Raw genomic sequence first — 113,840 nt, forward strand, 5'->3', positions numbered from 1 at the left:
AGCCCGCGTGTCGGCGCAGCAGCGTCAGCTCCTGGTTCAGCTCGCCGAGGAACCGGATGACCACGCGCAGCTCGTCGCTCGTGAAGCGCTCACGGGCCGCGTCGGTGCTCCGCGCGAGCGGCTGGAAGTACTCCCGGGCCAGCCCCTTGGCGCGCTCCGCGTACTCCAGGTGCACCACGCGACGGTCGTCCACCGCCCGGACACGCCGGATGTGACCCGCCCGCTCCAGCCGGTCCAGGCATGCTGTCATCGCACCGGAGGTGAGGTTGAGCTGCTTGCGCAGGCGACCCGGCGTCATGGGCTCGTCCGGCCCGCCGGCGTCGAGGATCGCGATCAGGGCCTGCATGTCCGTGTGGTGCAGACCGTGCTCCTGCGCGAACTCCTGGACGATGCGGTTGAACTCGGCGGTCATTCGACGCAGTTGCACCGCGAATGACTGCAGCCCTGTCGGGCACTCCTCGGGCGGAGGAGACGCGGGGGTTTCGGAGCCGCTCATAGCGGCCAGTATAGGATCACTCGATCATTGAGATAATCGACCATTGACATAACCTCTCGCGTCAGTAGGAACTCACATGACAACCGCACCACGCCGGGCCCGCTGGCTCGTCCCGCTCGCTCTGTTGATCGTCTGGCTCGGCGTGGGCGGGATGCTCGGCCCGTACGCGGGCAAGCTCGGCGAGGTGGCCACCAACGACCAGGCCTCCTTCCTGCCGCAGAGCGCCGAGTCCACACGGGTGCTCGACGAGCGTGAGGCGTTCGACCAGCAGGCGACGCTCCCGGCGATCGTCGTGTGGACGGTGGACGGGACGGCGGACGGAGACCGAGTCACCGACGCCCAGCGCACCGACGCCACCCGCGCGGTCGCCGCACTCGCCGGCAAGCCCGGCGTCGTCGGAACACCGTCACCGGCCTTCCCCTCGCAGGACGGAGAGGCGCTGCAGGCGGTCGTGCAGCTCAAGACCGACCTCGGCGACGGCCTGGCGGACGTGGTCGACGAGGTACGCGACGCCGCGGAACGCGTTTCCGGCACGAAAGCCCAGGTGGCGGGCCCCGCGGCCAGTCAGGTCGACCTGTCGGACGCGTTCGCCGGCATCGACGGACTGCTGCTCGGCGTGGCACTCGCCGCCGTACTGGTGATCCTCCTGCTGGTCTACCGCAGTGTCCTGCTGCCCTTCGTCATCATCCTCGGTTCCGTCTTCGCGCTCGGCCTCGCCTGCGCGGTCGTCTACGTCCTGGCCGACCACGACGTGGTGCGGGTCGACGGCCAGGTGCAGGGCATCCTGTCCATCCTCGTCATCGGCGCGGCCACCGACTACGCCCTGCTGCTGGCCGCCCGCTTCCGTGAGGAACTCGCCGTGCACGGCGATCGGTTCACGGCCGCCCTGGCCGCCGTCCGCAGGTCGTTCGGCGCCATCACCGCCAGCGCGGCCACCGTGGCCCTCGGTCTGCTGACGCTGCTCGCCAGCGACCTCACCAACAACCGCGCCCTCGGTCCGGTCGGCGCCATCGGCATCGTGTGCGCCGTGGTCTCGGCGCTCACCTTCCTGCCGGCCGCCCTCGCCCTGCTGGGCCGCAGCGCGTACTGGCCCGCCAAGCCCAAGGAGTCGGACGCCTCCGTCGAGGGGCACAAGGTGTGGCGCCGTGTCGCCGCGACCGTCGACCGCAAGCCGCGCCGCGTGTGGGCGCTGACCGCGCTGGTCCTCGCCGTCTTCGCGGCCTTCTCGCCGTCGCTGTCCGCCAAGGGCACCCCGCTCGACGAGATCTTCGTGAACGACGCGCCGTCGGTCGCCGCCCAGCAGACGCTCGGTGAGCACTTCCCCGGCGGGTCGGGCAACCCGGCCGTCGTCATCGCCGACGCCGACCGCCTCGACGAGGTGACGGCCGCCGCCCGCAGGACCGAGGGCGTCGCCTCCGCCGACCCGGTGTCCGCCTCCGGACGGCCGGGCGGCGGAGAGCCCCTCGTCGTCGACGGACGGGCGCGCGTCGACGCCACGCTGGAGGCCGCCGCCGACAGCGACGCCGCGAAGAAGACAGTCCAGCGGCTGCGCGACAACCTGCACGAGATTTCCGGGGCCGACGCGCTCGTCGGCGGCTACACCGCCCAGCAGGTCGACACCCAGCAGACCGCCTCCGACGACCGCACCCTGATCGTCCCGATCATCCTCGTCGTGATCCTGCTGATCCTCGCGCTGCTGCTGCGGTCCGTGCTGGTGCCCGTGCTGCTGGTGGCGACCGTGGGCCTCAACTTCCTGGCCACCCTCGGCATCTCCGCGCTGGTCTTCGAGCACCTCTTCGGCTTCAGCGGCACCGACGCGTCGGTCCCGCTGTACGGCTTCGTGTTCCTGGTGGCCCTGGGCGTCGACTACAACATCTTCCTGATGTCCCGGGTCCGCGAGGAGGCCCTGACACACGGCACCCGGCAGGGCGTGCTGCGCGGACTGACCACGACCGGCGGCGTCATCACCTCGGCCGGCGTGGTCCTCGCGGCGACCTTCGCCGCGCTGATGGTCATTCCGCTGGCCTTCCTGGTGCAGATCGCCTTCATCGTCGCCTTCGGAGTGCTGCTGGACACCCTCGTGGTCCGCTCGCTCCTGGTGCCCGCGCTGGTGATCGACATCGGCACCAAGGCATGGTGGCCCGGCGTGCTGTCCCGCGACGACGGCAAGGACCACGCGGACGGCAGGGAGACGCCGGCGGCCGGTCGCGGCTGACGGCTCGACGGACGGGGGAGGGGCGGGCAGCCGTACGACTGCCCGCCCCTCCGCGGTGATGACGTGCTCGCGGCGAAGGCGCGCCGGGCGCCTCGACCCCGGGTCACCAAGAACTGCCGCAGGACGAGGACGAGCTGCCGCCACAGGACGACGACGAACTCCCGCAGGAGGAGCCGCTGCCGCACGAGGACGACGACGTGTCCCCCGAGCATCCGCTCGAGGAGCTCGCGCCCGAACCGCCGTCCCACCAGCCGGGCTGAGGATCGCTGCCGCCCGCGCCGTGCGCCGACGCCGAGCCGTGCGAGCCGTGCGCGCCCGTCCAGGCGGTGCCTGCGACGCGACGCGGCCCACGCGCGGCCGGTTGCGGACCCGGACGGGGTCCGACACCGGACAACGTCCGGAGCACGGACCAGACGATCAAGGAGGCGATCACCACGATGAACCCTCCGGCCAGCAGAAGCACCACCACCATGACTGTCCCCCTCCGCGGATGCCGCTCATCGGCTGCTCGCACGATGCCCCGCGGGCACCACACCCCAAGCGCCTTTTGAGCAAGTCCAGAGCTTCGGGACAGGCACGGGGCCGGTTGTCGGTGGGGTGTGCCGGAGTCCGCGCATGCTCGAGATCGTGGTGCTGACGGACCGCCGGCCCGTCTCACGCGAGCAGGCGCAGGCGCAGGCCGACCGTCTGCGGCTGGAGCGGGTCGCGGAGCAGGCCACGGGGCGAGACGGACCCCGAGAGGCTGACCCGGGCGTTCACGGTCCTGCGGGACGCCGGCATCACGGCCCGCGAGGACTTGGCCTGCTGCCGCGACTTCGGCGACACCGAGGTCGGCGGCGCGGGAGAGCCCGACGCCCGAGGCTGCGTCCACTTCCACACCCAGTGCACGGACTGCGCCGCGGCCGGCCACGGACTGACCCTGCTGTACGGCTGCTTCGACGGCTCACCCGAGACCACGGTGGCCGTGGGCCACGAGGTCGTGGCCGCCCTCGAAGCGGTGGGCCTCCGCACCGTTTGGGACCAGGACCCCGGACACGCCGTCACCGTCACCCCCCTGGACCGGCGGCGCCGCCTGGTCGGCCAGGCGACGGCCGCCCTGCTTCCCGGCTCGGGGCGGGCCGGTGGGGGAAACAACGCACCCCCGGGCGGCCGGGGGCCGGCCCGGGGGCGGTGAGTCACCGGTCGGTGGGTCAGGCCGACGGGTCCTGGGGGCAGACCCCCGTCGGCGTCTTCCCGGGCGCGCGGTGGGTGTCGGGGGCCGGGGACGCGAGGACGACCTTCGAGGCGCGGGAGCCCCGGTCGAGGTAGCCGCCGGTCGCGGCGAGGGCGAGACCCACCAGGGCCAGGGCGGCGCCGACCAGGGTGGGGGAGGACCAGCCCCAGCCGGCCGCGATGACCAGGCCGCCCAGCCAGGCACCGCCCGCGTTCGCCAGGTTGAAGGCGGAGTGGTTGGACGCGGCCGCCATCGTCGGCGCCTCGTGCGCCTTCGTCATGAGCAGCATCTGCACCGGCGTGGTGATCAGCGCACTCAGGCCACCGGTCACCGTGATGACGATCAGCGCGGGCACCAGGTGACCGATGACGAAGTGCAGCGTCACGAGCGCCGCCGCCAGCAGCGCGAAACCGCCGTAGAGGGTCGGGCGCAGCGCCCGGTCGGTGAGCGGGCCGGCGACGAGGGTGCCGAGCGTCATGCCGACGCCGAACAGCGCGAGCACCAAGGTGGTCGAGGAGTCCGAGATGCCGGTCAGGTGGGTCAGCATCGGCACGAGGTAGCTGTACATGGCGAAGTAGCCGCCGAAGCCGACGACCGCCGTGACGATGCCGAGCAGCACCTGCTTGTTCTTCATCGCGCGCAGCTCGTGCAGGACGCCGGCCTGCTCGCCGCGCGGCTGGTGGGGCACGAGCCGTACCAGGGCGGCCAGCGCCAGCACGCCGATGACGGCGACCGCCGCGTACGCCCAGCGCCAGCCGAGCTGCTGCCCGAGCGCCGTCCCGGCGGGGACACCGACGATGTTGGCGACCGTCAGACCGAGGAACATCATCGACACCGCGCGGGCGGCCCGGTCGGGCGCGACCAGCTTCGAGGCGACGACGGCGCCGACGCCGAACAGCGCACCGTGGGGGAGGCCCGCCAGGATGCGCGCGGCGAACAGCAGCCCGTAGTTCGGGGCGAGCGCGGAGGCCACGTTGCCGACGACGAACAGGCCCGTGAGCATCAGCAGCAGCCGCTTGTGCGGCACCCGGGCACCCATCGCGGTCAGCAGCGGCGCTCCGACGACCACGCCCAGGGCGTAGGCGGAGACAACGTTGCCCGCGTCCGGCACGGACACCGCCACACCGTCGGCGATCTGCGGGAGGAGGCCCATCGTGACGAACTCGGTCGTGCCGATGCCGAACGCGACGACGGCCAGGGCGAACAAAGCCAAGGGCATGGCAGGGAAGAGCCTTCCGAAGTGGGGCCGGGGGTGGGCACACACCGCTCGGCACCGCGTCACCGGTGTACGTCCGGTGGCAGCGGTGCCTGGTCGGTGGGGGCGGTCCGGCGCCGGTCCTCGTCGTCCGTGCGTGGTTGCCGCAGGACCAGCCTGCCAGATGCCCCGAGGGGCGCTCCAACCGGGCGAGCCCACAACGTCATGATCAAAGGCACTCCAGGCGACATATGCCACTGATCGCCCTGCCCCACGCACACGGCCCGCGTCACCAGGGGGACCGACGTCCCATTGATGTCGCGTACATGCAGCCACCGCAGTCATCGCAACCGCCTCAGTCACCGCAGCCGCCCCAGGTGCCCGCCCCGCCGTCCACCCCTCCCGCCACGGCCCGTGGCCGAGGGCCGCTGGTGGCCGCGCTCCTCGTCGGTCTGCTGGTGGGCGGCGCCGGTGTGGCCGCGGCCTGGGCACTGACCGGCGGCGACAGCACGCCTCAGCGGAACGCGGGCGCGGACAGTGACGCCCACGGCGCCTGCGCCGCCCTCGCCGGCCTGGACGAGTCCGAGATCCTCGCCAAGGGGAAGCAGGGCGAGCAGGCGCTGTACCGCTTCGCGGGTGCCGTCGATCTGGCGACGGCCGCCGCCGCGGGCGACTCCGCCTACGGCCCGCTCGCGGAGACGCTCACCCGGTCCCGCAACCGCTATCAGCAGGTCTTCGGCGTCGATGCCGACGTGAAGGAGAACCTGGCGGAAGCGCGCTCCCTCTGTGCCGGTCTCTGACCGCCGAACCTCATTCGTACCCGCAGTGCAGCACCTTCAGCAGGTGTGTCACCGCGCCCGCCACCGCGTCCCGGGCCGGGCCGAGGTACCTGCGGGGGTCGACGGCCGACGGGTGGGCGTGCAGGTAGGTACGGGCGGCCCGGGTGAACTCCTTGTTCAGGTGGGTGGAGACGTTGACCTTCGTCATGCCCGCCTCCACGGCCCGGGCGAGCTCCGCGTCGGCCACCCCGGACGAGCCGTGCAGCACCAGCGGCACGCCCACGGTGTCGCGCAGGGCGGTGATGAGCGCGAAGTCCAGCACCGCGTCCCTGGTGGTCATGGCGTGGGAGCTGCCCACCGCCACCGCCAGGGCGTCGACCCCGGTGGCGGCGACGAAGTCCCGTGCCTCCACCGGATCGGTGCGCACCCCCGGGGCGTGCGCACCGTCCTTGCCGCCGACCTCGCCGAGCTCCGCCTCCACCCACACGCCCCGCGCGTGGCAGTACTCGGTGATCTCCCGGGTCGCCTTCAGGTTCTCCCCGTAGGGGAGCCGGGAGGCGTCGAACATGACGGAGGAGAAGCCGAGCCGTACGGCCTCGCGCACCAGGTCGACGGACTCCGCGTGGTCGAGGTGCACGGCGACGGGTATGAGCGCCGCCCGCGCGACGGCGAGGGTCGCGAGGCCCACCGGCGCGAGCGCACCGTGGTAGCGGGCGGTGTTCTCGCTGATCTGGAGGATCACGGGCCGCCCGGCGGCCTCGGCGCCGCTCACGATGGCCTCGGCGTGCTCCAGCTGCACCACGTTGAACGCCCCGACACCGACGCCGGCGCGGGAGGCGGGGCCGACGATGTCGTCAGTGGGACTGAGGGGCATGGAGTTCCTCCACGATCACGGCGGTACGGAAACGTCGGTGGGCGGACGCGTCGACGTCACCGGCCATGGGGCAGGCGACGGCGGCGGCCGACAGGGCCACGGCCTCACGCAGGACGGCCGGCCAGCCCGCGCCGCCGGCGAGCCCCGCCGCGAGCGCGGCGACACAGGCGTCGCCCGCCCCGGTGGGGTTGCCGGCCAGCCGTTCGGGCGGGGCGGCGCGCAGTCGGCCGTCAGGGGTGTCGGCGAGGAGGCCGTCGGGGCCCGACGACACCACGACGGAGCGGGCGCCGAGGGCACGCAGCCGCGCCGCCCCCTCTCCGGCGTCCTCGCAGCCGGTGGCGGCCGCGAGTTCGGCGGCATTGGGTTTGACGACGTCGGGACCGGCACCCAACGCGTCGAGGAGCGGAGGACCGCTCGTGTCCAGCACGGTGAGCGCCCCCGCCCCGGCGGCGGTGCGCACCAGGCGGGCGTACGCGTCGGACGGCAGCCCCGGCGGCAGGCTGCCGCAGAGCGTGACCACCGACGCCTCCCGCGCCAGCACCGCGAAACGGTCGGCGAAGGCCCCCCACTCCCGCGAACTCACCTCCGGCCCATGCTCGTTGAACACGGTGGCGTCGCCGTCGTCGCCGGACACGACGGTGACGGTCTGCCGCGACTCGCCCGCCACGGGGACGAGTTCGTCACGCAACCCCGCCACGGCGCGCAGGTCCTCCCGGAGCAGGGCTCCGGTGGGGCCGCCGGCCAGCCCGGTGACGGTGACGTCGTGCCCCAGGGCGGCGAGGACCCGGGCCACGTTGACGCCCTTGCCCCCGGCCCGTCGGTGGGCGGCGCCCACGCGGTGCGAGGTGCGCGGGCGCAGGCTGTCGACCCCGTAGGTGACGTCGAGGGCGGCGTTCAGGGTGACGGTGAGGATCACGGGTGACGGCCCCCCGTCGGCGTACGGGCGGCCGGCAGCCCGGGCGCCTGACCCTCCGCCCGGGTATCGGCGGCCGGAAGCCCGCCCGCCCGCTCCCCGGCACCGCCCGCCCGCTCCCCGGCACCGCCCGCCACGCGCCCGGCCGCCGACTCAGGCATGACCGTCCTGGAGGACGACGGACCGCGTGAGGTTGCGGGGCCGGTCGGGGTCGCAGCCACGAGCCTCGGCGCACGCCACGGCGAGCCGCTGGGCGCGGATCAGGTCGGCCAGCGGGTCCAGGCTCCCGGCCGTACCCGTGGAGTCGGCCACCAGGGTGCCGCCCACCCGGGCCACGTCGTCGTCCAGCCCTTCCGGAAGCCGGCCGAACGCCCATGTCACCCGTCCCGGACCGGTGATGCTGATCGGCCCGTGACGGTACTCCATCGCCGGGTAGGCCTCCGTCCACGCGCCCGCCGCCTCCCGCATCTTCAACGCGGCCTCCAGCGCCAGCCCGCACGTCCAGCCGGTGCCGAGGAACGTGAACTGCTCGGCACCGACGACGGCCGCGTCGAGGCGCTCGTACACGGCCCGTTCGGCGTCCCGTATCGCGGCGTCCAGCGGCAGGACACCGGCGGGCAGCGCACCCTCCGTCTCCAGATGGGCGCGCAGCAGCGCCAGGTTGGCGGTGGCGAACCGGGTCTGGACGACCGACTCCTCGTCGGCGAAGTCCAGCACGGCGACGGCGTCGGCCGCCTGCATGACCGGGGTTTCCGGGTCGGCGGTGATCGCGCCGGTCGCCACGGTGCCCTTGACCCGGCGCAGCAGGTCGAGCACCTCGGTGGTGGTGCCCGACCGGGTGATGGCGAGGACCCGGTCGTACTGCCGGCCGACGGGGAACTCCGAGGCGGCGAAGGCGTCCGTCTCGCCGTGGCCGCCCGTCTCACGCAGGATCGCGTACGACTGGGCCATGAACCAGGAGGTGCCGCAGCCGACGACGGCGACGCGCTCGCCCCGCCTCGGCAGGGCCCAGGCCTGGCGCGGCAGGGACGCGGCGGCCTGGCGCCACACGGCGGGCTGGGAGGCGATCTCGGCCGAGGTGCGGGAGGAAGTGGACAAGGCGATGTGCTCCTTCGGGGACGGGGGGTGGGGGATGCGGCGCGGCGGGCCGTCTACTTCACCGAGCCGGCGGTGAGCCCGGACACCACATGGCGTTCGATGAAGGCGAAGAGCACCACGACGGGCACGATCGCGATCACGGACGCGGCGAACAGGTAGTTCCACTGGACGGTGTAGTTGCCGATGAAGCTGTTGATGCCGACCGTCAGCGGCTGGCTCTCCGGGACGGTGGACAGGGTCAGGCCCATGACGAACTCGTTCCACGCGGCGATGAAGGTGAAGATGACCGCGGTGACGACGCCGGGCATGGCCAGCGGCAGCGTCACCCGGAGCAGCGCACCGCCCCGGCCGAGCCCGTCGATCATCGCTGCCTCCTCCAACTGCACGGGTATGGCGGAGAAATAGGCGGTGAGGATCCAGATCGCGAACGCCAGGTTGAACGCGGCGTTGCACAGCACCAGGGTCCACACCGAGTTGAGCATGCCCAGTTGGTAGAACTCGCGGTAGAGGCCCACCAGCAGCGAGGTCGGCTGAAACATCTGGGTGACCAGCACCAGCAGCAGGAACACCTTGCGCCCGCGGTACTTGACCCGGGCCGTGTAGTACGCGGCCGGGATCGCGACGAGCAGGACCAGCAGGGTGGAGCCGCCGGCCACGAGGAGGGTGACGCGGAGGTTGCTGCCGAGGTTCGACTCCCGCCAGACGTCGACGAAGTTCGACCAGGCGAACTGGTCGGGCAGGTAGGTGGCGTCGCGCAGTTCACCGGCCGGGCGCAGCGCGGTGATCACCATCTGCAGGTACGGCAGCAGGAACACGACGGCGATCAGCCAGGCGACGGCGGCGACGAGCACCGTACGGGGCCGGAGCGCGCGCCGGGGGCGGGCCGGCCGGCGGTCCTTCACTTCCGCCGGCGCGGTCTTCGTGAGGGGGGCCGGGATCGTCTGCTGGGCCATCACGCCTCCTCCTGGTTCCAGCGGCTGACCTTCAGGAAGGCCGCCACCATCACGACGACCAGGGCGAAGTTGACGACGGACATGGCCGCGGACTCCCCGATGTCGGAACTCTTGAGCTGGTACATGAACACGGTGGTGGTCGCCGTGTCGCTGTCCGGGCCGCCCCGGGTCATGCCCCAGATGACGGGGAACGAGTTGAAGACGTTGATCAGGTTGATGACGACGCCGACCAGGAACGCCGGGCGCAGCAGGGGAAGGGTGACGCGGACGTAGGTCTGCCACACACCGGCGCCGTCGACGCGGGCGGCCTCGTACACCTCGTCGGGCACGGTCTGCAGTCCCGCGAGGAGGGTGTAGGTGGTGAAGGGCAGGGAGACGAAGACCGCCACGAACATCATCCAGGGCCAGGCGGTCGACGGGTCGCCCAGCCAGTCCTTGGGGGAGTCGATGACGCCGAGGTCGGTCATCACGGTGTTCAGCACACCGGCGGTCCGGTCCAGCATCCACTTGAAGCCGATGGCGGTCATCAGCACGGACGCCGCCCACGGGGCGATGAGCGCCCACCGGGTCAGACGGCGGCCGGGGAACCGCTGGTTGAACAGCTGGGCCAGGGCCAGGGAGATCACCATGGTCAGCGCGACCACGCCGACGGTCCACACCACGGTGGCGGTGACGACGGAGCCGAGGCCCGGCTCGTCGAACAGCTGCCGGTACTTGTCCAGGCCGGCCCAGCCCCGGACGAAGCCGCTGACGCTGATCTTCAGGAAAGAGGTGCGGACCATCTCGTAGACGGGCCACAGCACGACGACCACGATGAGCAGGACGGCGGGCCCGATCCAGGGCAGCGGTCCGAGCCGGCCGAGGCCGGAGCGGCGGGCGCCGCTCCGGCCCGTGCGGGGCGGCCTGGAGCCGCCGGAGGTGACATTGCTGGACACGGGGGTGCCTTCCGTGTGTCGGTGCCTGCGGATCTACTGGTTCGCGAGGGCCTGTTCGGCCTTCTTCTGCAGGTCGCCGAGCACCTTGGCCGGGTCGTCCCCGACGGCCGTGCCACCGCTCTTCTTGATCTCGGCGGAGACGGCGTCCCAGGTGGTGTCGCCGAGGGGGTAGAAGGACGCCTTCGGCAGCAGCTCGAAGAACGGCTCGAGGTCCTTGTGCTTGCCGCTGGAGGTCATCTCGCTCAGCGTGTCCTGGGTGACGGGCATCAGGTTGTACATCTCGTCGAACTTCAGCGTGTTCTCCTTGGAGTACGCGAAGTCGAGAAACGTCTTGATCTCCTCCTGGTGACCGCGGTCCTTGAACGCCATCACCCAGTCGGCCACGCCCAGGGTGGAGTCGAGGGCGCCGTCCTTGCCGGGAATCGGCGCGACGCCGTAGTCGACGTCGCCGTCCTTGGACATCTGGATCAGCGACGGATGGCCGTTGAGCATGCCCGCCTTGCCCGCGGCGAAGTCGGCGAAGGCCGTCTTCCGGTCGGTGGCGGCGGGACTGCTGTAGGTGAGTCCGGGCTTCACGAGGTTGTCGCGCAGCCACTCGAAGGTCTCGACGTTGGCCTCGCTGTCCAGGGTGTACGTGCCGTCGGCGCCGGTGTAACCGCCGCCGTTGCCGAGCTCCCAGATGAGGCTCTCGCCCTGCGCCTCCTCCGGACCGAGCGGCAGCGCGTACGGGACCACGTCGGGGTTCTTCTTCTTGATGCGCTCGGCGGCCGACCTGACGTCCGCCCAGCTCTTCGGCGCCTCGGTGATGCCGGCGTCGGCGAAGAGCTTCTTGTTGTAGAACAGGGCACGGGCGGAGGACACGAACGGTATGCCGTACTGCACGCCGTCCACCTCGCCCGCCTCGGCGAAGGAGTCGATCAGGTTGTCGCGGGTGGCCGGGGACAGCACGTCCTCGGCCTTGTACAGGAGGTCGTCGGCGACCTTGTCGGCGTAGCCGCCGGTCTGCAGGACGTCCGGCAGGTTGCCGCTCTGGATCATCGTCTTGACCTGCGCGTCGATGTCGTTCCAGTTGACGACCTGCACATCGATCTTGATCTTCGGGTGGGCGGCCTCGAAACGCTCGGCCACGTCCTCCCAGTAGACCGTGGAGCTGTTGGACGCCTTGTCGCCGTAGTCGGCGGCGACCAGCTTCAGGGTCACCGCTCCGTCCGCGGACTCCCCGCTGCCGCCGCCCCCGCACGCGGTCAGCACCAGGGCACCGGCCGCACAGGCCGCCGAGAGGACGAGCATTCTCTTCTTCACTGCCGTCTACCGCCTTGTCTCCACAAGCAATGCGTGAACATGCTCAATCGATAAGCTTTCCGAGCAGTAATGAACATCTGTCGTGTCGGGCAGTATTCAGGCGAACCGCAGGTCAGGTCCATACGTCGTTACCCGACCGTTGCGAAAACGGGCGAACTGGCTGCTTGTCGATGCGAGGAGTGACGATGTTCCGAGCAGCATCACGCACGGTGGTCCCTGGGGCCCCGCTGCCTGCGGCGTCCCTTACCGTGTGCGGAGCGCAGTACCGAGGCCGAGGGAGTCCGACACATGTCCAAGCACGATCGGTGGAGCAAACTGCTGGAACTGCTGGCCGGCGAGGGCAGGATCGAAGTCGACGACGCGGCCGCCGCACTCGACGTCTCGCCCGCCACGATCCGCCGCGACCTCGACGAGCTCGCGGAACAGCAGATGCTCGTCCGCACCCGTGGCGGAGCCATCGCGCACGGCGTCTCCTACGAGCTGCCCCTGCGCTACAAGTCCTCCCGGCACGCTCCCGAGAAACAGCGCATCGCCACCGCCGTCGCCGGGATGATCGCCGACGGGGACGTGGTGGGCCTGAACGGCGGCACCACCACGACCGAGGTGGCCCGGGCCCTCGCCCTGCGCGCGGGCGGCAGCCGTGAAGGGCGGGGGCGGCGCGAACCGGCCGAGACGTCGGCGCCCGCGTTCACGGTCGTCACCAACGCGCTCAACATCGCCGGCGAGCTCGCGGTCCGCCCCCAGGTGAAGATCGTCGTCACCGGCGGAGTGGCCCGCCCGCAGACGTACGAGCTCGTCGGACCTCTCACCGTGGGAGTGCTGAACGAGGTCGTCCTCGACGTCGCCGTCCTCGGAGTCGACGGCGTGGACCCGCAGCTGGGGCTGATGACCCACCAGGAGGACGAGGCCAGCGTCAGCCGGCTGTTCGCCGAGCGGGCCCGCCGCGTCATCGTGGTCACCGACTCCTCGAAGATGGGGCGGCGCGCCTTCGCACGGATCTGCGGGCTGGACCGCGTCGACGTGCTGGTGACCGACGCCGGGCTGCCCTCCGAGACGGCGGCCCGGCTCACCGAGGCGGGCATCAAGGTCCACGCCGTCTGAACCGCCGCACCGACGGCCGCCACGAGGTGCGGCGGACCGTCGGCGCGCGGTCAACGGCCTTTCGCCTAGGGAGCGACGGCCATCGCGAAGACGTGGACGTTGCCGTTGGACGGCAGCACCACGAACCGCACCTGCTTCGTCGCGTCCAGGGGCACGGAGTGGGCGAAGATCCGGTAGTCGATCCCCGCGTTGCCGTACCCGTCCGGCCGGTTGCGGCCGTCGCTGGACGCCACCAGCGTGGCACCGTGCGCGTCCGCCGGGTCGAACGACCAGTTGGGGAAGCCGAACGAGCCCCGGCTGCTGGTGCCGTCGGTGTAGTACACGGTCGCCGTACCGGTGGCTCCGCCGGTGACCCCGGAGCCGAGGAGGACGAGTCTGCTTCCCTGCCCGCTCAGGGTGATCGCCTGGCCTTGGGAGGAGACGTTGTCCTTGGTACCCGGTTCGACGTCCGGCCAGGTCAGGTCGGCGCCGAGGGCCCGCACCGTGCTGCCCGGCGTCAGTCCGACCGCCGCCAGCTTCTGCGCGGAGAAGCTGTTGCCGTCCCCGTCGTAGTTGCCCGGCGCGGGGTCGCTCTCGTCGGTGATCCCCACGTTGTTGTAGGCGGCGGCGAGATCGGGCAGCGGAGCGCCGACGGTCTCGGTGCGGGTGCCGGTCGCCGAACCCGCCCCGTCACCACCGGTGTAGGTGGCGGTGGCGGTGAAGGTGCGCAGCGTGAACCCGCTCCGCTTCTCCGGCACCTGGATCCGGAACTCGGCCGAGGCGGTCGCGCCGGCGGCGAACGAACCGGAGACGGTGGTGACGGTCGGCTGGACCGCCCAGCCGACCGGCCCCGCGAACGCCACCTTCAGCGACCGCATCCGCTGCGGCCCGGCGTTCTTCACGGTCACCTGGACGGTCTCGATGGCCGGACCGTCCAGGTCGACCGGCGCGACCGACACCTCGGTCCGCGCGGCGGGTGACGGCCTCGGGGACTCCGCGGCGGCGGCGGGTACGGCGGCCACCGTCATCGCCGCGGCCACCGCCAGGGCTCTCAGGGAACTGACCCATCGGGTCGCCTTCATACGTCCTGCTCCTCAGCTCGGTCGTCCGGTACGGCGGTCACGCGACGGGAGGCATGGCCGACTCACGGGAGTCCAGGCCCATGCGGTGGTTGACCCACGAGCCACGGGTGAAGTCCGGGATCTCCACCGGACGGCCGCCCGCGGCCAGGGACTTGACGCTCAGCGGCACGGGGGCGCACCAGGAGGCCGAGTCGTAGACGTCGATGTCCGGCACCAGCCCGGCACGCATCAACTGGACGGTCCGCCACTGCAGTACGTAGTCCATGCCGCCGTGGCCGCCGTTGTTCGCCGCGTCGTCGCCGATCTTCTTCCACAGCCAGTGGTCGAACTCCTTGCGGTAGGAGTCGAAGTCGCGCCAGGAGTGCCCGCTGTGGTCCGGCTCGACGTAGATCCGTCCCCCGGTCGCCGAGGTGCCCGCGTAGTCCTCGAAGATGCCGCGGCTGCCGGCCAGGCTGTTGATCCTGCTGTACGGCCGGGGCGAACTGACGTCGTGCTCCGCCCTGATGACCCGCCCCTTGGCGGTGTCGATCAGACAGGTGACGAGGTCACCGTTGATGTAGGTCTCCTTCCACGAGGGATGGGACCTGTCGATGAAGCGTTCCCGGTAGTCGGCGAGGCCCTTGGGCTCGGTGGCGGTCGCCCGCAGCACTGTCATGCGGTCGCCGCGGTTGATGTCCATCGCGGCGGCGATCGGCGCCAGCCCGTGCATCGGGTAGAACGACGCGGTGCTGCGGGTGTGCCACAGCCGCCGCCAGGCGTCGGTGTAGTACGTGTCGGAGAACAGCAGGTCACGCAGGTCGTGCAGGTAGCCGCCGTGGCCGTTGGTGACATCGCCGAACAGCCCGTCGTGGGCCATCTTCAGCATGGCCAGCTCGTTGCGGCCGTAGGAGCAGTTCTCCGACAGCATCAGGTGGCGGCGCGTGCGCTCGGAGGTGTCGACGAGGTCCCACAGCTCGTCGAGCTCGGTGGCGACGGGCAGTTCGACGATCGCGTGCTTGCCTGCCTCCAGCGTGGCCTTCCCCTGGCGGTGATGGAACTCCCAGGGCGTGGCGATGTACACGAGGTCGATGTCGTCGCGCTGCAGCATCTGCGCGTAGGCGTCCTCGGAGCCGCCGTACTCGACGGGGCGGGGCTTGCCCAGGGCGACGAGGCGATTCGCCACGGACGCGGCGCGGTTGGCGCGGATGTCGCAGACGGCGGTCACCCGGCACCCGGGGACGGCGGCCCAGCCCTCGGCCATGCCGGACCCCCGGTTGCCGAGTCCGATCAGTCCGACGCGGACGGTCTCGCGGGCGTCGAAGGGGACGTCGATCATCGATCTCTGACCGGGACGGCGCGGCGGTGTCCGCACCGGAACGGCGCCGCCGGCAGCGGCTGCCGGCGCCGCGTGCGCCGCACCCGCACCGGCGGCCGCCACCCCGGTGGCCAGCGCACCTCCCAGGAGCAATCGGCGGGAGACAGCGGGAAGTTCGGGCATGAGTGAACGCTCCTTCGATCCACGACCGGGCATCACTGGCGGCAACGACTCTGACGGGACCGACAGAGACATGTCAATAGGTGCTCGAAGAGGCGTCACTTCGAGCAGAAACGCGCAAACGACGTTGCGCAGGGAGGAGGAGAAGTGGCATTCCAGGCGTAACTGGGCAATCCGGAGGCGGAGTTGATGCGAGCGCTCCCTGCGTCCTCGGCGACCCTCCATCCGGGTGAATAGGAATTCACTGCTAAGGTGAATCACCATTCACCGCACATTCCGCCACTGGAGTCCTCATGGCGTCGCCCGTCCCGATACCCGACCCGACCGGCGGCGCCGGACTGAGGGCCCGGCTCACGATCCCGGTCCTCGCCTACGGCGGCATCCTCATGGCGGTCATGCAGACCGTCGTCGTCCCCCTGCTGCCCGACCTGCCCCGTCTGACCGGGGCGTCGGCGGCCGCGGTCTCCTGGATGGTGACCGCGTCCCTGCTGTCCGGCGCCGTCCTCACCCCCGTCCTCGGCCGGGCCGGCGACATGTACGGCAAGCGCCGGGTGCTGCTGCTGTCCCTCGCCCTCATGACCGCCGGGTCGGTCGTCTGCGCGCTCACCACCGACATCGCGCTGCTGATCACCGCCCGGGCCCTCCAGGGCGCCGCGGTCTCCGTGGTGCCGCTGTCGATCAGCATCCTGCGCGACGAACTGCCCCCGGAACGCCGGGGCTCCGCCATCGCGCTGATGAGCTCCACCGTCGGCATCGGCGCCGCACTCGGCCTGCCCGCAGCGGCCCTGATCATCCAGTACGCGAACTGGCACGCCATGTTCTGGGTCACCGCCGGCCTCGGCGCCGCCGGTGTCGCGCTGATCCGCTGGGCGGTGCCCGAGTCACCGGTGCGTGAGTCCGGCCGGTTCGACGTCACCGGCGCCCTCGAGCTGGCCGCCGGCCTCGTCTGCCTGCTGCTCGCGGTGTCGCAGGGCGGCCAGTGGGGCTGGGGGAGTGCCCCGGTCCTGAGCCTGTTCGCCGCGGCCGTCCTCGTCCTCGCCGTGTGGTGGCTGCACCAACTTCGCGCCGAACGCCCGCTGGTGGACCTGCGGCTGGTGTCCAGCCCGCGCGTCGGCCTCTCCCACGTGGCCGCCCTCCTGACGGGCTTCGCCTTCTACGCGAACACACTCGTCACCGCGCAGCTCGTCCAGGCCCCCGAGGCCAGCGACTACGGCCTGGGGCTGTCCATCGTCCAGACGGGTCTGGTGCTGCTGCCCAGCGGCGTCGTCATGCTGCTGCTGTCCCCGCTCTCCGCCCGCATATCGGCGGCGCGCGGACCGAGGATCACCCTCGCCCTGGGCGCCGCGGTCATCGCCGCCGGCTACGGCGTACGCATCGCCGACAGCCGCTCCCTGGTGATGATCATGGTCGGCGCGACGGTCGTCTCCATCGGCACCACCCTCGCCTACTCGGCGCTCCCCGCCCTGATCCTGCGCGCCGTCCCCGCCACGCAGACCGCCTCCGCCAACGGCGTCAACGTCCTGATGCGCACCGTGGGACAGGCCGTCTCCAGCGCCGCCGTCGCCGCCGTCCTGGTGCACCACACCAGCCCGGTCGGCGGCCTCCCGCTGCCCACGCTCCACGGCTACCTCATGGCCTTCGGCTTCGCCGGCACGATCGCCCTCGTCGCCTGCGCGGTGGCGCTGCTCATCCCCGGCGACCCGGCCCCCGGGGCCGGGCCCGCCCGTGCGAAGGACGCCCGGCCCGTCGCCGACAACAGCACGATGGAGGAAGCGTGAGCACCGACCCCCTGCCGCCCGGCGCGGCACCCCGCACCGGCCGGCGGGACGCCGAGGCGACCAAGGCGGCCATCCTGCGCGCCGCCCGCCACCTCCTCGCCCGCCACGCCCACGCCGACATCACCCTCAAGGCCGTCGCGGAGCGCGCCGGGGTCAGCCCGCCACTGGTCCTCAAGTACTTCGGCAACAAGGACGCCGTCTTCGCGCGCGTGATGTCCTTCGAGGAGGACGCCGCCGCGCTCCTCGACGCACCCTTGGACGACCTCGGGCGGCACATGGTCCGGCACGTCCTGGTCAGTCAGCGCGAACGCGGGTCCGACCCCCTGCTGCGGATCGCGTTCGCGCCGCTGCAGGGCGACCACGGCGACATCCTGCGCGCCAACTTCCGCGCGCAGGTCACCGGTCGGCTCGCCGCCCGCCTGCCCGGCCCCGGCGCCGGCCTGCGCGCGGAACTGGCCCTCGCCGCGCTGGTCGGCCTCGGCGTGATGTTCGGCATCGCCCGGGGAACGGACCTCAGGACCACGCCGGTCGAGGAGGCCGTCGCACGCTACGGCCCGCTCGTCCAGGCCCAACTGACGCCCACCTCGCCCACCGACGCGTAGGGCCGGTCCCGGTCCCGCCCACGCCGCCCGGTGAGGCGTGTGCCGGCCCGCCCTACCTGCCCGCCTCACGAGGCGGGCGGCCGGTGCCTCTCGCCCACGCCGCCCGGTGAGCGTAGGACCGGGCCATCCGCCCCACCGGGGCCGCGCGACGCCGGACCGGGGTCGCGCGGCCCCGGACCGCCACCGCGTGACGCCGAGCCGAGGCGGCGTGCGGGTCAGCTCCCCGCGACCGCCGGTTCGAGCAGAGCGAGCGTCCGGCTGTCGGCGTCCACGCGTGCGCGGACACCGAGGGGCAGCGGCAGGTTCGGCGAGGTGTGGCCGAAGTCGACCTGCGCGAGCACCGGGATGTCACGCTCGCCCAGGACGTCGAGCACGACGTCGCGCAGCTCCGCGCGGCCCCCACCGCCCTCATGGGGCGTGACCTCGGTCGGGACGCCGACCACCATCCCCGCGATCCGGTCCAGCACCCCGGACAGCCGCAGTGTGTGCAGGTCGTTCCAGATACGGGAGACCGGCCGCTGCAGCTCCTCCCAGAACAGCACGGCGCCCTCGAACCGGTCGGCGCCCGGCGCGAACGGCGTCGCCTGCAGCAGGATCAGGCGGTTCAGCAGCCCGCCGAACAGCGGTCCCTCCGCGCGTCCCGGCCGCCAGCTCTCCCAGACTCCCTGCGGCGGCAACGCGCCCAACGCCTCCGTCTTGGTCAGCACACGGGTGTAGAGGTCGACCAGCTCGGCGCGACGCGCCTCGTCGCCCAGCGTGTACCAGTCACTGCCGAACCCGTGGGTGGCGATGTCCGCGTGGAAGCCCACGAGGCCGGTCCGCGCGTGCAGCGCCATGTGCAGCAGCGAGATGTCGCTGTAGCCCACGATCGGCTTCGGGTCGGCCCGGATCGCCTCCAGATCGATCAGATCCAGGTACCCGACGGTCGCCTGTCCGCCGGTGTGCGCGACGACGGCCCGCACCTCCGGGTCACGGAGCAGCGAGTTGAGTTCGGCCGCCTGCTCGGCCGGAGTGCCCGCCGCCCACCAGCGGCTCCGCGCCGGGTCGACCGCCGCACTGACCCGTACGCGGAACCCCATCCGCTCGAGGATCGCCACACCCCGCGCGAGCAGCGGCTCCTCTCCCGGCTCGAGCTGGCCCGACAGCGCGGTGACCACCACAAGATCGCCGGGGCGCAGCGCACGCGGCCGAAGAATCGCAGGCATGACCTCTCCTCGTCGTTGATCGACGATGGCGGCCAACATCGCCCGCGCCACCGGTATTCCGCCTCGGCGAGCGAGTGCACGGGACCGCGTCGACGCCGCGCGGGTGAAGGCAGCCGACCGTGCAATGACGGCCACGCACACCCGCGCTGTCACCCGGCCCGCTGCCGGCGCACCATCTCGTCGATCCACACGGGCGCGAACGGAGACGTGCAGCCCGGGGACGTCGGGTAGTCCTTGAGCACCTCAAGGCGCTCGCCGACGGCGATCGCGCGGGCGCGGTGTCCGGGGTGCTCGATGCCGATCTGCGCCAGGCAGTGGTTCATCGCCCACTGCAGCCGGTCCGGGGCGTCCTTCATCTCCGCCTCCACGACATCGAGCAGCCCGGCCAGGTCCAGACCCTCCGGCTTCTTCGCCACCCGCTCGGTGGTGAGCGCCCACCCGGCGCTCGCGACCAGTGGATCGGGGTCGGCGAACCAGGAGACGCGCAGCTCCTCCGCGTGCGGATTCTTCTTCACGACGTAGCCGACGAGCCAGTCCCGCACCTTGGGCGTGCGCGCCTCGCGCAGCATGGTGTCCAGCTCGTCCCGGTCGAACGCCTTGGGGCGGCAGACCAACAGCGCCAGCAGCCGCGCCGCGCTGTCCCCGGTGGCCCACAGCTCCCGCGCGAGCTCCTGCTGCGTCTTGAGCCGCTTGGCGAGCGCACGCAGCTTGCCGAGATTCACCCCGTGGTCGTCGCCGTGCTTCTCGTTCACCGCGCGGATCCTGGGGTCGTCGAGCGCGGCCAGCTCGGCCATCACCCCGGTCAGCTCCGTCGTCCCGGCCATCCCGCTCTCCCGTCCCTCGCGTGCGCCGGCCAGCTCATGTCGGCGTGTCCGGCTGCGGCGACGACGGCCCCGCCTGCTGCCTGCGGTAGTCGCCGGGAGAGGCCCCCATGACTCTCTTGAAGGCGACGCTGAGGGCGCTCTCCGATCCGTAGCCGACCGAGCGGGCGATCATCGCGAGGGTCGCGCTGCCCTCCCGCAGCTGCCGGGCCGCCAGCTCGATGCGCCACCGGGTGAGGTACTCCAGCGGCCCTTGGCCCACCCTCGCCTTGAAGCGTACGGCCAGCGTGGACCGCGACACCGCGGCGGCCCGTGCCAGCTCCGCGACGGTCCAGGCACGCGCCGGCTCCCGGTGCAGCGAGGCCAGCGCGGTGGCGACCACCGGGTCGGAGAGTCCGGCCAGCCACCCCGAGGCCGTGTCCGGGTCGCGTGCTAGGTGCAGCCGCAGCACATGGACGAGCATGACGACGGCCAAATGCTCGGCCACGAGCCCCGCGGCCGGCTGCCCGCCTGCCAGCTCCTCGTCGATGGCGGTGAGTGCCCAGCGCACCGTCTCCGCGTGCGGGGTGCCGGCCGGGACGTGCACCACCGGAGGCAGCCGGTCCAGCAACAGCTCCTGCGCACGGGGACCGAAGGAGAACCGCCCACCCACCAGGAACACGTCGTCTCCCTGGCCTGCCCTGGCCACACCGTCCTCCGGCCTGGCGAACAAGGGACCGGCGGGCTCCGGCGAGGTCTCGAGGTCACTGCGCAGGGTGAAGGACCGGGCACCGGTGAGGAGGTAGCAGTCGCCCTCCGCCAGCGCGATCGGCCCGTCCACACCGTCGACCTCCAGCAGGCAGGAGCCGCGCCGGACGGCGTTGAACTTCACCCCCTGCGGCGGTTCGAACCGCACGGCCCAGCGTCCGCCCGCCGCCAGACTCGTCGAGAGATGGCCGCGCGTCTCCACCAGGGTGAGCACGTCCTCCAGTGGATCCACGACAACCTCCGACTCGTACGACGGCTAAAGAAAGCAGGACGGTCAACCATAGCTCGTCCAGCCCACCCGCCGTAGCGTCGAAGTATGACAACGAACCCCCAGGCTCCCCGGCCGCTGCGTCACGACCCGGCCGCCGCCCTCCTGACCACCCCGTTCACCTCCCGCGCCGAGGCACGGGAGGTGATCGACGGCGTGGACCTCACCGGCCGCCGCGCCGTGGTCACCGGCGGCGCCTCGGGGCTCGGCGCCGAGACCGTTCGGGCGCTGGCCGCCGCCGGGGCCGAGGTCACGGTCGCCACCCGCCGTCCGCGGAGCGCCGAACCGCTCGTGCGGGAACTGGCCGGCATCGACGGCGCCGGTGCCGTGCGCGCCGCGGCCCTCGACCTCTCCGACCTCACCTCGGTCGACGCCTTCGTGCGGGCCTGGCGCGGCCCGCTCGACATCCTCGTCGCCAACGCGGGCATCATGGCCCTGCCCACCCGCACCCTCACCCCCGGCGGCTGGGAGATGCAGCTCGCCACCAACCACCTGGGCCACTTCGCCCTGGCCACCGGCCTGCACCCATACCTGAGGGAGGCCGGCGCCGCCCGCATCGTGGTCGTCAGCTCGGGCGCCCACCTGAACGCGCCCTTCGACTTCGACGACCCCCACTTCGAGCGGCGCCCCTACGACCCCTGGGCCGCCTACGGGCAGTCGAAGTCGGCCGACGTGCTCCTCGCGGTGGGCGCCCGCCGCTGGGCCGCCGACGGCATCACGGCGAACGCGCTGAACCCCGGCTACATCCTCACCAACCTGCAACGGCACCTCGACGACGACACCATGCGCGCGTTCGGCGTGATGGACGACGAGGGCAACCTGACGCCGCTCCCGTACTACAAGACACCCGCCCAGGGAGCCGCCACGTCGGTTCTGCTGGCCGCCTCGCCCCTGCTCAAGGGGGTGACGGGCCGCTACTTCGAGGACAACCAGGAGGCACGGACCGTCATGGACGAGGAGAACCCGGCCGACGGCGTCGCCGCCCACGCCCTCGACCCGCAGGCCGCGGACCGCCTCTGGGAGTACGCGACGGACGCCCTTCGCGGACGCTGACCGCTCAGCGCCGGTCCTCGACGGGACCGAGGAAGTCGATCGCCCGCTGCGTCAGGAGCTTGGCGGCGTCCGGGGCGTAGGACGGCAGCGAGCGATCGGTGAACAGGTGCTGATCGCCCGGGTAGAGGAACAGCTCCGCGTCGGGATGCTCGGCGACCAGCGAGCGAGCGGCATCGACGTCCTCGGTGAAGAAGGGGTCGTCCTCCATGGCGTGCACCTGCACCGGCACCTTCCCGGGCCAGGCCGGACCGAACTCCGACACGGGGAGGCAGGCGTGCACCAGCAGCGCGCCCCGCGCCCCCGCCCGCGTCTGCGCCAGCTTCTGGGCGGGCAGCACCCCGAGCGAGAAGCCGGCGTGGACGACGTCGTCAGGAAGGGGACCGGCCGCGCGGACCCCGCGCGCGGTGATCTCGCCGAAGCCGACCTGCTGGACGTACCGGGAGCCCTCCTCCAGTGAGGCGAAGGTGCGCCCGTCGAACAGGTCGGGCGTGTGGACGGTGTGTCCCACGGCGCGCAGCTCGTCGGCGAAGGCGACGACTCCGGAGGTCAGCCCCTGCACGTGATGGAACAGCACGACCTCTGCCATGGTGAACTCCTCGCCCGTGGTCGGTGGATACTCTGGGCGCCGACACTATTCGAAAAGCGTCGAACAGTGTCGGCCTTCCGGCGATCTCCACCGAGGTGGCGGCGCGGTGTCCGGACAGCGGCGGCTCGGCGTACGGCCGGGGCGGCGACGCCTTCCAGCTCGGGCCCGACCGGCGGTTCCGGGAGCGGCCCGGCGCCGTGACCGATGAACAGGGGACCAGCACCGCGACTCCCCAGCTGGGGACGTTGTGACCGACGTACTGCAGCGTGTTCCGCCTTCCGCGCGCGGTGGTGAGCCGGCCCATGGCGAAGCACAGCCCCACGATGCCCCGGAGCAGCATGTACCGACCGAAGCGATGGATCAGGTAGAAGGCCAGGCCGGCGATGATCGCTGAGCGGGCCGGAGCCGTACCCCTTCGCCGGCAGCGCGGCCGTGGCCCACACACAGCAGAACGCAGGCGCTGACCACCGGTTCGAGCGCTCAACATACTTCATGCGGGGCCCGCGGCCATCGCGGTGTCAGGCAGGCCGCGGTGTCACGGCCGCTCGACGGGAAGCCACAGCTCGCAGGTCGCGGTGGAGAAGTCGGCCGCGCGGTCGAGGACCGCGACGACCGAGGGCCCGGGCCGCAGCCGCCACGGGTTGGACGGGAACCACTCGGTCGCGGTCGCCGCCCACGCCGACTGCAGGGCCTCGGGATGCGGCCCGCTGGTACGGAACACCGCCCACATGCCGGCCGGCACCTCGATGGCGTCGAGCCCGTCCGGGACCGGTGTGTCCCGGCCGAGGGCGACCCCGTGCAGATAGGTCAGCTCGGTGCCCTCCCGAGCGTCGGGGTCGACGTCGTCGCTGACCTGGAGCAGGCCCGCGGGCTCGGCGTCGCCGAGCTCCTTCAGGCGCTGGTGCTCCTCCTGCGGAATCGCGGCGATGTGCTGCAGGATGTGCGGGTTGACGCCGTGGTGGATGAGCGGGACCCGGGTGGAGTGTCCGACGAGGCGGAACGCGGGGCGGTCGGTGAGGCGGGTGTCCATGGGGGTGCTCCCTTCGACGGTCAGGCGGAACCTGAGCTGCGGTTGCGTACGCAGGGGGCCTCCGTCGCGGCGCACCTCCGCGGGGCCGGCGCCGTGGACCGCCCGGAACGCACGTCCGAACGCCTCACGCGACCCGTACCCGTGGCGGACGGCGATCTCCAGCAGGTCTTCCTCGCCGTGGACGACATCACCGGCGGCGACGGTCATGCGCCGCCGCCGCACGTACTCCGAGAGCGGCATGCCGGCCAGCGACGAGAACATCCGGCGCAGGTGGTACTCGGTCGTCCCGAGCCCCGCCGCCAGCTCCCTGACGTCGAGTTCCCCGGTGAGCTGCTCCTCGACCCGGTCGACGAGCTGGTTGAGTGCCGAGATCATGAGGCCTCCCTTCGCCGTCAACCCTGGCAGCGACCGCCCGGCCCCCGCCCGACCGCTGCGAACCGATCCGATCACATGGAAGTAGGGGGCTCCGCCGCAGACGGATGGTGGCGAACAGGAAGGGGAGGGGAGGGAGGAGGCCTCCGTCAGCCAAGGGTGTCGAGGGCCGTCTCGGCGACCGTCATGAGCGAGTCGCGGTCGGGGTTGATCGCCCCCATCACCTTGAGGCCCTGCATCGTCACGATGAGATAGCGGGCCAGGTCGCGGGCGTTCCGGGTGTCGGGCAGCTGCCCGTCGGCCTGAGCCGAGCTGATGACGTCGCGCAGCGCGTCCTCGATCGACGAGGTCGTCGCCCGCACATGCGCCGCGACCTTCGGATCCTGCGTGACACGCTCGGTCGTGGCGCCGACGATGAGGCACGACTTGCGGGCGCCGTCCTGGACGATGTCGTCCACCGTCGCCACCAGCACCTCACGCAGGAGCTCACGCGCCGGAGTACCCGCGCGCAGCATGTCGATCAGCGGCACGGCGTACAGCTGGCGGTAGCGGTCCATGGCGGCCAGGTACAGGCCGTCCTTGTTGCCGAAAGCCGCGTACAGCGACCCCCTGCCTACGCCGGTGGCCTCCACGAGGTCCTGGATCGACGTGCCCTCGTAGCCCTTGCAGCGGAAAGCGTCCATGGCGGCGTGCACCGCCGCCTCGGTGTCGAACTCCCTGACCCTTGCCATGCCGCAAGGTTAACCATTTGAGAACGAACAGTCAAAATGCCCTGTTGGCTGCCCCGGCCGGACCGGCCGGACCGGCGGCGCCGGCCGTCGGGCATCGGCTAACCCGACAGCCGCCCGGCGCCGGTGAGGAAGCCGCGCATGTACCCGGCCACGGTGTCGAGGTGACTCTCGAGGAGGAAGTGACCTCCGCCGGGGATCAAGTGGATCTCCGCGTCGGGCAGGTCCTTGGCGAACGCGCGCGCCCCGTCGGGGCCGAAGATCTCGTCCCCGGCACCCCAGACGGCGAGCAATGGCACCTGACTCTCACGGAAGTAGGTGTGCACCTCCGGGTAGAGGCGCGGGTTCGTGGCGTAGTCGCGGAAGAGGGAAAGCTGCGCGAGGTCGTTGCCGGGGCGGCTCACGTCGCGGTGGTCGGCGGTCCAGGTCTCGGGATCGACCAGTTCGGGCCGGTCGACCCCGTGGAGGTACTGCCAGCGGATGGCCTCCAGCGACAGGGCGGCGCGGACCCCGGCCTCGGTGTCCGGTCCGGGATTGTCCCAGTAGGCCCGCACCGGCAGCCAGAACTCCTCGACCAGACCCTCCTCGTAGGCGTTGCCGTTCTGGGTGACGATCGCGGTGATCGCGTCCGGGTCGCGCAGGGCGAGCCGCCAGCCGATCGGGGCGCCGTAGTCCTGGACGTAGATCGCGTACCGCCTGACGCCGAGATGGCGCAGCAGGCCTTCGGTGACGTCGGTCAGGGCGTCGAAGGTGTAGGGAAACGCGTCGTGCGCCGGGGTGTCGGAGTGTCCGAAGCCGATGTGGTCCGGGGCGATGACCCGGAACCGGTCGGCCAGCGCCGGTACGAGGTTGCGGAACATGCGCGAGCTGGACGGGAACCCGTGCAGCAGCACGAGCACGGGCGCGTCGCCGGGGCCCGCCTCACGGTAGTGAACCCGGTGTCCCGACACCGTTGCGTACTGATGGCGTACCTCAGTCATTGCCTGACCCCTCAATGTCTGGACGACGGGCTACCTCGCCTCAAGTAGACCCTCAGTCGCCTAACCTGTCAAATGTTTTTCAACGGTTAGGGATGGAGGTCGCGCCCCCTTTGAAAGGGGCGCAAGCGCCAGGAGTGGATGGGCGTCGGCTCCGTCGGCGATTACGCGACCGATCGGTACTTCAGGGTTGATCGGCTGGGAGTTGTCCGCGAGCTGCGACGTAGACGGAACCCGGGAGGGATGGCGCATCATTCTTGACCGTCTGGTCGGCATATCGTACCGTCGAGCGCGGGTCTCGTCCGCTTGTTGGCGGGCTGCCAGCGCGACCCCGCTGTCTTCACCTGGAAAGCCCTGGAGAGAAAGCAACATCATGCGAGTCGACATCTGGTCGGACATCTCCTGCCCTTGGTGCTTCATAGGCAAGGCCCGCTTCGAGAAGGCCCTCGCCGCGTTCCCGTACCGGGACGACGTCGAGGTGACCCACCGCTCCTTCGAACTCGACCCCCGGCTGACGCACATCCGCTCCACGACCGACACGGCCCACGCGGCGAAGTACGGCATGACCCCGGCAGCGGCCCGGGCGGCTGAGGAGAACCTCGGTCGCGTCGCCGCGGACGAAGGGCTCACCTACCTCGTCGACTTCCGGGACCACGGCAACACCTTCGACCTGCACCGCCTGCTGCACCTGGCGGCGGCCCGAGGACGGCAGCACGCACTGCTGAATCTTTTTTACGAGGGGAACTTCGCCTCCGAACGCTCGATCTACGACGCCGGTCACCAGGTGGAGGTCGCGGTCCGCGCCGGACTCGACGAGGCCGAGGTCCGTGCGGTACTCGCCGACCCTCAGGCGTACGCCGACGAGGTGCGTCATGACGAGGCAGAGGCCGCACGGCTCGGCGTCACCGGCGTGCCGTTCTTCGTGGTCGACGGGAAGTACGGTGTTTCGGGCGCCCAGCCGGTCGAACTCTTCGCGCAGGTACTGGAGCGCGCTTGGCGGGATCACGCGCCCAGGCCGACGCTCGTCGCCACTGCGGACCGGGCCGGGTGTGAAGCCGACGGATCCTGCGCGGTGCCCTCCGGCACCGGCCCCGTCGGGTAGAACGGCACCGAGACCTCACGGCACGCGACACCTCGCAGCACGCCCTCCTGGGCGACCACCGCACGGGAAAGGTTCGTCATGGACGTCACCTTCGCCGGACCGACCGGCGACCTGGCGCACGCGTACGTACGAGACATCTTGCATCCCGCGATCCTCAACCACAGCGTCCGCGTGTGGCTGCTGGCGGACCACCTGGGGCGGCAGCAGGGCCTCGAAGGTGAGGAACGCGAAGCACTCGCCGTGGCCTGCCTGTTCCACGACACGGGGACGGCGGCGGCCCACGACGGACCGCAGCGCTTCGAAGTGGAGGGCGCGGACGCCGCGAGCACGTTCCTGACGGACCAAGGGTGGCCCGAACCCCTCGTGCGGCAGGTCTGGGAGGCCGTGGCGCTGCACACCTCTCCCGGTATCGCGGAGCGGATGGGAACGCTGCCGAGGCTCGTCAGACTGGCGGTCCTGGCGGACTTCGGCAGGACCGACCTCATCGAGGCCGGCGACCGGGAGACACTGGCCCGCGCCCTCGATCGCATCCCGCGCCTGGACATCGAGACGGCGCTCGGCGACGCGGTCGTGGCGCAGGCTCTGCGATCCCCGGACAAGGCCCCGCCCTCCAGCTGGCCCGGTGGCCTCCTCGCCGCCCACCGGGCGCACCCGGACAGCACGGGCGTGAACCCCGCCTTCTGACAGCGCCCGCCGACATGTGCGCGCGCGCGTCGCGGGGTCCGTGACTAAGGTGGACTCAACGACGTGCCATCCCCATCAGCTCCGTCACCGCCCGCCTGAAGCGCGAGCAACCTTCAAGAGACAGAGCCAAGGACATGGACCTCAACCTCAAGAACAAGCGCGCCCTCGTCACCGGTTCGAGCGCCGGACTCGGCGCGGCCACAGCGAAGCTCCTGGCCGCGGAGGGCGCGGCCGTCGTCATCCACGGAAGGGACACCGACCGGGTGCGGAGCGTCGTCGACGAGATCCAGGCTGCTGGTGGCGCCGCCACCGCCGCCCTGGGTGACCTGGCCACGGACGAGGGCGCCGCCGAGGTCGCCCGCGCGGCCCAGGCCGACGGACCCGTCGACATCCTGGTGAACAACGCGGGCTTCTACCGCAACCTTTCGTGGGCCGAGGCGAGTTCCGGCGAATGGAACGACACCTACAACATCAACGTCGTCTCAGGTGTGCGCATGATCCAGCACCTGGTCCCGGCGATGCGGGAGCGGGGCTGGGGCCGGGTCGTCACCATCGGCGGCGGCCTCGGACTTCAGCCCTTGCCGGCGCACCCGCAGTACAACGCGACTCTGGCCGCACGACACAATCTGGCGGTCTCCCTGGCCCGTGATCTCAAGGGCACCGGAGTCACCTCGAACGTCGTCTCACCTGGGGCGATCCTTGTGGAGGCGACCAAGCAGTTCGTGACCGAGATCGGCCCGGCGCGTGGCTGGGGCGAGACGTGGGAGGAGATCCACGAGAACGCCGTCGAGGCCATGATTCCGAACGATCAGAACCGGTTCGGGGCTCCGGACGAGATCGCGGCAGCGGTGGCCTACCTCTGCGGCGACGTCGCCCAGTACGTCAGCGGCGCGACCCTTCGCGTCGACGGCGGGCTGATCCGCTCCGCCTTCTGAGCGGCCGTGGCGCCCGCCGTGGTTCCCGGCGGCCTGCGGCCGGCGGCCCCCGTCTCCGCAGGAGCCCGCGGAGCCGCTACGTCAGCTTGGGGGAGCGGCTGTTGCCGATGCCTTGGACAGCTCCTACGCTTACGCTCCGCCCGCCGTGATCGCACTCGTCGTCAGCGGGCAGCGGACCGTGTGCCTCCGCACTGCCAGCCTCACGCTCGCGACCGTCGTGAGCGTTGTCCGCCCTGTGGTACCCGTGTCAGGTCGCCACGAGCAGAGTCTGCGGCGCGATCGTTTTCATGCTCAGGCGAAGCCAGTCGAGCTGAGCCGTGGTCTGCGCCGAGCAGTCGTCGATGACACGGATCAGCTCGCGGTTGCGGACGGCCCGCGCCGCCTGCCCGACGAGTGACCAGGTGATGTCGGAGAGACTGACGAGCTGGTAGAGCTCCTGCAGATCGCGGAGCAGGCCCGCAGGGCCGGACCGGGCCGATGTCAGACCTGCGACGTGCATGCGCTCCGGGGCAGCCTGCGAAGGGCTGCCCAGGAACGCCGACGAGGACGCGAGGACGTCGGCCTGCTCCCGGCATTGCCGGGCGAAACGCGCTGTCGTCCACTGCACGTCGGCGTCCCCCGGATGGCCCTCGGAGACCACTGTGCAACTGGAGGCCACGGTGATCTGGTGCGCGCGCTGGAAGTCGAGGTACGTCACGAGATGCATGATGGCTCCCAACCGTCAGGTGGCGAGGTGTCGGGGTGACGCCGCCGGTGCTGACGCCGTACCGCGCGGAGCCGGTGCCGGGCCCGATCCGGCGGCGATCCGTTCGACGGTGACGGCGGCCACCTTCAGTTCGGGCTGCTTGGACACCGGATCCCAGCCGGTGAGCGTGAGTTCGTTCGCCGCGGAGGCCGGGCCCCCGTAGTGCCAGGGTGCGAAGACCACGCCTTCACGCACCCCGGAAATCCGTGCCGGCGCCTCTACACTGCCCCGCCGCGACGTGACGCGCACGATGTCTCCCTCGTCGACTCCCAGGCGACGGGCATCGGGCTCGGAGAGCTCGACCCACATGGAGGGAGCGGCGTCGTCGAGTTGCCGGCTGCGGCGGGTCTTGGTCCGCGTGTGCCAGTGATAGACGGTGCGGCCGGTGGTCAGCCGGAGGGGATATGCCTCGTCGGGTTCCTCGAACGCGTGCTCGTAGGGAGCGGCCTTGAGCAGGGCACGGCCGTCGACGCGCCGTGCCCGGTAGGCGGTCTCGCTGACCGGCGCTCCGGTGGAGAGGTCGTGTCCGTAGGTCTCGCACCTGTCGACGTCGGTGTTGAAGACGCCGTCGGTGTACAGCCGCTCGGTCCCTTCAGGCGCGTCCTGGGTGCACGGCCACTGGATGCCGCCGACGTCATGGAGACGGTGGTAGGTCAGACCCGAGTAGTCGCACGGTCGCTCCGCGCTGGCCGACTTCCACGCCTCGAAGGCGTCCTCGGGAGTGTCCCATGCCGGCAGAGGGCGGCCGGCGGCGTCCCTCAGATCGAGACGACGGGCGTAGTCGGTGAAGATCTCCTGGTCGCCGCGGGCCTGTCCGGGGGGTTCGACGGCCTTCTCCTGCAGGTGCACCGTGCGGTCGACGTTGGTGTACGTCCCGGTCTTCTCAGCCCAGAGCGCCGCCGGCAGAACCACGTCCGCCAGTTCGGTGGTCTCGGTGCGGTAGCCGTCCGACACGACGACGAAGCACTGGTCACCGGAGAGGATGCGACGGATACGTCCCAAGTCCGGCAGGGACACCGCGGGGTTGGTCCCGGCGATCCACAGGAACCCCACCGATCCCTGTTCCGCGTAGCGGAAGATCGTATTGGCGTCGGTGGGCGGCGACCAGTGCGGGATGACCATCGGGTCGACGTTCCACAACTCGGCGAGCTCACTCACATGCCGGCGGTTGTCCCAGTTGCGGAACCCCGGGAGCGCGGGTCCGCAGCCGGCCTCCCGGTTGTTCTCGGCGGAAGGCTGCCCGTTCATCTGCAGGATCCCCGCCCCGGGACGTCCGAGCATGCCGCGCAGCAGGTGCATGTTGTTGACCTGGCAGGAGGCGGCGGTGGCCTGATGTGACTGGTAGAAGCCCATGGAACAGGTGGACACGACCCGTTCACCCGTACCGAAGATCTCGGCCGCGGCGCGGATGTCGTCGGCGGGCACGCCGCAGATTTCGGCCGCCCACTCGGCGGTCGTCCCGCGGGTCAGGTCCCGCAGCTCGTCGAACCCCACCGTGTGAGCGTCGACGTACGTACGGTCCACCCGGTCATGGGCGATCAGCTCGTGCACCAAGGCGTTCATCAGAGCCAGGTTCGTCCCGTTGCGGATGGGCAAGTGCACCGTGGCGTGCTCGGCGACATTGGTCCGACGGGGATCCACGCACACGAGTTTCGGAGGGTTCTCGGCCGCCAGACGGTCGAGCATTCGCGCCCACAACACCGTCTGGGTCTCGGCGACGTTGTGACCGAAGAGGAACAACGTGTCACAGCTGTCGATGTCCGTATAGGAACTGGGCTGGCCGTCCGAGCCGAAGGACTCCTGGAACGCCGCCGAAGCGGTCGCGGTGCACAGCCGGGTGTTACCGTCCATGTGCGGCGTGCCGAGCCCCGCCTTACCGATCACCGCCAGCGTGTAGTACTCCTCGATCATCAGCTGGCCCGAGGTGTAGAACGCGTGACTCAAGGGCCCTTTGCTGTCGAGGAGTTCGCGAGACCGTTTCGCCACCCTGGTCATGGCGGTCTCCCAGTCAGTCTCCACGAGCCGGCCGTGACGCCGGATCAGCGGCGTGGTCAGCCGGTCGTGCTGCTCACCCTGCCACCCGTAGAGGCCCTTCGGCCCGAGACGGCCGTGACTGACCCGATCCTCGGCACGGCCCCGGACCCCGACCATCGTGCCGTCGCGGACCGCGATCTCCAGGCCGCAGCCGTTGGAGCAGAGCAAGCACGCCCCCCGTACCCACGTGTCGACGTCTTCCTCGCGCACGCCGTCGACAAGGAACTGGTCCACTCGCTCGGGCCACGGCGTGCCTCCCGTATGCGGTGTACGCGCCCCCCAGATGTCAGCAATACGGTCGGCGTTCATCGCTCACCGTCCTCCGGTTGTCCCACGGTGCGAACGGACTGTCGCCGACGATCGCCTGCCCGGGGTGATGCATACCTGAAGCTGCCACTTCGAGCGCCCGGATACGGCCCACCGCTGTCCTGTTGCTGAGGAGGGCCCTGGACCTGGGGCGGCGTGGAGCGTTGTGGAGTCGCTCCATACTCCCAACGGCCTACATGGCCCGCAACCGGACGCCTGGGGGCCGAGTTCCTCCCTGACTCACGGCAGCTCGGAGTCGGCCCCCTGGGCATACGACGGCGGAGTGCCGTGCGACGCGGCCCGCATGATGGCTCCCGGCACCCGCGGCGACGCCAGCAGGACGGCACGGTCGTCGTCACAGAGTGGCGTGCCCGAGTGGGCCGCGCCGAGCCGTGCCGCTCCCGCGTGGGTGGCGCGGTCGTGCCCGGTGCGCTGCCGGCGCTGTGACCCGGCCGGGACGTCCCGCGCGGCCTGGCCGTCTGCCGGAGCCCCCGTAAGCGTCCCGGTCACGCCGCTCGACGCGTGCAGGGTCAGTCCTGGCGTGCAGGGTCAGCCCTGCAGCCCGTCTCACGGGTAGTCCGCTGACCGGCTGACGTCGGCCCACTTCTCCGTCTCGGCGATACGGGTCCTCTCGGACTCCAGTGCCATGGTCACGGCCTGCGCGCCCAGCAGCAGACGCCGGGGCGGGTCGTCGGACGCGACGACGTCGAGGATGACCCTGGCCCCGCGGGCGGGGTCACCAGGCTGCTTACCGTCGTTCTCGCTGCGGTACCGGTTCACCGCGCCAACGCTGTCCTCGTAATCGGGACCCACCGGGTGCAGCACCATCGACGAGCCCTGCCAGTCCGTGCGGAAGCCGCCGGGCTCGACGATGACGACCTTGATCCCGAAGTTCGCGACCTCGTTCGCCAGGACCTCCGAGAAGCCCTCGACGGCGAACTTCGCGGTCTGGTAAGCGCCCATCCCGGGTGTCCCGCCCACACGTCCGCCCACGGACGAGAACTGCACGAACACCCCGGACCGCTGACCGCGCAGGACGGGCAGCGCGGCGCGGGTGACGTGGAAGACGCCGAAGAGGTTCGCCTCGACCTGCGCTCGGAAGTCGTCCTCCGTCATTTCCTCGATGGGCGCGCTGTTGGCGTACCCCGCGTTGTTCACCACGACGTCCAGGCGGCCGAAGGCGTCGACCGCCTCGCTGACGGCATGGCGTGCGGCCGAGGCGTCCGTCACGTCCAGCGCCACGGTGCGCACCCGGTCGCCGTACCGCTCGACGGCATCGGCGAGTTGCTCCGGCTTCCTGGCCGTGGCAATCACATGATGGCCCGCCTCCAGCGCCGCTGTCGTCAGTTCGCGGCCGAATCCGCGTGAGGCTCCCGTGATCAGCCAAGTCTGCGTCATGTCTTCGCCCCTCTCGGTGGACCGGCACCGCGACGGCGAAGCGCCTTGAAGCCTTCAAGGAACTCGAGGCCGGTAAGCACATCAGGCGGGCGGTGCCGGTGTCCGTGCGGGGCATTGCCGCTGTCGGACACCGCCCGACGCCTGCAACGGCCGTCTCCGCGCGGCCTTCACTGTGACGGTCAGCTTCAAGTGCAGCACAGACACGATCCGTTCGCACGACGGACCGACGTGGCCCATGTTCTCCCCTTCGTTGCACCGATCGCGCTGCCTTCCGCGGGCGATCAGCGGGACGCAGAGGCCGGTGGCCACTCGGCCCGCGCACGCCGCCGGCTTCCATGAGGCGGTGGGCCTCGGCGCGCGCTCAACGGGCACCGTACGCGCGACGCGGAGAGCGAATTCACTGGCTTCGGTCCGGGCGCGCAGCCGGTCCGGCCGACTGCGGCCCCCGAACGGTTCTTTCGGTCCACGTGGAGACTCCGGCACCCACGGCGACGGCAGCCCACGCGGGCAGTGCGATCCACACCAGGCCCTGGCCGGGCTTCTCGAGGAACGTGATGTCGAGAGTGGAGGCGACCGACAGGGTGGCCACCGCCGCCATGCCGAGCGGGAAGACGGTCGACCAGCGTCGCACGTCGTAGCGGAGCCGTGGCCGCACCGCCTCGAAGACCGCGAGGACGGCACAGCACGCGAGGGCCACAGCCAGGAGCGCGACGGTCGCATGGCGCAGGACGGCGCTGTCGTCGTCGTTCCAGAGGTGCATGCCGGAGTCCGCCGCGTCGAGCAGTACGGCCCCCGCGAGCGCGGAAATGGCCAACGCGCCGCCCGAGACCCAGTGATCCCCGGCCCCGCGAGCCACCTCCCGGACGTCGAACCGCATCAGCGCGGCGGCGTAGAGGAGGAGACCCGACCAGTAGAGCACCAGCGCGGTGTGAGCGAGCCACGCCGTCGAGGTGACCGCGGCCAGCGTCGCCCCCAGCACGGCGAGTCCTTCCGTGGCCACGCACGCGAGGAAGACCGACCCTGGCATGCGTCGCCCCCAGTGGCGCACGACCACCATCAGAAGGGCCGGCCACAGCAATGCCGCGAGGGCCAGGAGGGCGGCGCCACAGAGGTCCACCCGAGCAGGGAGAAGCGGGTGCCCAGTACAGCCGTGGCGGCGACGGCGGTCAGCGCTCCTGGCGTGTCCGCCCGCGCCACCCACCCCGCCCGGTCGGACAGCAGCAGGTGGGTGAAGTTCGCGGCGAGCAGGGTCCACGCGGCGCAGGCCGTCACGAGTACCACCCGGGACAGTGCCTCGTGACCGGTCAGGTGGATGCCGACCGACAGGATGCCGGTCGCCATCACCGCGGCCCCGGCGGCCGGGGCACGCGGTGCCCACCAGATGCGCAGCGAACGACGGTGGGGAGACGCCATGACGGTGATGTTAGGCAGGCCCGGGTCCCGGGCGGGGCGCCCACGCCGCAAGAGCCCACCCGTGGCCGAAGCCGAGCCCCGCGTGGCGGGCGGCACGCCGTACGGCCACCAATCCCGTGCGGCGCGGGTGCGGCCGATCAAGGTGGACCCCGTGATGCGTGACGGAACCAGCGAGGCCGCGTCACCCCGTGCCCGCCGGAGGACGGCGGCATGGCGGTCTCTCGCGGTCGTGACGCCGTTGGCCGCGGGCCTGGCGTTTCGGCACGAGGACGTGGGCCTGGCGGGCGCCTTCGGCGCGTACCTCGTCCTGGCGTCCTTCTCCTCCCTGGACACCAGGCCGGCCGGCCTCGTCGTCCTGTTCGCGGTGGTGTGCCTCGGTACAGCCGCGACAGCGGGCGCGGCCGCCGCCCCGGTTCCGGCCGCGCTGACGGCCGGGACCGCCGTGGTGGCGGCGGCGCAGGCTCTGGGAGAGATCGCCGGCGGCCCGCTGAGGATGACGGCGGCCATGTCGGCACTCGCGTTCCTCCTGGCCGGAGCCAACCTCGCCGCCGATACGTCCTGGTGGCTGTACGCCGCGTCGTTCGTCCTGGGCACGTGGTGGCAGAGCATGGTGCTCCTCGTCTCGGGCTCGCCTTCGGGGCCCGCCCTCGGAGAGTGCCTGACGGCGCTCCGACGCCGTGCACGTGGAGCAACCCGGTACGCGGCCACCCTCGTCGCTCTGGGGACAGCGGGCGCCGCGACGGCGTCCGCGCTGCCGCTCGGTCACGCGCAATGGCTGACGACCACGGCGCTGCGCGTGGCCAAACCCGACACCGCGGTTCTGGTGGGCCGTGCCCGGGCACGCATCGCCGGCACGCTCGGCGGAGGCGGCGCGGCAGCGCTCCTGCTGATGCCGCGCCTGCCTTCGGTGGTACTCGTCACGGTGGTCGCCGTGGTGGTCTTCGCCATGCAACTGGTGGGAGGGGCCCGCTACGGCTGGTGGTCGCTGTGCCTCACCGTCGTGGCGCTGGTGTTCACCATGGAACACGGCACAGCCGACTGGAGGCTCGCCGTGGAGCGGATGGTGCTGACGGTCGCGGGAGCAGCCCTGGCCCTGGTCATCTGCGCCCTCGCGGCCCGGTGCGGGCCGCGGCGACGGGTCAGCTGAGGACCCGTGCCAGCACTTCGGCCTCGCTGATCTCCGGATGTCTGGTGGCGGTGATGAGCGTCAGGGTCCGGCTGTTCGCGATCTCACGCAGATGCTCCAGGGCTTCCGTTCGTTCCGGATCGGCGAGTTCTTCGCGGTAGCGGCGTTCGAACTCCTCGAACCGGTCCGGATCATGCCGGTACCACGTGCGCAGGTCGCTGGAAGGCGCGACCTGCTTGCACCACTCGTCCAACGCGGCCTTCTCCTTGGCCAATCCGCGAGGCCACAGCCGGTCGACCAGCACCCGCACGCCGTCCGTGTCCTCGGGTTCCTCGTACGCTCGCCGTACTCGCACTTCGTGATGCGTGGACACACCGACCTCCGTGCATCTCGTGCCTCTCGCGCCCCGGTGTGCGCCCGGGCCGGCGGAGGCGAGCCGTCCGGACAGACAACGCTACCCGGGTATGTCCCGTGCGGGACACTCGCCGATCGTCGGGGCGCACACTGCCGACCGCGGACGTGCATGGCGCAATCCTGCCGCCGGTTTCACGTGACGCCGCACCGGCGCGCGGTCCGCCACTTCGAGTGAGCGGTCACCGCAACGCGGTTCTACGGTTGGATGAGGAAGTCGGCGTCCAAGCAGCGCACGGGGCCCGCAGCGACCGGCAGGCCCTCACACAAGGCTGGAGCAGCTATGGCAGATCACCCGCCAATACCACCGTTCACCTACGAGTCGGCCGTCAAGAAGGTTCGCATGGCCGAGAACGGCTGGAACAGCCGTGATCCACACAAGGTGTCACTTGTCTACACGGAAGATTCCCGCTGGCGAAACCGCGATGAGTTCGTCACCGGCCGTGAGCAGATCGTCGAGTTCCTCACGCGTAAGTGGAGCAGGGAGCTGGACTATCGACTGATCAAGGAACTGTGGGCATTCGGCGGCAACCGCATCGCGGTGCGATTCGCCTACGAATGCCATGACGCATCAGGGCAGTGGTACCGCTCGTACGGCAACGAGAACTGGGAATTCGACGACGACGGTCTCATGGCGGTGCGGCACGCCTCGATCAACGACCTAGCCATCAGCGAGTCCGAGCGCCGGTATCACTGGCCGCTCGGTCCCCGCCCGGAGGGCCATCCGGGACTGAGTGAACTCGGATTCTGATTTCGCTGTCGTGAAGTGGGCGCGGTTGGCGCGTGATTGAGCGGCCGGTGCTACGCCATGTCGCCTACGGAGCGGGGCATGCGGCGGCGTGTCGGAGACGCGAAACATCCTCCTCGCGTATGAGTGCCGTATGCAGCGGAACAATCCACGGAACGTGTCGGCCGAAGGCAGGCCCGCCTCCTCCGCGCCGACACGCATACTGACCGTCACAGTCGTGGCCGTGGGCGGAGCGGCCGGTGCGCTGGCGCGGTTCGGTGTCTCCGCACTGTGGCCCAACGGCACCGATGCACACCTCATGTGGCAGCAAGGCGCTGCTGCTTTCCCCTGGACCACGCTGGTCATCAACGTGGGCGGCTGCTTCTGTATGGGCGCCCTCGTTTCGTCGTTGAGGAACTGGCCAACAGCCCCTCCTTGGTTCAGCGCATTCCTCGGCACGGGAGTGCTCGGAGGCTTCACCACGTTCTCGACGTACACGGACGACACACGGCGCCTGTTGGAGAACGACCAGCCGTGGAACGCCGTCGGCTACCTCCTGCTCACCCCGGCGGCCGCCATGGCGGGTGTGGTCCTGGGCTGGATGTGCGCCGCGGTGCTCCGTCGCCGCCCACCGGGGCGGAACGAGACGCGATGACCAACTGGCTGCCGGTGCTGGCGGGAGGCGCGGTCGGCGCCCCCGTACGCTATCTGATCGGCGTGACAGCGACCGCGCGTACGTCCTCTCCGTTCCACTGGGGAACATTCCTTGCCAACATGGCAGCGTCCCTGTTGCTCGGATTCTTCGTGGAGGCCGGTGGCGAGGGAGTGTTGACCCCAACGGGGCAAGCGCTGCTGTCGACGGGGTTTTGCGGCGCGCTGTCGACGTGGTCCACGTTCTCCAGTGAACTCCTCGCCATGACACGCGGTCGCCAGTTCGTCGGTGCGATCGGCTATCTCTCGCTGACCGTCGTCGTGGGACTGGCATTGTCCTTCGCCGGTGCCGAGATCGCCAGGGCGCTGTGGTGAGCACCGCCATCGCTCGGCGGGGTGAGCCGGAGGCATTCGACATGCTGGAATTACGCCGGTCGGGTTACGCTGGCGGAAAGACGCGACCTCAGGCCGCCCCCGGCTTCTGGCCCTGCCCGCGCTGACCGCCCGTCAGGTGGTGCGCGTGGATGAAGGGCGGCCGCAACAGGCGCTGAACCCCACCGCGGTGCGGAGTTCCCGGAACAGCGTGAAGGGACTACTCATGTCCTTCGTAACTGCCGATGACGGTACGGACATCTTCTACAAGGACTGGGGGAGCGGCCAACCCGTCGTCTTCTCCCACGGCTGGCCCCTCAACGCAGATGCCTGGGATCCCCAGCTGAAGCTGATGGCCGACAACGGGTACCGGGCCATTGCCCACGACCGGCGTGGCGGTGGTCGTTCCGGCCAGAGCTGGGAGGGCAACAACCTCGACACCTACGCCGACGACCTGGCCGCCGTGATCGAGAAACTGGACCTCCGCGACGTGATCCTGGTCGGACACTCCACGGGCGGCGGTGAGGTGACCCGCTACATCGGCCGGCACGGTACGGACCGTGTCGCCAAGGCCGTGCTCGTGGGCGCCATTCCGCCCCTCATGCTCAAGACCGACGAGAATCCCGAGGGAACCCCGATCGACGTCTTCGACGGCATCCGTAAAGGGGTGGAGACCGACCGCTCGCAGTTCTACAAGGACCTGAGCGCGTCGTTCTACGGTGCCAACCGGGAAGGCTCCACGGTCACCCAGGGCACACGCGACGAGTTCTGGCTCTGGAGCATGACCGTCGGCATCAAGGGTGCCTACGACTGCGTCAAGGCCTTCTCGGAGACGGACCTCACCGAGGACCTCAAGAAGATCGACGTACCCACTCTGATCGTCCACGGCGACGACGACCAGATCGTCCCGATCGCCGCCGCCGGCGACAAGAGCTCCAAACTGGTCGAGAAGGCGGTCTACAAGGTGTACCCAGGCGCGCCCCACGGCCTGGCGATGGTGCCCAAGTTCGCCGAGACGTTCAACGCCGACCTGCTGGAGTTCGCATCGAGTTGAGCCGTCTCGCTGTGCCATGCGTTCCGGCCACTACAGGGGCCGGAACGCAGTCCCACCTGGGTCGGGCGAGCGGTCGTGCTGTCATGTGACGTACCGTCTGTGCCGTCTGTCCGCGACCGGCTCGGAGCTGGTTGGTCGGCGGTGGGCATCCTGGCGGCCCGCCCCAGCGGCCGCTGGGGCGGGCCGTGACGTGCGGGGGAGGGTGTTGGGGCGCATGGAGTGGATGACACCGCAGCAGGCGGCGCCGCTGGCGCGGTACGCGGCCGTGTTCGAACCAGGAGACCCGGCCCGCACCGGCCGGATCACCTTCTTCGACCCGGCCGGTGACGCGCCGCCGCACGTGCCCGGCGGCGAGCCGGGCGTGGCCGACCTGGTCGTCCCGCACGGCGACGGTCTCACGGTGCGGACCCTGCCCGTACTGCGCCTGACACCGGCCCGCGCCCTGCCCGTCCTCCTCCTCGCCCACCGCACCGCCACCTCCCCACCCCCCGCCACCTCCACCGGCGTTGACGGCGGCCTGTCGCATCCGGCCGCCGCCTACTGGGGAGCCGTCCTCGCCCTCGCCCTGCACCTGACCGCCCGGGAGCGGCTGCTGCCCGGCGTCTCCCCGTCCGGCTACGACACCTGGCGGGCCGGACCGTTCGACGCCGCCGACATCGCCCGCCTGCGCGCCCTGCAGCAGGCCGCGCCCGGCGAGGCGGTCGCCGTGCCCGGCACGGACCCCGCCGTACTGGTACGGGCCTTCCTCGACGCGGTCGCCGACACCCTGCCGCGCACCCCCGCCGCCCGCCTCGCCACCGGACGGGAGGCGTTCGCCGCACCGGAGCCGCAGCATGTGCCGCACCTGCGTGCCTGGGCCGAGGAAATCTCCGCCGGCCTGGACTCCGGCCTGCGCATGTCCCTGCGCGTCGAGCTCACCACCGGCCCGCCCGGCACCCGCCACCCCGGCCCCGGTCCCGACTCCCACCATGACCCCGGTCCCGACTCCCACGCCGGCCCCGGCTCCAGGGAACGGGACGGGTGGCCGCGGCCGCGTCTGGTGCCCCGCGCCCACAGCCTGGCCGATCCCACCCTCGCCGCGGACGCCGACGAACTGTTCGCCCGCGCCGACCACGCCCTCGGCCCCCGCGCCCAGGCCGACATGGTGTCCGCCGTGCGCCGCGCGGCCGGTGTGTGGCCGGCCCTGGAACGGCTGCTGCCCGTCCCGCGCGCCTTGGACCTCACGGACGGGGAACTGCGCGAACTGCTGGACGGCGCCGCGGGCCGGCTGGCCGGGCACGGCATCGACGTCACCTGGCCCGAGACCCACGCGGGGGCGCTCACGGCCCGCGCGGTGGCCGGCGCCGACCGCGAACCGCCCACGGATCTGCGGTCGTTCTTCACCGGGGACGGCACCGTAGACCTGCGCTGGCGCCTGGAACTCGACGGCGAACCGCTCACCGAACGCGAGGCCGCCGCCGTCGCCGACGCCGGGGCCGTGGTGCGGCTGCGGGGCCGCTGGATCCTGGTCGGCGCCGGCATCGCCCGCAAGGCCCGCCGACGCCGGCTGCCGCCGCTCACCGCGATCGAGGCGCTCGCCGTCGCCCTCACCGGCTGCACCGACATCGGCGCCGAACGGGTCCGCGTCGCCCCCACCCCGTGGCTCGACGCCCTGCGGCACGCCCTCACCGCCCCTCACCCCGGCCCGGCCGGACAGCCCGCACGGCTGGCCGCCACCCTCCGCGACTACCAGCTGCGCGGCGTGCACTGGATGGACCGCATGACCTCCCTCGGCCTGGGCGGCTGCCTCGCCGACGACATGGGCCTCGGCAAGACGGTCCAGCTGATCGCCCTGCACCTGCTGCGCCAGGAACGCCCCGCGGAGCGCGGCCCCACCCTGGTGGTGTGCCCGGCCTCCCTGCTGGGCAACTGGGAACGCGAGGTGGAACGGTTCGCGCCCGGCACCCCCGTGCGCCGTTTCCACGGCCCCGCCCGCACCCTCACCGGCGCCGACGACGGTTTCGTCCTCACCACCTACGGCACCATGCGCCTGGACGCCCCCCGGCTCGCCGCCCAGCCCTGGGGCCTCGTCGTCGCGGACGAGGCCCAGCACGTGAAGAACGCGCGTTCCTCCACCGCCGCCGCGCTGCGCCTGATCGGCGCCCGCGCCCGCATCGCGCTCACCGGCACCCCGGTGGAGAACAACCTCTCCGAACTGTGGGCCCTGCTGGACTGGACCACGCCCGGACTGCTCGGCACCCACCACCACTTCCGCACCCGCTGGATCGCCCCCATCGACAGCGAAGGCACTCGCACCACCACAGCCGAGGCGGCGGGGGAGCAGCAGCCGACCGCCCGGCTGCTGTCGGAGCTGGTGCGGCCGTTCCTGCTGCGCCGCCGCAAGACCGACCCGGGCATCGCCCCCGAGCTGCCGCCCAAGACCGAGACGGACCAGCCGGTCGGCCTCACCGCCGAACAGGAGGCCCTCTACCGAGGGCAGGTGGAGTCGGTGATGGCCGAGATCAAGGCGGCAGCCGGCAGCGGCATCGCCCGCAGCGGCCTGGTGCTGAAACTCCTCACCGGCCTGAAGCAGATCTGCAACCACCCCGCGCAGTTCCTCAAGGAAGGCAACGAGGCGGCACTGGCGGGCCGTTCGGGAAAACTGGAACTGCTCGACGAACTCCTTGCCGCCATCACCGCCGGCGGCGGCGCGGCACTGGTGTTCACCCAGTACGTGACCATGGCCCGCCTCCTCGAACGGCACCTGCGCGAGCGCGGCATGCCGGCCGCACTGCTGCACGGCGGCACCCCGGTCGCCAAGCGGGAGGAACTGGTGCGCCGGTTCCAGGACGGGGAGTTCCCCGTCTTCCTGCTGTCGTTGAAGGCGGCCGGCACCGGGCTGAACCTCACCCGCGCCGACCACGTCGTGCACTACGACCGCTGGTGGAACCCGGCGGTGGAGGCGCAGGCCACCGACCGCGCCCACCGCATCGGCCAGACCAGGCCGGTGCAGGTGCACCGGCTGATCGCCGAGGGCACCGTCGAGGACCGCATCGCCGCCCTGCTGGAGGCGAAGAAGGAACTCGCCGACGCCGTCCTCGGCACCGGCGAACAGGCCCTGACCGAGCTGACCAACGAGGAGCTGGCCAACCTGGTGGAACTGAGGAGTACGACATGAGCCAGGCACACCACGCCGCCGCCCGCGGCTTTCCCGCCTTCCCGGCACGCCGCGGCGGGCGCGCCGGCGGCCAGTCCTTCTGGGCCCGGCAGTGGACGGCGGCCGTCGAGGACGTCTGGCCCGAGCAGCAGCCCCTCAAACAGGGCCGCTCCCTCGCCCGCAGCGGCCGCACCGGCCCGCTCACCGTCAGCCCCGGCCGCGTCGACGCCCGGACGGAGGAGGGCGAGCGGACCTGCACCACACGGCTGACACTGACCGTCCTGGACGACGACGCCTGGGACGCCCTGTGGGAGAAGGCCGCCGACCGGCCGGCCGAGACCGAGGCGCTGCTCGCGGGCGAGCTGCCCGAGGACCTGCTGGAGGCTGTCGAGGACGCCCGGGTGCGCATGCTGCCCGGCTACGGCGACCTGGACGCCGACTGCGACTGCGACACCCTCGGCCACCCCTGCCCGCACGCCATCGCACTGGCCTACCAGCTGTCCTGGCTCCTCGACGACGACCCCTGGCTGCTGCCGTTGATTCGGGGCCGCAGCACGCAGCAGGCGGTGGAGGACCTCAAGTCGGCGCTGCTGCTCAGAGCGTTGGCCGGCGACGACGCAGACGACCCGGACGACCCGGACGACCTAGACGACGCATACGACGTGCTCGGCAGCGAGCCGTCCGCGCCGGCCGGCACGCCGGACCCCGACGCGTACGCCGCCCAGCGCGCGGCCTACGCCCGCCCCGCCACCGCACTGCCCGCCCTGCCACCGCTGCCGGAGCCGCCCACAGTGCCCGAGGAGCCGCTGACCGGCATCGAGGCCGACCCGCTGGACCGGCTGGCCGCGGACGCGGCCGTGCGCGCCCGTGAGCTCCTCGCGCACCTGCACGGGTTCGACGCCGCACCGCCGGAACCGCTCGACGAATGGCAGGACACGGTGCGCCTGGCGGCCACCCACCCCGACCCACGAGCCGTGGAGCGCCTGCGCGCGGGCTGCGGCCGCCCCGCCGACGAACTGGACCGCGCCGTGGCCGCGTGGCACACCGGCGGCCGGACAGCCCTGGAGGTACTGGAGCGGTCCTGGATCCCCACCGGGCAGCAGACCGCGCGGGCCCGCACCGCGCTGGCCGTCGGCTGGGCGGACGAGCTGCCCCGCATCGACATCGACGGCAACCACTGGACCGTGACCGGCCGCGGACTGCAGCTGCGCCTGGGCCACGACGGCCGCTGGTACCCCTACCGCCGGCGCGACGCGGTGTGGTGGCCCGTGGGCCCCTCGCACGGCGACCCGGCCGAGGCCCTGTCCGACCTACTGGCCCCGGTGGACCAAGAGGCTCCTGGCGACCTACTGGCCCCGGTGGACGAAGAAGCTCCTGGCGACGGCTCGGGAAGCGGCTGACCGCGGTGTGGCGCGGCCGGGGGAGGGTCAGCCGACCGCCCGCTTCACGAGCTCGGCGATCCGCTCCTCCACCTCGGGCGTCACTGCCGTGAGGGCGAATCCGGCCGCCCACATGGCCCCGTCGTCCAGCTTCGCGTGGTCGCTGAACCCCAGGGCCGCGTACCGGGCCTTGAACTTCGCCGCGCTCTGGAAGAAGCACAGCACCTTGCCGTCGAGGGCGTAGGCGGGCATGCCGTACCACAGCTTCGGCGCCAGCTGCGGCGCGGCCGCGGTGACCACCTCGTGCACCCGCCGGGCCGTCACCTTGTCCTGCCCCTGCATCTCGTCGATCTTGGCGAGCACGTCCTGCTCCGCCAGCGCCGCCTTGTCCGCCCGCGCACCGCGCCGCGCCGCCGCCTTCCGCTCCTGGGCGTGCTCCTTCATCGCCGCCCGCTCCTCGGCGGTGAACCCCTCGTAGGTGCTGCTCTTCGTGCCGGCCATGATCGCTCCCGGTGCGGTGTGTGCGTGGCTTGTTGTCGGCCCAAGCCTGCCCCGCACCACCCCCGACGGCCTCCGTGCCGACCACGGAACCCACTACGGAAACACCTCCGTACGGGCGCGCGCAGCTTCGGGCCCGCGCTGCGGCGGAGTGGGAGCCGGGGGGCGTTGCCTCCAGCTCAGGAGCGTGGGTGGTCCCGGGAACGGTCGGCTCCGTACGCCGCCGTCGAGGCATGCGCGGCGTGCACTACGCGCCGGACGGGTGCGAGTCGGACGGCCGCAGCGCCACCAGCGCCGTGTCGTCGTCGTTGTCCGCGGTCAGCAGACCGCCGAGCAGGTCGTCACAGAAGGATTCCAGCGGGCGTCGGGCGGCGGCTGAGGCGTGGCGGCGCAGCCGGTCCAGCCCGTCGGTGAGGTCTTCGCCCCGGCGCTCCACCAGGCCGTCGGTGTACAGCAGCAGGGTGGAACCGGGGAGCAGGGGCTGCACGGCGGTGCTGTAGCGGGGGTCGGGGAGGAGGCCGAGCATCGGCGAGCGGCCCTCGTGCAGGAAACGCGCGGTGCCGTCCGCCTCGACGAGCAGTGGCGGGGGGTGCCCCGCCACCGAGTAGTGCAGCTCGAAGCGACCGGGCGCCCGGTGTTCGACGCGGGCCAGGACGCACGTGGCGGTGCACTCCAGGTACAGAGTCTGCAAGGAGGTGTCCAGACGTCGCAGGATCTCGCCGGTGGGCTCCTCACGGTCAAGGGTCAGCCCGCGCAGCATGTTGCGCAGCTGGCTCATCGTGACCGCGGCGGGCAGGTCGTGGCCGGCGACATCGCCGACGGTGAGGACGGTGGCGCCGTCGCGCAGCACGAAGGAGTCGTACCAGTCGCCGCCCACCTCGGCGGCCGAGGCACTGGGCCGGTAGCGGACGGCGATGCCGAGGCCTGGGACGTCCGGCGGTTCGGTGAGGAGGCTGTGCTGGAGGGCGTACGCCACCTGCCGGGTGCGCTGGTACTCCAGGGCATGGCCCAAGGGGGTGTGGGCCCGTTCCAGGAGCGCCTGCAGCAGGCTGATCTCCGGCTGCCCGAGGGACGGGCGGTCGCCGTCTACGGAGGCGACGACCAGAGCGGCGGTGGTTCCGCCGACGACGACCGGGAGCAGGACGACACTGTTGGCGTCGGGTGCCAGCCAGGGCGCGGCGTCGGGTGGGACGAGATCCGGCGGCGGTGAACCGGGCGGGAAGACGGCGTGGATCGGCCGGCGCAGGTCGGCGGCGCGGGCCAGGGCACTGCCCGGCCCCAGGCGCTCGGTGTGGAACGCGGGCGGGCCGGGCCGCCTCTCACGGGTCACAGCGGCGACGCGTTCGGCGGTCAGCGTGGTCCCCGGCCTGCGGTGCAGGGCCTGTGGAAGGAGGTACGAGGTGCAGCTGTCGGCGATATCGGGCACGATCACCGCGGTGAGGGCCGCGAGCATCTCGTCCGGCCGGGCGGTGTCGGCCGTCACCGCGGTCGCCCGTGCCAGCAGTTCCTCGCGGCGGGCGTCCTGCCACTCCTGCTCGACGTCCCGGCAGGTACCGATCCACTCGATCACCGTGTCGCCGTCGCGGACCGGTGCGGCGTCGACGGCGTAGTGCCGGTAGCCGCCCGTGGCCAACCGCAGCCGGTAGGTGTGGGTGAAGTGCGGCTGCATCTCGCGCAGAGCCCGGCCCCACCGCTCGATGACGGCGGCCCGGTCGTCGGGGTGGACCGCGGCGATCCATCCGTCGCCCTTGAACTCCTCCCAGCTCTGCCCGGTCACCCGCTCCCAGCCGGGGCTCGGCTCGGTGACACCGCCTTGCGGGCCCGTCACCCACACCATCTCCGACCCGGCCCTCACCAGGCTGCGGTACCGCATCAGCGCGCGGCGTCGCTCTTCGTACAGGACACGGATCCGTCGTGCGGCGGTCACCTGTTCCGTGGTTTCCATGACGACCGCCAGCACCCCGCGACTCCCGTCGCTCACGGTCGCGCGAGAGACGCTGAACGTGAAGTAGCGGGTGCCCTCCTGCGTGGAGTCCGGGAAGTCGAGGTCGATGGGCACGGCCGTCAGCACCTCGGCCTGGCCGGTGGCCAGGACCCGGTCGAAAATGGCGAAGTAGCCCGACTGCTCCAGGTCGGGGAAGGCAAGCCGCAGAGGCCGGCCCAGCGGACGGTCACCGAAGGTTTTCCGGTAGACGGCGTTGGTGTAGGCGAGCCGGTGCTCCGCCCCTCGCGTGAACACCACACCGATCGGAGCGGGATCGAACATGTCCAGCCTCATATGGGCCTCCACCTGCCCGTACTCCGAAGCGAACGTGAAGGGCAGCGCCTCCCCAGTACCCCGTGTCCGAGGCCCGACGCGAGGCACCGGTCGGCGAGGCCGCCGCGCCCTGGGCGCCGGCGTGGTCCCGTTCGCCTCCGGCGGCGGGGCGAAGACCAGGTCCGGTCCGCTCAGGCGGCTCCGACCACGTCCGTACCGCCCCGCCGCCCTGCGCGCCTCACGGAGGGGTCATCTCGCCGTCAGCTGGTCAGTGGCGGCAGTTCGACCGGGTAGGGCTCGGCGAAGTCCGCCGAACGGCTCACCGCCTCCCACGCGCCCGCCTCGTCCAGCTGACGGCGGGAGTAGTCGAGCGCCAGGCTCACCGCGTTCACCCCGAGCAGCAGGTGACTGGGAACCTCGCCGCGGCGTACGGTCCGCACGATGATCTCCGCGGCACGCTCCGGGTCGCCCGCGCTGCCGGCCGCGCCCTGGCGTACCCGGCGGTTCATGGCGCCCACGGTGGCGTCGTAGGCGTCGGGGACCGGGTGGACGGTCATGGAGGAGCCGGCCCAGTCGGTGGCGAAACCGCTCGGTTCGACGACCATGAACCGCACTCCGAACGGCGCGGTCTCCGCCGCCACCGACCGGGTGAACCCGTCGACGGCGAACTTGGCCGCCTGGTACGAGGCGATTCCCGGCGATCCGCCGACCCGCCCGCCCACGGAGGACACCTGCACCACGGTCCCCGACCCCTGACGGCGCAGCACCGGCAGCGCCGCCCTGGTCACGTGGTACACGCCCCAGAAGTTCGTCTCGAACTGGGCGCGGAAGTCCGCGTCGTCGGCGGTCTCGGCCGGTGACACGTTCGCGTAGCCGGCGTTGTTCACCACGACGTCGAGGCGTCCGAAGCGGTCGACCGCGGCGTCGACGGCCGCGCGGGCCGCGTCCGCGCTGGTGACGTCCAGCGGCAGGGCGAGGACCCGCTCGCCGTACTCCTCCAGCTCCGCGGCGAGCGCCTCGGGGCGGCGGGCGGTGGCGACGACGAGGTCACCCGCTTCGAGGACAGCGGTGATCAGGGCGCGCCCGAGCCCGCGGGAAGAGCCGGTGACGAACCAGACCCGCTGCTGCGCGTCGCGCGTGTTGTCTGCACTTTCACTCATACCACTTAGCGAAACACTGTTCTCCAAATAATGCAACAACGTTGCGCTAAGTGTTCCTATGATGGCCCTATGACGCAGCCAGCCTCCTTCCAGCGGGCCCGCAGCCCGGAAGCCAAACAGGCACGCGAGACAGCGATCCTGGAGGCGGCCCGCTCCCTCGGCCGCGCACGCGGCATCCGCGACGTCACCCTGACCGACATCGCCACCGAAGTGGGCATGCACAAATCGGCCCTGCTGCGCTACTTCGAGACCAGGGAACAGATCTTCCTCGAGCTCACCGCGCAAGGCTGGCGCGAATGGTCCGCCACCCTCCGCGCACATCTGCACATCACTCGGAAGGCCGACCCTGCCGCCGTCGCGGACGCCTTCGCCGCCACCCTTGCCGCACGCCCGGTCTTCTGCGACCTCCTCGCCCAGGCCCCGCTCAACCTCGAACGCAACGTCTCACTCGATGCCGTACGCGACTTCAAGCTCGTCACCCTCCATGAAGTCGCCCTCATCGGCACCGAGTTGAACCGCTTGCTGGGGCTCGACGAACAGCAGGTCCTCGACCTGGTCTCCACCGCCACCGGCATGGCCGGCGCCCTGTGGCAGATGGCCAGCCCCGGCCCCCGGCTGCGCGAGCTCTACACCACCGACCCCCGGCTCGGACACGCCGTCGTCGAGGTGGAACCCCGCCTGCGCCGCATACTCACCGCGTTCCTCACCGGAACGAAAGCCTGACCCCGCTGAAAACCCGCTCAAGACGCGCTCGTGAACCACTCGGGTTCCCGCCCGGACCGCCCCGCCCACCGGCCATCCCCGCCCAACACCCCCGCCCCCGCCCAACACCCCAGCCCCCGCCCATAATTGCCGAGTGACAACGGCGAAGATCACAACCCGGGAATCAGACGTACTCACCCTGCTCGGGGAGCACCTGAGCAACGCGGAGATCGCCGCACGCCTCTTCATCCCACCGGCAGCGGCCACCCTGCCCGTCCCGCTGACCGCCTTCGTCGGCCGCGGAGGCGAACGCACCGAACTCACCGAAACCCTGCGTACACACCGCCACGTCACCGCCCTCGGCCCCGGCGGAGCCGGCAAGACCCGCCTGGCCCTCGCCACCGCCGAAGACATGACCGGCGAATTCCGAACCGCACGAGGTGTGGAAATGGGTGTGCTGGATCTGGCTCCACTGGTACCTCGCCCTGCGCGCCGAAACCGCCGCCCTCACCGGTCACCCTGAGGCACGCACCCGCATCACCACCGCCCGCGCCGTCGTCACCGGCAACCCCATGGCGACCGCCCAACTCGACCGATCCCAGGCCCTCCTGGATGGCGACCCGGACCGCCTGGCAGCCACCGCCCAGACCTTCGCCCAAGCCGGCTGCCCCTACCAGTCCGCCCGCACCCTCCTCCTCTCCGGTTGACGGCTCGCGGTGCGCGGCGCGCGGTGCGCCACCATGGCGTGCCCGGTGCCGCGCTCCCGCGCCCGGCCCTTCGGACGGTCGGACAAGAGCCGTGGACGATGAAGCATGGCCCGCCGAGTGTGGCCTTTCTAGGCTCGGCGGGGAGCCGATCGTGGTCACGCCCCCTGTGGCATCACCCGCTGCGAAGGCCCGTAGTCCGCGTACGGCTCAGAGTCCTTGCCGGGTGAGACCCCGGCTGTTCCTGTTCGAAGGCCCATTCATGACCACCGCAGTACATGGCAAACCCACCATTCTGCTTGTCCACGGTGCCTGGCACGGCGCCTGGTGCTGGGACAGGCTTGTTCCGGCGCTCGCCGCAAAGGGGTGGCACACCCTCACGGTCGACCTGCCCAGCGCGTCGGCCGGCAGCAACGAGACGGCGGGGATGTACGACGACGCACGTGTCGTCCGTGCCCGACTGGGAGAAGTCGACGGGCCGGTGACCGTCCTTGCGCATTCGTACGGGGGCGTGCCGGTCACCGAGGCCGCCGCTTCGGCTCCCAACGTGTCGCGGATCCTCTATCTCGCCGGTTTTCAGCTGGACGAGGGGGACTCGTTGGTCAGTGAGAGCGGAGGACAGTTGCCGAGCGGCGACAAGGGAACTCTGCCGGTCCCCGACAATCCGGCGAAGACGCTGTTCAACGACATCGCCTCGGACGAGGCCGATCGGGCTGTGCAGCGGCTGGTTCCCCAGAGCATACGGTCTTTCAGTGAACCGCTCACCGCGGCGGCATGGAAGACGGTGTCCTCCAGATACATCGTCTGCGAGCACGACGAGATGCTCCCCCCGGCCTACCAGGAGTCGATGGGGAACCGCGCCGACCGCCTGTATCGACTGCCGTCAGGTCACTCTCCCTTCCTGTCCATGGCGACCCGTCTGGCCGAGCTGATCACCACGGACGCCGACAGCTAGGCAGTTCGGATCAGTCGGTCGTTGGTCTGGGCGTGCCGTTGACTGACGCGCAGTGGGCGCGGATCGAGCCGTTACGTCCGGACGGACACCGAAGCGGGGTGGCCGCCGGCGCGATGGCCCGTAGAAAAGGGGCCCCGGCCGGTGAACCCGGCGATTACGCCATCGGCCGCTCCCGCGGCGGACTGACCACAAAGATCCACCTCGCGGCCGACGTCCGCTGCCGGCCCCTCGTGTTCGCAGCCACCGCCGGACAAGCCGGTGATGCACCTGCTTTCACCGAGGTCATGTCCCGCCTACGCGTTCCCCGTCGGCGAGGACGGTCTCGCACAGGCCGGATGTGGTGCTGGCCGACAAGGCGTACTCCTCCCGCGCGATCCGCGAGCACCTGCGCAAGCGCGGCATTCGGGCCGTGATCCCCGTCCCCGCAGACCAGCGCAGGCACCGGCTCCGTCAAGGCAGCCGGGGCGGCAGGCCACCGGCCTTCGACCGCGAGAGGGCGTGGCTGCCGGTTATGAAACCGGTGAAGGGCCGAGGGTGTCGAGCGCCAGCTCGGCGACCTCGGTGAGTGACCCACGATCGGGGTTGATCGCTCCCATGACGCGCAACCCGTGCATCGTGGTGACGAGGTAGCGGGCTATGTCGCGGGCGTCCCTCTCCTCGGAGAACTGACCGTCGGCCTGCGCTTCCGCCACAACCTGAGCCAGCGCGTCCTCGAGCATCGCCGACGTCGACCGCACATGGGCGTACACCTGGGGGTCGTCGGCTATCCGGCCGACCGCGGCTCCGACCATGAGGCAGGCCCGGCGGCTGCCGTCACAGACGATCTCGTCCACGGCGGCCACCAGGACCTCCCGCAGCAGCTCCCGCCCCGGAGCACCGTTTCGGAGCAGCTCGACCAGCGGCAACGCGTAGTACGCCCGGTAGCGGTCCATGGCCGCCAGATACAGGCCTTCCTTGCTCCCGAACGCCGCGTACAGCGAACCGCGGCCCACGCCAGTGGCGTCGACGAGGTCCTGGATCGACGTGCCGTCGTAACCGTTGAGCCGGAAGGCGTTCATCGCTGCCTCAACGGCCTTCTCGGTGTCGAACTCCCTGGTGCGTGCCATGCCCGCGAGCATACGGCAAGAAGAACGAACGGTACAGATTTGCGAACAGGAAACACATTTTATTGACTGAACATTCCATATATGGTCCACTGGTGCATCCCACAGCCCGTCCGGGCCGCAGGCCGCTGCTCGAGCGCCCCTGCGTGATGCCGGCCGCTCGGCCGCGGGAGACCGGACAGCCCTCTGCCGACGGTGGCTTGGACACCGAGGCGGCGCATCCGCCCTCCCGCCCCGCATTTTTCGACCGATGAGGGAAAAATCATGAATGACAGCGCTCAGATAGGTGTCGTCGGCCTCGCCGTGATGGGGCGCAACCTAGCCCGCAACCTGGCACGTCATGGCTACACCGTGGCCGTCGGCAACCGGACGCGGGAGCGCACCGACGCTTTCATCAGCGACTTCGGGCACGAAGGTACGTTCGTGCCCACGGCCGGCGCTCAGGAGATGGTGGCCGCGTTGCAGAGGCCCAGGCGCCTCATCGTCATGGTCCAGGCCGGACAGGCGACCGATGACGTGATCACCGAGTACTCACGGCTGCTGGACCCCGGAGACGTCGTCGTCGACGGAGGCAACGCCCATTTCGCCGACACGCGCCGCCGTGAGGCCGCCCTGCGAGAGGCGGGCATCCACTTCCTGGGCACCGGGATATCCGGAGGTGAGGAAGGTGCGTTGAAGGGCCCGAGCATCATGCCGGGTGGCTCACCTCATGCCTACCGTCTCCTTGCTCCCGTGCTGAACGACATCGCCGCCACCGCACCGGACGGCACCCCCGCTGTCGCCCACCTCGGCCCGGACGGCGCCGGCCACTTCGTCAAGATGGTGCACAACGGGATCGAGTACGCGGACATGCAGCTCATCGCGGAGTCCTACCACGTGCTCCGGAACTCCACAGGTTACGAGCCCCGGAGGATCGCTGACATCTTCCGGCAGTGGAATCAGGGCCGGTTGAGCTCCTACCTGATCGAGATCACGGCCGAGATCCTGGCGCACCGCGACGCGCACACGGGCCTGCCCTTCGTCGATGTCCTCGCCGACGCCGCAGAACAGAAGGGCACCGGACGCTGGACCGTGCAAACTGCTCTGGACCTCGGCGTTCCCGTCTCCGGTATCGCGGAGGCCGTCTTTGCCCGCTCGCTGTCGGCCCACTCGGCACTGCGCGAAGCGGCGACCGCCCTGCCCGGGCCCGGGCGAACGATCCTCCACGAGCGCGACGCGGAACGTCTGGTCACTCAGGTCGAACAGGCCCTCTACGCTTCCAAGCTCGTCGCCTACGCCCAGGGATTCCATCAGATCCAGGCGGCGAGCCAGGCCTACGGATGGAACGTGGACCCGGCAGCCGTGGCCGGGGTGTGGCGCGCCGGCTGCATCATCCGCGCCTCCTTCCTGGACCAGGTGCGCGACTCCTTTACGGCACACCCAGATCTCCCGGGCCTTCTCGCCCATCCGGCATTCGCCCGTGAGATTGGCGCCGCCCAGCTGTCCTGGCGCCTGGCGGTGTCGCATGCCACTCGGGACGGTGTGCCTGTTCCTGCCATGGCCGCGGCACTCGCCCATTACGACACGCTGAGGGCCCCGGGCCTGCCGACAGCGCTCACTCAGGCGCAGCGGGACTTCTTCGGCGCGCACACCTACCGCCGCAACGATCGTCCCGGCACCTTCCACACCCGGTGGGACCTGGACCGTTCCGAAGAGTTTCGTGGTTAGTACCGCCGCCCGCCGTCACCGCGCGCCGCCGGGCAGCCCCCTGGGTGACGCGCCGAACGCGGATGCATCTTTATCGACCATTCGTTCCTGATACTGTATGGTGAACAGGCAGGCTTAAGAGAAGTCTTCCGCCTGCTCAGGGCGTTCGCCCGCCATCTCGAACATCCCGGAGTCGTGACTGTGTCACCCCGGGGCTAAGAACGGAGCACCCATGTCCGACCGTCTGAAGTCGAAGATCATCATCGTTACCGGGGGGACCTCCGGTATGGGTGAGGCCACGGTGAAGCGACTCGCCGGCGAGGGAGCGACGGTGGTCATCGGGGCGCGGGACAAGGCGCGTGGCGAGGCGGTCGCGGCGGAGGCCTCGGCCGACGGCGGCAAGGTCGTCTTCGTTCCGACCGACGTCACACGCGAGGAGGACGTCGCGCACCTGGTGGACTTCACGGTCAACGAGTTCGGGGCACTGCACGGCGCATTCAACAACGCCGGCGGCGGCAACAGCCAGGGGTCGATCCGTGAGGTGGACGCCCCCTTCTGGGAGACCGTGATTGCTCTGAATCTGACGAGCGTCTTCTACAGCCTCAAGCACGAGATCCCGGCGATCATCGCCAGCGGCGGGGGTTCCATCGTCAACAACGCGTCCGTGGTCGGTGCGGCGGGTGACCCGTCGGCCGTCGCCTACTCGGCCGCCAAGCATGGTGTCGTCGGTCTGACCCGTTCGACGGCGCTGGACGCGGCGAAGGAGGGCGTGAGGGTCAACGCCCTCCTCACGGGTCTGGTCAACACGCCGCTCTGGCAGGGCTTCACGGCGAGCAATCCGGAAGCCGCGAACAGCATCCTCAGCCAGCAGCCGACGGGTCGCTCGGCCGAGGTGAGTGAGATCGCCGCGTTCACCGCCTTCCTGCTGAGCGACGAGAGCCGGTTCATCAGTGGTGCCGCCCTGGCGATCGACGGCGCGCTCACCGCGGGCTACTGATCACCTCGCCGGCCGGCCTGTCGAACTGCGGTCGCGGACCCGATCACATGCTGATGGTCGTGAGCGACCCGCAGGGGCCGCCGGAACCTGCGGTCCAGCAGGGTAGCGGTGGTTGACGCGGGGGAGGGCTCCGAACTCTTCCCCGGTCCCGCTCGCTCCGCCGCATGCTCCCTTCGTCCTGGCGGCGAGCGTGTCTCCGGCCTTTCCCGCCCCGGCGAAAACGCGCACTGCCGAAGGCGACGGCCCCTGATCGACTCCCCCGATCAGGGGTCGTCACCCATGCCGACGTCGGCCGAGGAGGCCTGGGGGAACGGCTGTGGCAGCGGCCAACGCGCTCCGCGATGGCGGAGGCAGGGTGAGGCGGCAGAGGCACCCCCGAGGGTCTCCCTTGAGGCCGCAGCGACCCAGGGATGCGAACGTGTGTCCTGTGTCACGATCATGAAGAGCTTCGGCCGGAATTATTGACCGAACGTTCCTCTTGTTATTTACTGTCCAGTGTTCACGCGGCGTCCATTACCGGAGCTGCGAGGAACCGGTTCCGGTGTCTCCTCCCTCTTGTGGCTGACCGAGACGGAAGCAAGACCGGAACCGCAAGAACCACTTTCCGTACGGGATGTGTTCTGTGCCCCTCCCTTCGGCAGTTGCCTGCCGGAGTCGCGGCCACCCGTGCGGAAATGAGAGGAACGGTCATCATGCACATCCAGGAAGCCAAGCGCACCCCCGCGTGGCGTTCTCGCGTCGGCGCATCAGCGCTGGCAGCCGCAGTGCTGGTCGTGGGGGGTCTGAGCGCTGTCGCTCTGGCCTCGCCGTCGGCCAACGCCCACGACCGGTCGGCCAGTGAGGCCTCGCGGTCCCTGGCCGCGAAGGTCCAGCGTCTGGAGGACATCGAGGACATACACCAGCTCAAGGCCCGCTACTTCCGGTTCGTGGACGAGAAGAAGCACGACGAGCTGGCCGCACTGTTCACCCCGCACGCCAAGCTGGTGACCGACGGGATCACGTGGAAGTCCCCGCAGGACTTCGCCTACACGATCCGCGACCTGACCGGCAAGGCCCCTTCCGCCCACTCGGGCATGATGCCGGAGATCACGATCACCGGTCCGAACAAGGCGTCAGGTATCTGGTCGATGCAGGACGTGCTCACGTTCCCGGCCGGCAAGGACGCTCCCGAGGGGCATCACGGTTACGGGCAGTACCGCGAGACCTATCGGAAGGTCGACGGCAAGTGGCTGATCGACTCGGTGCTGCTGACCCGGTTCCGGATGGATCCGATCCCGAACTGGAACCCTCCGAAGACCGCCGAGGCCGCTCCTTCACAGGCCGCCCCTACCAAGTGAGGCAAGTGGGCCGCTCTCCCGAGTGAGCTCACACGCCCGCGCTTCACAGCCACGGAACCGCTGCGTTCCGCCGTGCACCCGCGTGCGCGTCGGGACGGCGGCGGTTCCGTGCCCCGCACTGCCGAGAACCCGCTCGTCGGGAACAGCGCACACGTTGTCTTCAACTCTCGCAATCAGGAGGTAGTTGTGGTCGAAAGCCGTCAGGTGGACGGAATCTTCGTCGAGCACGTCGCACCCGAGGGGGCACCGCTGGGACCCCCGGTGGTCTTCGTGCACGGCGGCAGCCACGGCAGTTGGCTGTGGGAACAGTGGCTGCCCTACTTCGCGGCCGCCGGCCGGCACAGTTACGCCTTCAGTTGGTACAACCACACCAACTCGCGGAACCTGCCGAAGGACGAGTTCGTGCAACGCAGCATGCTCGATGTGACGCGCGAACTGCAGACCGTGATATCGCACATAGGCAGCACCCCCGTTCTCGTCGCGCACAGCATGGGCGCGGCCGCGGTGCAGAAGTACGCGGAGGAGTTCCCGGTCGCGGCTCAGGTCCTCCTGGCCCCGGTGCCCTCGCAGCACACGGGGGGTGCGCCTCTTCCTCTGGAAGTCGATCTGAGTGAACCTTTCCCTCCCATGCCGTACGAGATGGCCGTGGAGTGGTTCTTCGACGGCTGCTCCGACGACGACGCGCGTCGCTACTACAGCCTCATGCCGGACGAGTCCCCGAAGGCCGTCTGGGAAGCCGCTCAGCGTGGCGCGGCCATCACGCTCGACCGCACCCGTATCGGCGGCCCGGCACTGATGGTCGCCGGAGGCCGCGACATCGTGTCACCTGCCGATCTGGTCCGCAGGCACGCAGACCACTTCGGAGCCGACTACCTGTTCTTCCCCGACCGCGCTCACAGCCTCATTCTCGAGCCGCGCTGGAAGGAGGTGGCAGACCGTGTCCTCGCATGGCTCGACCGGTCGGTGTGGTGACCGTACCCGCCGATGATTCCACCCCGCGGATCTCGCCACGCGCAGCGAGCCGCTCTCAACTCCGTACCGCGCCCGGCCGCTCGTCCGTTCGATCCGCCGAGACCCAATAAGTGACGGGCCCGCCCGCGGCCCGGTCATGCCTCGAGAAGATGAGGAAACGTGGAACACCCCGCCGACGGCACCAGCACGCCGTCCATCGAAGAACGAAGGGCGAAGCTCGTCGCCCAGGCCGCCGGTCTCCAGGCGATGCTTCGAGCCCAGGCGGCTCGCAACGAGCAGGAACGCACCGTGTCGCCCGAGGCGGTCGAGGCCATGACCGAAGCGGGTGTCTTCCGGCTGCTGACGCCCAAGCGGTTCGGCGGGCATCAGACCGATCTGAGGACCCTGACCGCCGTCTCGGAAGCCCTGGGACAGGGCGACGGTTCGGCCGCGTGGACCGGCATGATCATCGCGGTGACCAACTGGCTGGCCTCCCTGTTCCCCGACCAGGCTCAGGAGGACGTGTTCGGAGCCGACCCGGACGCGCGCGTGACCGGCGTCGCCGCCCCCACCGGCATGGGGGAGCCGGTCGAAGGCGGATGGCGTGTCACCGGCCGCTGGTCGTACAACTCCGGTGCACCACACGCCACCTGGGCGGCAGTGGGAGCACTACTGAAGGACGAGGCAGGTGCGGTCGCGGACCAGGCGCTGGTGCTCATTCCTGCCTCGGAGCTGTCCATCGAGGACACGTGGCACACGGCGGGCATGCGGGCGACCGCGAGCAACACCTTGACGGCGCAGTCCGTCTTCGTCCCCGCCCACCGAGTGCTGTCGGTGCCGGCGGCGGCAGAAGGCACCTACCCGCGCACGGCGGACGACGGGGCCCTCTTCTCCTCCGCCTTCGGCCCCATGCTGACGCTGTGTCTGGCCGGCCCCCTGCTCGGCATGGGCAGAGCCGCTCTTGACACCGTGGTCGACCAGGCCGGTGGCAAACCGCTGTCCTTCACGATCCACGGACGACAGGCCGACTCCGTGGGCGTTCAGACACAGGTCGCGGAGGCGGCGCTGCAACTGGAGACGGCGCGCCTGCACCTGTATGCCGCCGCCGACGAAGTGGACCGATCGGCCGCCGAGGGCACACTCGACTACGCCACCCGCACCAGGCTTCGGGCGCAGGCAGGTTACGCGGCCCAGCAGGTGCTCGCAGCGATCACGACCCTGCTGAACGTCCACGGCGCCTCCGCATTCGCCGAGACCAGCCCGCTGCAGCGCATCTGGCGGGATGCCAACACCGCGGCCCGTCACGCCGGCCTGGTGCCGGCGGTCGGGTACGAGGTCTACGGCAAGTCCCTCCTCGGCATCGAGGAGCGGGTGAGCCTCATGGTCTGAGCCTTACGGCTTACAACCGGGTGCCCTCCCGGTTCCGGGTCCCGATTCCAGGCCCGGCACCGGCGAGGGCCTCGGCCGTGGACGTACACCGGGAGCTGAGCGTCGAACGGCTCGCTCGGGCAGCGGGTGTCTCCCGCGATTACATCTTGATCATCTGCACGCTGACAGGCCCGGTGGCATGCCGCCCCGGCCCACCCCCAGCCGAGCCGGCAACAGCGCGGTCGGCCCAGCCCTGGAGTGACCTTGAGCACCGCACACCGCTACATCGCCCCTGTAGTCCTGCCCATGAACCGGGCGTGCACCGTGATCCGGGACGGTGCCGTCGACGTGGCCGCCGATGGCCGCATCGTCTACTGCGGACCGGCTGTCGATGCTCCGCCGGAGCACGGCCTTCCCGTCACGCGTCTGACGGGAATCCTGATGCCCGGTCTCGTCAACACACACGCCCACTCCGCGATGACACCGCTGCGCGGCGCCGGGGGAGACCTGCCTTTGATGTCCTGGTTGCGGGACGTCATATGGCCCGCGGAGGCCCGCATGCGCCCCGCCGACGCCCACGCTGGGATGCTGCTGGGATGTGTCGAGATGCTCCAGCACGGAGTCACCACCAGCGCTGAGATGTACATGCATGCCGAGTCGGTCGTCCAGGCAGCGCTCACAGCGGGGAGCCGGGTCCTCTTGGCGCCGGCCTATTTCGACATGCCAGGTTTCTCCTGGCGCAGCGCGGTGAGGACGATCGACGGCTGGATCGACGCGGACGGGCTGAGGATCGGTCCCGGGGAGCGCGTCGAGCTGGGATACGGGCCGCACTCCGCCTACACGCTGCCGGTCGAAGCCTTGGAGGCGACTGCTGTGTCCGCTGCCGCCCGGGGCGCGCTCGTGCACATCCATGTCGCTGAGTCCTCGGCGGAGGATCTGGAACAGCGAGCTGCCCATGGGTCCGTGCCACGGCTACTTGAGGAAACGGGCCTCATGCACGGCCGGCTGCTGGCGGCACACGCCGTCCATCTCTCGGACCACGACGTGCGACTGTTCGCCGACCACGGCGTGGGAGTGGCCCATTGCCCTGGCTCGAACGCCAAGCTGGCCTCGGGCGTCGCCGACCTCACCGTACTGAGGGACGCGTCGGTCGCCGTCGGACTCGGGACGGACGGTCCGGCGAGTAACGACGACCTCGACCTCTGGGAAGAGATGCGGCTGGCCATGATGTTCGCCCGAGTGAATCAGGGCAACGCCTTGGCTCTGACCGCTCCGGAGGCCCTGGTGATGGCCACCCGCGGAGGCGCTGCGGCCCTGGGGCGCGACGACATAGGGATGCTGGCTCCCGGCATGTGGGCCGACATGATCCATGTAGGCGTTGACGGTCCGCATTTCGCCGCCGGGCTGGATGTGCCCGACCGGCAACTCATGGCCAACCTCGTGTGGGCAGCGGGGTCCAGGGCCGTCCGGGACGTCTGGGTAGCTGGGGACCGGGTGGTGACCGGTGGGGTGTCGGAACACGTCGACCGGGTCGCCGCGCAGCACGCCGTCGCCGCGGCGGCGTCCCACATGACGTCATCCCCGCCGAGGTAGCACGCGGACCGCTTGCTCTCCCGGTGAGCACGTTCACCGCGCTGACTGGCGAATGTCTGCCGCTTCCGGCCCCAGCGCCGGCGACCGGAGTCGGTGATGTCGCAGTGAGAAGCGACCCTCTCGAAGCCTGTGTGCCCTGCTCACGCGGGTGACAGGCGGTGTTTCTCCGATCAGTGACTCGTTGTTCCGGCCATGCTCGTGCGCGGGACGGCCGGCCACTTCATCTGCTACCGAGCAGGAGCCGAACGAAGCTCACCCGACGTCGGCCACGACGAGCATCGCTGTCTGCGTGTCGGCCTCCGCAAGAAGATCGCCGCCCGGGGCCCACACGGAGGAACGGCCGCAGCCAGTCCAGGGCCCGGCCGGCCCGACATGGTTCGCCAGCACGACGTGCATGTTCAAGTCATCGGCGATGCCGGGATAGATCGTCGCGAGCTCTTCGACTCCGCCGCCGGTTCCGTAGAGCGAACTGGCCAAGTGCACCTGGCATCCGTCTGCAGACCCACGCGCGGTCAGGTCGGGAAAGTGATTGTCGTAGCACGTGGCGAGCGCGAAGCGAACTCCTGCGAACTCGAATCGACCATCGTGCTGCCCAGCGGTGAAAACCGCCTCCTCGTGCTCGAACAGGCGCTGCTTCCGGTAAGTGGCGAGCAGCTCACCGTCAGCCCCGAAGACCAGCGTCTCGATCGCGGGCCGGGGCCCATCGGTGGCCGCTACACAATTGACGACGGTGGCAGCGCCGCTCTCCCTGATGGCATCGAGGCGCGAATCCTCCGGCGTCACCCACAGGCCGGGATCAGCGAGTACGGTCTCAAGCTCGTACCCGGTCAGGGCCAGCTCGGGAAACACCACGAGCTCTGCGCCCTGAGCGCGGGCCTGCCCTGCGAGGACGGTCATCTGCCGGACGTTGGCGGCCACATCAGCTGGAACACAGGTGAACTGACCTGCTGCGATCTTCATGGAGTTCCATCCTGCCACTCCACAATCGCCCAGCTCACGGTGGGGGCCCTGCCATGGCTCCACGGCTTGGCCCGGGGGGTGGGTTCCGGGTGCCGGCGGGACGGGAGCGGCTGTCGGGCGGCTCCGGTCCGACAAGGGATGCGCATGCGGGCGAGGCCGATCGAACACCCCTCCAGGCATCCGGGAGGGGCGCGGGACGGCTGATGGGAACAGGCGAGCCGCACTGGACCTATCGTGCTAATTTTTTCCGATATGCACCAGTCGTTCCCTGGTGGTTCGGCGCGTACAAGGTGCTGCACAGCCAAGGAGGCGAGGTCATGGGTGATCTCGACGAGATAGGCCGGCGGCTGGATGAGCTCGAGGCGATCGAGAGCATCAAGCAACTGAAGGCACGCTATTTCCGTTTCGTGGACGAGAAGAAGCATGACGACCTTGCCGCGCTCTTCACCCCCGATGCCAAGGTCGTGACCGACGGGATCGTGTGGAAGTCGCCGCAGGAGTTCGCATACACCATCCGGGACCTGACCGGCGCCGCGCCGTCGGTGCACCACGGCCACATGCCGGAGATCGAGATAACCGGGCCCGCCACGGCATCGGGGATCTGGGCGATGGAAGATCTGCTGACCTTCCCGGCCGCCGAAGGCGCCCCGGAGGGACACAACGGGTACGGACAGTACCGGGAGACCTACCGCAAGGTGGACGGCCGGTGGCTGATCGACTCGGCGGAGCTGACCCGTTTCCGCATGGACCCGCTCGACAACTGGGACCCCGGCGCCTGACACGAAGCGCGTGCCCGGGCACGCAGGCGCCAGGGGCGAAGAGTATCCACCACGAGAGTGCTCGGCGGGCCTCCTGTGCGTGTCACGGGCTCGCGCCGACCACTGCCGATGCGAGCCCGCGCCAGGCCGGAAGCTCTCGTGGCGAGACGGCGGACGAACCAGCCTCCTCGAGCGGTGACCCGTCCTCGCCCCGGGGTGCTCACGTGAAGGGCTGTGCCCCGCGGGTTCCGCGGTGGTCAGAACGTCAGAACCAACCTGCCCCGCACGCCACCCGCCTCGAAACGGCGATGGGCCTCGGCTGCCTGGTGTGCGGGGTACTCACCCGCGACACGCAAGCTGATGCGGCCCTCCTCGGCAAGTGCGCGCAGGGCGTCGAGCTTGTTGTGCGCGAAGCGGTACTCGGGTACGAAGACGTTCCGCACGATCACATCCGCCGTGTCACCAAGGGGAACGGTGCCAGGTTCCCCGACGCTGCGCGCCAGGGCGAGCTGTCCGCCGGGACGGATGGCGCCAAGGACCTGGGGCCCCATGACGGCGGCGTCCACGACCGCCTCGACGCCCTCAGGAGCGATCTCACGGATGCGGTCGGCCACGCCCGGGCCTCGGCTGACAACCTGGTCCGCGCCCAGGGACCGGACGAGTTCCTCGTCCGCGGGCGCCGCGTCCGCCACCACGGTCAGCCCGTCCGCCTTGGCGAGCTGCACGGTGTACCCGCCCAGCGCGCCGGCGGCGCCGGTGACGGCGATCCGTCCGCCGCGAGCCAGGCCCAGCACATCGAGGGCGAGGCGTGCGGTGAGGCCGTTCATCGGGAGAGTGGCGGCCTCGGCGTGTGTCGTGCCGACCGGTGCCCTCACGACCTGCCGTGCGTCGACGACGACGTACTCCGCGTAGGCGCCCCCGGAAGGATCGATGGGAATGACGATCGCCATCACGCGGTCACCCACGCGCAGGTCCGTGGCCGCGTCCGGGGCGACGGCGTCCACGACGCCGGCCGCGTCCATGCCGGGCCGGTACGGGGGAGTCAGTCGCCCTGCGAGCATGGAGTCGGTGTAACCGGTGCGCAGCAGGATGTCCGACGGGTTCACCGACGCCGCGTGGACCCGAATGCGGATCTGTCCGGGGCCGACCTCCGGTACGGGCAGGTCGACCACCTCGAGCACCTCAGGACCGCCGTAGCGGAACACTCCCACAGCCTTCATATGGCTACTTCCTTCCTTGAGGGCGCGGACACGGCCGTGTCTGTCGGACGTGTCCGCACCCCAATTATATTCCGAATGGTCAGTATAGAATATGCGCGGTCGTGCCCCGGCCAGGAGCGCCGATGGGCGAGTCTCCGACTTCGTCGGGCGTCCCGAGCAAAGGGTCCGGGTCGTTCGCGGGGGTCAGCGGACCTTGCGGAACGTCTCGCGGAGGTCGTGGACGTAGGCCGCCGGATTTTCGTAGTGCCCGAAGTGCCCGCCCTCGTGATGAGCGTTGACGTTGACGACGTTGAACAGGTTGCGGGTGGGGCCGTTCTCGAACGCGGCGATCCGCTCTTCGACGGTGCGGATGCCCGGCGGGTAGACGTCACCGAGCAGGAACGTGAAACCGGCCGGAGGTTCCACCGTCGGCTGCCGGTCATGGGAGGGCGTCCAGGGATGGCGGACGGTGTTGCGGTACAAACGGATGGAGGAGCCGATCGACCGGGTCACCCAGAAGACGGTGGCCTGGGTCAGGATGAAGTCGCGGGAGAAGACCGCGTCGAAGTCGTTGTTCTTGTCACTCCACTTCCTCCATCGCTGCAGCAGCCAGGCCAGCATCCCGACGGGGGAGTCGTTGAGCCCGTGGGAGAGTGTCGAGGCGTCCAGCATGTGCACGGCGACGTGAGACGCATACGTCGAGTGGAACTTCATGATGTCGGCCCGCAACTGGGGCGAAGCGTCCTCGGGAATCGGCTGCCCGCCCGTCAGGTCCCAGTAGCGGTCGTGCTGGAACATGCCCGGGGGCAGGTCGTGGCCGTAGTGCAGGGCGATGATGCTCTCGGCGTACTTGTGGCCCAGCGCGCTGTTCACCAGGGCACCGTAGTCGCTGCCCAGCGACCCGTACTTCGCATGGCCGAGCACCTTGGTCATGAGCGTGTGGAGGATGTCGGCGATCTTCCAGTAGTTCAGATCTCCCCTCGTCACAGGGGTGGACCACGCGAATCCGGGGAGGGTCGGCATGATGACGTCGAAGGCATCGGCGGGGTCGCCGCCGTGCGCGGCGGGGTCGGTCAGGGGGCCGATGAGGGGGTGGCTGAACTCACCGGGCCACGGCCATCCGTGCAGGATCAGCAGGGGGACGGGGTTCGGGCCCTTGCCGGCCTTGCGGACGAAGTGGACCGGGGTGCCGTCGATCTCGGTCGTGAACTGCTCGAACGCGTTCAGCCGCTTCTCCGCGGCGCGCCAGTCGAAACCGTCGGCCCAGTACTCGACGAGGGGCTTGATGTAGCTCGTGCTGACGCCGTAGTACTCGTCCTCGTTGTCCAGGTCGTCGAAGAACCTGGTCGCCTTGAGGCGCGCCACAAGGTCGTCCAGAACGTCCTGCGCCACGTCGATCGTGAACCGCTCCGGCGAACGGCTGTTGATGTCACTCACGCTCTCACTCGCATTCTCGGAAAGACAGGAGGTCGCAAGGACCTCATCTCTCAGTAGGTGAAGTCCACGCGCAGCCGCGTCTGCGCGTGCTCGGCGATGCACCAGCGGCCGTCGGCGTGGACGAACCCAGGTCTTCGATGATGCTCAAACACTCGGCAGCATCCATGGTCGATCACTGTTCGTTCGTTTCAGTGAGGTGCTCGGCTGACATGCCGGTGGAGAGCGCCGACGCACCGCTCACGCTCTGCAGGGCGGCCACTCCGCAGCTCAGCGGACCGGATGGGCAGGTTGGACCGTAGCACGTATCTTGACCGAATGGTCACTTTGAATGGGTCCCAGCCGAACCGCCCGGTCATGCTTCCTTGCTGTGGCAAGAGACGCGAGGCGGCCGCCGCACATGCGCCACCATCCGGAAGTACGTCGTTCGGGGCGGCCGCACGAAGCTGACCTGCGAGTGCGGTCGAATCCCGTCGCGGAAGGGAGGAAAGCCACGACGAGCTACAAGGCGGCCAGGCCCCGGCCCCGGCCCCGACGGAGTCCATTTTAGGGTGAAGTGCACAGTGAGGTCGGACGATCGCGCAGGAAGTACGGACGATGGAACATGGCCCGTTGTCCGCAGCCTCCGTAGCGTGCACTGAGGAGTCGGCCGTTCAGGCGTGCTCTTGCTGATCCGGCCCCGAGCGCGGAGGATCGTAGACAGGTGCCGCTTCGTAACGGCCATCTGCCGTAGGGGTCTCGAGACGAACCTCACGGTCGATTCCCGGACGGCCTCTTCAAGCGGTGGGTTGCCCACCGTCACCTGAGAGGGACCGTACGTTTTCTTCGTCTATCCACATCGCTCGGTCCCGGCACACGGGCCACATCAGGAGAAGACAATGGGAGACAATGCCCTCGAGGGACGTCGTGCACTGGTCACCGGCGCGGGTGCCGGTATCGGCCGGGCATGCGCGCAGGCGCTCGCGGCACAGGGTGCGACGGTGATCGCCACCGACATCAACCTCGTGACGGCGCAGGAGACGTGTGACCAGATTCGCGCGTCGGGGGGAACTGCGGAGGCCTTCGCCCTGGATGTGGCGGACGAATCCGCCTGGGAGTCGGTCCTTGCGTCCGTGCGGAGCCGCCACGGGGACGTGACCGTGCTGGTCAACAACGCGGCACTCAAGGCATCAGTGGCCGGGGACGGGGCGCTCGCCGACACTCCCGTGGACGTCTGGGACAGGGTGATCGCTGCCAACCTTCGCGGCCCCATGCTCGGCGCACGGCACGTACTTCCCGACATGGTCGCTGCGGGAACCGGCTCCATCGTGATGATGAGCTCGACGGCAGCCCTGCACAGCGTCGCAGGCTTCGCAACCGCCTATTCGTCGGCGAAGGCCGGCATGATCGGCCTGATGCGCACCATCGCGGCAACGTACGGCACCCAGGGAGTGCGCTGCAACGCGGTCGCCCCCGGAGTGATCATGGTTGGCGACGACACCGCGAGCCAGGAAGCCTTCCGCAAGTCCAGCGGGGGACTGGTGCAGCGCCCCGGACAGCCGGCGGACATCGCGGAGACGGTCGCCTTTCTGTCCAGTGACGCCGGCTCCTACATCAACGGGCAGGTCCTGGTGGTCGACGGAGGCCTCACGGCCCACATGCCCGGCCTGTCCCACGGTTCCGGCGCCTGACCGCACCCAGGCCCGCAACACTCCTCGCCGCCCGCGACGACCGGACGTGTTGCTCCCTACGTGACACACCGAAAGAACCCAGCATGGAAATCATTGACGGCCAGCTTCATGCCAACCAGATCGGCCCCCACTGGCAGGAGGTGGACCTCGAAACCACCCTCAACGCGACGATCGTCGCCATGGACGCGGTGGGCGTGCGCGGTGCCGTGATCGACGAATTCACCGGCCTGGACGCCGAGTTCCACATGCTTCCCGGAAGCTACCAGCCCAACGGCGCGTGGCGCCCTGATCGTCCCTTCTCCCAACTGGCGGTCAGCAGGTACCCGGATCGCTTCGTCTGGCTGAGCCGCGTGGACTACAAGGACCCCGACCTCGAGCAGGTCGTCGCGGCGCTGCGCCGGCAGCCCGGATGCGCCGGTATCCGTGTCCACGCCGGCCATGACGGCAACACCTGGCGTGACCCGGAATTCGAGCGGGGCGGATACAGCAGGTTGTTCGCGGCATGTGAGTCCGAGCAGGTCCCGGTGTTCATCATGGTCACCCCCCGCGCGGAGACCCTTGAGCCGTACTTGCAGAAGTTCCCGGATCTGAAGTTCGTCATCGACCATATCGGCATCGCCTGGCCGGCGGCCGACGCGGCACCGACGGAGCGTTACGGTCGCCTGGACAAGATCCGGTCCCTGTCCGAGTACGCCAATGTGCATCTGAAGTGGTCGCACATCGAGCGCCTTGCCGGTGAGCCGTACCCGTACCCCGACCTCATTCCGCACTTCCGCAAGGTCGTCGATGCTTATGGGGCTGAGCGGATCTTGTGGGCAAGTGACCATACTCAGGCGGTCAAACCCGGCCTGTCACCCCATCCGGCGCCCTACTCCCACAGCTTGCACTATCTGCTCGACTCGGATGCCTTTTCCGCGGCCGAGAAGGAGTGGATGCTCGGTCGCACCGTCCGCAGCGTATTGCAGTGGCAGCTCTGACAGCGGCTAGCACAATGAGGCGGATCGGCCCTGGTGGTCGTGCCTGACAGGCGAGTTGGGTGTTCCACTGGAAGTGGGGACTCACCTTGGGTGGTGACGGATGACTTGTGGGAGCGGGTCGAGCCGCTGCTCCCGAAGAAGGAGCGGCGGTTCCGCTACCCCGTCCGCCTGCCCGTCCCGGACCGCCAGGTCCTGTGCTGTGCGGAATCCTGTATGTACTGCACAACGACATCCAGTGGGACACCTCCCCAAGGAACTCGGCTCCGGTTCGGGCATGACCTGTCGGCGCCGGCTCCGGGACTGGGATGAGGCCGGAGTCTGGCAACGGCTGCACGAGGTCCTGCTCGCCGAGCTGAACGCGGCAGCACGGCTCGACTGATCTCGCTGCGTGGTCGGCTCTTCCCACGTCAGGGCCCTAAAAGGGGGATCCACACGGGCCCGTCGCCGGTCGACCGGTGCCGGGCCGGCTCCACACATCACCTGATCACCGACGGTCACGGCACTCCGCCCGCAGTGGTTCTCACTGGCGGCAACCGCAACGACGTAACCCAGCTCCTGCCGCTGCTGGATGCCATCCCGCCCATCCGTGGCCGTGTCGGCCACCCACGGCGCAAGCCGGATTCTCTGTTCGCCGACCGCGGCTACGACCACGACGTCTACCGTGACCAGGTCCGCGCCCGAGGCATCGTGCCAGCCATCGCCCGCCGAAACACCCGGCACGGCACCGGACTTGGCGTCCAGCGGTGGGTGGTGGAGCGAAGTTTCGCCTGGCTGCACAGCTTCCGGTGGCTGCGAGTCCGCTGGGAACGCCGGGCCGACATCCACGAAGCCTTCCGGAAGCTGGCTGCTGCCTCATCACTCACCGCCGGCTTCGGTCACTCTGTTAGTTGCTGTCGTCATCTGTATAGAGACAGAAGGGATGACCAGCAGGGTCGAGCATCACCATGACGTTGTCCTGCGGCTGATACCCGGCCTCCCGCGCACCAAGTTGCAGCGCATGGGCTACAGCAGCCTGCAGATCGACGACTTCGAAGTCCAGGTGCATCGTGATCCGCTGGGCGTCATCCTGAGCGGGCCAGACCGGAGGGACGTAGCCGTCCGAGAGCTGGAAGGCCATGTAACCCACGCTCTCCGAGGGCGCGACAGCTGCCCCATCGGGCTCTTCCTTGGTGATCTGCCAGCCCAGCAGATCCGAGTAGAAGTGGGCGAGCGCCAGCGGATCGGGCGACTCAAGCACGACGCCCCACCAGTCGTGTCTCGACATGCGAGGAGTACCGGGCTCATGACTGGGTCGTCCACGCATGCTGCCCACTACCTCCGGATGCTCCGCCGCAGATCCTCTTCAAAGGCTGACCACCGGACCTTATCGACCGCTCGAGCACGAGGACCAGGAGACCTTGCACAGGAGGCCGTGCATGCTTCCGAAGCTGATGGGCTTCATTGTGTTGGCCGTTCTGAAGGAGGTAGAACGCTTTGACCGGCTGGTGCAGCTGACTTCGTCAGCTGCACCAGCCGGTCGGGTTGTGCTCAGGTGATGATGGCCGTCGTGGTCATACGGCTTTGTTGGGGGCCGTGGGGCATGGTGCCGCGCGGTGCTGCACAGGGGATCCGGTACCGCGCTGTACCGGTCTCGCGTCGAGGTGATCGGGGCGCGCTCGGTCCGGCTCGGCGGAGTGGTGGTCGATGCCGGTGCGGACCGCCTGTTCGGTGGCGATGGCGCCTGGCAGGCGTATGCGCCGCAGGCGTGCACGGGAAGTGGTGTCGTGCATGGTGCCTCCTGTGTCGGTGGAAGAGCGGCGGCGCAACGTGTGACGCGCCGCCTGAGGATGTTTCTCGAGGGCCGTGTGCGGTGATTTCTGGTCACCGCACACGGCCGTGCCTCATCGGCGGTCCGTGCGGCTCGGTGCGTTCAGAGCGAGCGGATGAGGCCGCCGTCGACGCGCAGGGCTGCGCCGCTGACGTAGTCGGCGAGGGGGCTGGTGAGATACAGGACGGCGCCGGCGACCTCTTCGGGGCGGCCGAGCCGGCCGCGGTCGTTGGGGAGCAGGTGGGCGGTGGCGTCGCGTTCGATCTCCGGCCAGGTCTCGCCCCAGCCGCGGTCCGGGGCGATGCCGGTCAGCAGGTCCTTGACGGCGTCGACCAGGATCGCTCCCGGGGCGACGGTGTTGGAGGTCACGCCGGTGCCGGCCAGTTCTCGGGCGAGTGAGACGGCCAGGTTGTGGCGGGCGGCGAGGGTGGCGTTGTAGTGGGGGTGACCCGCCATCGGCGTGACGGCGAGTCCGCCGCCGATCTGGATGACGCGGCCCCAGCCCTGGTCCCGCATCTGGGGGACCAGCCGCTTGATCATGCGGACTCCGGACAGCACGTTCGCCTCGTAGGTGTCGCGCCAGTCGTCGATGGTCGCGTCGGTCCAGGTGACGTGTCGGTAGGAGCCGGCGTTGTTGACCAGGATGTCGATCGGGCCGTTCGCCAGGGCCGCTGCCGCGACCGCGTCGGCGCCCTCGTCGGTGGCCAGGTCACCGAGAGCTACCTCGGCGCGTCCGCCGTCGTCCTGGATCGCTCGGGCCACGGCCTCGGTACGTTCCTTGTCGCGGCCGTGCACCACGACGGTCGCGCCCTCGGCCGCGAGGAGAGCAGCGATCGCCGTTCCGAGGCCCGAGCTGGAGCCCGTCACCAGGGCGCGCTTGTCGGTGAGCTTGTAGTCCATGTCACTTTCGCTTTCGTTTCCCGGCGGTCGTGGATGACGCCTGTGCCGGCCGTTTCGCAACGGCACAGGGGGTGACCGCGGTGCCGGGCGCGTCGGGGGATGCGCCGCCCGGCCAGTGATCGGAGGTGAACCTCCGTATTATCGGAGGCTGCCCTCCACTTTACTGGAGGGTGCCCTCCGGTGCAAATGTGCACGGATGTTCCGTCGCTGACGCGGATCGCCGCCTGTGCGACATGCGTCGCGTTCCTAGGGGAGGGCTATGGGTGGGGTGCCGGTCGATTGGGCGTGGCTGCATCCGGTCCGGCTGGAATCGGGCGGCGTGCGTGTCGCCTCAAAGAGTCCTCGTCGCTCGGTGTGCGGGGGCGGTCAATGCCGTGCCGGGGCGTGCGCCCCGGTCGTGGATCGGCGCCCGAGGCAGGGCTCGGCCCGCGTTCAATCGGGATCCGGGCGGGGCGAGTAAGCGGAGGATTCCCTCCGATATAGTGGAGAGGTGCCTCCGTTTCCAGGTAGGCACTCCTTTCGGCTGCACCGCCCGGCGAAGCCCGCTTGCTTCGTTCCGCCTCGCGCCCAGCCACCCGTCCCGTCGCGCACCCACCGCTTCGCCAAGGAACCCCATGCCCCGCCCCCTTCCCTCACCACCGCTCACCCTTGCCGTGCTCGCCGGTGCCGCCGGCGCCTTCTCCATGCTGCAGTCCCTGGTCAGCCCGGTGCTGCCGACCATCCAGGAGGACCTGGGCACCAGCCGTTCCACCGTCACCTGGGTCCTGACCGCATGGCTGATGTCCGCGTCCGTCGCCACCCCACTGCTCGGCCGTCTCGGTGACTCCCTCGGCAAGCGGCGCACCCTGCTCCTCGCCCTGGCCGCCGTCTCGGCTGGGTCCCTCCTCGCTGCGCTCGCGCCGAACATCGGCGTACTGGTCGCCGCCCGCGTGGTCCAGGGACTGGGCGGCGCCGTCTTCCCCCTGGCCTTCGGCATCGTCCGCGACGAGTTCCCCGCCGAGCGCGTCGCCCCGGCGATCGGTTCCCTGTCCGCCGTCCTGGCCGGTGGCGGAGGCCTGGGGCTCGTACTGTCCGGGCCGATCGAGGCACACCTCGGATGGCGCTGGCTCTTCTGGATCCCCATGGTGTCGGTGGCCGCCACCGCCGTTCTGGCGGGGCTGCTCGTCCCCGAATCGCCGGTGCGCCACCGAGGCCGCACCGACTGGCGCGCGGCGCTCCTGCTGTCGGGCTGGCTCGTGGCGCTGCTGACCCCTGTGAGCCGCGCCACCGCATGGGGCTGGAGCTCACCGGGCGTCCTGGGCCTGTTCGCGCTCGCCGCAGTGCTGTTCCTCTGCTGGATCGCTGTGGAGTCCCGCTCGGCCGATCCACTAGTCGACCTGCGCATGATGCGCCTGCCGGCGGTGTGGACCACGAATGCGGTCGCGGTGCTGTTCGGAGCGAACATGTTCGCGGTGACGGCCTTTGTCCCGCAGTTCCTGCAGACTCCCGCCACGGCGGGTTACGGCTTCGGCTCCAGCGTGACCGAAGCGGGACTGCTGTCCGTGCCCATGCTGGCCACGATGGCGGTGGGCGGGGTCCTCTCCGGTTACCTGTCCGTTCTGGTGAGCCCCAAGGCACAACTCGTCGTGAGCGCACTTCTGAGCACCGCGGCGTGCGCGTCCTTCACACTGCTGCACGACCACCCGTGGGAGGTCGCGGCCGCCGGGGCCGTGTTCGGACTGGGACTCGGACTGGCTTACGCAGCCATGTCGACCCTGATCGTCCGGAGCGTACCGGCCCACCGAACGGGCGTGGCCACCGGCATGAACGCCAACATCCGCAACATCGGCGGGGCCATCGGCACCGCCGTGGTCGCCACCCTCGTCACGTCCGACTCGCTACCGGGCGGCCTCCCCCGGGAGTCCGGGTTCACCCACGCTTTCCTCCTGCTGACCGTCACCTCAGCGGCCACCGTCGCCCTCGCCGCCCTGGTGCCGACGGTACGGCGCGGGGGCACCACCGCCGCCCGGCACGCGCAACCACGCCGCAAAAGCGCGCATCCGCAGTGACCCGACTCCCAGGACCGAACCCGCCCCTCCCCGAGCGGACGGCAAACCTTCGGCACCGGCCCGCAGCGTGCTCGCGTTGCGGGCCGGTGACAGCGGCGCTGCCGTGGACAGACAGCAGCACCGAGGTTGCTGCCGCCCGTGCAGCCCGCAGTGCGCGGAGGCTTCCCCGGCCCGGCGGGCGGCCACGCGTCGACGACCTTTAGGGCATCACCGACCAGGCGGGAACTGACGGCCGTAAAAGGCAGTACATCGACTCTTTCGTGTCCTCACGCCTCACCAGCGCTGGGCAGGCCGGCGCACGAACACCGGCGGGACACGGCTGGGTCAGTCCTTGCCGGTCCGAATGCCGTCCAGGGCGAAGCCGAGTACCCGGCCGCGCTGTTCCTCGCTGACGTAGCCGGTGGCGATGATGCCTGTGATCATGCGCAGGACGTCGTCGAAGGAGGCGTCACGGCGGGCCTCATCCGCCTCCTGGGCACGTGTGAAGAGCGGTTCGCCGGCCTCGTACATGGCGATACGGGAGGCGCGGAACATCTCCGAGTCGCGGTTGAGTTCCTCGGAGATGGCGCGCTTGGTGGCGACGTAGGAGACGAACCGGTCGAGCCAGGCGCTGAAGGCCTCCCACGGAGACAGGTGGGCGACGTCCTGGGCGGCACGGCACAGTTCCTCGACCTCGCCCACGTAGACGGCGTCGAAGAGGTCCTGACGGGTGGGGAAGTTGCGGTAGAGCGTGCCGATGCCGACACCGGCCGCACGGGCGATGTCCTCGAGCGGGGCACCGGATCCCTGCTCCGCGAACGCCGTGCGCGCGGCGGCCAGAAGCTTGTCGAAGTTGCGGCGCGCGTCGGCCCGGTGCGGGCGCCGCACGGTCGCGCCCGCGGTCGAGGACGTCCTGTCGTCCACCGTGATCCTTCCGGGGTCTCCCTGGCGTCATGGAAGCGGAGGGCGCCTCCGCCAGGGGAGTGTCCGCTTTTTTGGAGGGCTCCCTCCACTTTACCAAGGCCGGGTCCGTACTCCCGGCCTCGCCCGCCGCGAAGGTCCCCGTGCTCCGCCGGCGGAGCACGCCCGTGGGGTGCCTTGCCGGATCGGTGGGTGCGTAGCCGGTGGTACAACGGGCTTCGACGGTCACGAGGGCTGGCCGGTCACCTGGCTTTCCTCCTCATTGCGGCCAGGCTCGATGACCTCTTCTTCCCTCCGGCAGTCCCGGGAAGCCAGGCAGCCCTCCCTGTCGACGGCTCCGGATCCAGACGATGCCCCCTGAAGAGACCTGCCCTCAGGCGTCGGCGAGGAGGGGGTCGTACGCGGTGTTGGTACGGCGGCCCGACATGAAGGAGAGGAAGTCGCCCACGAAGGCGCTCCGGCTGTAGGTGCCGTCGGTGGTGGTGAGGTCGCGGTGGAAGGCGGTACGGAACAGGGTCCGGTACTCGTCGGCGTCGATGGTTCCGTTGCTGTCCTTGTCGGTGGCCTCGAAGAGAACCTCGGCGACGCGGATGAGCGCGGGTCCGGCGAGGGAGGGGACGGCGGCAGCGTACTCCTCGGCGCTGACGCGGCCGTCGCCGTCCGTGTCGAGGGCCGTCTGCAACTCGCGCCACCAGGCGGCGAAGGCGTCGTAGAGCCGGGTCTCCTCGGGTTCGTCCAGGTCGAGGCGGGTCGACAGTTCACGGGCCATGGCGGCGAGGTCGGGCCAGTCGAGATGGCCGTCGCCGGTCTGGTCCAGCACCTTGCGGAAGAACTCCTCCGCCGAACGCCGGTTCTCTCCCGTGCCCGCTGAGGGCGTCGGATCCGGATGAGGGCCGCCGCTCAGTGGCGTGAGGAGGCGGAGCAGAGCCGATGCCCGTTTCATGCGGGTGGCCAGGGCTGCCACGGTCCGTGCCCGGGGATCGTCGCTGTGGGGCGAGAGGGAGAGGGCTTCGATGATGCTCTCGGCGTTGATCCAGCCCTCGGGCAGGAAACGGGCGAGTCCGGCGGCGCAGTAGGCGCCCTGCATGAGCGTGGAGGCACCGGGCATCTCCGGCAAGCCGGCCCGGCGTCGGTACGACTCGGGAAGCGAGGCGACGGTGATCGCGCCCAGCAGCGGACCGACGACGGCCCGCCCGGCCGCCCACAGCGTCGGTGCCCCGTCCAGCAACGCCGGGGCAGGCAGATGGTCGAAGAGCCGGTAGAGGATGACGCGGGCCGCCTCGGTGTTTTCCAGTTCGTCGTCGACCACCCGGTCGAAGTACCGCCAGAAGTCGTCCAGGTCCTCAGGCAGTTCCGAGGCGTCGCCGTCGAGGGCGGCCAGGAACGATCGGTACTCCGCGTACATCCGCTCCATCGTGTCCTGGTCGAGCGGCTGACCGCTGAGCCGGCACATGGTGACGGCGCTCTCGAAAAGAGTGGCAACCACCCAGGCCCGGGTCGCCCGGTCCATCGCGTCGTAGGCACGGCCGCGGGAATCGGAGCCGCTCATGCGGGCGTGCAGCCTGTTGAGCCGGGCGGCCTCCCGCTCCCGAACCGCGGGGTCGGCGCCGAACATGCGCCGCATACTCAGGAAGGTGTTGCGCAGCCGGCGCCAAGGGTGGGCGACGAAGGTGGAGTTGTCTACGAGGGCGGCGCCGATCTGCGGGTGCGCGGCCTCCAGCACGGTGGCGCGGATTATCGCCAGCGCCCAGCGCGGGTCGTCGAAGAAGCCACTGAATCGTGCTTCCGGTCCGAACAAGGGCCTCTCGTCGGCCGTTCCCGTGGTGGTCATGAGGGCTCTCCCATCGTGCGGGGCGGTACGCCGCCGAAACGGCGGTCGCGGCGCCGGTAGGTGTGCAGGCAGGCGAGAAAGTCAGGAGCCCGGAAGTCCGGCCAGAGCACCTCGGGGAAAACCCACTCGGCGTAGGCCACCTGCCAGAGCATGAAGTTGGAGATCCGCTGCTCGCCGGAGGTACGGATGACCAGGTCGACGTCGGGGGTGTCGGGAAACGGCAGGTGGTCTGCGAAAAGCTGCTCGGTGACCTCGTCCGCGGGCGTCTTGCTGCGGATGAGCGACCTGGCGGCCTCCACGATGTCCCGGCGCCCGCCGTGGTCGAAGGCCACGGTCAGCGTCATTCCCCGGTTGTCGGCGGTCAGCGTCGCCAGGTCCTCGAAATCCCGGGTCAGCTCGCGGGGGATACGGGAGTCGGCGACCCCGAGGAAACGGCAGCGAATGCCCCGGGCCAGCAGCAAAGGCGCGTGCTTGCGTACGACCCGGCGGACCAGACCCATCAGGAAGTCGACCTCGGTGCCAGGACGGTTCCAGTTCTCGGTGGAGAAGGCGTACAAGCTGAGCCACTCCACGCCGGCTGCCCGGGCCGCCTCGATGATGTCGATGACAGTGGTCTCGGCAGCGCGGTGCCCGGCCGTGCGGGGAAGCGAACGCCGTTGCGCCCATCGTCCGTTGCCGTCCATCACGCAGGCCACGTGCCGCGGCACCGCACGGGCCGCCCCGTCGCCTTGCCGCTGCCCATCGGGGCCGCCACCGGACCGTCGCCCACCCGCCCCGTCCCCCGTCGCCGCCCGCGCACGCGGAACGCCGTGGTCGCCCGTGGCCGGCCCCGTCCCATCCGACACGGCGCGCTCGGCCGTACCGCGTTCGGTCACACCCACCCCGTCTCACCAGGCGCCTCATCCACGCCCCACCGGCGCCTTCACTCCTGGAGTGTGACAGCGCGAAGGGCTGCCCGACCGGCCAAGCGGGGGACCGTCACCCTTGGCTACTTTGTCCGATTTCCACCGTGGCAACGCCGCCGCCATCCAGGACGCTCCTGTCGTCCTCGGCCGAGCCGGCGCCCCGGTACGACGCCGATACCGCGGCGGGGCGCGAAGGGCTGCATCGGGTTCCACGGCACGCGTGGTGAACGTCTTTTCACCACCCGGCCGATGCGGGTGTGCTCCGGCGGGTCGAGGCAGAGAAGGCTGTGGTGACCGTCGCTCGCGTCGAGATCAGGGACGTTGCGGCGGCTGGAGTGACTGCCGCCGGCCCGCTCCTGCTCCCGGCGATGAGCTCGGTGATCCACGGCTGCCTCCGTACGACCCGCGTCCGGGACCCGAAGCCCGATCCGGCCCCGCGCCCGGAGCCGCGGCCCGAGACGGCCTGACCGGACGGCCGCGGCGGACGACGCCGAGCGCGCGCCGTCTGCTGTGGCCGGGTGGGCCGCTTCGTTGTCTACTGGGACTTATGTGACGCGCGCGACCAGATCGGAATCCGTACCCGATTCTCCGAGGCGATTCTCGTGAACATGACCGCCCGAGCACTTGTCGCTGCCACCGGAACAGTCCTGCTGCTGTCCGGGACGACCGTCGCCCACGCCGCCGGCGCCCCGTCGGCGACCGAGGCAAAAGCGGCGTCCTCCGTGACGGTGACCACCAAGAACACGCCACTGGGAAAGATCCTCGTCAACGAGAAGGGTCACACCCTCTACCTGTTCGAGTCCGACAAGAAGGACAAGTCCACCTGCAACGACGCCTGCGCCGAGGCATGGCCGCCGCTGAAGGCGGACGGCAAGCTCGTCGCCAAGGGCGGCGTGGACAGCAAGCTGCTCGACACCATCAAGCGCAGCGACGGTTCGAAGCAGGTGACGTACAAGGGGCAGCCCCTCTACACGTTCGCCGACGACACCAAGGCCGGGCAGACCAACGGCCAGGGCGTCGACGCCTTCGGTGCCAAGTGGTTCGTGCTGGGCACCGACGGCAAGAAGATCACCAAGCAGCCCGCGTCCCAGAACGGCGGCTACTGACCGCCCGCGTCACGTCAGCCCGGGCGTGTCGAACCCGTTGAGCTGCCACAGCGCGGCGGTGTACCAGAGCAGGGCGATCGCGCAGAAGAGCAGACCGCCCACGAGAGGCAGCGTCCACCCCGGGAACCGCCGGCTGCGCACCACGAGCACCTTCGCGGCGAAGGCGCCGTACAGGACGCAGCCGGTGACCGAGTGGATCGCCACGCGTGGCGACGCCGTCTCGACGCCGTACGCGCTCAGGCACTGGTAGGCGATCGGCACCGAGAGCAGGAAGGCGAGCAGTCCGGTCACCCGGTGCGCTAGGGGCACGGCGCGCGGTGCCGGCTTCGACCCGGGCAGCAGGCCGTACATCCGGGCGGCGAGCAGCAGCTGGACCAGCGCGAGACCCAGCAGGGCGCTCCCCAACCGGGCCTTGAGCTCCATGGCCTCGTCGTACCGGGCGCCGAACAGGCTGCTGTTCGGGTCGGGCGTCAGGCCCTGCCCCACGAACCAGATGCCCAGGCCCACGGCCACGGGGATCAGCAGCAGGGCCGCGGCACGCCCCTTGCCCGTCGCGCGGCGGGAGGGATCTGTTTGCTGTTCCACGAAGGCTCCGTACGAAGGGCGACGACCGGAACCCCCACCATGCCGCCGCCCCCGCCCGCCGCCCGGCCGACCGCTCCGCCACCCCACCGGGAATCACCCGATGGACGGCCCATGTGTGACGGACGCCATGCCGGACGCGGGGTGCCCGGACAATGTCGGAGGGCCCCACCGCGAACGGTGGCGTCCTCCGACATCGGGTGCGGGATCCCCCTCCGTGGGCGATCACAGCAGAAGCGCCACCACTGCTCCTGCTGCCTTTCCGAGCTCTGTCGCTGCTTGCTGCGGTGTGTCGCCGATGAATCCTTCAACGCCACCGACCAGGGTGTCCTTGCCGCCCATGTGACCGAGGAACACGGCGCCGCCGCAACCACCTGGACGCCACCGCCGTCCAGCGCATCGCGGGACCACCCCGCCTTCTGAACCTACGCCCGCCGCCTGGCCGCCCACCCGGCCTTCGGTACCCACCTCGACCTCGACGGCATCGAACGACGTCCCCACGCCCGCTGTCACGGACTGGAGGCCGCGGGAGCGGCCGCGCGGATCCCAACCGGGCGGCACACGCGGCCCGCTGATCCTTCCACGCACCCCAGTCGCCTTCGCCCCGGCGCGACGTCCGTGGTTACTCGTGCGTTTCGCACATCAAGGTGATGACAGCGGTGACTGTGCGGGACGGTACGCACCGTGACAGCGTCTTCCCCGTCAGCGACCGGACGGGAGGGAGACGCCGTGAACAAGGGCTATGCCGTGTACTGCGACGCGGACCCGTACTTCTACGACGCTCCGCACCGCACCGTCTCCGCGGCCGGCGCGGGGCGCACCCGGTACGCCGCGGCCTTGTGGCCCGTCCCGGAGGGATGGCAGCGCAACGAGAGCGGGGACTGGCTCGCCCTGCGTCCGACCGACGCCGAACTGCCCGATCAGGGCTGGAAGATCCACGTCTCCGCGTGCCTCGACAACGCCGAGTCCGTGCTGGAACGTGTGTGGCGGCACTGCGTGGCCGGCGGCACCGCCTTCAAGTTCGTCCCCAGCCGCTACCTGCTGCACCAGCGCAACGCCAAGTACGCGGACCGCTCCGGCAGCGGCAAGTTCATCACCGTCTACCCGGCGGACGAGGAGCGGTTCGAACGGCTCGCGGACGAGCTGGGGCGGCTGCTGGCCGGCGAACCCGGACCGCACATCCTGAGTGACCTGCGGCTCGGCGACGGCCCCGTGCACGTCCGCTACGGCGGGTTCACCCGGCGCAACTGCTACGACGCGGACGGGGAGTTGCGCCCGGCCGTGACCGGTCCCGACGGGGTGCTCGTGCCCGATCTGCGCGGCCCCGTCTTCCGCGTACCGGACTGGGTGGAATCGCCCGCGTTCCTGCGTCCGCACCTGGAGGCACGCGATGCGCTGACCGTGGCCGGTCTGCCCTACGCCATCGAGTCGGCACTGCACTTCTCCAACGGCGGCGGTGTCTACCTCGCCCGCGACTCCCGCACCGGACAGCGGGTCGTCCTCAAGGAGGCCCGTCCGCACGCCGGCCTGGCAGCCGACGGCGCGGACGCCGTCACCCGGCTGCACCGGGAACGCCGCGCGCTGGAGAGCCTGTCCGGTCTTGACTGCACCCCCGAGGTGCTCGACCACTTCACCGTCGGCGAACACCACTTCCTGGTGCTGGAGCACATCGACGGCAAGCCGCTCAACACCTTCTTCGCCCGCCGTCACCCGCTCATCGAGGCCGACCCCGGCGAGGAGCGGCTGGCCGAGTACACGGCCTGGGCCCTCGACGTCCACGCCCGGGTGCAACGCGCCGTGGAGGACGTCCACGCCCGCGGCGTGGTCTTCAACGACCTGCACCTGTTCAACATCATGATCCGCGAGGACGACAGCGTCGCCCTGCTGGACTTCGAGGCCGCGCACCAGGTCGGCGAAGCCGGTCGGCAGACCGTCGCCAATCCGGGGTTCGTGGCACCGTCCGACCGCAGGGGCGTCGCGGTGGACCGGTACGCGCTGGCCTGTCTGCGGCTCGCGCTGTTCCTCCCGCTGACCAGTCTGCTGGCCCTGGACCGGCGCAAGGCGGCCCACCTCGCCGACGTGGTGGCCGGACAGTTCCCGGTGGACCGGGCGTTCCTGGACGCGGCGGTCGACGAGATCACCCGCGGCGCCACCGAGCCCGCCGGCACCCCGGCGGCAGGACGGGAGGGCGGACCGGTGGTCCCGGTCCGCCCCGGCGACTGGCCCCGCAGCAGGGACTCGATGGCCGCGGCGATCCGCGCCTCGGCGACACCGTCCCGGACCGACCGCCTCTTCCCCGGCGACATCGCCCAGTTCGGCACGGCCGGCGGCGGACTGGCCTTCGGCCACGGCGCGGCGGGAGTGCTGTACGCGCTGGCCGAGAGCGGCGCGGGCCGGTACGAGGACGGGGAACAGTGGCTCCTGGAGCGGACGAAGCAACCGCCGTCGGGCATGCCGCTCGGTTTCCACGACGGCCTCGCCGGTGTCGCCTGGACGCTGGAATACCTCGGTCACCGCGACCGCGCCCTCGACCTCGCCGAACTGCTCCTCGACCAGCCCTTCGACGACCTGGCCCCGGACCTGCACAGCGGCACCGCCGGACTGGGCCTGGCCCTGGACTCGCTGGCCGCGGCCACGGGGGAGAGTGCCCTGCGCACCGCCGCGCGGCGCTGCGCCGAGCTGACCGCCCGGAGCGGCTCTGCCGGGGACGTGAGCGTCGGCCGGGGCCGCGCGGGTCTGCTGCACGGCGCCGCCGGGCGGGCCCTGCTCTTCCTGCGGCTGTACGAAGCCGACCGGGACCCCGCTCTGCTCGACCTCGCACGGGACGAACTGCGCCGGGACCTCGCGCGGTGCGTCCGCGGCGCGGGCGGCGCGCTCCAGGTCGACGAGGGCTGGCGCACCATGCCCTACCTGGGCGCGGGCAGTGTGGGCATCGGCATGGTGCTCGACGACTACCTGGCGCACCGCCAGGACGAGGACTTCGCCCGGGCGAGAGGCGAGATCGTGGCCGCGGCGCAGGCCATGTTCTACGCCCAGCCGGGCCTGTACCGGGGGGTGGCCGGGATGGTGCTGCATCTCGGCCGCACGACGGCCGAGATGCCCGGCACCGGTCCCGAGGCCATCCGGCGGCAGCTCGACGCGCTTTCCTGGCACGCGATGTCCTACCGCGGCCGGCTCGCCTTCCCCGGCGAGCAGATGATGCGCCTGTCGATGGACCTCTCCACGGGCACGGCCGGATGCCTGCTCGCCGTCGCCTCCGTCCACGGCACCCGGCCCGCCGGACTGCCGTTCCTCCCGCCGCCCACCCGGCGGCCCCATGACTCGGCCCCTCCTGGGGTCGTGATGAAAGAAGACAACCCGTTGCCGTACGAAGGGAAGACGTCATGAACCTGTTCGACCTGCAGTCGATGGAGACCCCCAAGGAAGAGGCCATGGGGGACGTGGAGACCGGCAGCCGCGCGAGCCTGCTGCTCTGCGGCGACAGCAGCCTGAGCATCACGACCTGTAACTGACACACGGGCCGGCCACCGCGGTGACGCGGTGAGCCCTGCCGCCCGGTACCGGCGCTCCGGGTTTCCGCCCGGGGCGCCGGTACCCGCATGCACGGACACCTCGGCCGGCCGGTCGCGCGGCCGGTGTCCCGACACGGTGGGACGCACGGAAGGAGGCCGGCTGGTGCCGACGAGCGGGTCCCGGGCACGGCGCGCGGGCAAGGCAGGCGGCGCAGCCGGCGGCGCGACACCGGGCCGCGCCCCCGAAGCGCTGGTGCTGCTGTGCTCGGTCGCGTCGGCCGCGGTGACCGTGGCCCAGCCCTACGTCCTCGGCCGCACACTGGATCTGCTTGTGCGCGACGGCGGCACCGCCGGTGCCGCGGGACGCTGGCTGGTGCTGAGCGCCGCGCTCCTCGTGGGCGAGCTGCTGCTCGACAGCCTCACCTCCCTGTTCACCGGACGCTGCAACGCCGCCTGGACGGCGTCCGTCCGGTCCCGTGCCCTCGACGGCCTCCTGCGAGCCGTACCGGAACGCGCACGGCCGTACGCGCCGGGAGACGTCGGGACCCGGCTGACCCTGAACGCCGCCGACGCCGGAGCCGCCCCGGCGGCCCGGGCGGCGCTCGCGGCCTCGATGGCCACGCCCGTGGGCGCGCTCGCGGCGCTGACCGTGGTCGACCTGTGGGTGGCCGCCTGCGTGCTGGCCGGGCTGCCTGCCCTGGGGTTCGTCCTGCGGGCCTTCGCCCGGGACACCGGCGCCTCGGTCGGCGCCTACCAGAAGACGCAGGCGGAGATCGCCTCCCGGCTGCTGGAGGCCATGGAGGGCGCGGCGACGATCAACGCGGCGGGCACCCACGCCCGTGAACGGGCCCGTGTGCTGGCGCCGTTGGACCGACTCGCCGCCCAGGGCAGGCACATGTGGGTGCTCCACGGACGCGCCCTGGCCCGCAGCGGGGTCCTGGTCCCCCTGCTCACCCTGGCCGCCACGGCCGTCGGCGGCCTGCGGCTCGCCTCGGGCGCCCTGAGCGTGGGCGAGCTCCTCGCCGTGATCCGCTACGCGCAGCTGACGGCCGGCATCGGTGGCGCGGCGTCCCTGCTGGGCGCGGTGGTGCGTGGCCGCGAGGCACGGAACCGGACCCTGGCCCTGGCCCGCGTCCCCGCGCTGGTCCACGGGACCCGCCGGCTGCCACCGGCCGGGCGGGGTGATCTCGAACTGCTCGGGGTGCGCGTGATGCGTGACGGCAGGCAGGTGCTGCGCGCCGACGGCGTGCGGGTGCCGGGCGGCGCCACGGCGGCGGTGGTCGGCCGCAGCGGAGCGGGGAAGTCCGTCCTGGCCGCCGTGGCGGGGCGGCTGGTCGACCCCGACGAGGGACAGGTGCTGCTGGACGGCGTCCGTCTCGACCGGCTGACCCGGGACGCCCTGCGCACCGAGGTCGGCTATGCCTTCGAGCGCCCCGCCCCGGCCGGGGGCACGGTCGCCGAGATGGTCGCCACCGGACCTCGGCGGGTGTCGCCCGAGCAGGTGCGGGAAGCCTGCCGTGCCGCGGGAGCCGACGGGTTCGTGCGCCGGCTGCCGCACGGGTACGACACCCCGCTGGCCGCGGCGCCGCTCTCGGGCGGCGAGCACCAACGCCTCGGTCTGGCGCGGGCGTTCGCGCACGCTGGACGGCTGCTGATCCTGGACGACGCGACGTCCGGCCTGGACACCGCCACCGAGCACGAGGTGGACCGGGCGCTGCGCCGGGCGGTGCGTCCCGGGACCAGGCTGGTCGTCGCGCACCGCCCGTCGGTGGCGGCCCGGGCCGACCTGGTGATCTGGCTGGAGGAGGGGGAAGTGCGGGCCATCGCGCCGCATGGCGATCTGTGGGAACTGGCCGGCTACCGGGCGGTCTTCGCCGCCGGCCCGGCCGGGGCCGGGCAAGCGCCGCCCGACGGAGCCACACACCGGCCCGCACCCGAGGGAGCACGGCGGTGACCCGCCGCGCCGCGTCCGCGGACACGCGCGAAACGGACGACGGGTCCGGGGCGGTGCGGCGCCTGGCACCGCACGCCCGCCGGTTCCTCGCCCGCCGCTCCGGGGTCCTGGTGCGGCTCGCCCTCTGGTCGCTGGCCGAGACCGGGCAGGCGTTCCTCGTAGGGTACGGAGTCGCCCGGGCCGTCGACCAGGGGTTCCTCGCCGGTGACACGCGCCGAGGGCTGCTCTGGCTATCCGTCGCGCTGATGGCCGTGCTGCTCGGCGCCCCGGTGATCCGAGGCGTGTTCGCCCAGCTGGCCGGTCTGACGGAGCCGTTGCGCGACGGTCTGGTGCGGCACACGGTCGACCGGTCCCTGGGGCCCGCCGCCGCAGGCGGTCCCGGCGGGACGGACCGGACGGCCGTCTCCCGGCTGACGAACCAGGCCGAGATAGCCCGGGACAGCTTCGCCGGTCTCGTCCTGACGCTCCGTTCGTTCGTCTTCACCGCCGCCGGAGCGCTGCTGGGGCTGCTGTCGCTGCATCCCTCCCTCCTCGTGGTGGTCCTTCCCCCGCTGTCGCTCGGTCTGGGGCTGTTCCTGGTGACGCTGCGCCCGATGGCGGCGGCGCAGCGACGCGCGCTGGCGGCCGACGAGGCACTGGGCGACCACGCGGCCCGGTCGCGGGCGGCGCTGCGGGACCTGACCGCTTGCGGGACCGGGCCTGCGGCGGCGAGGCGCGGCGCGAAGCTGATCGAGGGTGCCGCGGCGGCCGCACGTGTCCTGGCCGGCTGGGCGGCGGTGCGCACGGCGGCGCTCGGGGTCGCGGGTCACCTGCCGGTCCTGGCGTTGCTGCTGGCCGTTCCGTGGCTGCGCGGGCGGGGCGTGACGGCGGGCACGCTGCTCGGTGCCTTCACCTACCTCGTCCAGTCGCTGCTGCCCGCCCTGCACACGCTGATGACCGCGCTCGGCGCGGCCGGGTCCCGGCTGCTGGTCGTCCTCGACCGCATCATCGGCCCGGAGCGGCCGGAGCCGCGGTTGGAGCGGACCCGGGCAGCGGAGCCGGAGCGGTCGGAGCGGACCCGGGCAGCGGAGCCGGAGCGGGCCGGGGGGCCGGGGAGCGTACGGGCGCCGGCGGCCACCCGCCCGGAGCCCGCACTCGCGGCAGCGCCCCGTCCGGCCCCCGGCGCGGCGGGCGGGGCCGTCACCGCCCGGGCGACGGCCGCGATCCCCGGCCCCGGCGACGACGCACCGGACCTCGGGGGACGGCCGGCGGACCGCACCCGGACCGCGGCCGTGGAACTGCGGTCCGTGACGCTGTCCTACGGCGTGCGCGCCGAACCCGTCCTCGACTCGCTCGACCTGCGCGTCGCCCCGGGCGAGCACCTCGCCGTCGTCGGCCCCAGCGGCATCGGCAAGTCGACCCTCACCCGCCTGGTCGCGGGCACGCTCGCGCCCAGCGGCGGCGAGGTCAGGGTGGACGGCCGGGAGGTGACCGGGCGACCGCCCGCCGAACTGGCCGCGCTGCGCGTCCTGGTACCCCAGGAGGCGTACGTCTTCTCCGGCACCCTGAGCGACAACCTCACCTACCTCCGCCCGGACGCGAGCCGCGCGGACCTCGACGCCGCCGTCGACGCCCTCGGCCTGCGGCCCCTGGTGGAGCGGCTGGGCGGCCTCGACGCACCGGTGCGGCCCGCCGAACTCTCCCACGGCGAGCGGCAACTCGTCGCGCTGACCCGCGCCTGGGTGTCACCCGCCCCCCTGCTGCTGCTCGACGAGGCCACCTGCCATCTCGACCCCGCCGCCGAGGCGCGCGCGGAGGAGGCCCTCGCCCGGCGCCGGGGAACGCTCCTGGTGGTGGCGCACCGCCTGTCGTCCGCCGTACGCGCCGACCGGGTGCTGGTCCTGGACGGAACGGACGCCGTGTGCGGCACGCACGACGAGGTGCTGGACCGCTCGCCGCTCTACCGGGACCTGACGGGCCACTGGCAGGGCGGACCGGCCCGCCGGCGCTGACCGCCGCGGGCCGTCCGGAGCCCGGACCGCCGCGCGCCTACGTCCAGCCGCCGCTCTGGAGGATGCGTATCGCGTCGACCCGGTTGCGTGCGCCCATCTTCCGTATGGCGGCGGCCATGTAGTTGCGGACGGTGCCCCGGGAGAGGTGCAGCCGGGCCGCTATCTCGGCCATGGGCGCCCCTTGTGAGGCGAGGGACAGCACGCTCAGTTCACGGGTGGTCAGCGGCATCGCCGCGCCCTCCAGCAGGGCGACGGTGAGCGTCTCGTCGAGGAAGCGTTCACCCTTTGCGACCGTGTGCACCGCGGTGATCAGCCGTCGTGCCGAAGCGTTCTTGTCGACCAGCCCGAGAGCACCGCCGTCGAACGCCCGGCGGAGTGTCCCCGGACGCCTGGCGGTCGTCAGCACGACGAGCCGGTCCCCGCGCCGCGCCCGGAAGGACGCGTCGTGCGTCTGCCCGGGACCCCACAGACAGTCGCCGTCCACGACCCACACGTCGGTCGGTAATACGTCACGATCCGGCAGGTCGGCGCCGGGTGCCCGGGACGAGACCTCCAGCGCGGCATCGGACCTCAGCAGTTGCACCAATGCCGACCGCAGCAGTTCCTCGTTGTGCACCACGACAGTACGAACCATGTCCCCCACCTCTGGTCAGCGGCCGCGCCCGGGGCAGTCGGCACTCGCCCCCCGAGCCACGGGCCATGTGCCCTGATCCGACCGGCGGGAACACGACACGTACGCACGAGCGAACCGCACCGGACGCAATGCGCCGCCCCCCAGGCCCCAGGAAGGGCGCGGCGGATGTGCCCGCCCGGCCGAAAACGACGGATTCGCACGCCCTCGCCCGGATGCCGGCGGCCTCCGCGGCACGCGTCCGCCACTCCCCGCTCCCGCGTCGGCGGCCACGGCCGCTGGCCACAAGGGGGTGCGGCCGTCCGGGTCCCGCGTTCCCCGCGGAACCCGGACGGCCGGTGCGACGCGGCCACACCGCTCGCGGTTCGGCCGAAACAGTCAGCGCGCAATCTGGCGCGAATCCCACGGTCGCCCGGCGCCGGCGGCGAACGCCGGACACACCCCGAGGGACGAGGAGCGCGCACCTTGACGTCACAGGACGTGGACCGGCCCGGACCGGTCGGCACCTCGCGCCGCTCCACGATCACCCCTGAGCGCGAGCGGGAGTTCTTCGACGCCGTGCTGCATCAGATCCGGGTCCACGGCTACTACGCGGTGACCATGGAGGGCATCGCCGCCGGCACCCGGTGCAGCAAGTCGACGCCGTACCGGCAGTGGGGGAGCAAGCCCCGGCTCGTCGCCGCGGCCCCGCGCTCCGGCGGACAGGCGCGGCTCGCCCGTATCGACACCGGCACCCTCGCCGGGACTCGAAGCGGACTCAGCCGGCACACGCAAGGCCTCGTGGCTGTGCTTCGACAAGGCAGGCAATCTCACCAGCCAGAACGGCGGCAAGAACACCTGTCCGGGCGGCACGACCTTCACCTACAACGACGCGAGTGAGCTGACAGGGAAGAACGCCTCCACCACCGGCTGGTCCTGGTTGCACCACACCGCCCTCGGCCTGGCGTCAACGTCCTCGGCCTCGCCGACGACACCGGCAAGCGCACCCACACCTACGCCGCACTCCGACACCTGGGAGAGCAGACGTTACGGGACTGAGCCAGGCCACGGAAACGGGACCTATCTCGCCGCACATGTATCTGTACTTGGCGGTGCACACAGGGAAGTACGCGGACACCGTTCCCAGGTGCCGTCCACGGCCCGCCTGAGCAGCGCCCGGCAGGCTGCCAGGAACGTGGTCAGGGGGGAGCCTCCGTTGACGGCGACAGTCCGTCGCCGTCGTGGGCACTGTCCGGGTCCTGCGTCGTCCCCCTCGGGGTGTCGCCGGCTCCAGGGGTCAGGTGCCTGAGACTGTCCCGTACCCATCTGCGGTCGTCCTCGTGCAGACCGTCGGCCTGACTGAGAGCTTCGAGAATCTCCGAGCCCGTCACGCCGTCGATGGCCAGCAGAGTGTCGGCGGCCCACACTCTGTCGTAGCCGATCAACGTGGCGTCGAGCGCGAGTACGCGGAGGAGGCCGGCCGCGCCGGAGCCCAGCAACCGGACGCACGAGTGGGCTGCGCTGACGCGGTGCGTGCGGTCGAGTGTTGGGTCGAGGGCGAACGCCTCGAGCAGGTCCGCGGCGGCCGAGCCGTCCACCTCGAGTAGGTCGTTCGCGGCGTGCAGGCGATCTGCTTGACCCAGAGCAGGGTCACACGCCAGGAGCAGCAGCAAGCGAATCCCGCCCGCGCGGTCGTACCCGCACAGCCTTCCGGCCGCCCATCTGCGGGTCCGTCCGGGAAGAGAGATGTCGCGGCCGAGCGCGCCGAGTCCGGCGACCCCACGCGTTCTGTCTACGGCCAGGAGCTTCTCCGCGGCCCAGACGCGGGCGTCCGGCTCGAGCTCAGGACTGGTGGTCAGCGTCTCAAGTAGCGTGCTGCACCGATCGTCGCTGCGGTCGACCAGCGCTTGCGCGGCGTTGGTGCGCGCGCTGCTCCGCAGCGCTGGATCGCTTGCCAGGCTGTGCAGTAGATCTGTGCCGACATGGCCGGCCAGGCCGATCAGGGCCTCGGCTGCCGCGACTCGCCGGGACGCAGGTGCCGTGGGGTCGCCGGCCACCGAGCGAAACCGTGCGGAGGCGAGGCCGACCGCATGCTCGGGGAGAGACGTACTGAGCAGGGCGAGATCGGAGACGAGGATGCAGCCGTCCATGTCGGAGCGGGAAACCAGACGGGTGAGGATCGAAGCGATGTCTCCGGCGGAAGCGGGTGGTGCCGCATCCAGGAGGAACCCGATGTAAGAGGCGTCGACGTGTCGAGGGACCCGGTAGCGAGTAGCCCATCCGGGTAGAATGCCGTGCTGCGGCCGGAAGAGGGCCCGCAAAGAACGTGACGCCGCTTCGGGTGTGCGGGTCGCGTGCTGGGCTGCCTGGTACTCGAGCATGGTCTGGTGCAGGAAGTCCAGCCGGCCGCCGCGGGTGGTCATGAGACCGCTGCGCCTCAGGCTTCCCTCGAGGAATGCCCGCCAGACCGACGCCGATACGACGGGCGCGGGCTGAGCGTCGGGATCCGTCGAGATGGCGTCGACGGGGTCGGACCAGTGGCCCACCAGGCGCCGTGCGGCGTGTTGTGCGATCAGCGCCGGCATGCGGTCCAAGGCTGCTTCGGCGTGGGCCAGGGCGGTCTTGCCATAGCGGTCGAACAGCAGGCGCGTCTGGGTGCGGACGCCTCCGGCGCCGACGTGCTGGCGCTCATTGAGCAGATCGGTGAATGCCCGGTAGACCGCTCCCCGGTTGGTGGGCAGGGGGGTGTCCGGGTGAGTGGCGTGGAGTTGGCACAACATGGAGGCCATCAGCGGCGTGCGTGCCAGATCGTTCAGTCCGGTGCCGGCCAGGGATTCGAGGAAGCGCGCCACGGCTGAGTCGACGTCGGGGAGTTGAAAGGCTTCGAACCATGAACGGGCGATGTGCGGGAGATCATCGGCCGCGAAGGGCTGCAGTGTGTATCGCTGCGGGCGCTCCGTGCTGCCGGGAGCGCCGGTTTCGGGGCCGGGGGCCCGGTCGAGAGCATCGAGCTCGCCGAAAGGCAGGGGACGCGTCGCCACGGCGAAGCGGTAGTGACTGGCCTTGTGGTCGTCGCGCACCTCTGTGATGGTGCTGATCACAGCACGCCGCGCAGCGGGGTCGGCCACCTCGTCGAGCCCGTCGACCAGCACCAACCAGGGGACGTCTTTGTACGGCGGAGCGGCAAAGAACTCCGCGGGCAGAGCTTGAGACAGGCCGTACGTGGACAGATCCGCCGTGACTGCCGTGGCCAGCGCGTCGGTCAGTGGCCGCCGGCCGGTGAGAGCCGCAGCCTGAACGAGGACCGGGACCGTCGCCTCTCCGGTGCCCTGCTGCCAGTGTTGAATGCCCGCGGCCAGCCGGGTGCGCAGCAGACTGGACTTGCCTCCGCCGGGCCCGGCCAGCACCACGCACATCTCGCCGTCCACCAGGACCTGGTCCGCGGGCAGCAGCTGAGAGGGCCCGTCGGCCTGGTCGCCTCTCGCGTCGACCACCTGCCGCAGATACACCGAGGCCAGCGGGGGCATCATCCCCGGCAGGACGCCGGGGTAGGGATGCTCCTGCGCTGATCGACGGGCCGCATCCAGGTAGTTGTCCAGGTGGCGAGTGCGCCGGTCGGCCTGCTGACGCAGCCGGTGCAACACCGTCAGAGCCTCACCTGAGATGCGTAAGGCGGTGGCGAGCCGGTCCAGCGTGTCTGCCGAGGGCATCCCCGACGAGCGGTTCAAGGCGTTGCTGACGGTCGCGTTGGAGACGCCTGCCGCTTTGGCCAGCTGGCTTTGTGTCATACCGGTCGCGGCTTTCGCCTCGGCGAGCAGCCGTCTGAACTCCGCGTTCGCCGCTTCGCCCGAAGGCTCGCCCGCGCCCCCCACCGAACCTCCTGAACCGGCCCTTCAATCTTGTTCACTTCACACCCTTGAACGGCAATCGAGGCTATCTCTGCTGATGAGCCCAGCGAGGGTTCTTGCCACATTCGCCATCACCCACAGGAGAGAAGCCATGCCCGAGCACGTCCTGTTCATCGTCACCCCTGTGGCGGTAGGGTTCCTGATCCGCCTCCTCCGACGACCGCGTCACATGCTTGCCGATCTCGCGGGCATCGTCCGTGACCTGATCACGTTGCGCATGATCCTGCGCGGGACCGTGCCCGACGAGCGGTCCGCGCTTATTGCCGCACACCGTGCATGGCGTCACCAGCCGACCATGCGCCGCAGCCCGGGGACTCGGCACTGTGCTTGTGGCGACCGCCAGACCTGCGACGGCGGTTGCACGTCCTGACCGGACGGGTGGGGTGGCAGCGCCGCTTCCTCCCCACCCCGCGCAAGGCAGCACTGCCCGCGGGACTGTTGGTCGCCTCTGTGGATGAGGACCAGCGCCGTTCCTCGGTCACCCGGCAAGGGTGAGGTTGTGGAGGCGGGCGATGCCGAGCACGGCGTGGTGGACGCCGTCACCTTTGAGGCGGCAGTGGCGGAGAATCTTCCAGGTCTTCACGCGGGCGAATACCGATCACGATGCCGGGGCCGCTCGGCGTCGGCGACGTCTGGTGTTCTCACCGCATAGGTTCGCCGGGCTGGCCGTGGTGGCGGTTGGATGTGGGGTGAGGTCCGATCCGACCGCTGGAGGCGCGGTGGCTGAGCCTGTCCGTGTGCGCAGGTTGACCGACCAGAGGGGCAGAAGCTGCAGCAGATCGTGCGCCGGGGCAGTACCAACTCGGTGCGCTACCGGCGCGCGATGATGTTGCTGGCCTCGGCCGGCGGGAACCGCGTGCCGGTGATCGCCCAACTCGTGGCGACCGACGAGTACACCGTCCGGGATGTGATCCACCGGTTCAACGAGTTCGGCCTGGCCTGTCCGGACCCTCAGTGGGCGGGAGGTCGTCCCCGCCAACTCAGCCCTGATGACGAGGACTTCGTCGACCAGACGGCCACCACCCGCCCGGTCAAGCTCGGCCATCCCTTCATCCGCTGGTCACTGCGCAAACTTGTCGCCTACCTGCGCAGAGTCCACGGCCGGATCGTTCGCATCGGCCGCGAAGCGTTACGCAGCCTGCTCGCCCGCCGCGGTGTCACCTTCCAGCGCATCAAGACCTGGAAGGAATCTCCCGACCCGGACCGCGAGGCGAAGCTGAACCGGATCGAGGAGGTACGGACCGCTCCCCGGACCGGGTCTTCGCTTTCGACGAGTTCGGACCGCTCGGCATCCGGTCCACCGCAGGCTCGGGCTGGGCACCACGGAAACGCCCGACAGGCTGCCGGCCACCTACCACCGCACTCACGGAGTCCGGTACTTCCACGGCTGCTACTCGGTCGGCGACGACACCCTGTGGAGCGTCAACCGCCGCAAAAAAGGTGCCGTTACCACGCTGGCCGCGCTGAATTCGATCCGCGCCGCCCGGCCCGACGGCGCACCGATACCTGATCCTGGACAACCTGTCCGCCCACAAGAGCGCCGACACCTGCCGCTGGGCGAAGAAGAACAAGGTCGAGTTGTGCTTCACCCCGACCTACGCCTCCTGGGCGAACCCCATCGAGGCGCACTTCGGTCCGCTGAGGCAGTTCACCATCGCCAACTCCCACCACCCGGGCGTCCTGGCCGCCGAACGTAGGGAACGCGCCCGCATCCGCAGCGAGAAGGTCATCCGATGGGGCGGACGCCCCCCTCGCCGCCGTGGCCTGAACGACCCGGCGAACCCATGTGCTCACAGCACTAGCCAGCCGAACTGACCAAGGTCTCGAAACCTGAGCTATCGCAGTAGGACACTGCACGACCCTCAGCCCCGATGTCGCCGCCGACCGCGTTGACGGTGTCATCGAGGATGTCGGTGCCACCGTGTTCCAGGCCTGCCCGGTCAAGCCTTTTCGAGGCCTCGATGACCGCATGCCCTGCCGATTCGGTGATATCGAACTCGGGCGACTGGACACCCTGTCCGTCACCGGCATCGGCGTCTGGCTCGCCGGTTGTCGTGGCGTGCGCCGCGTCCTGCCAGGACCCCAGCTTGGTGCAGTAATCCCGTTGCCGCTCCTTGGCTTGCGCTGGCTCGTCCGACGAACAACCGCTCATCAGGACAACGGCAACGACAACGGCCGCTGCTCGCCTGACTGCTCGAGTAATCCCGCCGCTGTGCTGCAAGGACGTGCCCTCCCCGAAGCTTCCGCCACGAGTATGGATCACGAAGGTGTCACCTTGCGCTGATCTCCGCGCATCATCAGCAACGGATCGGCGAGGAGCTGAGCACACGACCAACCCGGCGAACCTATGCGGTCACAGCACTAGAGCGCGGCTCAGCTGAAGATCGTGATGGCCGTCGCTCAGGGCTTCGAGGTCCAGCGGGAGCCGGTCGGCAAGCGGATCATCGCCCGCATCGCCTTGCTGGACGACCCTGGCGGGGCCATCACCGGCCGCAGCCCTCTGTAGCGTCTCTCGGGGACCCGGTGGCGGTCGGCCGCGGAACGAGGCCGCAGGGGCTCAGTCCAAGATGCCCGGAGCTGTGTCGCCGGCAGCGGACGCCCGCCGGTACCTGCTGGCGCAGTGCCTCCATCGCCTGCTGCCGGGTGCCCGGACGGCCCCGGCCGTCTCCTGCTGGACGACAGCCCATGCGGATGTGCACGGGGCGAACCTCACCGAACCGCTGCGCCTGCTGGGCTGGGAAGGCTGGGGCATGGCCCCGGATGGGTTCGACGCCGCCGCTCCCTACGCCTACTCGCTGCTCCAGCCGGACACTGCCGCCCGCGTCCGTGCCACCTTCCCCGTGCTGGGCATTCCGGTCGGCCTCGCCGCCGAAGCGACCGTGTGCGCCCAGCTGCTCCATACCGCGGCCCGCGGAGACAACCTGGTCCTCGAAGGACCGCTTCGGAACTGGCTGAGGAACTCCGCCGCCGCTGAGCCCGCGCGCTCGCCCCGAACATGAGGTCGACCACGCCGAGTGCGACCCCCGACCACGGCGCCGGACGGGGCGTGTCGAGTCTTGCCCCGCAAGGGATCAAAACCCGAGATGGATCACGACCTCACAGACCGTAGCCGGGTCGCTGATCAGCGTGGAACCAGGGATCGAATCAGAGCCGGGACTCAGAGCTGGAATTCGGCCGGGGACAGCCCCAGCGTCGCGCAGGCCTCGCGCAGGACCGTCGCCTCTGCCTGGGAGAAGTGGCCGTCGGCACCAGCGATGACCATGCCGGTCTGGATCACGGCCCGGGCCTCGGTGGGCTTCTTGGCGGCCTTGGCGATCTCCCGCATGGCCTCGGCCTTGCCGTGCTGGAAGTTCATCGTGAGCTGGTCGACGTGCTTGTTGAAACGCTGCCGCAGCTGCTCCGGCGGGAAGTTCTGGAGCACGTCGTTGCTGAGGATCATCGACTCGACCTGCTGCCGCTCGGCCGGATCCACCTGCCCGTCGGTCGCCGCGACCAGCGCGCACACCGCCATGCTCGCGTCCCGGTAGGCACCGCTCTTCAACTCGGTCTTCAGCGAGCCGAGCTGCGTCTTCAGCACACCGATCAGCTGGGTCTTGCTGCCACTGCCGGACCTCGTCCCCCCGCTCTGCCCACCGGTGGCGCCACGCCCGCCCTGATTCTGCTGGAGAGCCTTGGCCTGGTCCTTGAGCTTGTCCCAGACTGCCATTGAGTCACCTCGGTCATCGTCGGAAGTCATCTCGCGAACCCGCTCCCGCGCGCTCACTGGCCCAACGCCCGACCCAGGGCAAAGGTTCCGTAAAACGCGCACCTCTCTCATGACTTGTTTCTCGGGCGCCCGACACGGTGATGACCCGCACCCGGTGATCGGGTACGGGCAGTCGCGGTGACGCCTGGTGGCAGGCGTTGTGCCGCCGCGTCACGCGTCGTCGCGCGAGCGGAGCCTCAGGCGCGGGGTGAGGCGGAACGCCGTGAAGCCCCCGGTGGCCAGGGCCGCGGTCGCCGCGAGGAGGAGGCCGATGCCACCGGTGCCGGTCGAGGCGAGGCTGCCGCTGTCGAGGTCCGTCGACGTGCCGCCCGTGGTCGAGGAGCCGGTGCCGCCGGTCGTGCCCTCGGGACCCCGACCTCGTTCAGCAGTGCGGACAGGTGATCGGGGCGGGACGGCCGGCTTGCCCGGCGGCCCGGGAAAAGCCAGCGGGACGCCGGGTTGGTGGCGGTGTTCATGTTGTCGCGGCTCGCGATGTGCTCCGGCAGCGGGGGCGGCGACCGGTGTGGGGACGGGTGAGGCTGGTTCCCCGGGCCGTAGTAGCCCAAAGCCTCCGGCTGGGAATCTTTCAGGCAGAGGTTCCCTCGGCGAAGACGGACAAGGCGACCTGGTATGTCTCGAAGGCGCGGGCCGCTCCTGCGTAGACGGCGAGGTGGATGAAGAGGTCGACGATCTCGTCTTGAGTGACGCCGTTGTTGAGCGCGATGCGCAGCTGCCCGCGCAGCGGTTCGAACGCGCCTAGCGTCGCGGCGATGGCGACGGAGACCAGGGACCGGTCGTGCGTCGACAGTGCGGTACGGGTCCATGAGTCCCCGAACGTGTGCACAGTCGCGATTTTGCGGAAGTCGGCTCCGGAGGCCGGTTCGCCGGGGCTCATCGGGAGTTCCAGGCGCTGTCCCAGGAGCTCGCTTGCGGTGTCCAGCGCCTGCTCGTAGGCGTCGTCGGTACTCATTTCTGCTCCTTGTCGGTCGGTCGGTCGTGCGGGGTGGTGGGCCGGTGGTCCTGGCCACCGGGCGTGGTTCAGGGTGGGGAGCCACGCGGGGCGGGCGCTTCGTGCTCCGGCGGTCCGTCCCGCTGGGGTATTACTGCCGGGTGGGGGTGATCGACGTGTGCTCGACGTAGCCGGTCAGACCGGCTTGCCGTACTCACGGCCTAGGCTGCTGGCCCTGTAGCCGCCGAAGGGGCCGTCGAAGCTGATCGGCGCTCCGTTCAGCGTGACGGTGCCGGTGCGCAGCCGGTGGACGGTGGCCAGGGCGCGGTCGGGGTCAGAGGTGCAGGTACCGCCGGAGGGGCGGTACCGGGAGTCGCTGACGATGCGGACGGCGTCGTCATCGTCGTCGTATGCGATGACGACCATGGGTCGGCGGGGCGGTCGGCCGGCGCGGGGATCCGGTGCTTCGACCGGCCCGCTGCCGCGCCCGCACAGTGCCGTCAGGTGGTGGGGTAGTCAGCGGAACGGCTGACTTCGGCCCACTTGCGGGCCTCGGCCAGACGGCCTTCCTCCGAGCTGATCGCAATCTCCAGGGCGTCGCTGCCGAGCAGCAGCCGGCGCGGGGGCTCCTCGGCGTCCACGGCGCCGATGATCGCGCGGGCCATGCGGTCCGGGTCACCGGGTTCGTTGCCGGCGTAGTCCGCGAACCGGGCCAGCCACAGGCCCACGGTCTCCTCGTAGTCGGGGGTCACGGGACCGGAAGGCTCCGCGGCACCGGCGGCCCAGCCGGTGCGGATGCCGCCCGGCTCGACGATGGTGACCTTGACACCGAACGGTGCCACCTCGTTCGCCAGTGCTTCGGAGAACCCCTCGACGGCGAACTTCGCGGTCTGGTAAGCGCTCAGACCCGGCGTGCCACCCACGCGACCGCCGATTGAGGAGATCTGCACGATGTGCCCGGACCGTCGGCGGCGCATGACGGGAAGGACCGCCCGGGTCATGTTGACCACGCCGTACAAGTTGGTCTCGACCTGTGCGCGGAACTCGTCCTCGGGGAAGTCCTCGATCGAGCCGCTGGTGGCGTAGCCGGCGTTGTTGACGACGACGTCAACCGAGCCGAACCGCTCCACCGCCGCGGTCACCACGGCCCGGGACTGGGTCGCGGAGGTGACGTCCAGCGCCACCGCCTCCAGTTGGTTCGGGTGCTCGGCCTTCAGGGAAGCCAGCGCCTCCGGTTTGCGGGAAGTCGCCACCACGTTGTCGCCGGCCTCCAGGGCCGCGAGCACCAGGGCCCTGCCCAGGCCCTGCGAGCCCCCAGTGATCAGCCAGGTTCGCGCCATGACGCGTGCCTCGTTTCGTCATCTGCTTCACCGCCCCGAACGGGACAGCAACTTCACTGTAGACAAAAGCGGTCTAACTGCAACATGAATGATGCAGTAATTTACTGTGTTGCATCTCACGTGATGATGTTGGTTATTTAAGTAAAGCACGGGCGTAGAATGTCGGCATCATGAGAGCAGACGCCGCGCGTAACCTGACTGCCGTCCTCCATGCTGGAGCACGACTCCTGGCGGAGGACCCGGGCGCCTCCATGGCGGCCATCGCCGCCGCCGCCGGGGTGGACCGCACGACCGTCCACCGCCGCTTCGCAAACCGTGAAGCCCTGCTCAGCGCCGTTTTCCAGGCCAAGCTCGACTCCGCCGAACGCGTTCTGGACGAGGCCCGCCTGGTCGAGTCACCCCTGCCGGTCGCCCTCCACCGCTACCTGGAGGGAATCATCGCCGTCAGCCGCGAATGGCCGGTCGACATGCGCCTGATGATGCAGAAAGACCCCACCGCCTGGGCCCGCCGTGAGGAGCAGAGCGCGCGCCTCGACGCCTTCGTCCGCCGAGCGCTGGACGAGGGCTACCTGCGAGCAGGCGTCGACGCGGCCTGGGCACGGACGATCCTGGACGAACTCGTCGACACCGTCGCCCACCGGTTCCCCGACCTGGAACCCCCGCAGGCCGCCGATCTTGTCGCCGCCACCCTCCTGAACGGCCTCGGCGCGACCTGACACCATCACCCACCGCGGAACGGGACAGGCCTGACGACCGCGACACCAGTATGCGGCTCCCCGCGTCCGACGGCGGCGTCGAGAACCCCCAATCTCGTCGGTCCCGAGGAGCCCCGTGCCGCTCTCCCGACTGAAGCCCGGGCCGGAAGCGCTGCCTCCTGGACGGCGAGGAGACCGGCAGCGACACCGTCGAGCGGCGCGTCGGCACCATCGAACGCAAGGAGGCGGCGTGGCCCCGACCGGTGAACTGCGCGTCTCCTGCTGGACGCACGGAGCGCCGGAGTGGTTGATGCAGGTCAGAGGTTGGACGTTGCCTGTGGGCCGGCGCCTCAGTTCTGTCCCGCACCCTCACCTGTACAGGCGCAGCTGCCCGATGGCGAAGGCGAGTGCGAGCCGGGAAAGGAGTGGCGGGCCGGCGGGTTCCAGGCGCAGCACCCATTCAGGCAGGCGGCTGGCGCTCCGGGCTGCTATTAAGCCCGGGTGTCCCGGAACCGGATGACCGCCCGGATTCCGCGCTTGCGCAGGTGCTCGCGGATTACTCGGGAGGAGTACGCCTTGTCGGCCAGGACCACGTCCGGCCCGGTACGGGGACGTCCTCGCTGCCGAGGCGGGCCATAACGTGAGCGAAGGCGGGTGCGTCACCGGCCTGTCCGACGGTGAGCACGAAGGCCAGCGGTCGGCAGTGGGCATCAGAGACGAGGTGGATCTTCGTGGTCAGGCCGCCGCGAGACCGGCCGATGGCACTGTCATCGGGCTCACCGGCCTGGGCCCCTTTTTGCGGGCCCCAGGTGCGTGCTGGTGAGCGCGCACGACAGTGGAGTCGACCAAGACGGCCCAACGGAGGTCCTCCTCAGCGTCGGCCTGAGCGATGAGCGCGGTGAACACCCGTTCCCAGGTGTCGTCGATGGCCCACATCCGCAGCCTGTTGTAGACGCCCCTCCAGTTCCCGAATTTCTCGGGCAGGTGGACCCACTGCGATCTGGTCTGGAACTTCCAGGCAATCGCATCGATCACCTCACGGTGATCCCGCCACCGGCCACCCCGCCCGCTGCGGCGTCCGGTCTGGCAACAGCGGCTCGATCCGCGCCCACTGCGTGTCAGTCAACGGCACGCTCGGACCAACGATCAGGTGATCCGCACGAAAAGGCCTAGTAGTGCTTCGTTACGTTGAGTGATCTCGTCTGGTGGTGGGAAGCCCTCCAGAGTGAAGTTGGGGGAGGTGGAACCGTACCGGGGTGAGTTGTCGGGGTTCGTTGCCGATGTGTTCAGGTCGTTGCCGCGGCGGGATCATCGGCGGTGGGGTGCCTGTTTATCTGCGTGGTCTGATGCTGGACGGCCGGCGCAAGTCGATCCAGCCGATGGCCGAGCGTCTGCCGGACGGGAACATGCAGGCACTGCAGCAGTTCCGCTACGAGGCGACCGTCCTCGTCGCCGCCATCAACGAGTGGCTGTGACAAGCACTTTCGAAGTTCGGCAGATCTGGGCAGTTGGACTTCCATACTCACTCAGCCGGCGTGGAGGATCCGGAAGCGGTCGGGTTGCGCCGGGTCCCGATCAACGACTTGGATCGGTGTCCAAGCCCATTGCCAAACGCTGATGCCCGGCGTGCGGGAGAACTGGATCGGCCTGCGGGTGCCCTCGACCGCCACGCGCGGCCATGCCTCGGCGATGGCCGCCCGGTCCGTACCGTGGGAACGCAGCACCGCCGCGAGGACTGCGACGGTGTCCCAGCCCTCGAAGGCGACGAAGGAGGGCGCTTCGCCAAGCCGCTCGCGGAGCTCCTTCCCGACGCGTTCACCGAGCGGACCGAGGCGTTCGGGCAGGTAACGCAGGAACGGGATCCCGGCGCCGTCCTCACCCAGCGCCGCGGCCCATTCGGCGAACTCCGGTTGTCCGGCCGGAGCGCCGATAAGGATCTCCGCGAGCCGCCGGTCGCCCCGGACGGCCCGGACGATCGGCACCGCCGGCTCCGGATGGCCGACCAGCAGTAGGAGCGCCGTCGCGCCATGATCGACGAGCGCGTCGCACAGAGCTTCGGGTGTGAGCGTCGCGTCGAGTTCGAGGACGGTGCCGCCGCGGGGAGCGAGATGGTCCCGCAGGACGCGGGTCCCGGACGCCCAGTAGACGCTCGGCTGGGTCGCCACGGCGATCCGACGCCGGCCCGCGCGGTGGAGGAAGTCCGCGTAGATCCGCCAGCCGTAGGACTGGGCCGGGGCCAGACGCGCAACCCACTCCGTCGGTACCTCGGTGAGCGTGTCGAGCACCGCGGACGAGCAGAGAAACGGCACGCCGAGGGCGTCGGCTCGGGCGGCGGCGGCGCGGGCGACCACGCTGTGATACTCACCCACCACGGCGGCCACGCCCAGATGGGCCAGTTCATCCACGGCCGCCGCAGCCCGCTCCGGATCGGCCGCAGTGTCCCGGACCACCAACTCCAAGGGTCTGTCGTCGATTCCGCCGGCGTCGTTGACCTCGCGAACGGCCAGGTCGAGTCCTGCGAGCAGGTGTCGGCCCGCCTCGACCCAGCCGGGCCGCGTCAGCGGGACGAGAGCACCCAGGCGGATGGATGACCCGTCTGTGTGCTCCACTCCGGACGGCGATGGTGGCGTGTTCATCGGGTGGCGCCTCCCCTGGGACGATGCGGTCGCGGTCCGTCCGGATCGCGCGCCGGCCGCTGACGGGGCGCGATCATCACGTCCCGCCGAGGCAGGCGCGCCCGGGTGATCATGCCGGTCATTGGAACCAACACCCGCGCCCATAGGCAACCGAGATTTCGCTTGCTGAGCCGCCAAGCTCCATCGTCATCGGCACCAGCGAGGGCCTGCGCCCAGAAGGTCACTGCCGAAACACGCTCCAAAGGGTGTCGCACAAGGCCGTGAACTGGTCATCTCCGTCCAAGAGTTGCGACGTGATCCGGGGGGCGTACGCGATCAAGAAGACTTGAGCTACCTGCCGACCCGTGGCGTCGTGATGGACCCGGGCGACCGTGGAGTCCACGCCGGCCAGGGACATGCCCGCCTGACCTCCCGCGTCGCCATTCCTCCCAGCTCGGAGCCACCAGCGTCCCGGATCCCGTCACCGCCCTGAAGTCGCTCACGCCCTCGGATCGCCATTGAACAATCAAATGGGATATAACGGATGTCATAGCTATTTATCGACCCTCACCATGACCATACGGAAGGATTCTGGTGTCGCTCTTCCTGGTTCCTGGTCTCAGTTGAAGCGGAGCCGGGGCGGGACCGTGGTCCGGGTCAATTCCGGCGGTGGATGACGGTCCTGGTGCGGCTCTCCGGAGTCAGCCGCTGGTGAGAGCGAGTGCACCGCCGACTTCGTCCAACCGGTCGCTGGCCCGGTTGAGGCATTGACAGCACCGAGTCAGCGACGCGAAGAGGATCATCAATGTCTCACCACCTCGACACTCCCCAGGCTGCGCAGAACGGCCAGCTGTTCATCGACGACCTCTACGTCTTCCCCGGCGAGGGCAGCACGGTCTTCGTCATGGACGTCAACTCCAACATCACCGGGGTCCACGCCGAACCGGGCTTCCACCACGAGGCGCGCTACGAGATCAAGGTGCACTTCGACGGTGCCGACCAGGAGACGCTCACCTATCGGTTCTCCTTCGGTGAGCCCGACGCCAACGGCCGGCAGCCCCTGCGTCTCCACACGCTCACCGGCAGCGACGCACGCGAGGACTCCGCCGAGGGCGTCCTGGTGCTGGAGGGCCGTACCGCCGAAACAGCCACCGCCGCAGGAGTCCGAGCCTGGGCCGGGCGCGTCCAGGAAGCGTTCTACGTCGACCTGGACCTGCTCGCCGTCGTCAACGGCGCCGTGGGGAAAGGCACCGCGGTGGACCTGACCTCCTGGAACCCTCGGGACGCGCGGAACTCCTTCGCCGGGACCACGGTGGAAGCGATCGTTCTGGAAATCCCCCACGGCCGCGACGAGTTGCGACCCGACGCCCGGATCGGTGTGTGGTGCGCGACCAAGCTGGCGACCGACGCCGGCGGCTGGCGGCAGATCAACCGCGGTGGCAATCCCATGATGTGGCCGATCTTCTGGCCCAACGACACGGATTTCTCGGATCCCGCCAACACCCGCCATCCCTCCGAGGACGTCGCCGCCTTCGGCAGGACGATCGCCGACCAGGTGGCCAAGGTGGTCGAGGCCACCGGCACCTCGGCCGACCCGGCGGGCTACGGACGAACCGTCGCCGGACAACTCCTCCCCGATGTCCTGCCCTACGTGATCGGCACCCCCGCGTCCTTCGGCTTCGCCACTCGCAACGGCCGCACCCGCGCGGACAACGCGCCCGAGGCGATGATGTCCCTCGTGACCAACATGGCCGTACCCAGTGGCCTCACGCCGGCGACCACCAAGGCGCAGCGGACCGACCAATTCCCCTACGTCGTACCGGAGTGAGCACACACGAGTCTGCGGGCGGTGCACCTTCGGACCCTACGGACGTGCTGCGCAAGGGTGAGGCAAGTCCAGCGGCATGCGAAGATGCGGGACCGGCAGGCCGGCCGAGTGAATGCGGCCCGGAGAAGGTTGCGGTCCCTGCGCGGGGCGTCGTCGGCGCCGTACCCCGGACGGCCACGCAGGGGTGGATCCGGTAACGCAGCACGGTGTCACCGAGGAGCGGGACGAACACGTCACGGTCCGGCGGGCCCATCCACCACGCGTTGGAAAAGTCGTGCCGCACCAGGATGCCGTGGTGGTCGCAGGCGGCGTAGAACTCCTCGCGGTCGCTGCTGCGCGGCGGCTCGTGCACCACCGGCGTGGTCACGTCCGAGGGGTGATCCTTGAACCTGCCGGCATCCTGTCGTGTGGGGAGTAATCGTGTCGCGCCTTGGGGAGCGACGACCGCACCGACACGCCGTTCGGCCGCCGCGCGGTCGACTGGGAGCTCAAGGGCGTGCCGGTACGCATCGAGGTCTCTCCACGTGACGTGGAGAACGGGACGGCCGTGCTCGTCCGCCGCGTAGCGGGAAGCAAGGAGCCGACGCCGATCGGGGCACTGTCCGAGATCCTGCCCACGGTACTGGAGGACGACCAGGCGCTTCTGCTGGCGCAGTCCCGTAAGCGTCGCAACGACCGCACCATCCAGGTGACCACGGTCGAGGAGGCTGCGGAGGCGGCTAGGACCGGCTGGGCGCGCATCGCCTGGGAGACGCTGGGCGTGGAGGGTGAGGCCAAGCTCGCCGAACAGGGCATCACCGTGCGGTGCCTGGTCGCCGCAGACGGTTCCGTTCCCGAGAGCGACGACCTGCCTGGCAACATCGCCGTCGTGGCACGCGCCTACTGACCCTGGAGATACTCGCCGCTCCCGCCGGCCGTGCGGAAGGGGGGCCGCGACCGCGACGGTGAACTGCTCTCGGAGGCGTCGGGCGCCAAGAGCGTCGCGGACCCGTCCGACTCCTGGAAGCCGACGAGCGCGCCGGACTCTTCTCCCCAGGGTCGACGCGCTCACTCCGTTCTTCACCTCGGACACCACGATGCCCGCGTCTGGACGGCCGAGGTCGGCGGTCGGATCCGCCAGTTCATCGAGCACTGTCCGCCTGCCGGCAGGGCGTGCCCTCCACCGCAGCTACGCCGCAGCCCTGCAGGGCCGGCCGCGACCAGGTGGGAGGCGTTAAGGGCGCGTCAGCGGACCGGTGGACTACAGCGATGCGCTGATGGACCTCACGGTGTTCGGGGCGACAGGAGAGCTGGGAGGACTCGCCGGCAGGCTGGCCGCGCCTCGGGCAGGCCACGCGGCTCCTGGGCGGGGCTCCCGCTGCCGGAGCCGGGGGAAGCTCACCCACTGCAGGCCTCGCAGGGTCTCCAGAGGCACTCCTCGTCGTCTGCTAGTTCCGCAGCGACGCTTGCGGCCAGCAGGACACCCAGCCTCTCCGTGACGACCAGCATGGCGTCGAGGTGGGGTCCGCAGGACGTTCCCGGAGCAGGCCGATGTCGAGTTCCCGGCGCGCAAGGCCTCCAGTTGAGCCGCGAACGACAGGTGGCGGGCCTGCACACGGGTGTCAGGACAGGTGGCTGTCACCTGTCCTGTTGTCACGACCGAATCCTCCCCGGCGAGCGCACTGCCGCACCCTCCGTACCGGCGACTTTCACACCCCTGTCACGCGCCCCTTCCTTGGCGTTCTGTGTCCCTGAAACACTCCTTCCGCGCAGATACCGTCACGTTCCGGTCGTCCCGTACCTCACCGATGAGAGGTCTGTCCTACATGTCCGAAGTCAACCGGCGCCGTTTTCTCCAACTCGCGGGTGCCACTACGGCCTTCAGCGCCCTGTCCGCCAGCATCCAGCGCGCCGCAGCCCTGCCGGCGAACCACCGTACCGGGTCGATCGAGGACGTCGAGCACATCGTCGTCCTCATGCAGGAGAACCGCTCCTTCGACCACTACTTCGGCACCCTGAGAGGCGTCCGCGGCTTCGGTGACCCCCGCCCGGTCACCCACGGCAACGGCGCACCGGTCTGGCACCAGGAGAAGGACGGCAAGGAACTCCTGCCCTTCCACCCGGACGCCGACGACCTCGGCATGCAGTTCCTGGAGGGCCTGCCGCACTCCTGGCCGGACGGCCAGCAGGCCTACAACGGCGGCAAGTACGACCGGTGGGTGCCCGCCAAGGGCACCACGACCATGGCGTACCTGACCCGCGAGGACATCCCCTTCCACTTCGCCCTCGCCGACGCCTTCACCGTCTGCGACGCCTACCACTGCTCGTTCATCGGCTCCACCGACCCGAACCGCTACTACATGTGGTCCGGCTACACGGGCAACGACGGCAGCGGCGGCGGCCCGGTTCTGGACAACGCCGAACTCGGCTACGGCTGGACCACCTACCCCGAGCGCCTCGAGCAGGCCGGCATCTCGTGGAAGATCTACCAGGACATCGGCGACGGCCTGGACGCGGCCGGCTCCTGGGGCTGGATCCAGGACGCATACCGCGGCAACTACGGCGACAACTCCCTGCTGTACTTCGACAAGTACCGCAACGCCCAGCCCGGCGACCCCTGGTACGACAAGGCCCGCACCGGCACCGACGTCAAGAACGGCGACGGCTACTTCGACCGCCTGCGCGCCGACGTGAAGGCCGGAAAGCTGCCCCAGATCTCCTGGATCGCCGCCCCCGAGGCCTTTTCCGAGCACTCCAACTGGCCCTCGAACTACGGGGCCTGGTACATCGCCCAGGTCCTGGACGCCCTCACCTCCAACCCCGAGGTCTGGTCGAAGACGGCCCTTTTCATCACCTACGACGAGAACGACGGCTTCTTCGACCACGTCGTGCCGCCGCTGCCGCCGAAGGACGCCTCCCGCGGCCTGTCCACCGTCGACGTCACCCCTGACCTCTTCCCGGGCGACGGCCGCAGGACGGCCGGCCCCTACGGGCTGGGCCCGCGCGTGCCGATGCTGGTCGTCTCGCCCTGGAGCAAGGGCGGCTACGTCTGCTCCGAGACCCTCGACCACACCTCGATCCTGCGGTTCATGGAACGCCGCTTCGGCGTGCGCGAGACGAACATCTCGCCCTGGCGCCGGGCGATCTGCGGTGACCTGACGGCCGCGTTCGACTTCTCCCGCAAGGACCCGCGCCCGGCCCCGCTGCCCGGCACCGACGCGTACGAGCCGCAGGACCGCGAACGCCACCCCGACTACAGGCCCACCCCGCCCGCGGACCCGCGCATGCCCCGGCAGGAGCGCGGACTGCGCCGCTCCCGGCCGCTGAAGTACGCCCCGCACGTCGACGCCTCCGTCGACGCGGCCGCCGGGAAGCTCACCCTCACCTTCGCCTCCGGGCCGAAGGCCGGCGGCGCCTTCCACGTCACCTCCGGCAACCGGGCCGACGGCCCCTGGACGTACACCACCGAGGCCGGCAGGACGCTCCGGGACACCTGGAACTCGGCGTACTCCGCGGGCTCCTACGACCTGACCGTGCACGGCCCGAACGGCTTCGTGCGCGTCTTCAAGGGTTCGAACAGCACAGCCGGCTGCGAGGTCACCGCCCGCCACCGGGGCGACGACATCGAGCTGACCTTCACCCACCGTGGCACCCACACGGCACGGCTGCGGATCGCCGACGGTTACGGCGGCAGGCCCTCGGCCGTCACGGTCCGCCCGGGCGCGACCGTGCGCCGGACCGTCGACCTCACGAGAAGCCGCCGCTGGTACGACTTGACCGTCACCGCCGACGGCGACAAGGCCTTCCTGCGCCGGTTCGCGGGGCACGTCGAGAACGGACAGCCGGGCGTGAGCGACCCGGCGATCATCACCGCGTAGCCGTGGTGAGGTGCCCCGGATCGTGCGACCGGGGCACCTACGCCGGTCCGGCCGCGGCCGAGTCCGGCTCCAGGACCCGTCACGGGCCCTGGGAACCGGACATCCGGGGCTCGGCTTGGACGCCCGGGACAGGGACAGCGCGGACATATCACTCTCAGTGGCCGCTGGGATGATCGGAGCGGGGGGAAACCGCCCGCTGAGGGGAGAAGTTGACGATGGAATCAAGGCACGTACGAGACTGACCTTGAACAAGGAATGGGCCGTCGGCACCCGCATCGGGGGTGGCGGCTTTGGCGTAGTTCTCGCAGCGGAGGACACCGCTGACGAGAGGGCGGCGGTGAAGCTCGCACCCAAAGCGCCGGGCACCTGGCGCGAGTTGTCCTTCATCGGTCTGGAAGGTGTCCGCAACGTGCCGGTCATCGACGGCGGCGAGCACGACCACCAGTGGGTGCTGCTGGTTTCCGTGCCGAGGTGTCGCTGCGCGACTACCTCCAGGAGCACGGTCGGCCGCCCCTCAGCGACGCGGTCGCCACGCTGAATGACGTCGCCGAAGCAGCAGCATCGTCTCCTCGCGCCCGGCCCGGTCCGACGCTCCTCGGCTGGTCCCTGTGAGCCGGCCGAGCCCCGGCCTCCCGGGCCTTGGAACCGGAGGTAGCCAGTGTGACGGGGCCGGTTCGGGTTCTCGTATCACGTGTCACAAGCGTGGAAGACGGCATCCGTGACGACGCATGTGGATTCTCGCAACTGGTCGCGGGCAACCGCACTTTCATGAGTCACGATGTGATGGTGGAGGCCGCCTCAGGCGGTGACGGCGGCAGTCCGGTAATCGTCCTGCTTCTGTGTTTCTTCCTGATCATGGGGGTGGTCCAGGTCGTTCGTCCTCAGTTGCTGTGGAAGGCCAACAGCCGCCTCCAGCGGGGCTGGGTGAGGAACCCCGATGCTACTGAGCCCACCAGCAAGGGCTACGCGATGAACCGGGTGATCGGAGTGATCTTCTTAGGGCTTGTCTTATGGATGCTGTTTCAGCAGTTCTGACCCCGCACGGGCCACCTTCGCCGACCTCGGCCAACCGCGGCCGCGTCAGCAAGGCTTCCGCCGCCTACGGATCCGCTGGGAACGACGCGACGACAACCACGAGGGCTTCTTCAGCCTCGCCGTCTGTCTGACCACCCACGGCCACAATTACAGGTTCTGCTAGGGCCAGTTGAGCCTCGGACCATGGAGCTCTACGGGGGAGCAAGACGGGTCGGCGAGACCGGGGGCGCGGCAGCGCGGGCGGCGCAGTCCGAGCGGAGCGTCGAGGAGTTCTTCGAGGCGGTTCTGGCGGCCGGACCGAGGCCGGTGGGCCTGCTCAGCCGGGAGACGAGCGGGAACCTCATGCTTGCTGGGCGGATCAGCCGTTGGTTTTACAGTCCCGCCGGTCCGTTCGCATTCGCTGATGCAGTGGGTGTTGTCGCTGGCACTGTGGCTGGCGGCCTTGGTGCAGCAGCAGTTGGTGCTGCGTGTATCGGTACGGCTGGCGCTGTGTCGACGCCGCCTTGGTCACCGGCGCGCTTTGGGGCGCAGGGGGCGGCGCTGCTGGTGCCACGATCGCAGGCGGCACGCAAGCGGAACGAGAGAATGGCATGTGCGGCGGCCTGATTGGTGGAGCAGTCGGGAGCTTCTTCTGAGGAGGAACGCGTGGAACGAAAGAGCCCAAACACGCTCGCGGTAGTCGTCAGTTGTGCCGTTCTTACCTGCCTCGTGGGAGTTCTTGCCACTGCTGCTGGACTCTTCGACTGGCCAATTTGGGAGTCCGCCGTGCTCTTCGCTGCGGTCGGCCTCATTGGGGGCGGCATTGCCGTAGCGCGGCGAAAGTCAGTGTCTGGAAGAGGCGAAGAGACGCGATGACATCCGCAGCCAGCGAGATGTTACGGATGCAAGAGTACTGACTGGGCCAACAGCGCCTACTGCAAGCATGTGGGCTGGCCGCCAGGCGATGCCCTGGCGGCCGGCCCTCACGAGGCGACGTGAGCTTCCGCACCGGCCTGGGCACCGCGTACGCCTCGCGCAGCCTGCTCTACAAGTGCCGCAGTTCCTGCAGACGCCCACCACGGCGGGTTAAGGCTTCGGCCTCAGCGTGAGCGAAGCAGGACTGCTCTCCCTGCCCATGCTGGCCGCGATGTCTGTGGGCGGAATCCTCTCCGGTGCGCTGGCCGCACGGGTGAGTCAGAAGGCGCAACTCGTCGTGAGCGCCCTCCTGAGCACACTGGCCTGCGCGGCCTTCGCGCTGCGGCAGGACAGCTGAACCGTGCATCCCGCCCCTGGCGGCCGCGTCAACCTGGACCAACCTGGCGCCCGACCCTCAAAGGTCAGAGCAGCCATGACACCCACCCCGTGCACGCGACACGACCGTGATCATCCGGACAGCGCTTGAAGCGGCAGCACGACTACCCCGTACGCAAGGAACGAGAAGGCTGCTGCTACGGCCAAAACGAGTGCGCGTTCCCTGTTACTGCGAGCCAGCAGGGAGGCGAGGACCGAGACGCTGAGGCAGGCCCACGCCTGCGTGGCGTAGTGCAGGTGCCAGCCGTAGAGCAACGCCTCCATTCCGCAGACGCCCGCGACACTGGCAAGCCCGACGACCCGGAGCCGCGTCGTCCGACCACGCAGCGACCAGTGGCCGGCTGCGCCGAAGAACGGCGGTGATGCACGCCATGGACAACCACACGAGGGGGAAGAACAGTTGCCCCATGCCGTCACGTCCCAGCTCCGCATACCCGTAGTAGCCCACGACTAGGCCGACTTCGGTTGCGAGGCCACACGAGATCGCCGGCCCGACGGGACCTCGTCGCGAGACGAGGGCGCCGGTCACGAACGCGGCGACGCACCACGCAGCACCAGAGTTCGCGATCTGGTTCCACACGCCGGGCAGCCATCCCTGGGCGAGGTTGGTCAGCACTCCAAGGAGGAGACCTGCGAGCGCCGACAGGATCACTGGACCGCGCAACGTTCTCCTGGCGATCATGGTTGGACGGTCAGTACTCAGAAGCATGTCGCCTCTGCGGGTCGTAGTTGCACGGGACGCGACTGTACGCTCTTTGTATACATGGAGTGTATACGGGGGGTGGAGGTGCCCTGGCCGGTCCCTCATTGTTGTCTGACCGTTCATTCAAGATATGTTAGCCTGCTTGGCGACCACAGGCGAGCACTCGACTGCCTGCCGGGGAACCCCAGGAGCTTGCACATGAACGAACGTAGGGCCCTCATCCTTGACTTCGGTGGTGTCCTCACCACGCCGCTGCTGGCGTCAGTCACCGAATTCGAGCGTGACGAAGGACTTCCACAGGGCAGTGTCGTGCGTCAACTTGCCGGCGATCATGAGATCCTCCGCCTCACCGAAGACTTGGAACGCGGCTCCGTCACGCAGGCACAGTGGAACGAGGTCGCAGCCCTGCGGATCGGGGTCAGCCCCGACAACCTGTTGGGGCGGATATTTTCCGGACTGAAACCGGAGCCGTTGATGTTCGAAGCGGCGGCGGCCGCCCGTCGGCAGGGAATCCGGGTCGGTTTGCTGTCGAACAGCGTAGGCAGGGCTCCCTGGGACCTCTACGCCGACTGCGATCTGGGAACCACATTTGACGCGGTGCTGATCTCGGAGGAACACGGGTTGCGAAAGCCCGAGCCGTCGATATATGAGCAGATGCTCAAGATGCTCGAACTTCCTGCCAACGCCTGTGTTTTCGTGGACGACACCCCGCACAACCTTCCCCCAGCTGCCGCCCTGGGCATGGCTACGGTCCAGGCGCGGGAGCCACGGGCGACGATCACCGAGATTCAGGACCTTCTCGGTATCAGCCTGATCCACTGAAATCCTGCACAACCGCATACTCGACCGAGCCAAACATGCGTGGCCGGTGGAAACCACCCTGGAGTGACCTTGCCGATTGCTCGCCGGTTCTACGCCCCTGTTGTCCTCCCCGGCTGACCAAGGATCTCGATAGGGTGGCTCGGCGGAGGGATCTGATGAGCGCTGGGGAGATGAGTCGCGCGGAGGCGGTCGTGCTCGTGCAGCGGGTTATGGAAGCGGACTACCCCTCAGATGACGAGGTGGACGGCTGGCTGGACAGGCTCGACAGTGCCCTGGCATGCCCGTCCGGTTATGTCAGCGACTTGATCTTCTGGCCGCCGGAGCGGGAGCGTTCGGCTGATGAGGTAGTCGATCAGGCCCTGGCGTACCGGCCGATCGCTTTGTGAGGTCGGGATTCAGCCCTGAAGCCCAGATGAGTAGAGCTGCGGTGGTTGCGGTGCCGAGGAAGATGTAACCGCGCTTGTCGTAGCGGGTGGCCACGGTCCGGAACTGCTTCAGCATGTTGATCGCTCGTTCGACAGTGTTGCGTTTCTTGTAGCGCTCTTCGTCGAAGCCGGGTGGCCGTCCGCCGCGTGAGCCTTTGCGCAGGCGGGCGGCCTGGCTGTCGGGCTTCTCCGGGATCGAGTGCCGGATACCACGGCGTCGCAGATACTCGCGGCGCGGACTGTTGCTGTATGCCTTGTCGGCCGCGAGGCTGTCGGGCTTCGTGCGCGGCCGGCCCGGACCGACCCGCGGAACACGGATCTTCTCCAGCACTGTCTGGAACTGGGTGCAGTCCGCCCGCTGTCCGCCGGTGACGACCAGGGAGAGCGGGCGGCAGCGGCCGTCCGCGCGCAGGTGGAGTTCGCTGGTGAACGGTGCAGAATTCCGTCGATCACCTGCCGATGGTCCCGCCACCGGCCACAATGTCCGTTGCTCACCGGCAGGAACGGCCGCAGCCGTTCCCACTCGGCATCTGTCAGATCGCCCCGCCCCATGGCCACAACAACGACCCAGGCACGGACGAGTCACATGATCGCCCGGACAGCTCGAGTCGATATCTTCGACACGTCCATGTTGCCCATCCCGAAGGCCGCGCTCTCCTCCGCCCGCTTCAACGTCCACTTCATCTGCGGCCTGGGGATCCGCGCCGGGCCGCGCCGCAGCCGGTCCAGCTCCGACACCCGGGCGCTCGGCGGCAGCGTCAGCAGGGAGTCCAGGAACGCCCGTTGATTGATGCTCAGCAGCCCGTGGAGGGTCCTACAGCCGCTGGTTCGCCGCCTGCTTCACCGCCGCCACCAGCCGGGCCAACGTTGTCACCCTGGGCGGCAGGTGAGCCGGGGGAGATGCTTTCGTTTGGCGGTTCTGCCTGCGGGTGTTCCGTGGGGGGTTGTTGTTTTGGACGGCCTGGGAGAACCGTCCGGGCGGTCTATTCTTCGTGTGGGTTGGCTGGTGTTGGGGTTGCTGGTCGGGTGGGGTGGGGGGTGTGTTGTGTTGGTTTCAGGGGTTGTGGGCTGTGTCCTGGTGGTGGGGGGTAGTGGTTTTGTCGGGGGGGGTGCCTCTATGTCTTTCGTCAAGCAGGTCGGGGGCGCCTCGGCTGGTAGAAGGTTCCGTCGCGGAGCATGGCGAACAGGACGCTGATGCGGTGGCGGGCGAGGCGGAGGAGGGCCTGGGTGTGGGTTTTGCCGCGGGCTCTGCAGCGGTCGTAGTAGGTCCGGGAGGCGGGATCATGGAGGGCTGCGAACGCGGAGAGGAACATCGCGCGTTTCAGCTGCCGGTTGCCGCCTCGGGGGGCGTGGTCGCCGTGGATCGAGGTGCCGGACTGCCGGGTGGCCGGGGCGAGACCGGCGTAGGAGGCCAGGTGGCCGGCGCTCGGGAACGAGCTGCCATCGCCGACGGTCGCCAGGAGGACTGCGGCGGTCCTGACGCCGATGCCGGGCATCGAGGTCAGGACCGGAGAAAGAGGGTGGGCCTCCAGCAGTGCCTCGATCCGCGCCTCCAGGGCCCGGCGTTGCTCGTGAACGGCGGCCAGCGACTTCGCCAGCGACTTCGCCAGCGACGGGACGATCACGTCGAGGGTGCCGGTGCCCGGAACGGTGACGGTCTGCTCGTCGAGCGCGGTGAAGATGTCGTCGACCAGCCGCTCGGCCATGCGCGGGGCCCGGGGCCGGACGACTTCGACCAGCTTTCGGCGGCCGGCCTTCCGCAACGCCTGCGGGGATCCGTAACGCTCGAGGAGCCAGGTCACCGCCTGGTGGTCCAGACGCGGCCCGAGGACCCGTTCGAGGCTGGGGTGAAACTGGGTGAGCAGGCCGCGGATGCGGTTGCTGGTGCGGTTGGCCTCGCCGGCGAGGTCCTGGTCGAAGCCGACCAGCATGGTCAGCTCTGCGGTGATCTCATCGGTCAGGTCGAGGGTGCGCAGGGTGTGGGGCATGGTGCGGGCGGCGTCCGCGATGACCACGGCGTCCTTCGCGTCGGTCTTGGCCTCGCCGGGATAGAGGTCGGCGATCCGCCGCATCGCCAGTCCGGGCAGGTAGGCGACCTGACAGCCGGCGTCCCGGGCGACCGTCAGCGGGAGGGCGCCGATGGAGGCGGGCTGGTCCACGACCAGCAGAACCGTGCCGAACTTGGCCGTGAGCTTGTCGAAGACGACCCGCAGCTTCGGTTCGCTGTTCGGCAGCTGCTTGTCGAACACCGTCTTCCCGGCCGGAGTCAGCCCGTGGCCGTGATGCGTCTGCTTGCCGACGTCCAGGCCCAGGAAGACGCCCACCCCGTCGATATCGATCACCGTGCCCCCACATGCGTCGATGCGTGCCGGCCCCAGGGTCGGGAGCCGTTCGCGCGCATCCACGTTATGCAGACCTGCCGCCCGAAAGCGGCCGGGCATTGGCGCCCGGCCGGACGGCGGTCGGACCTCTGATCAGCGTCTCCGACGGCACCCCACGGACCCGGTGACACCACCCCCCAGGTCATCCCATCGACAGGGGGCAACAGCCATGCCGGGCCCGGAGGCCAGCGGCCCTCTTGCAGGACCGCAAAAAACATAACGGGGGGGCGGTGGTTGGTGAGTTGGTGGGGCGTGCGGTTGTTGGTGGTGGGCCCGCAGTGCGGGTTCTGGCACGCCGGGCGCCGTTGTCGGGTGGTGGGTTGGTGGGTCATGTCTGTGGGGATCTGACGCGGCCGGAGTCGTTGCGGGGGGGGGTTGGCGGGGGGGGGGGATGTGGTGGTTCGTGCGGCTGCTTATGTGGGGCGTGATGCGGCCCGGTGTGAGGCGGTGAATCTTCGCGGCACTGTGGCCCTGTTGGAGGAGGCGCGGCGGGAGGGGGTGGGGCATGTGGTGTATGTGAGTACGGCTTCCGTTTACGGTCCTGGTCCGCACCGTGGTGTGGGTCAGGAGGCGTTGGTGCCGTGTCCGGTTTCCCCGGCGAGCATGTCGCGGTTGCGGGCGGAGCGGGCTGTGCTCGAGGCGGGTGGCACGGTGGTGCGGCCGCATCTGGTGTATGGGGCGGGTGATGTGTGGTTCGTGCCGGCGGTGGTGCGGTTGTTGGCGGGGGTGTCGGTGTGGCCGGCGGGGCGGGTGTCGCGTAGTTCGCTGATCGCGGTGGGTGATCTGGCGCGTGCGGTGGCGGGTCTGGCGTGCGGGCCGAGGGCTGTGGACCGTTGTGTGGTGTATCACGCGGCGGATCCCCGGCCGGTGGCGGCGGACCGGCTGTTGGCGGTGTTGGGGCGGCATTTGGGGGTTGTGGTGCCGCGTGGGGTGGTGTCGGTGGGGGAGCATCGTGAGCTTGTCAGGCGCGCCGTGCCGGATTTGTCCGATCATCAGTACGGGTTGCTGACGGTGGATCACTGGTATCGGGCGGATCGTCTGTGGTCCCGGATCGGTGAGGGTCCGGGGCCGGGTTTCGAGGCCCGTTTCGCGGAGGTGGCGCGCTGGTATGCGGCGTATCTCGCCGGGCGGGGTCCGGCCCCGGTGCGGCGGGGGGCGGCGGGCCGGGCGGGGCGGCGGGCTGAGCGGGGCCGGGGCGGCGGCGGGGGGTTTAGCGGGCGGGGGCCGTTGTGTCGGTGTGCAGTTTGAGCATGCGGTCTTCGCTCATGTCGACGGAGGCCAGGACGGAGGGGACTGTGATGCTGGGCAGCAGGTGGCGCAGCAGGGCGGTGACTCTGGTGGCGAGGTCCTGGTGTCCGCTGAGTGCCTGGGAGAGGGACTGGATGCCTGTGTAGGCGCCGACGAGTATGCCGGAGGTCTCGGCCGGCACGATGTGGGGGAGCAGTTCGCCCTGGGCCTGGGCCTTCTCCAGGCGTTCCTGGAGCATGCTGTCCCAGCGCATGAAGGAGTCGCTGCGGTTGAGGCCGTGGGCGAGTTCGTCCAGGGCCAGCCGCACCGCCGCCTGGACCAGGGGGTCGGTCTGCAGGCGGTAGGTGTGCAGCAGCACGATGTCGACGATCTCCTGGATCTTGGACGGGCGGTCCGGGACGTGGAAGTCGTGGTTCTGGGAGAGGAGTACCTCCTGGGCGAGGTCCTCCTTGGAGGGGAAGTGGAAGTAGAGCGCGCCCTTGGTGACGCCGGCTTCCGCGAGGATCTGGGAGATCGTCGCCGCCTGGTAGCCGTGTTCCTGGAAGACCTTGGCCGCGGCGAACAGGATCGTCCTGCGTGTGCGGATGGCCCGCTCCTGTTCAGCCATGCTGTCCTCCAGTCGATCCACGCGCCCGGGCATACCGTCGATTGCAAACCATCCAGTCCGTATTTAACAGCCTGTCTGTGTCTGCCGGCGATGCCGTGGTCGGCGGGATGGCCGTCCCTCGGCCGCGGCCGCGCCGGTCCGGTCGCGGACGTACGGGAGGGCGGGTCGGGTCGTGGACGCACAGCCGGGCCCGGTCCGGTCGCGGACGTACGGCGGGCGGGTGCGGTCGTGGAGGCGCGGGTGGGCGGGTGCGGTCGTGGACGCGCGGGCGGGTCTGGTCGTGGACGCGCGGGAGGGCGGGTCTGGTGGTGGGCGTGCGGGTGGGCCGGCCGGGAGGCGCTGTGTGCGCCGTTGCGGCCGGCCCGTGGCCGTGGTGGGGTCAGGCGGCGGGTGCCGCCACGGTCACGGTGGACCGGAAGACCGGGTTTCCGTCCTGATGGCCGGTCACCTGGACGGCGGTCTGTTCCTGGTCGGTGTGCGGCAGGCGGCGGGCGTCGATGGCGCAGGGGGTGTCCAGTTCGGCGTAGCGGCTGAACTGTCCGGTGAGGGACAGGGGCATGGCGTCCTCGCCGGCGGTCGCCACGGCGGCCTGCCGGGCGGCCTCGAGCAGCATCATGCCCGGTATGTGGTCCACCGGGTGTTCGAAGAGGACGGGGTGGCGGGTGTCCACCCGCAGCTGCCAGCGGCCCGGCCGGCCCACGGGTGACAGGACGACGTCGGTGGGTGAGACGCGGCCGACGTTCTGGGGCGCTGTCGGGGCGGTGAGGGCGAGCTGGGGGCCGGCGTTGTTCAGCCGGTCGGCGCGCAGCCGCTGGTAGACCTTGGAGGTCATGCAGGTGAAGGACGCGGCGCCGGTCGCGACCACCTGCCCGGCGCGGCGCATCACCGCCGTGTAGCGGAGTCCGGCCAGGTTTTCCCGGCGCATCCTGACGTCCTCGCAGACGACGTCGATGTCGAGGGAGGCCGGCGCGCCGCCGACGAGGAGGTGCTCCGGGCGCACCGTGAGCGACAGGTCCCGCATCAGGAAGTGGTGGCCGAGCGGGACTGCGTACTCCGCGTGGGCCAGCAGTGAGCCGATCTGGCGGAGTGTCTCCGCCGCGATGAGCGGGTCGTGGCAGCCGTTGACGCTGGTGAAGAAGATGTGACCGCGGGGCCACTGGGCGGTCACGGCGAACCGGCACTCGTCCGCGCGCTCCCAGCCGGTGAGCATGACCTCGGCGACGCTGGCGCGATGGACGAACTCCTTGGGGACGGTGGTGGTCAGGGACGGGTGACGCGGCGCGGTGGATCCCGCCGCCGCCCCGTGACCGCTCTGCGTGTACTGCGTGCCGCGGCCGGTCCCGTGGCGGACCGCGCGAAGATCGCCGACCTGCTCCGGCCGGAACGCATCGGCGTCCACCTGTCCGAGGAGTTCCAGCTGCACCCCGAGCAGTCCACCGACGCCCTCGTCGTCCACCACCCCGAGGCGAACTACTTCAACGCGGGAGGCCGCGCGTGACGACCTCGGTGACGACCTTCTCCTTCGAGTTCTTCCCGCCGAGGACCGCGGCCGGCGAGCGGACCCTGTGGCAGGCGGTCCGCCAGGTGGAGCCCCTGCGCCCGGACTTCGTCTCCGTGACCTACGGCGCCGGCGGCTCCTCCCGGACCCGCACCATCGAGGTCACCCGGCGCATCGCGGCGGAGACGACCCTGCGCCCCGTCGCGCACCTCACCGCCGTGGGCCACTCGGTCGCCGAGCTGCGCCAGATCATCGGCGCCTACGCGGACGCCGGCATCAAGGACGTCCTCGTCCTGCGCGGCGATCCCCCCGGCGACCCCCGGGGACCGTGGGTGGCGCACCCGGACGGCTTCACCCACGCCTACCAGCTGGTCGAACTCGTCCGCTCCCTGGGCGACTTCACCGTCGGCGTCGCCGCCTTCCCCGAACGGCACCCCCGCTCGCCCGACTGGGACACCGACATCCGGCACTTCGTGGCCAAGTGCCGTGCCGGCGCCGACTACGCCATCACCCAGATGTTCTTCCACGTCGAGGACTACCTGCGGCTGCGCGACCGGGCGGCCGCGGCCGGCTGCGACATCCCGATCGTCCCCGAGATCATGCCCGCCACCGACGTGCGCCAGATCCGCCGCTTCGCCGAACTGAGCGACGCCGCCTTCCCCGAGGACCTGGCCCACCGTCTGCAAGCCGTCCGCGACGATCGCGCCGCGGGCCACCGCATCGGCGTCGAGTACGCCACCGCCATGGCAGAACGCCTGCTGGCGGAGGGCGCGCCCGGACTGCACTACATCACCCTGAACAGGTCCACCGCGGCCCTGGACATCCACCGTAACGTCATCAGTTCAAGGAGCATTCGTGTCGCCTGAGTTCGAGGATTTCAAAGTCGCCGACCTCTCCCTGGCCGCGTTCGGCCGCAAGGAGATCACCCTCGCCGAGCACGAGATGCCCGGCCTGATGGCGATCCGCGAGGAGTACGCCGACGCCCAGCCCCTCGCCGGCGCACGTATCACCGGCTCCCTGCACATGACGGTGCAGACCGCCGTCCTCATCGAGACCCTGGTCGCCCTCGGCGCCGAGGTCCGCTGGGCGTCCTGCAACATCTTCTCCACCCAGGACCACGCGGCGGCCGCCATCGCCGTCGGCCCGGACGGCACGCCCGACAACCCGCAGGGCGTCCCGGTCTTCGCCTG

Annotated in this window: 93 protein-coding genes and 17 pseudogenes (2 of these 110 only partly in view); 58 read left to right on the top strand and 52 right to left on the bottom strand. The window is 70.4% G+C overall.

Annotated features, from left to right (window positions below; all coding sequences use genetic code 11):
* Window positions 1-412, bottom strand: the 5' portion of a protein-coding gene (locus ACIF8S_RS11950; protein ID WP_399998869.1) for a MarR family winged helix-turn-helix transcriptional regulator. 2 nt of this gene lie to the left of the window's left edge; 412 of the gene's 414 nt are visible here — the first part of the coding sequence; it begins with the start codon at window positions 410-412; only part of the stop codon is in view: it crosses the left edge, with 1 base visible at window position 1.
* Between the two features lie 160 nt (window positions 413-572).
* Between ACIF8S_RS11950 and ACIF8S_RS11955 the strand changes: the two genes are divergently transcribed.
* Together ACIF8S_RS11955 and ACIF8S_RS11960 are read left to right on the top strand one after the other, a co-directional pair.
* Window positions 573-2,711, top strand: coding sequence for an MMPL family transporter (locus ACIF8S_RS11955; RefSeq protein WP_399998870.1), 2,139 nt, complete (start codon window positions 573-575; stop codon window positions 2,709-2,711).
* Window positions 2,712-3,341: 630 nt separating this feature from the next.
* Window positions 3,342-3,792, top strand: a pseudogene (locus tag ACIF8S_RS11960) (DUF6891 domain-containing protein); the annotation flags it as partial.
* A 109-nt stretch (window positions 3,793-3,901) separates the two neighbouring features.
* Here the strand turns inward: ACIF8S_RS11960 and ACIF8S_RS11965 are convergent.
* The gene (locus ACIF8S_RS11965) at window positions 3,902-5,143 is read right to left on the bottom strand and encodes an MFS transporter (RefSeq protein ID WP_399998871.1); all 1,242 of its coding nucleotides are present in this window, start codon (window positions 5,141-5,143) and stop codon (window positions 3,902-3,904) included.
* Between the two features lie 407 nt (window positions 5,144-5,550).
* Here ACIF8S_RS11965 and ACIF8S_RS11970 point away from each other — a divergent pair, with 407 nt between their 5' ends.
* Entirely contained in the window at window positions 5,551-5,919 is a 369-nt protein-coding gene (locus tag ACIF8S_RS11970; RefSeq protein WP_399998872.1) for a hypothetical protein, read from the top strand.
* A 10-nt stretch (window positions 5,920-5,929) separates the two neighbouring features.
* Here the strand turns inward: ACIF8S_RS11970 and ACIF8S_RS11975 are convergent, their stop codons facing one another.
* The 6 genes from ACIF8S_RS11975 to ACIF8S_RS12000 all read right to left on the bottom strand — a co-directional run bounded on the left by ACIF8S_RS11975 (window position 5,930) and on the right by ACIF8S_RS12000 (window position 11,961).
* A complete protein-coding gene (locus tag ACIF8S_RS11975) occupies window positions 5,930-6,772 on the bottom strand; it encodes a ketose-bisphosphate aldolase (RefSeq protein ID WP_399998873.1) in 843 nt (280 codons plus the stop codon).
* Window positions 6,753-7,688 carry a 1-phosphofructokinase family hexose kinase gene (locus tag ACIF8S_RS11980; RefSeq protein WP_399998874.1) on the bottom strand — a complete coding sequence of 312 codons (936 nt, stop codon included), beginning with the start codon at window positions 7,686-7,688 and terminating at the stop codon, window positions 6,753-6,755. The genes ACIF8S_RS11975 and ACIF8S_RS11980 overlap by 20 nt, the downstream gene beginning before the upstream one ends.
* Window positions 7,689-7,838: 150 nt before the next feature.
* On the bottom strand, window positions 7,839-8,783 hold the full coding sequence (locus ACIF8S_RS11985) for an SIS domain-containing protein (protein WP_399998875.1): 945 nt from the start codon (window positions 8,781-8,783) through the stop codon (window positions 7,839-7,841).
* 53 nt (window positions 8,784-8,836) lie between these two features.
* A complete protein-coding gene (locus ACIF8S_RS11990) occupies window positions 8,837-9,736 on the bottom strand; it encodes a carbohydrate ABC transporter permease (RefSeq protein WP_399998877.1) in 900 nt (299 codons plus the stop codon).
* Complete coding sequence (locus tag ACIF8S_RS11995; protein ID WP_399998879.1) at window positions 9,736-10,671, bottom strand: carbohydrate ABC transporter permease; 936 nt, start codon at window positions 10,669-10,671, stop codon at window positions 9,736-9,738. Before ACIF8S_RS11995 ends, ACIF8S_RS11990 begins: the two co-directional genes overlap by 1 nt.
* Before the next feature lie 33 nt (window positions 10,672-10,704).
* Window positions 10,705-11,961 (bottom strand): extracellular solute-binding protein, encoded by a 1,257-nt coding sequence (locus ACIF8S_RS12000; RefSeq protein WP_399999032.1) that lies wholly within the window; start codon window positions 11,959-11,961, stop codon window positions 10,705-10,707.
* Window positions 11,962-12,261: 300 nt separating this feature from the next.
* On the opposite strand from ACIF8S_RS12000, the gene ACIF8S_RS12005 reads away from it, so the two are divergent.
* Complete coding sequence (locus ACIF8S_RS12005) at window positions 12,262-13,074, top strand: DeoR/GlpR family DNA-binding transcription regulator (protein WP_215210329.1); 813 nt, start codon at window positions 12,262-12,264, stop codon at window positions 13,072-13,074.
* A 65-nt stretch (window positions 13,075-13,139) separates the two neighbouring features.
* On the opposite strand, the gene ACIF8S_RS12010 is transcribed toward ACIF8S_RS12005, so the two are convergent.
* Window positions 13,140-14,135, bottom strand: coding sequence for an NEW3 domain-containing protein (locus ACIF8S_RS12010; RefSeq protein WP_399998880.1), 996 nt, complete (start codon window positions 14,133-14,135; stop codon window positions 13,140-13,142).
* A 37-nt stretch (window positions 14,136-14,172) separates the two neighbouring features.
* Window positions 14,173-15,612, bottom strand: a complete 1,440-nt coding sequence (locus tag ACIF8S_RS12015) for a Gfo/Idh/MocA family protein (RefSeq protein WP_399998881.1) — start codon at window positions 15,610-15,612, stop codon at window positions 14,173-14,175.
* A 290-nt stretch (window positions 15,613-15,902) separates the two neighbouring features.
* Here ACIF8S_RS12015 and ACIF8S_RS12020 point away from each other — a divergent pair, with 290 nt between their 5' ends.
* Window positions 15,903-17,387: an MFS transporter gene (locus ACIF8S_RS12020; protein ID WP_399998883.1), complete on the top strand. Its 1,485-nt coding sequence runs from the start codon at window positions 15,903-15,905 to the stop codon at window positions 17,385-17,387.
* A complete protein-coding gene (locus ACIF8S_RS12025; protein ID WP_399998884.1) occupies window positions 17,384-17,989 on the top strand; it encodes a TetR/AcrR family transcriptional regulator in 606 nt (201 codons plus the stop codon). The genes ACIF8S_RS12020 and ACIF8S_RS12025 overlap by 4 nt, the downstream gene beginning before the upstream one ends.
* Before the next feature lie 215 nt (window positions 17,990-18,204).
* Here ACIF8S_RS12025 and ACIF8S_RS12030 read toward each other — a convergent pair whose 3' ends face one another.
* The 3 genes from ACIF8S_RS12030 to ACIF8S_RS12040 form a co-directional block, all read right to left on the bottom strand.
* Window positions 18,205-19,194, bottom strand: coding sequence for an LD-carboxypeptidase (locus ACIF8S_RS12030; RefSeq protein ID WP_399998885.1), 990 nt, complete (start codon window positions 19,192-19,194; stop codon window positions 18,205-18,207).
* A gap of 149 nt (window positions 19,195-19,343) precedes the next feature.
* A complete protein-coding gene (locus ACIF8S_RS12035; RefSeq protein ID WP_399998886.1) occupies window positions 19,344-20,018 on the bottom strand; it encodes a DNA alkylation repair protein in 675 nt (224 codons plus the stop codon).
* Window positions 20,019-20,052: 34 nt separating this feature from the next.
* On the bottom strand, window positions 20,053-20,994 hold the full coding sequence (locus tag ACIF8S_RS12040) for an AraC family transcriptional regulator (protein ID WP_399998888.1): 942 nt from the start codon (window positions 20,992-20,994) through the stop codon (window positions 20,053-20,055).
* An 84-nt stretch (window positions 20,995-21,078) separates the two neighbouring features.
* Between ACIF8S_RS12040 and ACIF8S_RS12045 the strand changes: the two genes are divergently transcribed.
* A complete protein-coding gene (locus tag ACIF8S_RS12045) occupies window positions 21,079-22,083 on the top strand; it encodes an SDR family NAD(P)-dependent oxidoreductase (RefSeq protein WP_399998890.1) in 1,005 nt (334 codons plus the stop codon).
* Between the two features lie 4 nt (window positions 22,084-22,087).
* Here ACIF8S_RS12045 and ACIF8S_RS12050 read toward each other — a convergent pair whose 3' ends face one another.
* From ACIF8S_RS12050 to ACIF8S_RS12065, 4 genes are all read right to left on the bottom strand, one after another.
* The gene (locus tag ACIF8S_RS12050) at window positions 22,088-22,669 is read right to left on the bottom strand and encodes a dienelactone hydrolase family protein (protein ID WP_399998892.1); all 582 of its coding nucleotides are present in this window, start codon (window positions 22,667-22,669) and stop codon (window positions 22,088-22,090) included.
* Window positions 22,670-23,204: 535 nt separating this feature from the next.
* Complete coding sequence (locus ACIF8S_RS12055) at window positions 23,205-24,074, bottom strand: GyrI-like domain-containing protein (RefSeq protein ID WP_399998893.1); 870 nt, start codon at window positions 24,072-24,074, stop codon at window positions 23,205-23,207.
* Between the two features lie 146 nt (window positions 24,075-24,220).
* A complete protein-coding gene (locus tag ACIF8S_RS12060; protein ID WP_349794999.1) occupies window positions 24,221-24,802 on the bottom strand; it encodes a TetR/AcrR family transcriptional regulator in 582 nt (193 codons plus the stop codon).
* Between the two features lie 98 nt (window positions 24,803-24,900).
* Complete coding sequence (locus ACIF8S_RS12065) at window positions 24,901-25,779, bottom strand: alpha/beta fold hydrolase (protein ID WP_399998894.1); 879 nt, start codon at window positions 25,777-25,779, stop codon at window positions 24,901-24,903.
* 370 nt (window positions 25,780-26,149) lie between these two features.
* Between ACIF8S_RS12065 and ACIF8S_RS12070 the strand changes: the two genes are divergently transcribed.
* The 3 genes from ACIF8S_RS12070 (at window position 26,150) to ACIF8S_RS12080 (ending at window position 28,497) form a co-directional block, all read left to right on the top strand.
* On the top strand, window positions 26,150-26,878 hold the full coding sequence (locus tag ACIF8S_RS12070; protein WP_399998895.1) for a DsbA family oxidoreductase: 729 nt from the start codon (window positions 26,150-26,152) through the stop codon (window positions 26,876-26,878).
* Window positions 26,879-26,956: 78 nt separating this feature from the next.
* The gene (locus ACIF8S_RS12075) at window positions 26,957-27,562 is read left to right on the top strand and encodes an HD domain-containing protein (protein ID WP_399998896.1); all 606 of its coding nucleotides are present in this window, start codon (window positions 26,957-26,959) and stop codon (window positions 27,560-27,562) included.
* A gap of 134 nt (window positions 27,563-27,696) precedes the next feature.
* Window positions 27,697-28,497, top strand: a complete 801-nt coding sequence (locus tag ACIF8S_RS12080; RefSeq protein ID WP_399998897.1) for an SDR family NAD(P)-dependent oxidoreductase — start codon at window positions 27,697-27,699, stop codon at window positions 28,495-28,497.
* A gap of 247 nt (window positions 28,498-28,744) precedes the next feature.
* On the opposite strand, the gene ACIF8S_RS12085 is transcribed toward ACIF8S_RS12080, so the two are convergent.
* The 4 genes and pseudogenes from ACIF8S_RS12085 to ACIF8S_RS12100 form a co-directional block, all read right to left on the bottom strand.
* Window positions 28,745-29,194 (bottom strand): hypothetical protein, encoded by a 450-nt coding sequence (locus ACIF8S_RS12085; protein ID WP_399998898.1) that lies wholly within the window; start codon window positions 29,192-29,194, stop codon window positions 28,745-28,747.
* A 24-nt stretch (window positions 29,195-29,218) separates the two neighbouring features.
* Complete coding sequence (locus ACIF8S_RS12090; protein WP_399998899.1) at window positions 29,219-31,585, bottom strand: molybdopterin oxidoreductase family protein; 2,367 nt, start codon at window positions 31,583-31,585, stop codon at window positions 29,219-29,221.
* Between the two features lie 564 nt (window positions 31,586-32,149).
* Window positions 32,150-32,980, bottom strand: coding sequence for an oxidoreductase (locus tag ACIF8S_RS12095; protein WP_399998900.1), 831 nt, complete (start codon window positions 32,978-32,980; stop codon window positions 32,150-32,152).
* A 397-nt stretch (window positions 32,981-33,377) separates the two neighbouring features.
* Window positions 33,378-34,393: pseudogene (locus tag ACIF8S_RS12100) on the bottom strand (tellurite resistance/C4-dicarboxylate transporter family protein).
* 61 nt (window positions 34,394-34,454) lie between these two features.
* Here ACIF8S_RS12100 and ACIF8S_RS12105 point away from each other — a divergent pair.
* A complete protein-coding gene (locus ACIF8S_RS12105; protein WP_399998901.1) occupies window positions 34,455-35,540 on the top strand; it encodes an FUSC family protein in 1,086 nt (361 codons plus the stop codon).
* Here the strand turns inward: ACIF8S_RS12105 and ACIF8S_RS12110 are convergent.
* Window positions 35,533-35,892, bottom strand: coding sequence for a DUF488 domain-containing protein (locus ACIF8S_RS12110; RefSeq protein ID WP_399998902.1), 360 nt, complete (start codon window positions 35,890-35,892; stop codon window positions 35,533-35,535). The genes ACIF8S_RS12105 and ACIF8S_RS12110 overlap by 8 nt on opposite strands.
* A 321-nt stretch (window positions 35,893-36,213) precedes the next feature.
* Here ACIF8S_RS12110 and ACIF8S_RS12115 point away from each other — a divergent pair, with 321 nt between their 5' ends.
* The 6 genes from ACIF8S_RS12115 to ACIF8S_RS12140 all read left to right on the top strand — a co-directional run bounded on the left by ACIF8S_RS12115 (window position 36,214) and on the right by ACIF8S_RS12140 (window position 43,270).
* Entirely contained in the window at window positions 36,214-36,681 is a 468-nt protein-coding gene (locus tag ACIF8S_RS12115) for a DUF1348 family protein (protein ID WP_399998903.1), read from the top strand.
* A gap of 214 nt (window positions 36,682-36,895) precedes the next feature.
* A complete protein-coding gene (locus ACIF8S_RS12120) occupies window positions 36,896-37,312 on the top strand; it encodes a fluoride efflux transporter FluC (RefSeq protein WP_399998904.1) in 417 nt (138 codons plus the stop codon).
* Window positions 37,309-37,683, top strand: a complete 375-nt coding sequence (locus ACIF8S_RS12125) for a fluoride efflux transporter FluC (RefSeq protein ID WP_399998905.1) — start codon at window positions 37,309-37,311, stop codon at window positions 37,681-37,683. The genes ACIF8S_RS12120 and ACIF8S_RS12125 overlap by 4 nt, the downstream gene beginning before the upstream one ends.
* 223 nt (window positions 37,684-37,906) lie before the next feature.
* Window positions 37,907-38,734 carry an alpha/beta fold hydrolase gene (locus ACIF8S_RS12130; protein WP_399998907.1) on the top strand — a complete coding sequence of 276 codons (828 nt, stop codon included), beginning with the start codon at window positions 37,907-37,909 and terminating at the stop codon, window positions 38,732-38,734.
* A gap of 214 nt (window positions 38,735-38,948) precedes the next feature.
* Window positions 38,949-41,891, top strand: a complete 2,943-nt coding sequence (locus ACIF8S_RS12135; RefSeq protein ID WP_399998908.1) for an SNF2-related protein — start codon at window positions 38,949-38,951, stop codon at window positions 41,889-41,891.
* The gene (locus ACIF8S_RS12140; protein ID WP_399998909.1) at window positions 41,888-43,270 is read left to right on the top strand and encodes an SWIM zinc finger family protein; all 1,383 of its coding nucleotides are present in this window, start codon (window positions 41,888-41,890) and stop codon (window positions 43,268-43,270) included. Before ACIF8S_RS12135 ends, ACIF8S_RS12140 begins: the two co-directional genes overlap by 4 nt.
* Window positions 43,271-43,297: 27 nt before the next feature.
* Here ACIF8S_RS12140 and ACIF8S_RS12145 read toward each other — a convergent pair whose 3' ends face one another.
* From ACIF8S_RS12145 to ACIF8S_RS12155, 3 genes are all read right to left on the bottom strand, one after another.
* Window positions 43,298-43,750, bottom strand: coding sequence for an iron chaperone (locus tag ACIF8S_RS12145; protein ID WP_399998910.1), 453 nt, complete (start codon window positions 43,748-43,750; stop codon window positions 43,298-43,300).
* Between the two features lie 244 nt (window positions 43,751-43,994).
* The gene (locus ACIF8S_RS12150) at window positions 43,995-46,013 is read right to left on the bottom strand and encodes a SpoIIE family protein phosphatase (RefSeq protein WP_399998911.1); all 2,019 of its coding nucleotides are present in this window, start codon (window positions 46,011-46,013) and stop codon (window positions 43,995-43,997) included.
* A 251-nt stretch (window positions 46,014-46,264) separates the two neighbouring features.
* Entirely contained in the window at window positions 46,265-47,164 is a 900-nt protein-coding gene (locus ACIF8S_RS12155; RefSeq protein ID WP_399998912.1) for an SDR family NAD(P)-dependent oxidoreductase, read from the bottom strand.
* 69 nt (window positions 47,165-47,233) lie between these two features.
* On the opposite strand from ACIF8S_RS12155, the gene ACIF8S_RS12160 reads away from it, so the two are divergent.
* From ACIF8S_RS12160 to ACIF8S_RS12175, 4 genes and pseudogenes are all read left to right on the top strand, one after another.
* Entirely contained in the window at window positions 47,234-47,887 is a 654-nt protein-coding gene (locus ACIF8S_RS12160; RefSeq protein ID WP_399998914.1) for a TetR/AcrR family transcriptional regulator, read from the top strand.
* Window positions 47,888-48,318: 431 nt separating this feature from the next.
* On the top strand, window positions 48,319-48,573 hold the full coding sequence (locus ACIF8S_RS12165) for a hypothetical protein (RefSeq protein WP_399998915.1): 255 nt from the start codon (window positions 48,319-48,321) through the stop codon (window positions 48,571-48,573).
* Window positions 48,574-48,832: 259 nt separating this feature from the next.
* Window positions 48,833-49,525, top strand: coding sequence for an alpha/beta hydrolase (locus ACIF8S_RS12170; RefSeq protein WP_399998916.1), 693 nt, complete (start codon window positions 48,833-48,835; stop codon window positions 49,523-49,525).
* Window positions 49,526-49,635: 110 nt separating this feature from the next.
* Window positions 49,636-50,018 (top strand): annotated as a pseudogene (locus ACIF8S_RS12175) (transposase); the annotation flags it as partial.
* Window positions 50,019-50,034: 16 nt separating this feature from the next.
* Here ACIF8S_RS12175 and ACIF8S_RS12180 read toward each other — a convergent pair.
* The gene (locus tag ACIF8S_RS12180; RefSeq protein WP_399998917.1) at window positions 50,035-50,631 is read right to left on the bottom strand and encodes a TetR/AcrR family transcriptional regulator; all 597 of its coding nucleotides are present in this window, start codon (window positions 50,629-50,631) and stop codon (window positions 50,035-50,037) included.
* Between the two features lie 261 nt (window positions 50,632-50,892).
* Here ACIF8S_RS12180 and gndA point away from each other — a divergent pair, with 261 nt between their 5' ends.
* The 6 genes from gndA to ACIF8S_RS12210 all read left to right on the top strand — a co-directional run bounded on the left by gndA (window position 50,893) and on the right by ACIF8S_RS12210 (window position 58,560).
* Window positions 50,893-52,335: an NADP-dependent phosphogluconate dehydrogenase gene (gndA, locus tag ACIF8S_RS12185; protein ID WP_399998919.1), complete on the top strand. Its 1,443-nt coding sequence runs from the start codon at window positions 50,893-50,895 to the stop codon at window positions 52,333-52,335.
* Window positions 52,336-52,546: 211 nt separating this feature from the next.
* Window positions 52,547-53,311, top strand: a complete 765-nt coding sequence (locus ACIF8S_RS12190; protein ID WP_349795026.1) for an SDR family NAD(P)-dependent oxidoreductase — start codon at window positions 52,547-52,549, stop codon at window positions 53,309-53,311.
* Between the two features lie 692 nt (window positions 53,312-54,003).
* Window positions 54,004-54,648, top strand: coding sequence for a nuclear transport factor 2 family protein (locus tag ACIF8S_RS12195; protein ID WP_399998920.1), 645 nt, complete (start codon window positions 54,004-54,006; stop codon window positions 54,646-54,648).
* 186 nt (window positions 54,649-54,834) lie between these two features.
* Window positions 54,835-55,620: an alpha/beta hydrolase gene (locus ACIF8S_RS12200; RefSeq protein WP_399998921.1), complete on the top strand. Its 786-nt coding sequence runs from the start codon at window positions 54,835-54,837 to the stop codon at window positions 55,618-55,620.
* Between the two features lie 159 nt (window positions 55,621-55,779).
* Window positions 55,780-56,988, top strand: coding sequence for an acyl-CoA dehydrogenase family protein (locus ACIF8S_RS12205; protein WP_399998922.1), 1,209 nt, complete (start codon window positions 55,780-55,782; stop codon window positions 56,986-56,988).
* Between the two features lie 243 nt (window positions 56,989-57,231).
* Window positions 57,232-58,560 (top strand): amidohydrolase family protein, encoded by a 1,329-nt coding sequence (locus tag ACIF8S_RS12210; RefSeq protein ID WP_399998924.1) that lies wholly within the window; start codon window positions 57,232-57,234, stop codon window positions 58,558-58,560.
* A 252-nt stretch (window positions 58,561-58,812) separates the two neighbouring features.
* Here ACIF8S_RS12210 and ACIF8S_RS12215 read toward each other — a convergent pair whose 3' ends face one another.
* On the bottom strand, window positions 58,813-59,520 hold the full coding sequence (locus ACIF8S_RS12215) for a carbon-nitrogen hydrolase family protein (protein ID WP_399998925.1): 708 nt from the start codon (window positions 59,518-59,520) through the stop codon (window positions 58,813-58,815).
* Between the two features lie 317 nt (window positions 59,521-59,837).
* Between ACIF8S_RS12215 and ACIF8S_RS12220 the strand changes: the two genes are divergently transcribed.
* Window positions 59,838-60,299 carry a nuclear transport factor 2 family protein gene (locus ACIF8S_RS12220; RefSeq protein ID WP_349795032.1) on the top strand — a complete coding sequence of 154 codons (462 nt, stop codon included), beginning with the start codon at window positions 59,838-59,840 and terminating at the stop codon, window positions 60,297-60,299.
* A 236-nt stretch (window positions 60,300-60,535) separates the two neighbouring features.
* On the opposite strand, the gene ACIF8S_RS12225 is transcribed toward ACIF8S_RS12220, so the two are convergent.
* The gene (locus tag ACIF8S_RS12225) at window positions 60,536-61,498 is read right to left on the bottom strand and encodes a zinc-binding alcohol dehydrogenase family protein (RefSeq protein ID WP_399998927.1); all 963 of its coding nucleotides are present in this window, start codon (window positions 61,496-61,498) and stop codon (window positions 60,536-60,538) included.
* A 183-nt stretch (window positions 61,499-61,681) separates the two neighbouring features.
* Window positions 61,682-62,914, bottom strand: a complete 1,233-nt coding sequence (locus ACIF8S_RS12230) for an epoxide hydrolase family protein (protein WP_399998928.1) — start codon at window positions 62,912-62,914, stop codon at window positions 61,682-61,684.
* Window positions 62,915-63,789: 875 nt separating this feature from the next.
* On the opposite strand from ACIF8S_RS12230, the gene ACIF8S_RS12235 reads away from it, so the two are divergent.
* The 3 genes and pseudogenes from ACIF8S_RS12235 to ACIF8S_RS12245 all read left to right on the top strand — a co-directional run bounded on the left by ACIF8S_RS12235 (window position 63,790) and on the right by ACIF8S_RS12245 (window position 66,506).
* A complete protein-coding gene (locus tag ACIF8S_RS12235; RefSeq protein WP_399998929.1) occupies window positions 63,790-64,581 on the top strand; it encodes an SDR family NAD(P)-dependent oxidoreductase in 792 nt (263 codons plus the stop codon).
* Window positions 64,582-64,664: 83 nt separating this feature from the next.
* On the top strand, window positions 64,665-65,558 hold the full coding sequence (locus ACIF8S_RS12240; RefSeq protein WP_399998931.1) for an amidohydrolase family protein: 894 nt from the start codon (window positions 64,665-64,667) through the stop codon (window positions 65,556-65,558).
* Window positions 65,559-65,648: 90 nt separating this feature from the next.
* Window positions 65,649-66,506, top strand: a pseudogene (locus tag ACIF8S_RS12245) (IS5 family transposase).
* On the opposite strand, the gene ACIF8S_RS12250 reads toward ACIF8S_RS12245, so the two are convergent.
* Window positions 66,442-66,822, bottom strand: coding sequence for a VOC family protein (locus tag ACIF8S_RS12250; protein ID WP_399998933.1), 381 nt, complete (start codon window positions 66,820-66,822; stop codon window positions 66,442-66,444). The pseudogene ACIF8S_RS12245 and the gene ACIF8S_RS12250 sit on opposite strands and share 65 nt — an antisense overlap.
* A 645-nt stretch (window positions 66,823-67,467) precedes the next feature.
* Window positions 67,468-68,265, bottom strand: coding sequence for an SDR family NAD(P)-dependent oxidoreductase (locus ACIF8S_RS12255; RefSeq protein WP_399998934.1), 798 nt, complete (start codon window positions 68,263-68,265; stop codon window positions 67,468-67,470).
* A gap of 614 nt (window positions 68,266-68,879) precedes the next feature.
* Between ACIF8S_RS12255 and ACIF8S_RS12260 the strand changes: the two genes are divergently transcribed.
* The gene (locus tag ACIF8S_RS12260; protein ID WP_399998935.1) at window positions 68,880-70,313 is read left to right on the top strand and encodes an MFS transporter; all 1,434 of its coding nucleotides are present in this window, start codon (window positions 68,880-68,882) and stop codon (window positions 70,311-70,313) included.
* Between the two features lie 324 nt (window positions 70,314-70,637).
* Here the strand turns inward: ACIF8S_RS12260 and ACIF8S_RS12265 are convergent, their stop codons facing one another.
* From ACIF8S_RS12265 to uppS, 3 genes are all read right to left on the bottom strand, one after another.
* Window positions 70,638-71,216, bottom strand: a complete 579-nt coding sequence (locus ACIF8S_RS12265) for a TetR/AcrR family transcriptional regulator (protein WP_399998937.1) — start codon at window positions 71,214-71,216, stop codon at window positions 70,638-70,640.
* A 370-nt stretch (window positions 71,217-71,586) separates the two neighbouring features.
* Window positions 71,587-73,044, bottom strand: a complete 1,458-nt coding sequence (locus tag ACIF8S_RS12270; RefSeq protein WP_399998938.1) for an oxygenase MpaB family protein — start codon at window positions 73,042-73,044, stop codon at window positions 71,587-71,589.
* Complete coding sequence (gene uppS, locus ACIF8S_RS12275) at window positions 73,041-73,751, bottom strand: polyprenyl diphosphate synthase (protein WP_349795052.1); 711 nt, start codon at window positions 73,749-73,751, stop codon at window positions 73,041-73,043. The genes ACIF8S_RS12270 and uppS overlap by 4 nt, the downstream gene beginning before the upstream one ends.
* A gap of 806 nt (window positions 73,752-74,557) precedes the next feature.
* Between uppS and ACIF8S_RS12280 the strand changes: the two genes are divergently transcribed.
* The gene (locus ACIF8S_RS12280) at window positions 74,558-75,055 is read left to right on the top strand and encodes a hypothetical protein (protein WP_399998940.1); all 498 of its coding nucleotides are present in this window, start codon (window positions 74,558-74,560) and stop codon (window positions 75,053-75,055) included.
* A gap of 9 nt (window positions 75,056-75,064) precedes the next feature.
* Here the strand turns inward: ACIF8S_RS12280 and ACIF8S_RS12285 are convergent, their stop codons facing one another.
* Window positions 75,065-75,640 carry a DUF6529 family protein gene (locus ACIF8S_RS12285; protein WP_399998942.1) on the bottom strand — a complete coding sequence of 192 codons (576 nt, stop codon included), beginning with the start codon at window positions 75,638-75,640 and terminating at the stop codon, window positions 75,065-75,067.
* Window positions 75,641-76,002: 362 nt separating this feature from the next.
* Here ACIF8S_RS12285 and ACIF8S_RS12290 point away from each other — a divergent pair.
* The 5 genes and pseudogenes from ACIF8S_RS12290 to ACIF8S_RS12310 all read left to right on the top strand — a co-directional run.
* Window positions 76,003-76,288 (top strand): annotated as a pseudogene (locus tag ACIF8S_RS12290) (hypothetical protein); the annotation flags it as partial.
* A 78-nt stretch (window positions 76,289-76,366) separates the two neighbouring features.
* Entirely contained in the window at window positions 76,367-79,024 is a 2,658-nt protein-coding gene (lanKC, locus tag ACIF8S_RS12295) for a class III lanthionine synthetase LanKC (RefSeq protein ID WP_399998944.1), read from the top strand.
* Complete coding sequence (locus tag ACIF8S_RS12300; protein ID WP_003972313.1) at window positions 79,021-79,149, top strand: SapB/AmfS family lanthipeptide; 129 nt, start codon at window positions 79,021-79,023, stop codon at window positions 79,147-79,149. Before lanKC ends, ACIF8S_RS12300 begins: the two co-directional genes overlap by 4 nt.
* A gap of 163 nt (window positions 79,150-79,312) precedes the next feature.
* Window positions 79,313-81,103: an ABC transporter ATP-binding protein gene (locus tag ACIF8S_RS12305; RefSeq protein WP_399998945.1), complete on the top strand. Its 1,791-nt coding sequence runs from the start codon at window positions 79,313-79,315 to the stop codon at window positions 81,101-81,103.
* Window positions 81,100-83,094 carry an ATP-binding cassette domain-containing protein gene (locus ACIF8S_RS12310; protein ID WP_399998946.1) on the top strand — a complete coding sequence of 665 codons (1,995 nt, stop codon included), beginning with the start codon at window positions 81,100-81,102 and terminating at the stop codon, window positions 83,092-83,094. The genes ACIF8S_RS12305 and ACIF8S_RS12310 overlap by 4 nt, the downstream gene beginning before the upstream one ends.
* A gap of 37 nt (window positions 83,095-83,131) precedes the next feature.
* On the opposite strand, the gene ACIF8S_RS12315 is transcribed toward ACIF8S_RS12310, so the two are convergent.
* Window positions 83,132-83,728: a LuxR C-terminal-related transcriptional regulator gene (locus ACIF8S_RS12315; RefSeq protein WP_399998948.1), complete on the bottom strand. Its 597-nt coding sequence runs from the start codon at window positions 83,726-83,728 to the stop codon at window positions 83,132-83,134.
* A gap of 462 nt (window positions 83,729-84,190) precedes the next feature.
* Here ACIF8S_RS12315 and ACIF8S_RS12320 point away from each other — a divergent pair.
* Window positions 84,191-84,466, top strand: a pseudogene (locus ACIF8S_RS12320) (TetR/AcrR family transcriptional regulator); the annotation flags it as partial.
* A gap of 437 nt (window positions 84,467-84,903) precedes the next feature.
* Here the strand turns inward: ACIF8S_RS12320 and ACIF8S_RS12325 are convergent.
* Window positions 84,904-87,576 (bottom strand): NACHT domain-containing protein, encoded by a 2,673-nt coding sequence (locus ACIF8S_RS12325; protein ID WP_399998949.1) that lies wholly within the window; start codon window positions 87,574-87,576, stop codon window positions 84,904-84,906.
* 127 nt (window positions 87,577-87,703) lie between these two features.
* On the opposite strand from ACIF8S_RS12325, the gene ACIF8S_RS12330 reads away from it, so the two are divergent.
* Complete coding sequence (locus ACIF8S_RS12330) at window positions 87,704-87,982, top strand: hypothetical protein (RefSeq protein ID WP_399998950.1); 279 nt, start codon at window positions 87,704-87,706, stop codon at window positions 87,980-87,982.
* Between the two features lie 108 nt (window positions 87,983-88,090).
* Here the strand turns inward: ACIF8S_RS12330 and ACIF8S_RS12335 are convergent.
* A pseudogene (locus tag ACIF8S_RS12335) lies at window positions 88,091-88,207 on the bottom strand (IS5/IS1182 family transposase); the annotation flags it as partial.
* 228 nt (window positions 88,208-88,435) lie between these two features.
* Here ACIF8S_RS12335 and ACIF8S_RS12340 point away from each other — a divergent pair.
* Window positions 88,436-89,427 (top strand): annotated as a pseudogene (locus ACIF8S_RS12340) (IS630 family transposase).
* On the opposite strand, the gene ACIF8S_RS12345 reads toward ACIF8S_RS12340, so the two are convergent.
* Window positions 89,411-89,875 carry a hypothetical protein gene (locus ACIF8S_RS12345; RefSeq protein ID WP_399998951.1) on the bottom strand — a complete coding sequence of 155 codons (465 nt, stop codon included), beginning with the start codon at window positions 89,873-89,875 and terminating at the stop codon, window positions 89,411-89,413. The pseudogene ACIF8S_RS12340 and the gene ACIF8S_RS12345 sit on opposite strands and share 17 nt — an antisense overlap.
* Before the next feature lie 114 nt (window positions 89,876-89,989).
* Between ACIF8S_RS12345 and ACIF8S_RS12350 the strand changes: the two are divergent.
* Window positions 89,990-90,118: pseudogene (locus tag ACIF8S_RS12350) on the top strand (ATP-binding protein); the annotation flags it as partial.
* A 73-nt stretch (window positions 90,119-90,191) separates the two neighbouring features.
* Window positions 90,192-90,611, top strand: coding sequence for a hypothetical protein (locus ACIF8S_RS12355; RefSeq protein WP_399998952.1), 420 nt, complete (start codon window positions 90,192-90,194; stop codon window positions 90,609-90,611).
* A 158-nt stretch (window positions 90,612-90,769) separates the two neighbouring features.
* On the opposite strand, the gene ACIF8S_RS12360 is transcribed toward ACIF8S_RS12355, so the two are convergent.
* The 4 genes from ACIF8S_RS12360 to ACIF8S_RS12375 form a co-directional block, all read right to left on the bottom strand.
* Window positions 90,770-91,318, bottom strand: coding sequence for a tellurite resistance TerB family protein (locus ACIF8S_RS12360; protein WP_399998953.1), 549 nt, complete (start codon window positions 91,316-91,318; stop codon window positions 90,770-90,772).
* A 625-nt stretch (window positions 91,319-91,943) separates the two neighbouring features.
* Window positions 91,944-92,327, bottom strand: coding sequence for a carboxymuconolactone decarboxylase family protein (locus ACIF8S_RS12365; RefSeq protein WP_399998954.1), 384 nt, complete (start codon window positions 92,325-92,327; stop codon window positions 91,944-91,946).
* Window positions 92,328-92,501: 174 nt separating this feature from the next.
* A complete protein-coding gene (locus ACIF8S_RS12370) occupies window positions 92,502-92,732 on the bottom strand; it encodes an aldehyde dehydrogenase family protein (RefSeq protein ID WP_399998956.1) in 231 nt (76 codons plus the stop codon).
* A 74-nt stretch (window positions 92,733-92,806) separates the two neighbouring features.
* Complete coding sequence (locus ACIF8S_RS12375) at window positions 92,807-93,646, bottom strand: oxidoreductase (protein ID WP_399998958.1); 840 nt, start codon at window positions 93,644-93,646, stop codon at window positions 92,807-92,809.
* Between the two features lie 170 nt (window positions 93,647-93,816).
* On the opposite strand from ACIF8S_RS12375, the gene ACIF8S_RS12380 reads away from it, so the two are divergent.
* Window positions 93,817-94,362 (top strand): TetR family transcriptional regulator, encoded by a 546-nt coding sequence (locus tag ACIF8S_RS12380; RefSeq protein WP_349795065.1) that lies wholly within the window; start codon window positions 93,817-93,819, stop codon window positions 94,360-94,362.
* A 494-nt stretch (window positions 94,363-94,856) separates the two neighbouring features.
* Here ACIF8S_RS12380 and ACIF8S_RS12385 read toward each other — a convergent pair.
* Window positions 94,857-95,473 (bottom strand): annotated as a pseudogene (locus tag ACIF8S_RS12385) (IS5 family transposase); the annotation flags it as partial.
* 93 nt (window positions 95,474-95,566) lie between these two features.
* On the opposite strand from ACIF8S_RS12385, the pseudogene ACIF8S_RS12390 reads away from it, so the two are divergent.
* A pseudogene (locus ACIF8S_RS12390) lies at window positions 95,567-95,783 on the top strand (transposase); the annotation flags it as partial.
* A gap of 84 nt (window positions 95,784-95,867) precedes the next feature.
* On the opposite strand, the gene ACIF8S_RS12395 reads toward ACIF8S_RS12390, so the two are convergent.
* Complete coding sequence (locus ACIF8S_RS12395; protein ID WP_399998961.1) at window positions 95,868-96,977, bottom strand: ABC transporter substrate-binding protein; 1,110 nt, start codon at window positions 96,975-96,977, stop codon at window positions 95,868-95,870.
* A 784-nt stretch (window positions 96,978-97,761) separates the two neighbouring features.
* Here ACIF8S_RS12395 and ACIF8S_RS12400 point away from each other — a divergent pair.
* From ACIF8S_RS12400 to ACIF8S_RS12430, 7 genes and pseudogenes are all read left to right on the top strand, one after another.
* Window positions 97,762-98,784 carry a DUF4331 family protein gene (locus ACIF8S_RS12400; RefSeq protein ID WP_399998962.1) on the top strand — a complete coding sequence of 341 codons (1,023 nt, stop codon included), beginning with the start codon at window positions 97,762-97,764 and terminating at the stop codon, window positions 98,782-98,784.
* Window positions 98,785-99,223: 439 nt separating this feature from the next.
* Window positions 99,224-99,670: pseudogene (locus ACIF8S_RS12405) on the top strand (His/Gly/Thr/Pro-type tRNA ligase C-terminal domain-containing protein); the annotation flags it as partial.
* A 349-nt stretch (window positions 99,671-100,019) separates the two neighbouring features.
* A pseudogene (locus ACIF8S_RS12410) lies at window positions 100,020-100,140 on the top strand (DUF899 domain-containing protein); the annotation flags it as partial.
* Window positions 100,141-100,589: 449 nt separating this feature from the next.
* Entirely contained in the window at window positions 100,590-102,641 is a 2,052-nt protein-coding gene (locus ACIF8S_RS12415; RefSeq protein ID WP_399998963.1) for a phosphocholine-specific phospholipase C, read from the top strand.
* 244 nt (window positions 102,642-102,885) lie between these two features.
* The gene (locus ACIF8S_RS12420) at window positions 102,886-103,179 is read left to right on the top strand and encodes a hypothetical protein (RefSeq protein ID WP_399998965.1); all 294 of its coding nucleotides are present in this window, start codon (window positions 102,886-102,888) and stop codon (window positions 103,177-103,179) included.
* 164 nt (window positions 103,180-103,343) lie between these two features.
* Complete coding sequence (locus ACIF8S_RS12425) at window positions 103,344-103,676, top strand: DUF6199 family natural product biosynthesis protein (protein WP_399998966.1); 333 nt, start codon at window positions 103,344-103,346, stop codon at window positions 103,674-103,676.
* Window positions 103,677-104,760: 1,084 nt separating this feature from the next.
* Window positions 104,761-104,928: a hypothetical protein gene (locus ACIF8S_RS12430; protein WP_399998967.1), complete on the top strand. Its 168-nt coding sequence runs from the start codon at window positions 104,761-104,763 to the stop codon at window positions 104,926-104,928.
* Between the two features lie 110 nt (window positions 104,929-105,038).
* Here the strand turns inward: ACIF8S_RS12430 and ACIF8S_RS12435 are convergent, their stop codons facing one another.
* The gene (locus ACIF8S_RS12435) at window positions 105,039-105,398 is read right to left on the bottom strand and encodes a DUF6518 family protein (RefSeq protein ID WP_399998969.1); all 360 of its coding nucleotides are present in this window, start codon (window positions 105,396-105,398) and stop codon (window positions 105,039-105,041) included.
* A pseudogene (locus ACIF8S_RS12440) lies at window positions 105,385-105,792 on the bottom strand (DUF6518 family protein); the annotation flags it as partial. The gene ACIF8S_RS12435 and the pseudogene ACIF8S_RS12440, both read right to left, overlap by 14 nt.
* Before the next feature lie 75 nt (window positions 105,793-105,867).
* On the opposite strand from ACIF8S_RS12440, the gene ACIF8S_RS12445 reads away from it, so the two are divergent.
* Window positions 105,868-106,491 (top strand): HAD-IA family hydrolase, encoded by a 624-nt coding sequence (locus tag ACIF8S_RS12445; protein ID WP_399998971.1) that lies wholly within the window; start codon window positions 105,868-105,870, stop codon window positions 106,489-106,491.
* 155 nt (window positions 106,492-106,646) lie between these two features.
* Window positions 106,647-106,877 carry an e9imm peptide gene (locus tag ACIF8S_RS12450; RefSeq protein ID WP_399998973.1) on the top strand — a complete coding sequence of 77 codons (231 nt, stop codon included), beginning with the start codon at window positions 106,647-106,649 and terminating at the stop codon, window positions 106,875-106,877.
* 22 nt (window positions 106,878-106,899) lie between these two features.
* On the opposite strand, the pseudogene ACIF8S_RS12455 reads toward ACIF8S_RS12450, so the two are convergent.
* From ACIF8S_RS12455 to ACIF8S_RS12465, 3 genes and pseudogenes are all read right to left on the bottom strand, one after another.
* Window positions 106,900-107,468: pseudogene (locus ACIF8S_RS12455) on the bottom strand (IS5 family transposase); the annotation flags it as partial.
* Between the two features lie 51 nt (window positions 107,469-107,519).
* A pseudogene (locus ACIF8S_RS12460) lies at window positions 107,520-107,802 on the bottom strand (hypothetical protein); the annotation flags it as partial.
* A 241-nt stretch (window positions 107,803-108,043) separates the two neighbouring features.
* On the bottom strand, window positions 108,044-109,258 hold the full coding sequence (locus ACIF8S_RS12465; RefSeq protein WP_399998975.1) for an IS110 family transposase: 1,215 nt from the start codon (window positions 109,256-109,258) through the stop codon (window positions 108,044-108,046).
* A gap of 435 nt (window positions 109,259-109,693) precedes the next feature.
* Here ACIF8S_RS12465 and ACIF8S_RS12470 point away from each other — a divergent pair, with 435 nt between their 5' ends.
* A complete protein-coding gene (locus ACIF8S_RS12470; RefSeq protein ID WP_399999033.1) occupies window positions 109,694-110,545 on the top strand; it encodes an NAD-dependent epimerase/dehydratase family protein in 852 nt (283 codons plus the stop codon).
* Here ACIF8S_RS12470 and ACIF8S_RS12475 read toward each other — a convergent pair.
* A complete protein-coding gene (locus tag ACIF8S_RS12475; RefSeq protein ID WP_399998976.1) occupies window positions 110,508-111,152 on the bottom strand; it encodes a ScbR family autoregulator-binding transcription factor in 645 nt (214 codons plus the stop codon). The genes ACIF8S_RS12470 and ACIF8S_RS12475 overlap by 38 nt on opposite strands.
* Window positions 111,153-111,531: 379 nt before the next feature.
* Window positions 111,532-112,551 (bottom strand): ScbA/BarX family gamma-butyrolactone biosynthesis protein, encoded by a 1,020-nt coding sequence (locus ACIF8S_RS12480; RefSeq protein ID WP_399998977.1) that lies wholly within the window; start codon window positions 112,549-112,551, stop codon window positions 111,532-111,534.
* Between ACIF8S_RS12480 and ACIF8S_RS12485 the strand changes: the two are divergent.
* The 3 genes and pseudogenes from ACIF8S_RS12485 to ahcY form a co-directional block, all read left to right on the top strand.
* Window positions 112,501-112,650 (top strand): annotated as a pseudogene (locus ACIF8S_RS12485) (vitamin B12 dependent-methionine synthase activation domain-containing protein); the annotation flags it as partial. The gene ACIF8S_RS12480 and the pseudogene ACIF8S_RS12485 sit on opposite strands and share 51 nt — an antisense overlap.
* The gene (gene metF / locus ACIF8S_RS12490; RefSeq protein WP_399998978.1) at window positions 112,647-113,516 is read left to right on the top strand and encodes a methylenetetrahydrofolate reductase [NAD(P)H]; all 870 of its coding nucleotides are present in this window, start codon (window positions 112,647-112,649) and stop codon (window positions 113,514-113,516) included. The pseudogene ACIF8S_RS12485 and the gene metF, both read left to right, overlap by 4 nt.
* Window positions 113,506-113,840: the start of an adenosylhomocysteinase gene (gene ahcY / locus ACIF8S_RS12495; protein ID WP_399998979.1), read on the top strand. It continues 1,096 nt past the right edge of the window; the window shows 335 of its 1,431 coding nt (coding positions 1-335); it begins with the start codon at window positions 113,506-113,508; its stop codon lies beyond the right edge, outside the window. Before metF ends, ahcY begins: the two co-directional genes overlap by 11 nt.

This window comes from Streptomyces sp. NPDC085937, from assembly GCF_044540535.1.
GTDB lineage: Bacteria > Actinomycetota > Actinomycetes > Streptomycetales > Streptomycetaceae > Streptomyces.

Bases quoted from the DNA above. Each gene is read 5' to 3' on its own strand.
- ACIF8S_RS11955 (WP_399998870.1), top strand. From the start codon at position 573: ATGACAACCGCACCACGCCGGGCCCGCTGGCTCGTCCCGCTCGCTCTG.
- ACIF8S_RS11965 (WP_399998871.1), bottom strand. From the start codon at position 5,143: ATGCCCTTGGCTTTGTTCGCCCTGGCCGTCGTCGCGTTCGGCATCGGC.
- ACIF8S_RS11975 (WP_399998873.1), bottom strand. From the start codon at position 6,772: ATGCCCCTCAGTCCCACTGACGACATCGTCGGCCCCGCCTCCCGCGCC.
- ACIF8S_RS11990 (WP_399998877.1), bottom strand. From the start codon at position 9,736: ATGGCCCAGCAGACGATCCCGGCCCCCCTCACGAAGACCGCGCCGGCG.
- ACIF8S_RS12000 (WP_399999032.1), bottom strand. From the start codon at position 11,961: ATGCTCGTCCTCTCGGCGGCCTGTGCGGCCGGTGCCCTGGTGCTGACC.
- ACIF8S_RS12005 (WP_215210329.1), top strand. From the start codon at position 12,262: ATGTCCAAGCACGATCGGTGGAGCAAACTGCTGGAACTGCTGGCCGGC.
- ACIF8S_RS12010 (WP_399998880.1), bottom strand. From the start codon at position 14,135: ATGAAGGCGACCCGATGGGTCAGTTCCCTGAGAGCCCTGGCGGTGGCC.
- ACIF8S_RS12015 (WP_399998881.1), bottom strand. From the start codon at position 15,612: ATGCCCGAACTTCCCGCTGTCTCCCGCCGATTGCTCCTGGGAGGTGCG.
- ACIF8S_RS12020 (WP_399998883.1), top strand. From the start codon at position 15,903: ATGGCGTCGCCCGTCCCGATACCCGACCCGACCGGCGGCGCCGGACTG.
- ACIF8S_RS12030 (WP_399998885.1), bottom strand. From the start codon at position 19,194: ATGCCTGCGATTCTTCGGCCGCGTGCGCTGCGCCCCGGCGATCTTGTG.
- ACIF8S_RS12035 (WP_399998886.1), bottom strand. From the start codon at position 20,018: ATGGCCGGGACGACGGAGCTGACCGGGGTGATGGCCGAGCTGGCCGCG.
- ACIF8S_RS12045 (WP_399998890.1), top strand. From the start codon at position 21,079: ATGACAACGAACCCCCAGGCTCCCCGGCCGCTGCGTCACGACCCGGCC.
- ACIF8S_RS12050 (WP_399998892.1), bottom strand. From the start codon at position 22,669: ATGGCAGAGGTCGTGCTGTTCCATCACGTGCAGGGGCTGACCTCCGGA.
- ACIF8S_RS12055 (WP_399998893.1), bottom strand. From the start codon at position 24,074: ATGATCTCGGCACTCAACCAGCTCGTCGACCGGGTCGAGGAGCAGCTC.
- ACIF8S_RS12060 (WP_349794999.1), bottom strand. From the start codon at position 24,802: ATGGCAAGGGTCAGGGAGTTCGACACCGAGGCGGCGGTGCACGCCGCC.
- ACIF8S_RS12065 (WP_399998894.1), bottom strand. From the start codon at position 25,779: ATGACTGAGGTACGCCATCAGTACGCAACGGTGTCGGGACACCGGGTT.
- ACIF8S_RS12070 (WP_399998895.1), top strand. From the start codon at position 26,150: ATGCGAGTCGACATCTGGTCGGACATCTCCTGCCCTTGGTGCTTCATA.
- ACIF8S_RS12075 (WP_399998896.1), top strand. From the start codon at position 26,957: ATGGACGTCACCTTCGCCGGACCGACCGGCGACCTGGCGCACGCGTAC.
- ACIF8S_RS12080 (WP_399998897.1), top strand. From the start codon at position 27,697: ATGGACCTCAACCTCAAGAACAAGCGCGCCCTCGTCACCGGTTCGAGC.
- ACIF8S_RS12090 (WP_399998899.1), bottom strand. From the start codon at position 31,585: ATGAACGCCGACCGTATTGCTGACATCTGGGGGGCGCGTACACCGCAT.
- ACIF8S_RS12095 (WP_399998900.1), bottom strand. From the start codon at position 32,980: ATGACGCAGACTTGGCTGATCACGGGAGCCTCACGCGGATTCGGCCGC.
- ACIF8S_RS12115 (WP_399998903.1), top strand. From the start codon at position 36,214: ATGGCAGATCACCCGCCAATACCACCGTTCACCTACGAGTCGGCCGTC.
- ACIF8S_RS12125 (WP_399998905.1), top strand. From the start codon at position 37,309: ATGACCAACTGGCTGCCGGTGCTGGCGGGAGGCGCGGTCGGCGCCCCC.
- ACIF8S_RS12130 (WP_399998907.1), top strand. From the start codon at position 37,907: ATGTCCTTCGTAACTGCCGATGACGGTACGGACATCTTCTACAAGGAC.
- ACIF8S_RS12135 (WP_399998908.1), top strand. From the start codon at position 38,949: ATGGAGTGGATGACACCGCAGCAGGCGGCGCCGCTGGCGCGGTACGCG.
- ACIF8S_RS12140 (WP_399998909.1), top strand. From the start codon at position 41,888: ATGAGCCAGGCACACCACGCCGCCGCCCGCGGCTTTCCCGCCTTCCCG.
- ACIF8S_RS12145 (WP_399998910.1), bottom strand. From the start codon at position 43,750: ATGGCCGGCACGAAGAGCAGCACCTACGAGGGGTTCACCGCCGAGGAG.
- ACIF8S_RS12150 (WP_399998911.1), bottom strand. From the start codon at position 46,013: ATGTTCGATCCCGCTCCGATCGGTGTGGTGTTCACGCGAGGGGCGGAG.
- ACIF8S_RS12155 (WP_399998912.1), bottom strand. From the start codon at position 47,164: ATGAGTGAAAGTGCAGACAACACGCGCGACGCGCAGCAGCGGGTCTGG.
- ACIF8S_RS12160 (WP_399998914.1), top strand. From the start codon at position 47,234: ATGACGCAGCCAGCCTCCTTCCAGCGGGCCCGCAGCCCGGAAGCCAAA.
- ACIF8S_RS12170 (WP_399998916.1), top strand. From the start codon at position 48,833: ATGACCACCGCAGTACATGGCAAACCCACCATTCTGCTTGTCCACGGT.
- ACIF8S_RS12180 (WP_399998917.1), bottom strand. From the start codon at position 50,631: ATGGCACGCACCAGGGAGTTCGACACCGAGAAGGCCGTTGAGGCAGCG.
- gndA (WP_399998919.1), top strand. From the start codon at position 50,893: ATGAATGACAGCGCTCAGATAGGTGTCGTCGGCCTCGCCGTGATGGGG.
- ACIF8S_RS12190 (WP_349795026.1), top strand. From the start codon at position 52,547: ATGTCCGACCGTCTGAAGTCGAAGATCATCATCGTTACCGGGGGGACC.
- ACIF8S_RS12195 (WP_399998920.1), top strand. From the start codon at position 54,004: ATGCACATCCAGGAAGCCAAGCGCACCCCCGCGTGGCGTTCTCGCGTC.
- ACIF8S_RS12215 (WP_399998925.1), bottom strand. From the start codon at position 59,520: ATGAAGATCGCAGCAGGTCAGTTCACCTGTGTTCCAGCTGATGTGGCC.
- ACIF8S_RS12220 (WP_349795032.1), top strand. From the start codon at position 59,838: ATGGGTGATCTCGACGAGATAGGCCGGCGGCTGGATGAGCTCGAGGCG.
- ACIF8S_RS12225 (WP_399998927.1), bottom strand. From the start codon at position 61,498: ATGAAGGCTGTGGGAGTGTTCCGCTACGGCGGTCCTGAGGTGCTCGAG.
- ACIF8S_RS12235 (WP_399998929.1), top strand. From the start codon at position 63,790: ATGGGAGACAATGCCCTCGAGGGACGTCGTGCACTGGTCACCGGCGCG.
- ACIF8S_RS12240 (WP_399998931.1), top strand. From the start codon at position 64,665: ATGGAAATCATTGACGGCCAGCTTCATGCCAACCAGATCGGCCCCCAC.
- ACIF8S_RS12250 (WP_399998933.1), bottom strand. From the start codon at position 66,822: ATGTCGAGACACGACTGGTGGGGCGTCGTGCTTGAGTCGCCCGATCCG.
- ACIF8S_RS12255 (WP_399998934.1), bottom strand. From the start codon at position 68,265: ATGGACTACAAGCTCACCGACAAGCGCGCCCTGGTGACGGGCTCCAGC.
- ACIF8S_RS12260 (WP_399998935.1), top strand. From the start codon at position 68,880: ATGCCCCGCCCCCTTCCCTCACCACCGCTCACCCTTGCCGTGCTCGCC.
- ACIF8S_RS12270 (WP_399998938.1), bottom strand. From the start codon at position 73,044: ATGACCACCACGGGAACGGCCGACGAGAGGCCCTTGTTCGGACCGGAA.
- ACIF8S_RS12280 (WP_399998940.1), top strand. From the start codon at position 74,558: ATGACCGCCCGAGCACTTGTCGCTGCCACCGGAACAGTCCTGCTGCTG.
- ACIF8S_RS12300 (WP_003972313.1), top strand. From the start codon at position 79,021: ATGAACCTGTTCGACCTGCAGTCGATGGAGACCCCCAAGGAAGAGGCC.
- ACIF8S_RS12315 (WP_399998948.1), bottom strand. From the start codon at position 83,728: ATGGTTCGTACTGTCGTGGTGCACAACGAGGAACTGCTGCGGTCGGCA.
- ACIF8S_RS12330 (WP_399998950.1), top strand. From the start codon at position 87,704: ATGCCCGAGCACGTCCTGTTCATCGTCACCCCTGTGGCGGTAGGGTTC.
- ACIF8S_RS12360 (WP_399998953.1), bottom strand. From the start codon at position 91,318: ATGGCAGTCTGGGACAAGCTCAAGGACCAGGCCAAGGCTCTCCAGCAG.
- ACIF8S_RS12365 (WP_399998954.1), bottom strand. From the start codon at position 92,327: ATGAGTACCGACGACGCCTACGAGCAGGCGCTGGACACCGCAAGCGAG.
- ACIF8S_RS12370 (WP_399998956.1), bottom strand. From the start codon at position 92,732: ATGGTCGTCATCGCATACGACGACGATGACGACGCCGTCCGCATCGTC.
- ACIF8S_RS12375 (WP_399998958.1), bottom strand. From the start codon at position 93,646: ATGGCGCGAACCTGGCTGATCACTGGGGGCTCGCAGGGCCTGGGCAGG.
- ACIF8S_RS12380 (WP_349795065.1), top strand. From the start codon at position 93,817: ATGAGAGCAGACGCCGCGCGTAACCTGACTGCCGTCCTCCATGCTGGA.
- ACIF8S_RS12395 (WP_399998961.1), bottom strand. From the start codon at position 96,977: ATGAACACGCCACCATCGCCGTCCGGAGTGGAGCACACAGACGGGTCA.
- ACIF8S_RS12400 (WP_399998962.1), top strand. From the start codon at position 97,762: ATGTCTCACCACCTCGACACTCCCCAGGCTGCGCAGAACGGCCAGCTG.
- ACIF8S_RS12415 (WP_399998963.1), top strand. From the start codon at position 100,590: ATGTCCGAAGTCAACCGGCGCCGTTTTCTCCAACTCGCGGGTGCCACT.
- ACIF8S_RS12435 (WP_399998969.1), bottom strand. From the start codon at position 105,398: ATGCGGAGCTGGGACGTGACGGCATGGGGCAACTGTTCTTCCCCCTCG.
- ACIF8S_RS12445 (WP_399998971.1), top strand. From the start codon at position 105,868: ATGAACGAACGTAGGGCCCTCATCCTTGACTTCGGTGGTGTCCTCACC.
- ACIF8S_RS12450 (WP_399998973.1), top strand. From the start codon at position 106,647: ATGAGCGCTGGGGAGATGAGTCGCGCGGAGGCGGTCGTGCTCGTGCAG.
- ACIF8S_RS12475 (WP_399998976.1), bottom strand. From the start codon at position 111,152: ATGGCTGAACAGGAGCGGGCCATCCGCACACGCAGGACGATCCTGTTC.